The organism is Pseudomonas sp. PSKL.D1, assembly GCF_028898945.1.
GTDB lineage: Bacteria > Pseudomonadota > Gammaproteobacteria > Pseudomonadales > Pseudomonadaceae > Aquipseudomonas.
On the sequence record NZ_CP118607.1, the window covers coordinates 4,043,825 to 4,159,167 of the forward strand.

89 protein-coding genes, 11 tRNA genes and 3 pseudogenes (2 of these 103 running past the window's edge) are annotated in these 115,343 nt (G+C 62.4%); 31 read left to right on the top strand and 72 right to left on the bottom strand.

Annotation, left to right across the window (positions count from 1 at the left end; translation table 11 throughout):
* Nucleotides 1–1,327 carry the 3' portion of a D-alanyl-D-alanine carboxypeptidase/D-alanyl-D-alanine endopeptidase gene (dacB, locus tag PVV54_RS17830; protein ID WP_274906528.1) on the top strand. The gene continues 128 nt to the left of window position 1, outside the view, so only the last 1,327 of its 1,455 coding nucleotides appear in the window; its start codon lies beyond the left edge, outside the window; the stop codon is at nt 1,325–1,327.
* Nucleotides 1,328–1,488: 161 nt separating this feature from the next.
* Here dacB and PVV54_RS17835 read toward each other — a convergent pair whose 3' ends face one another.
* Nucleotides 1,489–3,882, bottom strand: coding sequence for a sensor domain-containing diguanylate cyclase (locus PVV54_RS17835; RefSeq protein WP_274906529.1), 2,394 nt, complete (start codon nt 3,880–3,882; stop codon nt 1,489–1,491).
* Nucleotides 3,883–3,975: 93 nt separating this feature from the next.
* Nucleotides 3,976–6,168, bottom strand: coding sequence for a bifunctional 23S rRNA (guanine(2069)-N(7))-methyltransferase RlmK/23S rRNA (guanine(2445)-N(2))-methyltransferase RlmL (rlmKL, locus tag PVV54_RS17840; protein WP_274906530.1), 2,193 nt, complete (start codon nt 6,166–6,168; stop codon nt 3,976–3,978).
* Between the two features lie 550 nt (nt 6,169–6,718).
* On the opposite strand from rlmKL, the gene rmf reads away from it, so the two are divergent.
* Entirely contained in the window at nt 6,719–6,934 is a 216-nt protein-coding gene (gene rmf / locus PVV54_RS17845) for a ribosome modulation factor (RefSeq protein ID WP_003248687.1), read from the top strand.
* A 97-nt stretch (nt 6,935–7,031) separates the two neighbouring features.
* Here rmf and PVV54_RS17850 read toward each other — a convergent pair whose 3' ends face one another.
* Nucleotides 7,032–8,054, bottom strand: coding sequence for a quinone-dependent dihydroorotate dehydrogenase (locus PVV54_RS17850; protein ID WP_274906531.1), 1,023 nt, complete (start codon nt 8,052–8,054; stop codon nt 7,032–7,034).
* Between the two features lie 129 nt (nt 8,055–8,183).
* Between PVV54_RS17850 and PVV54_RS17855 the strand changes: the two genes are divergently transcribed.
* The 4 genes from PVV54_RS17855 to PVV54_RS17870 all read left to right on the top strand — a co-directional run bounded on the left by PVV54_RS17855 (nt 8,184) and on the right by PVV54_RS17870 (nt 13,044).
* On the top strand, nt 8,184–9,386 hold the full coding sequence (locus tag PVV54_RS17855) for a CmpA/NrtA family ABC transporter substrate-binding protein (RefSeq protein WP_274906532.1): 1,203 nt from the start codon (nt 8,184–8,186) through the stop codon (nt 9,384–9,386).
* An 11-nt stretch (nt 9,387–9,397) separates the two neighbouring features.
* A complete protein-coding gene (locus PVV54_RS17860; protein WP_274906533.1) occupies nt 9,398–9,973 on the top strand; it encodes an ANTAR domain-containing response regulator in 576 nt (191 codons plus the stop codon).
* Between the two features lie 192 nt (nt 9,974–10,165).
* Nucleotides 10,166–11,377, top strand: a complete 1,212-nt coding sequence (locus PVV54_RS17865; RefSeq protein ID WP_274906534.1) for a nitrate/nitrite transporter — start codon at nt 10,166–10,168, stop codon at nt 11,375–11,377.
* On the top strand, nt 11,377–13,044 hold the full coding sequence (locus PVV54_RS17870; RefSeq protein ID WP_274906535.1) for a bifunctional protein-serine/threonine kinase/phosphatase: 1,668 nt from the start codon (nt 11,377–11,379) through the stop codon (nt 13,042–13,044). The genes PVV54_RS17865 and PVV54_RS17870 overlap by 1 nt, the downstream gene beginning before the upstream one ends.
* Before the next feature lie 74 nt (nt 13,045–13,118).
* On the opposite strand, the gene PVV54_RS17875 is transcribed toward PVV54_RS17870, so the two are convergent.
* The 8 genes from PVV54_RS17875 to ppsA form a co-directional block, all read right to left on the bottom strand.
* On the bottom strand, nt 13,119–14,159 hold the full coding sequence (locus PVV54_RS17875) for an OmpA family protein (RefSeq protein ID WP_274906536.1): 1,041 nt from the start codon (nt 14,157–14,159) through the stop codon (nt 13,119–13,121).
* Nucleotides 14,160–14,269: 110 nt separating this feature from the next.
* On the bottom strand, nt 14,270–14,836 hold the full coding sequence (gene sigX / locus PVV54_RS17880; RefSeq protein ID WP_003248665.1) for an RNA polymerase sigma factor SigX: 567 nt from the start codon (nt 14,834–14,836) through the stop codon (nt 14,270–14,272).
* A 113-nt stretch (nt 14,837–14,949) separates the two neighbouring features.
* Complete coding sequence (locus PVV54_RS17885; protein WP_274906537.1) at nt 14,950–15,774, bottom strand: mechanosensitive ion channel family protein; 825 nt, start codon at nt 15,772–15,774, stop codon at nt 14,950–14,952.
* A 2-nt stretch (nt 15,775–15,776) separates the two neighbouring features.
* On the bottom strand, nt 15,777–16,028 hold the full coding sequence (locus PVV54_RS17890; RefSeq protein ID WP_274906538.1) for a CrfX protein: 252 nt from the start codon (nt 16,026–16,028) through the stop codon (nt 15,777–15,779).
* 90 nt (nt 16,029–16,118) lie between these two features.
* Nucleotides 16,119–17,114, bottom strand: coding sequence for a zinc transporter ZntB (locus PVV54_RS17895; RefSeq protein ID WP_274906539.1), 996 nt, complete (start codon nt 17,112–17,114; stop codon nt 16,119–16,121).
* 27 nt (nt 17,115–17,141) lie between these two features.
* Nucleotides 17,142–17,633 carry a ribonuclease E activity regulator RraA gene (rraA, locus tag PVV54_RS17900; protein WP_274906540.1) on the bottom strand — a complete coding sequence of 164 codons (492 nt, stop codon included), beginning with the start codon at nt 17,631–17,633 and terminating at the stop codon, nt 17,142–17,144.
* A 191-nt stretch (nt 17,634–17,824) separates the two neighbouring features.
* On the bottom strand, nt 17,825–18,817 hold the full coding sequence (locus tag PVV54_RS17905; RefSeq protein ID WP_274906541.1) for an alpha/beta fold hydrolase: 993 nt from the start codon (nt 18,815–18,817) through the stop codon (nt 17,825–17,827).
* A 168-nt stretch (nt 18,818–18,985) separates the two neighbouring features.
* The gene (ppsA, locus tag PVV54_RS17910; RefSeq protein ID WP_274906542.1) at nt 18,986–21,361 is read right to left on the bottom strand and encodes a phosphoenolpyruvate synthase; all 2,376 of its coding nucleotides are present in this window, start codon (nt 21,359–21,361) and stop codon (nt 18,986–18,988) included.
* A 176-nt stretch (nt 21,362–21,537) separates the two neighbouring features.
* On the opposite strand from ppsA, the gene ppsR reads away from it, so the two are divergent.
* Nucleotides 21,538–22,356 (top strand): posphoenolpyruvate synthetase regulatory kinase/phosphorylase PpsR, encoded by an 819-nt coding sequence (ppsR, locus tag PVV54_RS17915; protein WP_274906543.1) that lies wholly within the window; start codon nt 21,538–21,540, stop codon nt 22,354–22,356.
* Nucleotides 22,357–22,591: 235 nt separating this feature from the next.
* Here ppsR and PVV54_RS17920 read toward each other — a convergent pair whose 3' ends face one another.
* Nucleotides 22,592–27,457, bottom strand: a complete 4,866-nt coding sequence (locus PVV54_RS17920; RefSeq protein ID WP_274906544.1) for an NAD-glutamate dehydrogenase — start codon at nt 27,455–27,457, stop codon at nt 22,592–22,594.
* A gap of 247 nt (nt 27,458–27,704) precedes the next feature.
* Between PVV54_RS17920 and PVV54_RS17925 the strand changes: the two genes are divergently transcribed.
* Entirely contained in the window at nt 27,705–28,058 is a 354-nt protein-coding gene (locus PVV54_RS17925) for a hypothetical protein (RefSeq protein ID WP_274906545.1), read from the top strand.
* 48 nt (nt 28,059–28,106) lie between these two features.
* On the opposite strand, the gene PVV54_RS17930 is transcribed toward PVV54_RS17925, so the two are convergent.
* The gene (locus PVV54_RS17930) at nt 28,107–29,372 is read right to left on the bottom strand and encodes a phospholipase effector Tle1 domain-containing protein (RefSeq protein WP_274906546.1); all 1,266 of its coding nucleotides are present in this window, start codon (nt 29,370–29,372) and stop codon (nt 28,107–28,109) included.
* Nucleotides 29,373–29,556: 184 nt separating this feature from the next.
* On the opposite strand from PVV54_RS17930, the gene PVV54_RS17935 reads away from it, so the two are divergent.
* Nucleotides 29,557–30,516 (top strand): AAA family ATPase, encoded by a 960-nt coding sequence (locus PVV54_RS17935; RefSeq protein WP_274906547.1) that lies wholly within the window; start codon nt 29,557–29,559, stop codon nt 30,514–30,516.
* A 12-nt stretch (nt 30,517–30,528) separates the two neighbouring features.
* Here the strand turns inward: PVV54_RS17935 and PVV54_RS17940 are convergent, their stop codons facing one another.
* On the bottom strand, nt 30,529–31,833 hold the full coding sequence (locus tag PVV54_RS17940; protein WP_274906548.1) for a T6SS phospholipase effector Tle1-like catalytic domain-containing protein: 1,305 nt from the start codon (nt 31,831–31,833) through the stop codon (nt 30,529–30,531).
* A gap of 221 nt (nt 31,834–32,054) precedes the next feature.
* Here PVV54_RS17940 and PVV54_RS17945 point away from each other — a divergent pair, with 221 nt between their 5' ends.
* Genes PVV54_RS17945 through PVV54_RS17965 form a run of 5 tightly spaced genes read left to right on the top strand, consistent with a single transcriptional unit; the run spans nt 32,055 to nt 37,902 of the window.
* Complete coding sequence (locus tag PVV54_RS17945; protein ID WP_274910457.1) at nt 32,055–33,005, top strand: DUF58 domain-containing protein; 951 nt, start codon at nt 32,055–32,057, stop codon at nt 33,003–33,005.
* Nucleotides 33,002–33,496, top strand: coding sequence for a DUF4381 domain-containing protein (locus PVV54_RS17950; RefSeq protein ID WP_274906549.1), 495 nt, complete (start codon nt 33,002–33,004; stop codon nt 33,494–33,496). Before PVV54_RS17945 ends, PVV54_RS17950 begins: the two co-directional genes overlap by 4 nt.
* On the top strand, nt 33,489–34,565 hold the full coding sequence (locus tag PVV54_RS17955; protein WP_274906550.1) for a vWA domain-containing protein: 1,077 nt from the start codon (nt 33,489–33,491) through the stop codon (nt 34,563–34,565). The genes PVV54_RS17950 and PVV54_RS17955 overlap by 8 nt, the downstream gene beginning before the upstream one ends.
* Nucleotides 34,562–36,280: a vWA domain-containing protein gene (locus PVV54_RS17960; protein ID WP_274906551.1), complete on the top strand. Its 1,719-nt coding sequence runs from the start codon at nt 34,562–34,564 to the stop codon at nt 36,278–36,280. The genes PVV54_RS17955 and PVV54_RS17960 overlap by 4 nt, the downstream gene beginning before the upstream one ends.
* Entirely contained in the window at nt 36,277–37,902 is a 1,626-nt protein-coding gene (locus PVV54_RS17965) for a BatD family protein (protein ID WP_274906552.1), read from the top strand. The genes PVV54_RS17960 and PVV54_RS17965 overlap by 4 nt, the downstream gene beginning before the upstream one ends.
* Before the next feature lie 22 nt (nt 37,903–37,924).
* Here the strand turns inward: PVV54_RS17965 and PVV54_RS17970 are convergent.
* From PVV54_RS17970 to tssI, 7 genes and pseudogenes are all read right to left on the bottom strand, one after another.
* Nucleotides 37,925–39,229 (bottom strand): annotated as a pseudogene (locus tag PVV54_RS17970) (RHS repeat-associated core domain-containing protein); the annotation flags it as partial.
* A 234-nt stretch (nt 39,230–39,463) separates the two neighbouring features.
* Nucleotides 39,464–40,018, bottom strand: a complete 555-nt coding sequence (locus PVV54_RS17975) for an imm11 family protein (protein ID WP_274906553.1) — start codon at nt 40,016–40,018, stop codon at nt 39,464–39,466.
* Nucleotides 40,011–42,279: pseudogene (locus PVV54_RS17980) on the bottom strand (RHS repeat-associated core domain-containing protein); the annotation flags it as partial. The pseudogene PVV54_RS17980 and the gene PVV54_RS17975, both read right to left, overlap by 8 nt.
* 169 nt (nt 42,280–42,448) lie before the next feature.
* Nucleotides 42,449–43,051, bottom strand: coding sequence for a suppressor of fused domain protein (locus tag PVV54_RS17985; protein ID WP_274906554.1), 603 nt, complete (start codon nt 43,049–43,051; stop codon nt 42,449–42,451).
* The gene (locus tag PVV54_RS17990; RefSeq protein WP_274906555.1) at nt 43,052–44,161 is read right to left on the bottom strand and encodes a GH-E family nuclease; all 1,110 of its coding nucleotides are present in this window, start codon (nt 44,159–44,161) and stop codon (nt 43,052–43,054) included.
* Nucleotides 44,154–44,741, bottom strand: a complete 588-nt coding sequence (locus tag PVV54_RS17995; RefSeq protein ID WP_274906556.1) for a DcrB-related protein — start codon at nt 44,739–44,741, stop codon at nt 44,154–44,156. Before PVV54_RS17995 ends, PVV54_RS17990 begins: the two co-directional genes overlap by 8 nt.
* A 21-nt stretch (nt 44,742–44,762) precedes the next feature.
* Nucleotides 44,763–46,586: pseudogene (gene tssI / locus PVV54_RS18000) on the bottom strand (type VI secretion system tip protein TssI/VgrG).
* 403 nt (nt 46,587–46,989) lie between these two features.
* Here tssI and PVV54_RS18005 point away from each other — a divergent pair.
* The 3 genes from PVV54_RS18005 to PVV54_RS18015 are packed head-to-tail and all read left to right on the top strand — an operon-like array spanning nt 46,990 to nt 52,459.
* Entirely contained in the window at nt 46,990–48,228 is a 1,239-nt protein-coding gene (locus PVV54_RS18005; protein ID WP_274906557.1) for an exonuclease SbcCD subunit D C-terminal domain-containing protein, read from the top strand.
* A complete protein-coding gene (locus tag PVV54_RS18010; protein WP_274906558.1) occupies nt 48,225–51,869 on the top strand; it encodes an AAA family ATPase in 3,645 nt (1,214 codons plus the stop codon). The genes PVV54_RS18005 and PVV54_RS18010 overlap by 4 nt, the downstream gene beginning before the upstream one ends.
* Complete coding sequence (locus PVV54_RS18015) at nt 51,866–52,459, top strand: glutathione S-transferase (RefSeq protein WP_274906559.1); 594 nt, start codon at nt 51,866–51,868, stop codon at nt 52,457–52,459. The genes PVV54_RS18010 and PVV54_RS18015 overlap by 4 nt, the downstream gene beginning before the upstream one ends.
* Nucleotides 52,460–52,540: 81 nt before the next feature.
* On the opposite strand, the gene PVV54_RS18020 is transcribed toward PVV54_RS18015, so the two are convergent.
* The 11 genes from PVV54_RS18020 to PVV54_RS18070 form a co-directional block, all read right to left on the bottom strand.
* Nucleotides 52,541–52,720, bottom strand: a complete 180-nt coding sequence (locus PVV54_RS18020) for a hypothetical protein (protein ID WP_274906560.1) — start codon at nt 52,718–52,720, stop codon at nt 52,541–52,543.
* Nucleotides 52,721–52,843: 123 nt separating this feature from the next.
* Entirely contained in the window at nt 52,844–53,974 is a 1,131-nt protein-coding gene (locus PVV54_RS18025) for a lactonase family protein (RefSeq protein WP_274910458.1), read from the bottom strand.
* The gene (locus PVV54_RS18030) at nt 53,940–54,230 is read right to left on the bottom strand and encodes a DUF5629 family protein (protein WP_274906561.1); all 291 of its coding nucleotides are present in this window, start codon (nt 54,228–54,230) and stop codon (nt 53,940–53,942) included. The genes PVV54_RS18025 and PVV54_RS18030 overlap by 35 nt, the downstream gene beginning before the upstream one ends.
* 136 nt (nt 54,231–54,366) lie before the next feature.
* Nucleotides 54,367–56,742, bottom strand: coding sequence for an efflux RND transporter permease subunit (locus PVV54_RS18035; protein ID WP_274910459.1), 2,376 nt, complete (start codon nt 56,740–56,742; stop codon nt 54,367–54,369).
* A 20-nt stretch (nt 56,743–56,762) separates the two neighbouring features.
* Nucleotides 56,763–57,797, bottom strand: a complete 1,035-nt coding sequence (locus PVV54_RS18040) for a WD40/YVTN/BNR-like repeat-containing protein (protein ID WP_274906562.1) — start codon at nt 57,795–57,797, stop codon at nt 56,763–56,765.
* 254 nt (nt 57,798–58,051) lie between these two features.
* The gene (gene pepN / locus PVV54_RS18045) at nt 58,052–60,709 is read right to left on the bottom strand and encodes an aminopeptidase N (RefSeq protein WP_274906564.1); all 2,658 of its coding nucleotides are present in this window, start codon (nt 60,707–60,709) and stop codon (nt 58,052–58,054) included.
* 12 nt (nt 60,710–60,721) lie between these two features.
* A complete protein-coding gene (locus PVV54_RS18050) occupies nt 60,722–61,552 on the bottom strand; it encodes a DUF2797 domain-containing protein (RefSeq protein WP_274906565.1) in 831 nt (276 codons plus the stop codon).
* Nucleotides 61,549–61,809: a YeaC family protein gene (locus PVV54_RS18055; RefSeq protein ID WP_274906566.1), complete on the bottom strand. Its 261-nt coding sequence runs from the start codon at nt 61,807–61,809 to the stop codon at nt 61,549–61,551. The genes PVV54_RS18050 and PVV54_RS18055 overlap by 4 nt, the downstream gene beginning before the upstream one ends.
* 13 nt (nt 61,810–61,822) lie before the next feature.
* Entirely contained in the window at nt 61,823–62,719 is an 897-nt protein-coding gene (locus PVV54_RS18060; RefSeq protein WP_274906567.1) for a rhomboid family intramembrane serine protease, read from the bottom strand.
* Entirely contained in the window at nt 62,716–63,687 is a 972-nt protein-coding gene (locus tag PVV54_RS18065; protein ID WP_274906568.1) for a metallophosphoesterase, read from the bottom strand. Before PVV54_RS18065 ends, PVV54_RS18060 begins: the two co-directional genes overlap by 4 nt.
* Nucleotides 63,687–64,577, bottom strand: coding sequence for an NAD(+) kinase (locus tag PVV54_RS18070; RefSeq protein ID WP_274906569.1), 891 nt, complete (start codon nt 64,575–64,577; stop codon nt 63,687–63,689). Before PVV54_RS18070 ends, PVV54_RS18065 begins: the two co-directional genes overlap by 1 nt.
* On the opposite strand from PVV54_RS18070, the gene PVV54_RS18075 reads away from it, so the two are divergent.
* Together PVV54_RS18075 and PVV54_RS18080 are read left to right on the top strand one after the other, a co-directional pair.
* The gene (locus PVV54_RS18075; RefSeq protein ID WP_274906570.1) at nt 64,576–65,595 is read left to right on the top strand and encodes a DUF1853 family protein; all 1,020 of its coding nucleotides are present in this window, start codon (nt 64,576–64,578) and stop codon (nt 65,593–65,595) included. The genes PVV54_RS18070 and PVV54_RS18075 overlap by 2 nt on opposite strands.
* 69 nt (nt 65,596–65,664) lie before the next feature.
* Nucleotides 65,665–66,210 (top strand): cytochrome b, encoded by a 546-nt coding sequence (locus PVV54_RS18080; protein ID WP_274906571.1) that lies wholly within the window; start codon nt 65,665–65,667, stop codon nt 66,208–66,210.
* On the opposite strand, the gene PVV54_RS18085 is transcribed toward PVV54_RS18080, so the two are convergent.
* Together PVV54_RS18085 and PVV54_RS18090 are read right to left on the bottom strand one after the other, a co-directional pair.
* Nucleotides 66,201–67,091: a 1-aminocyclopropane-1-carboxylate deaminase/D-cysteine desulfhydrase gene (locus PVV54_RS18085; RefSeq protein WP_274906572.1), complete on the bottom strand. Its 891-nt coding sequence runs from the start codon at nt 67,089–67,091 to the stop codon at nt 66,201–66,203. The genes PVV54_RS18080 and PVV54_RS18085 overlap by 10 nt on opposite strands.
* A 107-nt stretch (nt 67,092–67,198) precedes the next feature.
* A complete protein-coding gene (locus PVV54_RS18090; RefSeq protein WP_274906573.1) occupies nt 67,199–69,235 on the bottom strand; it encodes an NADPH-dependent 2,4-dienoyl-CoA reductase in 2,037 nt (678 codons plus the stop codon).
* A gap of 185 nt (nt 69,236–69,420) precedes the next feature.
* Here PVV54_RS18090 and PVV54_RS18095 point away from each other — a divergent pair, with 185 nt between their 5' ends.
* From PVV54_RS18095 to PVV54_RS18110, 4 genes are all read left to right on the top strand, one after another.
* Entirely contained in the window at nt 69,421–70,539 is a 1,119-nt protein-coding gene (locus PVV54_RS18095) for a nitrilase-related carbon-nitrogen hydrolase (protein ID WP_274906574.1), read from the top strand.
* Between the two features lie 4 nt (nt 70,540–70,543).
* Entirely contained in the window at nt 70,544–71,584 is a 1,041-nt protein-coding gene (locus tag PVV54_RS18100; RefSeq protein WP_274906575.1) for an AraC family transcriptional regulator, read from the top strand.
* 478 nt (nt 71,585–72,062) lie between these two features.
* On the top strand, nt 72,063–73,412 hold the full coding sequence (locus PVV54_RS18105) for an MFS transporter (RefSeq protein WP_274906576.1): 1,350 nt from the start codon (nt 72,063–72,065) through the stop codon (nt 73,410–73,412).
* 33 nt (nt 73,413–73,445) lie between these two features.
* Nucleotides 73,446–74,606, top strand: coding sequence for an L-talarate/galactarate dehydratase (locus tag PVV54_RS18110; protein ID WP_274906577.1), 1,161 nt, complete (start codon nt 73,446–73,448; stop codon nt 74,604–74,606).
* A 22-nt stretch (nt 74,607–74,628) separates the two neighbouring features.
* On the opposite strand, the gene PVV54_RS18115 is transcribed toward PVV54_RS18110, so the two are convergent.
* Entirely contained in the window at nt 74,629–75,528 is a 900-nt protein-coding gene (locus tag PVV54_RS18115) for an alcohol dehydrogenase catalytic domain-containing protein (RefSeq protein WP_274906578.1), read from the bottom strand.
* A 74-nt stretch (nt 75,529–75,602) separates the two neighbouring features.
* Nucleotides 75,603–76,103 carry a lactoylglutathione lyase family protein gene (locus PVV54_RS18120; protein WP_274906579.1) on the bottom strand — a complete coding sequence of 167 codons (501 nt, stop codon included), beginning with the start codon at nt 76,101–76,103 and terminating at the stop codon, nt 75,603–75,605.
* 91 nt (nt 76,104–76,194) lie between these two features.
* Here PVV54_RS18120 and PVV54_RS18125 point away from each other — a divergent pair, with 91 nt between their 5' ends.
* Complete coding sequence (locus PVV54_RS18125; RefSeq protein ID WP_274910460.1) at nt 76,195–77,073, top strand: LysR family transcriptional regulator; 879 nt, start codon at nt 76,195–76,197, stop codon at nt 77,071–77,073.
* Between the two features lie 47 nt (nt 77,074–77,120).
* On the opposite strand, the gene PVV54_RS18130 is transcribed toward PVV54_RS18125, so the two are convergent.
* From PVV54_RS18130 to accD, 12 genes are all read right to left on the bottom strand, one after another.
* Nucleotides 77,121–77,945 (bottom strand): DUF2242 domain-containing protein, encoded by an 825-nt coding sequence (locus tag PVV54_RS18130; protein WP_274906580.1) that lies wholly within the window; start codon nt 77,943–77,945, stop codon nt 77,121–77,123.
* 201 nt (nt 77,946–78,146) lie between these two features.
* A tRNA-Asp gene (locus tag PVV54_RS18135) sits at nt 78,147–78,223 on the bottom strand.
* A 142-nt stretch (nt 78,224–78,365) separates the two neighbouring features.
* Nucleotides 78,366–78,442, bottom strand: a tRNA-Asp gene (locus tag PVV54_RS18140).
* A 100-nt stretch (nt 78,443–78,542) separates the two neighbouring features.
* Nucleotides 78,543–78,619: transfer RNA gene (locus tag PVV54_RS18145), tRNA-Asp, on the bottom strand.
* Nucleotides 78,620–78,700: 81 nt separating this feature from the next.
* Nucleotides 78,701–78,776 (bottom strand) — tRNA-Val (locus PVV54_RS18150).
* Between the two features lie 369 nt (nt 78,777–79,145).
* The gene (locus PVV54_RS18155) at nt 79,146–79,919 is read right to left on the bottom strand and encodes an SDR family oxidoreductase (protein ID WP_274906581.1); all 774 of its coding nucleotides are present in this window, start codon (nt 79,917–79,919) and stop codon (nt 79,146–79,148) included.
* On the bottom strand, nt 79,916–81,127 hold the full coding sequence (locus PVV54_RS18160; protein WP_274906582.1) for an O-succinylhomoserine sulfhydrylase: 1,212 nt from the start codon (nt 81,125–81,127) through the stop codon (nt 79,916–79,918). Before PVV54_RS18160 ends, PVV54_RS18155 begins: the two co-directional genes overlap by 4 nt.
* A gap of 16 nt (nt 81,128–81,143) precedes the next feature.
* A complete protein-coding gene (gene purF, locus PVV54_RS18165; protein ID WP_274906583.1) occupies nt 81,144–82,649 on the bottom strand; it encodes an amidophosphoribosyltransferase in 1,506 nt (501 codons plus the stop codon).
* A 42-nt stretch (nt 82,650–82,691) separates the two neighbouring features.
* Entirely contained in the window at nt 82,692–83,249 is a 558-nt protein-coding gene (locus PVV54_RS18170; protein ID WP_274906584.1) for a CvpA family protein, read from the bottom strand.
* A 253-nt stretch (nt 83,250–83,502) separates the two neighbouring features.
* Entirely contained in the window at nt 83,503–84,156 is a 654-nt protein-coding gene (locus PVV54_RS18175) for an SPOR domain-containing protein (protein WP_274906585.1), read from the bottom strand.
* A gap of 4 nt (nt 84,157–84,160) precedes the next feature.
* Complete coding sequence (gene folC, locus PVV54_RS18180) at nt 84,161–85,447, bottom strand: bifunctional tetrahydrofolate synthase/dihydrofolate synthase (protein WP_274906586.1); 1,287 nt, start codon at nt 85,445–85,447, stop codon at nt 84,161–84,163.
* Entirely contained in the window at nt 85,447–86,340 is an 894-nt protein-coding gene (gene accD, locus PVV54_RS18185) for an acetyl-CoA carboxylase, carboxyltransferase subunit beta (protein WP_054902374.1), read from the bottom strand. The genes folC and accD overlap by 1 nt, the downstream gene beginning before the upstream one ends.
* Here accD and PVV54_RS18190 point away from each other — a divergent pair.
* A complete protein-coding gene (locus PVV54_RS18190; RefSeq protein ID WP_274906587.1) occupies nt 86,339–86,578 on the top strand; it encodes a hypothetical protein in 240 nt (79 codons plus the stop codon). The two genes, accD and PVV54_RS18190, sit on opposite strands and share 2 nt — an antisense overlap.
* Here the strand turns inward: PVV54_RS18190 and PVV54_RS18195 are convergent.
* The 9 genes from PVV54_RS18195 to leuC all read right to left on the bottom strand — a co-directional run bounded on the left by PVV54_RS18195 (nt 86,565) and on the right by leuC (nt 97,420).
* Entirely contained in the window at nt 86,565–87,185 is a 621-nt protein-coding gene (locus tag PVV54_RS18195) for a phosphoribosylanthranilate isomerase (protein ID WP_274906588.1), read from the bottom strand. The genes PVV54_RS18190 and PVV54_RS18195 overlap by 14 nt on opposite strands.
* Nucleotides 87,186–87,245: 60 nt before the next feature.
* Nucleotides 87,246–88,097: a tRNA pseudouridine(38-40) synthase TruA gene (gene truA / locus PVV54_RS18200; RefSeq protein WP_274906589.1), complete on the bottom strand. Its 852-nt coding sequence runs from the start codon at nt 88,095–88,097 to the stop codon at nt 87,246–87,248.
* A gap of 108 nt (nt 88,098–88,205) precedes the next feature.
* Entirely contained in the window at nt 88,206–90,839 is a 2,634-nt protein-coding gene (locus tag PVV54_RS18205) for a FimV/HubP family polar landmark protein (RefSeq protein ID WP_274906590.1), read from the bottom strand.
* A gap of 71 nt (nt 90,840–90,910) precedes the next feature.
* Nucleotides 90,911–91,915, bottom strand: coding sequence for an aspartate-semialdehyde dehydrogenase (locus PVV54_RS18210; protein WP_274906591.1), 1,005 nt, complete (start codon nt 91,913–91,915; stop codon nt 90,911–90,913).
* Nucleotides 91,916–92,124: 209 nt separating this feature from the next.
* A complete protein-coding gene (gene asd / locus PVV54_RS18215) occupies nt 92,125–93,237 on the bottom strand; it encodes an aspartate-semialdehyde dehydrogenase (protein ID WP_274906592.1) in 1,113 nt (370 codons plus the stop codon).
* Nucleotides 93,238–93,300: 63 nt separating this feature from the next.
* Nucleotides 93,301–94,383, bottom strand: a complete 1,083-nt coding sequence (gene leuB, locus PVV54_RS18220) for a 3-isopropylmalate dehydrogenase (protein WP_274906593.1) — start codon at nt 94,381–94,383, stop codon at nt 93,301–93,303.
* A 54-nt stretch (nt 94,384–94,437) separates the two neighbouring features.
* Nucleotides 94,438–95,202: a class I SAM-dependent methyltransferase gene (locus PVV54_RS18225; protein WP_274906594.1), complete on the bottom strand. Its 765-nt coding sequence runs from the start codon at nt 95,200–95,202 to the stop codon at nt 94,438–94,440.
* 143 nt (nt 95,203–95,345) lie between these two features.
* The gene (gene leuD / locus PVV54_RS18230; RefSeq protein ID WP_274906595.1) at nt 95,346–95,990 is read right to left on the bottom strand and encodes a 3-isopropylmalate dehydratase small subunit; all 645 of its coding nucleotides are present in this window, start codon (nt 95,988–95,990) and stop codon (nt 95,346–95,348) included.
* Complete coding sequence (gene leuC, locus PVV54_RS18235; RefSeq protein WP_274906596.1) at nt 95,987–97,420, bottom strand: 3-isopropylmalate dehydratase large subunit; 1,434 nt, start codon at nt 97,418–97,420, stop codon at nt 95,987–95,989. Before leuC ends, leuD begins: the two co-directional genes overlap by 4 nt.
* A gap of 130 nt (nt 97,421–97,550) precedes the next feature.
* On the opposite strand from leuC, the gene PVV54_RS18240 reads away from it, so the two are divergent.
* The gene (locus PVV54_RS18240; protein ID WP_274906597.1) at nt 97,551–98,429 is read left to right on the top strand and encodes a LysR family transcriptional regulator; all 879 of its coding nucleotides are present in this window, start codon (nt 97,551–97,553) and stop codon (nt 98,427–98,429) included.
* Between the two features lie 61 nt (nt 98,430–98,490).
* On the top strand, nt 98,491–101,787 hold the full coding sequence (locus tag PVV54_RS18245) for a bifunctional diguanylate cyclase/phosphodiesterase (RefSeq protein ID WP_274906598.1): 3,297 nt from the start codon (nt 98,491–98,493) through the stop codon (nt 101,785–101,787).
* Nucleotides 101,788–101,836: 49 nt separating this feature from the next.
* Here the strand turns inward: PVV54_RS18245 and PVV54_RS18250 are convergent, their stop codons facing one another.
* From PVV54_RS18250 to gltX, 12 genes are all read right to left on the bottom strand, one after another.
* Complete coding sequence (locus PVV54_RS18250; RefSeq protein ID WP_016392971.1) at nt 101,837–102,280, bottom strand: Hsp20 family protein; 444 nt, start codon at nt 102,278–102,280, stop codon at nt 101,837–101,839.
* 210 nt (nt 102,281–102,490) lie between these two features.
* Nucleotides 102,491–103,462: a tRNA dihydrouridine synthase gene (locus PVV54_RS18255; protein ID WP_274906599.1), complete on the bottom strand. Its 972-nt coding sequence runs from the start codon at nt 103,460–103,462 to the stop codon at nt 102,491–102,493.
* Nucleotides 103,463–103,513: 51 nt separating this feature from the next.
* Nucleotides 103,514–103,948: an acyl-CoA thioesterase gene (locus tag PVV54_RS18260; protein WP_274906600.1), complete on the bottom strand. Its 435-nt coding sequence runs from the start codon at nt 103,946–103,948 to the stop codon at nt 103,514–103,516.
* Nucleotides 103,949–103,991: 43 nt separating this feature from the next.
* Nucleotides 103,992–104,825 carry an alpha/beta fold hydrolase gene (locus tag PVV54_RS18265; RefSeq protein WP_274906601.1) on the bottom strand — a complete coding sequence of 278 codons (834 nt, stop codon included), beginning with the start codon at nt 104,823–104,825 and terminating at the stop codon, nt 103,992–103,994.
* Between the two features lie 22 nt (nt 104,826–104,847).
* Nucleotides 104,848–105,387 (bottom strand): TetR/AcrR family transcriptional regulator, encoded by a 540-nt coding sequence (locus PVV54_RS18270; RefSeq protein WP_274906602.1) that lies wholly within the window; start codon nt 105,385–105,387, stop codon nt 104,848–104,850.
* A gap of 174 nt (nt 105,388–105,561) precedes the next feature.
* Nucleotides 105,562–105,637: transfer RNA gene (locus PVV54_RS18275), tRNA-Glu, on the bottom strand.
* A 42-nt stretch (nt 105,638–105,679) separates the two neighbouring features.
* Nucleotides 105,680–105,755, bottom strand: a tRNA-Ala gene (locus PVV54_RS18280).
* Between the two features lie 64 nt (nt 105,756–105,819).
* A tRNA-Glu gene (locus tag PVV54_RS18285) sits at nt 105,820–105,895 on the bottom strand.
* Nucleotides 105,896–105,938: 43 nt separating this feature from the next.
* Nucleotides 105,939–106,014 (bottom strand) — tRNA-Ala (locus PVV54_RS18290).
* A gap of 53 nt (nt 106,015–106,067) precedes the next feature.
* A tRNA-Glu gene (locus tag PVV54_RS18295) sits at nt 106,068–106,143 on the bottom strand.
* Nucleotides 106,144–106,214: 71 nt separating this feature from the next.
* Nucleotides 106,215–106,290 (bottom strand) — tRNA-Ala (locus tag PVV54_RS18300).
* Between the two features lie 278 nt (nt 106,291–106,568).
* Nucleotides 106,569–108,050, bottom strand: coding sequence for a glutamate--tRNA ligase (gltX, locus tag PVV54_RS18305; protein WP_274906603.1), 1,482 nt, complete (start codon nt 108,048–108,050; stop codon nt 106,569–106,571).
* A 143-nt stretch (nt 108,051–108,193) separates the two neighbouring features.
* Here gltX and PVV54_RS18310 point away from each other — a divergent pair, with 143 nt between their 5' ends.
* Nucleotides 108,194–109,249, top strand: a complete 1,056-nt coding sequence (locus PVV54_RS18310) for an HlyD family secretion protein (protein ID WP_274906604.1) — start codon at nt 108,194–108,196, stop codon at nt 109,247–109,249.
* Nucleotides 109,239–110,789: an MDR family MFS transporter gene (locus PVV54_RS18315; protein ID WP_274906605.1), complete on the top strand. Its 1,551-nt coding sequence runs from the start codon at nt 109,239–109,241 to the stop codon at nt 110,787–110,789. The genes PVV54_RS18310 and PVV54_RS18315 overlap by 11 nt, the downstream gene beginning before the upstream one ends.
* Nucleotides 110,790–110,896: 107 nt before the next feature.
* On the opposite strand, the gene uvrB is transcribed toward PVV54_RS18315, so the two are convergent.
* Entirely contained in the window at nt 110,897–112,912 is a 2,016-nt protein-coding gene (gene uvrB / locus PVV54_RS18320; RefSeq protein ID WP_274906606.1) for an excinuclease ABC subunit UvrB, read from the bottom strand.
* Between the two features lie 287 nt (nt 112,913–113,199).
* On the opposite strand from uvrB, the gene PVV54_RS18325 reads away from it, so the two are divergent.
* The gene (locus PVV54_RS18325; protein WP_274906607.1) at nt 113,200–114,396 is read left to right on the top strand and encodes an amino acid aminotransferase; all 1,197 of its coding nucleotides are present in this window, start codon (nt 113,200–113,202) and stop codon (nt 114,394–114,396) included.
* A 62-nt stretch (nt 114,397–114,458) separates the two neighbouring features.
* Nucleotides 114,459–114,534: transfer RNA gene (locus tag PVV54_RS18330), tRNA-Asn, on the top strand.
* A gap of 197 nt (nt 114,535–114,731) precedes the next feature.
* Here PVV54_RS18330 and PVV54_RS18335 read toward each other — a convergent pair.
* A complete protein-coding gene (locus PVV54_RS18335) occupies nt 114,732–115,295 on the bottom strand; it encodes a DUF1285 domain-containing protein (RefSeq protein ID WP_274906608.1) in 564 nt (187 codons plus the stop codon).
* A 10-nt stretch (nt 115,296–115,305) separates the two neighbouring features.
* Nucleotides 115,306–115,343: the end of a DUF4823 domain-containing protein gene (locus tag PVV54_RS18340; RefSeq protein ID WP_274906609.1), read on the bottom strand. 568 nt of this gene lie beyond the right edge of the window; 38 of the gene's 606 nt are visible here — the last part of the coding sequence; its start codon lies off the right edge, out of view — the gene reads right to left on this strand; it ends in the stop codon at nt 115,306–115,308.

Here is a 115,343-nt window from a genome sequence, read left to right on the forward strand (position 1 = left end):
GCAGGACACTGCGCTGTCGCTGGTAATGCTGCCATTGAATGGCCCTGGCACTCCTACCGTGTTCAACGCCGATGTCTCCGTTAACCCGGCCTCGACCATGAAACTGGTCACCACCTACGCAGCCCTTGAACTGCTCGGGCCAACCTTCCAGTGGAAGACTGAGTTCTATACCGATGGCACCCTGAGCAATGGCGTGCTCAACGGTAACCTGTACCTCAAGGGCGGCGGCGACCCCAAGCTGAACATGGAGAAGCTGTGGCTGCTGATGCGTGACCTGCGTGCCAATGGCGTGCGCACCATCACCGGTGACCTGGTGCTGGACCGCAGCCACTTCGTGCAGCCCAACCTGCCGCAGTTCGACGATGACGGTGGCGACGTCAACAAGCCCTTCCTGGTCAAGCCCGACTCCCTGCTGGTCAACCTCAAGGCCCTGCGATTTGTCGCCCGCAACGATGGGGGCAAGGTGACCATCGCCGTCGAGCCGCCAATTGCCAGCATCCGCATCGACAACCAGGTGAAAGCGGTGGCATCCAAGCAGTGCAGTGGTGATGTGCGCTACAACCCGGTGCCGCAGCCTGACGGCATCAGCGTGGTCGTGAGCGGCCAGTTGGGCGACGGCTGCAACTCGCAAACCTACCTGTCGCTGCTAGACCACCCGACCTACGCCGCCGGTGCCGTGCGGGCCATCTGGAACGAGCTGGGCGGCAGCATCCAGGGCCGCGACCGCATCGAAAACGTACCCAAAAGTGCACGCCTGTTGGCACGGGCCTTCTCGCCAGACCTGGTGGAAGTCATCCGCGATATCAACAAGTACAGCAACAACACGATGGCCCAGCAGCTGTTCCTGAGCCTGGGTGCGCAGTTCCGCACCGATGCCGACGGCGATGATGCCCGCGCCGCCCAGCGCGTGGTGCGCCAGTGGCTGGCCAAGAAAGGCATCACGGCACCGCACCTGGTGATGGAGAATGGTTCGGGCCTGTCCCGCGCCGAGCGGGTGAGCACCCGTGAGATGGCCGCAATGCTGCAAGCTGCCTGGAACAGCCCTTACGCTGCCGAGTACATCAGCTCGATGCCGCTGGTGGGCATGGACGGCACCATGCGCAAGCGCCTCAAGCGCACCGCCATGAGCGGTGAAGGGCACATCAAGACGGGCACCCTGAACACCGTGCGCGCCATTGCCGGCTTCAGCCGTGACAGCAACGGCAACACCTGGGCGGTGGCGGCGATCCTCAACGACCCGAAACCGTGGGGGGCCTCGCAGGTGCTGGACCAGGTGCTGCTGGACCTGTATCGCCAGCCGAAGCTGGCGGCGACTGGTTCGCCTTGAGGCGTTCGTTGCCTGTTGGATCGAGCGCCGCCCAAGCGGCGCATCGCGGCTGAAGCCGCTCCTACACGCCATGGTTGCCTGCCCTGGCGCACTCCTGTAGGAGCGAATTTATTCGCGATGCGCCGCGCGAGCGGCGCTCGATTTCACAGGCAGCGAACACCTCAAACCAGTTCACCCTCAACCCGATCCCGCCCTGCCTGTTTGGCTGCGTACACCCCGGCATCCGCGCGTAACAACAACGCATCCGCCCCCTCCCCCGCACGCCAGCCCGCCACGCCAAAGCTCGCGGTCACCTTGCCCACCCCCTCCACCGGCACACCGCGCACCCCTTGCCACAGCTCCATGGCCAAAAGCCGCGCCTGCTCTGCATTACTGCCCGGGCACAGCACCATGAACTCCTCGCCGCCCAGCCGGCAGAACACGTCGCTGCGCCGCAAGCGGTTGCCGATGCGCTGGCACAAGCTGCGCAATACATGGTCACCCACCGCATGGCCAAACTGGTCATTGATGCGTTTGAAGTGGTCGATATCGAGCATGATCACCGCCAAGTCCTGGTCATCACGCTGGGCCCGCTCGAGTTCCGCCTTGAGGCGCTCCTGGAAGTAACGGCGGTTGTGGATGCCGGTCAGGGCATCGGTCACCGACAGGGTGCGCAGGTCTTCCTCCACTCCCTTCAAGTCGGAAATATCGGTCAAATAGCCATGCCACAGCGTGCAGCCGCCCTCACCTACCTCTGGCGTCGCTTCGCCGCGGATCCATCGCAAACCTGCACTCGGCAGGCACACACGGTATTCATCACGCCAGGGTGCGAGGTGCTCGGCCGAATAGCGGATTGAGCGGCGCACACGGTCCAGATCATCGGGGTGGATACGTTCGAATACCGCCGTGGCGTCCTCGCGCAGCAGCGACAATTCCACCTCGTAAATGTCGAACAACCCTTCGCTGGCATACGGGAAACACGAACGCCCATCCACATCCAGGCGGAACTGGTAGATCCCGCCCGGCACCTCGGCACTGAGCTTTTCCAGCAAACGGTCACGCGCCGCCAGCGCTTCGTGTACCCGCCTGCGCTCGGTGACATCGATGCAGATTGCCAGGTACCCAACCCACAGGCCTTGCTCGTCGAGCACGGCAGTGACCAGCATGTTGGCCAGCAATTGGCTGCCATCTTTGCGTACCAGGGTCCATTCGCCAGGCTCGGCGCCGTTTTCCTGAATGGTGTCGGCGAACATCGCCTGGCCACCGGCAATGTGCCTGCCATAGCGCACGCTCAGGGCATGGGCGCGCTGGCTGAGTTCTTCAGGCAACACCAGGTCTTCGAGCTGCAGATGGCCGATCGCTTCATCGGCGGTGTAGCCCAACAGGCGCTCGGCGCCAGCATTGAACGTGCTGACCACGCCCTTCAGGCTGGTGGCGATGATCGCCACCTGAGTGGCTGCATCCAGCACGCTGCGCAACTGGTTGTGGGTGTCGCGCAACGACTGCTCGCTCACCTGCAGCTCCCGCGTGCGTTGCTCTACCAGCGCCAAGGCACGTTGCCGTTGGCTGAACAGGCTGTACAACAGCGCGCTGAGCAACAGGCTCAACGAGGCGCCCAACAGGCCTACGGCCATGGCCGCCGAAGAGCGGTTGGCCTGCAGGAACGCCTGGCTCGGGCGGATATCCACCTGATAATGATGGTCAGCCAGGTGCAGCAGTTGAGTGCTGAGCAAGGGCAACGGGGCCGCTCGATTCAGCGAGTCGAACAGGACTTCGGCGCCGTCACGCCCACTGGGATCGACCACGCGCACCATCAGGTTGTCGTCGGCAGCGGCCGGTAACCCTTCGGTGATCAGCTGGCGCAGGTTCAGCAGAGCCATCACGTAGCCCGCCGGGCCGTCAGCCGGGCGCGCATCGGCAAAAACAGGCGCAACCATCAACAGGCCACGGCTGAAGTCGGGTGTCACACTGATCATGTCCAGCGGCTCGGATACCGCCATGCTGCCGGGTTGTACCGCGCGTGCCAACGCCTGTTCACGGGCCGGCTGGCTGCGCAGATCCAGCCCGAAGGGCTGGCCTTGCAACTGAGTAGCCTGGGTGTAAAGCACCGGGAAGTAGTGGTCCCGAGCTGGCGCCGGGTGCCAGTTGCCCTGCCCATCCTGGTCGCGAATCGTGTACTCGCGCCCCAACCAGGCACTGGCCTGGCGCTCGAATTCCCGGCGTTGCGCCGCCTCTACCCGTGGCGCCCAGGAGTAAGCCTGGGTGCGGTGCAGCAGGGGCCGTGCATAACCGTCGAATTCACGCGGGGTGATTTCGGTGGAAAAGCTGAAGAAGCGCCGCAAGCCATCGAGGCGCTGCTCCTGGTCGTCAAAGCGCTCGGCAATCCGGCTGAAGCGCTCGCTGGCCAGCAGCTCGAAGCGCTGGCGCAACTGTTGTTTGTAAAATGCCTGGGTGGCCAACGCCAAGGCAGCCGACAGGAGCACGCCGGCGACCAACGTCACCAACGCCACCGCCCAGGCCGCCATTGCCTCGCTGCACAGGCCCAGCACCTTCGCTCGCACGCCCCACTTCGACATAGACCAATCTCATCACGTCAGCGTCCTGCGAATTTCTGGCCCTGTGCTGATTTATAGCTATTGGCCACCAGCTGTGCAATGTAGCTCGTCGAATCAGCGCAACTGAAGGCGCCAGGCGCGGTGAATGCGGTTGTTGCGGGCGAAGTCCGGGTCCAGGGTCTGGGCGCTGATTTCTTCCACCGCGTACCGCGTCGCCAGGTGCTCGTCGAGCTGGAACTTGCGGAAGTTGTTGGAGAAATACAGCACACCACCGGGCGCCAGGCGTGCCATGGCCAGGTCCAGCAATTGCACGTGGTCACGCTGCACGTCGAACACGCCCTCCATGCGCTTGGAGTTGGAGAAGGTCGGCGGGTCGATGAAGATCAGGTCGTAACTGTCACGGTTGCCTTCCAGCCAGGCCATCACGTCGCCCTGCTCCAGGCGGTTGCGCTCGGAGAACCCGTTGAGCGACAGGTTGCGCCGCGCCCAGTCAAGGTAGGTTTTCGACAGGTCGACGCTGGTGGTGCTGCGCGCGCCGCCCTTGGCCGCGTGCACGGTGGCCGTGGCGGTGTAGCAGAACAGGTTGAGGAAGCGCTTGCCCTCGGCCTCGCGCTGGATGCGCATGCGCATCGGGCGGTGGTCCAGGAACAGGCCGGTGTCGAGGTAGTCGGTGAGGTTCACCAGCAACTTCACGCCGCCTTCGGTGACCTCCTGGAAGCGACCCTCCGTGGCCTGGCGCTCATACTGGCGGGTGCCGCTCTGCCGCTCGCGGCGCTTGAGCACCACACGCTGTGGGTCGATGGCCAGTGCCCGGGGGATGGCCGCCAACGCGTCAAGCAAGCGGGCCTGGGCCTTTTCCGGGTCGATCGAGCGCGGTGGGGCATATTCCTGCACATGCACCCAATCCTGATACAGGTCGACCGCCAGGGCGTACTCCGGCATGTCGGCATCGTAAAGGCGGTAGCAACCAATCTGCTCACGGCGCGCCCACTTGCCCAGTTGCTTGAGGTTTTTCTGCAGGCGGTTGGCGAACATCTGTGCGCCTTCCGACAGCCGCGCAGGCTGCGCAGGCACGCTGGCCTGACTGCGTAGCTCGCCGTCATTGGCCTGGGCGTCACGGCGCTCACCGGTGACGAACTGGTCAGGCTGCACTTTGAACAACAGCAGCTTGCACGGCAGTGCGCCGTTCCAGAAGGCGTATTGCTTGTGGCTGCGAATGCCCATGCGCTTGCCCAGCTCGGGTGCGCCGGTGAACACCGCGGCCTCCCAACCCATGCAGGCCTGGCGCAGGCGTTCGCCAAGGTTCTGATAGAGGTAAAGCAGGCTGGCTTCGTCACCCAGGCGCTCGCCGTAAGGCGGGTTGCTGATGACAAGGCCTTTCTGGTTTTGATCCGGGCGCGGCTCGAAGCTGGCAACCTCGCCCTGGTAGATCTTCACCCAGTCACCCAACCCGGCGCGCTCGACGTTATTGCGGCCCGGCTGGATCAGCCGCGGGTCGGCTTCGTAACCACGGATCCACAGTGGTGGCTTGGCCAAACCTGCCTGGGCGCGGGCCTGGGCTTCGTCATGGACCTTGCGCCAGGTGGCCGGGACATGGCCCAGCCAGGCACTGAAGCCCCAGCGTTCGCGCTTGAGGTTGGGGGCGATGTCGGCGGCAATCATGGCTGCTTCCACCAGGAACGTACCCACACCGCACATCGGGTCGGCCAGGGCGCCGCCTTCGGCAGCAATGCGCGGCCAGCCCGAGCGAATCAGCACCGCCGCAGCGAGGTTTTCCTTCAGGGGCGCGGCGCCTTGCTGCAGGCGGTATCCGCGCTGGTGCAGGCTGTGGCCAGACAGGTCGAGGGACAAAATCGCCTCGCCACGGTCCAGGCGCAGGTGCACCCGCACATCCGGGTCAACCTTCTCCACCGACGGGCGCTGGCCTTCACGGTTGCGCAATTTGTCGACGATCGCGTCCTTGACCTTGAGGGCACCGAAATGGGTGTTGTCGATGCCCGAGCCGTGGCCGCTGAACTCCACGGCCAGCGTGCCATCGGCGGCCAGGTGGTCGGCCCAGTCGACCGCGTGCACGCCGTCGTACAGGTCGTCGGCGTTTTTCATGCCGAAGCGCTTGAGCACCAACAGCACGCGGTTGGCCAGCCTCGACCACAGGCACAGGCGGTAGGCGGTTTCCATGTCGGCGGTGCCGCGGATGGCCGATGTGTGCTCGCGCACTTCATCAAGGCCGAGGCCACGTGCCTCTTCGGCAAGCAGGCCTTCCAGGCCTTTGGGGCAAGTGAGGTAAAGTTCGAAACGGTCCGACATGAGTATTCCAGCGCCTTTGGCTATTTGATTGACGAGGCGACGCATCGCCCGCCGATGTTTGCCCGCAGGCCCTTCCAGCAAGCCTGCGAGTGACCCTGCCTTGCACGTCAAAGGTGCAACACATGGGCCGGGCCGCCTGACCGATCGCGGCAAAAACAGCTTAGATCATCAGGCAGTTCGTAAAATTCTGGCGATTCAGTGGCCAATGTGACCCTTCGTCGCATTTCAAAATAATTCTGTCATCCGCCAGCCACGCTGGCGAAATGACGTCAAACTTCAGCAAACCCCGATCATAGCGGGCCCAACCCCAAACAAGGTTGAGTCGCATTTATTTACTTATCCTCTCACCCTAGGAAAGGTTACGTGCTTATGACAAATCGATCATTCACAGCGTGACCTGCATTCGTTAGAACTGGTCTCAGGCCGCTTCGCAACGAGGCGGCACTTTCAGCCCGCCACGCCGGCAGCGGGCGCACACCGGCAGAAAGACTCTGCCCGGCCTCGGAGAGGCCGACGGGACATTACAGTCAACAAGTGAGGGCAACACCCTATGAGAAGACTTAAGCGTGATCCGTTGGAAAGAGCATATTCACGTGGCTACCAATACGGGGTCACCGGCAAATCCCGCGAACTTTGCCCCTTCAATCTTCCTTCTGTTCGCCAAGCCTGGATCAACGGCTGGCGTGAAGGTCGCGGTGATAACTGGGACGGAATGACTGGCACCGCTGGCATCCATAGACTCAACGAAAATCACGCCGTTGGCTGAACGAGGACACTGAATTCGAGTCACCATGCGCGCCCTATCCGGGCGGCGGGCTACGGCCCAGGGGCCCCTAGATGGGGCCCTTTTTTATTCCGTCAGATCAGCGAGGCATTGCCGCAATGGCATCCACTGCCTCACGAATCAGCGCCGGCCCTTTATAGATGAAGCCCGAATAGATCTGCACCAGGCTTGCACCGGCCGCAATCTTCTCGGCCGCATGGCGGCCTTCAGTAATACCGCCCGCCGCAATGATCGGCAGCTTGCCACCCAGTTCGCCGGCCAGCACCTTGACGATGTGGGTGCTCTTTTGCAGCACCGGCGCACCCGACAGGCCGCCGGCTTCACCGCCAAACGCCAGGCCTTCAACCCCTTCGCGCCCCAGGGTGGTGTTGGTGGCGATCACCGCGTCCATTCCCGACTCCACCAGCGCAGCAGCTACCAGCGCGGTTTCTGCGTCGCTCATGTCCGGCGCGATCTTGATGGCCAGCGGCACTCGCTTGCCATGCTCGGTGGCCAACTGCTCACGGCGCTCGGCCAGGGCATCGAGCAACTGCTTGAGCGAGTCGCCAAACTGCAGGCTGCGCAGGCCCGGAGTGTTGGGCGAGCTGACGTTGACGGTGATGTAGCTGGCTGCGCTGTACACCTTGTTCAGGCAGATGAGGTAGTCGTCCACCGCACGCTCGACCGGGGTATCGAAGTTCTTGCCGATGTTGATACCCAGCACGCCGTCATAACGCGAGGCCCGCACGCGCTCCAACAGGTGGTCGACACCCAGGTTGTTGAAACCCATGCGGTTGATGATTGCAGTGGCTTCGGGCAGGCGGAACAGGCGTGGCTTGGGGTTGCCCGGCTGCGGGCGCGGGGTCACCGTGCCGATCTCGACAAAGCCGAAGCCCAGCTGGGCGAAGCCGTCGATGGCCGCGCCGTTCTTGTCCAGGCCAGCGGCCAGGCCCACCGGGTTGGCGAAGTTCAAGCCCATCACGGTCACCGGCAATGCCGCCGGCTGCTTGCACAGCACGCCGTTGAGCCCGAGGCGGCCACCGGCGCCGATCAGGTCCAGGGACAGGTCGTGGGAAGTTTCCGGGGAAAGCTTGAACAGCAGCTGGCGGGCCAGGGTATACATGGGCGGGCAAGGCTCTGGGGAGAGTGAGGGGGCGATTATAGCCAGCGCGCGCCCGGCAGGACAGGGCCTTGGCACATGGGTTGCTACTTCCCTTGCACACAGCCTTATCAGTACGGGCGAGGACACCGCGTGAACACAGCACCCCTGGCCTGGGTCAACGGCAGCGATGCACCGGAAAAACCCAGCCTCGACATCGGTTTCATGGCCCTCACCGATTGCGCATCGGTGGTGGTGGCCGCCACCCAGGGTTTTGCCCAGCAACAAGGCCTGACCCTCAACCTCAAGCGTCAGGGCTCGTGGGCGGGGCTGCGCGACAAACTGGCCAGTGGCGAACTGGATGCCGCCCACTGCCTGTACGGGCTTGTGTACGCCGTTCACCTGGGCATCGGTGGCGTACCGGCCAGCGATATGGCCGTACTCATGGGCCTGAACCAGAATGCCCAGGCCATCAACCTCTCGCCTGCGCTGCAACGCAAAGGCGTGACCAGCCCTGAGGCACTGGCACGTCAGGTGCACCAGCATGGCGCACGACTGACCTTCGCCCAGACCTTCCCCACCGGCACCCACGCCATGTGGCTGTATTACTGGCTGGCCAGCCAAGGCATCCACCCGCTGCACGACGTCAACAGCGTGGTCGTGCCGCCCGCACAAATGGCCGCGCACATTCAGGCAGGACGCATCGACGGTTTCTGTGCAGGGGAGCCGTGGTGCGCCGCTGCCGTGGCCCAAGGCCAGGGCTTTACCCTGGCCACCAGCCAGTCGATCTGGCCCGACCACCCGGAAAAGGTGCTGGCCTGCGCCCGCCACTTCGCCGAGCAATACCCCAACAGCGCCCGCGCCTTGATCAAGGCGATCCTCGCTGCCAGCCGCTTCATCGAGCAAAGCCAGGAAAACCGCCGCAGCACTGCGCAATTGCTCAGCAGCAGTGCCTACCTGGACACTTCGGTGGAAAACATCGAACCACGGCTGCTTGGTGACTATCAAGACGGCCTGGGCAATCACTGGCAAGACCACCACGCCCTGCGCCTGTTCGACCAGGGCCGGGCCAACATGCCCTATCTGTCCGACGGCATGTGGTTCATGACCCAGTTCCGTCGCTGGGGCCTGCTGCGTGAAGACCCCGACTACCTTGCCGTGGCCACCCAGGTACAGCAACTGGGGCTGTACCGGCAAGCCGCGCAAGCGCTGGGCATTGCTGCCCCCGACCTGCCCATGCGCAGCAGCCTGCTGATTGACGGCACGCGCTGGGACGGCAGCGCCCCCTACGCCTATGCCCGCAGTTTCCGTTTACATGCCTTGGGTGACTCACCCGATGCCCGTGTGGGTTGCTGAGGGCCATGGCCATGCTGCGAATTCTGCTGATAGACGATACGCAAAAGAAGGTGGGGCGCCTCAAGGCCGCGCTACGGGAAGCCGGGTTTGAGGTGATCGAAGCGCCGGATTTGACCATCGACCTGCCCGCCTGCGTCGAAACGGTGCACCCGGACGTGGTGCTGATCGATACCGATTCACCCGATCGGGACGTGATGGAGCAGGTGGTGATGGTCAGCCGCGACCAGCCACGTCCGATCGTGCTGTTCACTGATGAGCACGACCCGGGCGTGATGCGCCAGGCGATCAAGGCCGGGGTCAGTGCTTATATTGTCGAGGGCATCCATGCCGCGCGGCTGCGGCCGATCCTGGATGTGGCCATGGCCCGCTTCGAGAGCGACCAGGCGCTAAAAGCCCAGCTACAGGCGCGCGACCAGCAATTGGCCGAGCGCAAGCGCATCGAGCAGGCCAAAGGCTTGTTGATGAAGATGAAGGACTGCAACGAAGAGCAGGCCTATACGCTGATGCGGCGCCAGGCCATGAGCCGCCAGCAGAAGCTGATCCAGGTGGCCGAGCAGATCATTGCCATGCACGAGATGCTTGGTTAGTTGAAAGGAATGCCCGCTCCCACACTGATCGCATTGCAAAGCTGGCCCGGCTTTTGCTGCATGAACCTCACCGGTAGCCAACGGCGGTTGCCCCAGTCAACTCCCCGACAAAGACGTCGCTCTCCCTCCCCATCAGTGGGCCGGGTAGCGGCGTCTTTTTTGTTTCCGTCGCATTACCGAGTGAGGTGTTCAATGAGTGCCAGCTTCTGGAAATCCGGGCATGTGCCCACGCTTTTTGCCGCGTTCCTGTACTTCGACCTGAGCTTCATGGTCTGGTACCTGCTGGGTCCGATGGCCGTGCAGATCGCCGCCGACCTGCAGCTAAGTACCCAGCAACGGGGCCTGATGGTGGCCACGCCTATCCTCGCCGGTGCCGTACTGCGCTTTGCCATGGGCATGCTGGTGGACCGCCTCTCGCCCAAGACTGCCGGCCTGATCGGCCAAGTGGTGGTCATCGTTGCCCTGGCCTGCGCCTGGTACCTGGGCGTGCACACCTACGAACAAGCACTGTTGCTGGGCGTGTTCCTGGGCTTTGCCGGTGCTTCGTTCGCAGTGTCGCTGCCGCTGGCGTCCCAATGGTACCCACCACAGCACCAGGGTAAAGCCATGGGTATCGCCGGTGCGGGCAACTCCGGCACCGTGTTTGCTGCCCTGCTGGCCCCGGTGCTGGCGGTGGGCTTTGGCTGGAACAACGTGTTCGGCTTCGCCCTGATCCCGCTGCTGCTGACCCTGGTCATTTTCGCCCTGCTCGCGCGCAATGCCCCTGAGCGGCCCAAACCCAAGGCCATGGCCGACTACTTCAAGGCACTGGGCGACCGCGACAGCTGGTGGTTCATGTTCTTCTACAGCGTGACCTTCGGCGGCTTCATCGGCCTGGCCAGCGCCCTGCCCGGCTACTTCAGCGACCAATACGGCCTGAGCCCGGTGACTGCCGGCTACTACACCGCCGCCTGCGTATTCGCCGGCAGCCTGATGCGCCCCCTTGGCGGGGCACTGGCCGACCGTTTCGGCGGTATTCGCACCCTGTTGGGCATGTACAGCGTGGCAGCCATCTGCATTGCCGCCGTGGGCTTCAACCTGCCCAGCGCCGCCGCTGCCCTGGCCCTGTTCGTCAGTGCCATGCTCGGCCTGGGCGCTGGCAACGGCGCAGTGTTCCAGTTGGTACCGCAACGCTTTCGTCAGGAGATTGGCGTAATGACCGGCTTGATCGGCATGGCCGGCGGCATTGGCGGTTTCCTGCTGGCGGCCGGGCTTGGCACCATCAAGCAGCACACCGGTGACTATCAGCTGGGGCTGTGGCTGTTCGCCAGCCTGGGGATCCTCGCCTGGTTCGGGCTGCATGGCGTGAAACAGCGCTGGCGCACCACCTGGGGCTCGGCGGCGGTCACCGCGGCTCGGGTCTGATGAGCCTGCAACTGAGCTTTGCCCAAGCCAGCGCCACAGGGCCACGCGCAGAAAACCAGGACGCCCTGCGCCTGGTGACCCCGGCACCAGAGCTGGCCGCCAGCAAGGGCTACCTGTTCGCCCTTGCCGATGGCGTCAGCCAGTGCGCCGACGGTGGCCTGGCGGCGCGGGCCAGCCTGCAGGCCCTGGCCATGGACTACTACGCCACGCCCGCCACCTGGGCCGTGGCCCAGGCGCTGGACCGCTTGCTGATTGCACAGAACCGCTGGTTGCGTGCCCAAGGCAACCAGCCACTGCTGACCACGCTCAGCGCCCTGATACTGCGAGGGCGCAGGTTTACCCTGGCACACGTCGGCGACTGTCGCGCCTATCGCTGGCATGACGGCCGCCTGCATTGCCTGAGCGAGGACCACGTGTGGGACCAGCCCGGGATGCACCACGTGTTGAAGCGCGCACTCGGCCTCGACCAGCACCTGCTGGTCGACTATCTGGACGGTGAACTGTACGCTGGCGAATGCTTCCTGCTGCTTAGCGACGGTGTCTGGGCCAGCCTTGGCGACCAACACATCCAGACCGTGCTACGCGAGCAGCCTGACCTGCAGTTGGCCGTCGACACGTTGGTTGCCAGCGCCCATCACAATGGCAGCCAGGACAATGCCAGCGCCTTGCTGGTAAGGGTCGATCAATTAGGCGAGACCAACCTTGGCGATACCTTGGCTCAGCTGCAGCAATGGCCTCTTCCCGGCGTGCTGCGGGACGGCCAGGCCTTTGACGGGTGGCAGGTGGAAACCTGCCTGGCCCGCAGCCGCCAGTCACTGCTGTATCGGGTGCACGATGACCAAGGTCAGCCATGGTTGTTGAAAACCTTGCCCACCGAACGCGAACAGGAGCCACTGGCGGCTCAAGGGCTGATGCTGGAAGAGTGGTTTTTGCGGCGCGTTGCGGGCCGGCATTTCCCTGAAGTGCACCCGGCCAGCCAGCGCCAGCACTTGTACTACGTGATGCGTGAGCACAAGGGGCGCACGCTGGCCAGCCAGTTTGACGACCAAGGCCCGCTAGCATTGGGCCACTGGCTGGAGGTCGCTCGTCAACTGCTGCAGGGCGTGGGCGTGCTGCACCGGCGCAACTTGCTGCATCGGGATATCAAACCTGAAAACCTGCACCTGGGAGAAGACGGTCAACTGCGCCTGCTCGATTTCGGCCTCGCCTATTGCCCGGGCCTGACTGAAGACCCGCAGCACGAAGTGCCAGGCACGCCTTCCTACATTGCGCCGGAAGCGTTCGACGGCCAGCCACCGAGCCCTCGCCAGGATCTGTATGCCGTTGGCGTGACGCTGTATTACCTGCTGACCGGGCACTACCCCTACGGCGAGGTGGAAGCCTTTCAGCGCCCTCGTTTCGGGCAACCGGTAAACGCGGCACGCTATCGCCCTGATGTGCCTGAGTGGCTACAGCACAACTTGCAGCAAGCAGTGGCGACCGACCCGACACAGCGGTTTGAAACAGCGGAACAGTGGTTGCTGTTGCTTGAGCGGGGGGACCGGCAGGAAGTCAATAACCGGCCCAGGCCGTTGCTGGAACGTGAGCCGGTGAAAGTGTGGCGCACTTTGGCATTGGGGGCATTGCTGTTGAACCTGCTGTTGCTGATCGCTCTGTTCAGAGGATGAGGCATCGTTAACGCAAATCCCAGGCAAAGAAAAACCCGGCCGAAGCCGGGTTTTTCATTGAAGCATCAGGCCAATTACTTGGACTGGGCTTCTACCTGAGCTTCAACGCGACGGTTGACAGCGCGGCCAGCGTCGGTGGCGTTGTCGGCAACCGGACGGGTTTCGCCGTAACCAACCGAGTCAACACGGCTGGATTCTACGCCGTACTGCTGGGTCAGCACTTGCTTGACAGCGTTGGCACGACGCTCGGACAGCTTCTGGTTGTAAGCGTCTGGGCCGACGGAGTCAGTGTGACCTTCAACCACGGTGGTGGTTTGTGGGTACTGCTTCATGAAGTCAGCCAGGTTCTTGATGTCGCCGTAGCTGTTTTCTTTGACGACCGACTTGTCGAAGTCGAACTTGACGTCCAGCTCAACACGAACGACTTCGGCAACAGCCGGGCAGCCATCGGCGTCAACGGTGACGTTGGCCGGGGTGTCCGGGCACTTGTCGACGTTGTCGCAAACGCCGTCGTTGTCGCTGTCGGAGCAGACTTCGGCAACTGGAGCCGGAGCCGGAGCAGGCTGCTTGCCGCCGCTGCCACCGAAGTTCAGACCCACACCAACAGTCGGGCCCCACTCGGTGTTGCCGTTGTCGATGTTGTACATGGCTTCAACGCCGGCACGGGCGAAGAACATGTCGGTGATGTACCACTTGGCGCCAGCGCCTACGTTGGCAAAGGTGGAGTGGTCACGGCCGCTACGAGTGGCCTGGCCCAGGCTCTCGTGAGCGAAACCAGCGGAAACGTACGGACGCAGAGCATCGCCAACGGTACCGAAGTGGTAGGTAGCGTCCAGCTTGGCTTTGGAACCTTTGATGTCTTTGTTGAAGACTTCGCCACGAGCGTTGTGGGTCTCGTTGTAGCCGAGGTCCAGGGAGACGTCGTCGGTCAGGAAGTAACCCAGGCGAACACCAGGGTTGGTGCCGTCGTTCTTGAAGTTACGCTCGCTGTCGTAGTACTGCTTGGTGACGTTACCTTCGATCTCGACAGCGCCTTGGCCTTGAGCCAGAACGCCGAACGAAGTAGCAGCTACGAGCGAGCCAATGGCCAAGCCCAAGGTGTTTTTCAATTTCATCCGTTAAATCCCCATCTGGTGATAGTTAAGCAGTCCCACCAACATCCGGGGGACAACTCGACGGCAAGTCTAGCAGAACTCGCCGGTTGGTTAGAGACATTTGCTGCGGACTAAGTTTCATCCAGACCTGCAAATTTCTCTCTAAGCTTGTCTAGCGCGCGCTTGTAGCGCATTTTTGTTGCACTCAAACCCATATGCATGATATCGGCGATTTCCTGAAATTCCAGTTCTGCCACAAAGCGCAGCACGAGAATCTCACGGTCAATCGGGTTTACATGCACCAGCCACTTGTCCAGCCCGCCTTTTTCTTCCGGTTTCGGAGCCTTGTCTTCAGACGCCTCTTCTACAGGGTCAAGACTCAAGGCATCCATCAGCCGGCGTTTGCGTCGCTCCTTGCGGTACTGGGTAATGCACTCGTTGTAGGTGATGCTGTAGAGCCAGGTCTTGAACTTGGATTTGCCCTCGAAATTCTTCAGACCGTACAGCACTTTCAACATCACTTCCTGACAGACATCATCCGCATCGCGGTCGTTCCCCAAGTAACGTGCACAGACGTTGAACAGGGTCCGTTGGTAGCGCCGCATGAGTTCTTCATAGGCGCGGGTAACGTGGTACAGCTCTTCATGCGAACGCGCCACCAACTCCTCGTCGGTGAGCTCGCGTGGGTCATAACGCATGGGCGGCGATTGAACTTTTATCAAAACGGATCTGGCCGACAGTCAGGTCAATGGCGCCGCTCGGCCACATGGGCCGATTTTTGCGGCGGCATACATTAACAGCTTTTGTGCGGTTAGCGGCTATTGACACGCTGCTCAAGCAACACACGGTTAGACAATGACACTAGTTCGCCATCATCGGTCAGCAATGTAGTTTTGACCGTGCCGATTTCTTCGATTTGCCCTTCAACCTCTCCAATCCGCACCTGCTGGCCGACCTGGAAAAGTTCACGAACGTAAATGCCGGCCAGAATCTGCCCGGCAATTTCGCGGCTACCCAGCCCCATGGCCAGCGCAACCGCCAGACCAACGGTAATCAATCCGATCACGATTACATGGTTCAGCAGGTCGGTTTTCACCTCGAGCTGGCTGATGGCCACCGAAATGCTGATGATGATCACCAAGCCTTGGGTAATTCGCCCAAGCCCGGCGGAGTATTCCAGGCCAATGCCTTCTGCGGCACCGCGCACCAGGCCATTGGCCACCTGCGCAAGCAGCACGCCGGCCAGCAACACCAGGGCCGCGCCGAACACCTTGGGCAGGTACAGGGCCAACATGTCCAGGGTTGCGGAAACCCGCTCAAGGCCAAGGGACTCAGCTGCCGAAACAAGGAAGATCAGCAGCACGAACCAGTAGACGATCTTGCCGATCAGTGTAGAGATCGGCACCTGGATGCCGACCCGGCCCAGCATCTTGGTCAGGCCGGTACCGGCCATCAGGCGGTCAAGGCCGAACTTGGCCAGCAGTTTGGACAGCAGCGTATCGAGTAGCTTGGCAACCACAAAACCGAGCAGCACCACCACCAGCGCGCCGAACAGGTTGGGGATGAAGTTCGCCACTTTGGTCCATAGGGCGGTCATGGCAGTGACCAGGCTCTGGGTCCAGAGATCGAGTTCCATATTCAATCGGCCTTATCAGCTTTGCTGCCGCGGGCAGCGTTACGACGTACTGGCGCAACATGCGCCGAGCCATTGTTCACGGCAATCAGCAGCGCCTGGCTCCAGCGGCCAAGCAAGCTGAACAGATCGCCCGCACCAACCTGGCGGTTGGCGGTTTTCAGCACGCGACCCAGGCAGGCAGCGTCGTCACGGTCGTTGCCGGACGGCGATGCCTTGAGCAGGTCACGCAGGGATTCTTCAAACGGATCGTGCATGGGCACCTCGCGCAGTGTCAGTCAGAGACGAGGTGGCCGGGCGATGGGTCACACATGCGTTTGGTACGAATGTTTCAAAAAATGCCATCGTTACACCCAGCGCAGCCGACGGAACAGCCACATCTGCCCCACCGCCAACCCCAGCACGACGATGCAGGCGAACAGGAAGCCATAGGGGTTTTCCGCCCCCGGAATGCCGCCCACGTTGATGCCCAACAGGCCGGTGATGAAGCTCATGGGCAAAAAGATGCAGGTGATGATGCCGAAGCGATACATGGTGCGGTTCATGCGTTCCGCGCGGCGGCGGTCTTCGCTTTCGAGCACCAGCGCCGCCCGCTCGCGCGTAAGCTCGAGTTCTTCGAGGTAGCGGATCAGGCTGTTGTTCAGCTCGTTCCAGTAGTCGGCATCGGCGTCGGCAAACCAGCTCCATTTACTGCGCGACAGCTGGGCGTAGATGTCCCGCTGCGGGGCGAGGAACCGGCGCAGCCCGGCGGCGCGACGGCGAATTTGCTGCAGGCTGCCGTGTTCGGGTGTGTACCGTTCGTCGGCTTCTACCTTCTCTTCTTCCAGATCGACCAGCTCGGACAGGTCACTGACCAGCCCCTGAACCTTTTCGGTCAGCAACTCGCCCATCAGCAGCAACAGTTCGGACGCCGACTTCGGCCCCCTGCCCTCGTCGAGTTGCTGCAGCACTTCGTCACTGGCGCGCAGTGGCCGCAAGCGCAACGAGATCACCCGCTGCGCCTCGGCGAAGATACGCACCGACACCATGTCTTCAGGTTCGGCGCCGGGGTTGAGGTTGACCCCACGCAAAAACAGCAACAGCTGCTCCGCCGCCATCGGCAATAGCCGTGGCCGGGTGTTTTCTTCCAGCAGCAGGTCGCAGGCAAACTCGCTCAGGCCGCTGTCGCGCAGCAGCCAGGTACGGGTTTGCGGGTGGCTGCGGTCCCAGTGCAGCCACAGGCTCTCCTGTGGCTGCAACTGCAGGCCATCCAGCTCGGTTCGGGCGATTGAACGCGCGCCGCCTCTGCCATCGAGCACCAGGGCATGCACCAGCCCCCACTGCGCGTTGTCTTCCTCGAACATCAAAGCTCCATCAGCGCGTGGGGCGCATCACTCCGGCATTTTCAGCGGGGTTGGGGAAACGATTACACCGTTGTTGTCGGCGTACACGTATTCGCCCGGGCGGAACGTAACACCGGCGAAGGTCACGTTGACGTTGAGGTCGCCGATGCCGCGCTTGTCGGTTTTCATCGGGTGGCTGGCCAGGGCCTGCACACCGAGGTCGGTCTGGATCAGCACATCGACGTCGCGCACGCAGCCGTAGATCACCATGCCTTCCCAGCCGTTTTTGGCGGCCTTTTCGGCGATCATGTCACCCAGCAGCGCACGGCGCAGGGAACCGCCCCCGTCGACTACCAGCACTTTGCCCTTGCCGTCGAGCTCGGCCTGTTCCTTGACCAGCGAGTTGTCCTCGAAGCACTTGATGGTGACAATCTGGCCACCAAATGAGTCGCGGCCACCGAAGTTGCTGAACATCGGCTCCAACACCTGGACCAGGTCCGGGTAGGCGTCGCACAGGTCGGGCGTTACGTAATGCTGCATGGGAAACTCCTGTCAGTCACAACGAAAGCGGTTATCTGGCAAGGCTACACCGTTGGGGCGGGTGCAGTCATCTGCGACCGGATGGTCAATCGTAATAGCCTGTGCTGGCCTCATCGCGGATAAATCCGCTCCTACACGGCCCCTGTAGGAGCGGATTTATCCGCGATGAGGCCAGCACAGGCGAACCATGATCAACTGGCCGCCACCGCCTCGCACACGACTGTTGAGGTATGCACCGGCAACAACGGATCGCGCAACCACCCTTCAACCAGCGGCCAAACCTGCACCTGGGCAGCCTTGCTCACCAGCATGTCGACATGCCCGAACGCCTCAAAGCCCTCGTCACGCCCCAGCCGCAAAAACTGCTTGCGCTCACCACCCAACTGGTCAAACAGCTTGCGGCACGCCCACACCGGGTCTTGAAAATCCCCCGCGCCAGCAACCGCCAGCACCGGCACATCCACATCGGCAAGCCCGGCCCACCAGTCGTTCTGCTTGTCGCCAAAGCGCCCGAACAGGCCGTGCCAGCGCATGCTCTCCAGCACCAGGCCAATCGGCTCGTCTTCCGGGCCGCGCTTGAGGCGCGAACCCGAGATGTGCGCAAAACGCTTGAGCAGCAAACGCGCACCCCACGTTACCGGTGGCATTTTCAATGGCCAGTAGACGCGGCTGATCTGGGTGCCGAAGAAGGCGGCACTGGCCACCTGCTCAGGCCGCAGGAACCCGCCCCCCAACGCTGCCGCCAGGGTGGTGCCGCCCAGCGAATGGCCAACCCAGTGCGGCGCCCGCCCGGCCTTTTCCTGCACGAAACCGGCAATCACCGGTAAGTCATGACAGGCGTAATCGGCCACGCGATTGTGCCGCCAGTCGCGGTTGCGCGGCGACAGCCCGTGGCCACGCATTTCCGGGATCCACACATCGAACCCCGCGCGCGCCAGATAAGCGCCCAGGCCGATACCCTTGGGCGAGTACCAGAAACGCCGGTTGGAAAAACTGCCATGCAGGAGAATGACCGGCACGCCCTGGGCGCGGCCATGGTCGGCCAGGCCCAGGCGGGTGACCGCGATTTCGACGGTAGGGTCGGGGCTGTTGCCGGCCTTGATCCGGTACACGTCTTCGCTAAGGTCGCCGCGGCGCTCGGCGCTGAGCAGGGCCACGGGGTAAAGAGTGCTGCTGCTTTGCATGGGCTCACAAATATTCTGGGGTTGTAACGTAGGAGCGGCGGTTCGACGCCCCGGCTTGCCCCGCGAATGTGTCAGATCAGGCGTAACAGGTGCCTGATTTGACGCATTCGCGGGGCAAGCCGAAACGCCGAACCGCCGCTCCTACCAAGGGTTGTAGCACTCAGCGGATCAGGCTGCGCCCTGGCCCTCGGCCAGGAAGAACCAGGTTTCCAGCACCGAGTCCGGGTTCAGCGACACGCTTTCGATGCCCTGCTCCATCAGCCACTTGGCCAGGTCCGGGTGGTCCGACGGGCCCTGGCCGCAGATGCCGATGTACTTGCCGGCCTTATTGCAGGCGGCAATGGCGTTGGCCAGCAGCTTCTTCACGGCCGGGTTACGCTCATCGAACAGGTGGGCAATGATGCCCGAGTCACGGTCCAGGCCCAGGGTCAGCTGGGTCAGGTCGTTCGAACCGATCGAGAAGCCGTCGAAGTACTCCAGGAACTCTTCAGCCAGAATTGCGTTGGACGGCAGCTCGCACATCATGATCACGCGCAGGCCGTTGTCGCCACGGGCCAGGCCGTTTTCAGCCAGCAGGTCGACGACTTGGCTGGCTTCACCCAGGGTGCGCACGAACGGCACCATGATCTCGACGTTGGTCAGGCCCATCTCGTTGCGCACACGCTTGAGCGCGCGGCATTCGAGCTCGAAGCAGTCACGGAACGACTCGCTGATGTAGCGCGAGGCACCGCGGAAGCCCAGCATCGGGTTTTCTTCTTCCGGCTCGTACAGCTTGCCGCCGATCAGGTTGGCGTACTCGTTGGACTTGAAGTCCGACAGGCGCACGATGACCTTTTTCGGGTAGAAGGCGGCGGCCAGGGTGCTGATGCCCTCGACCAGCTTCTCGACGTAGAAACCAACCGGGTCGTTGTAACCGGCGATGCGCTTGTCGACGCTTTCTTTCAGCTCCGGCGGCAGGCCGGCGTAGTTCAGCAGCGCCTTGGGGTGCACGCCGATCATGCGGTTGATGATGAACTCCAGGCGCGCCAGGCCGACACCGGCGTTGGGCAGCTGGGCAAAGTCAAAGGCGCGGTCCGGGTTACCCACGTTCATCATGATCTTGAACGGCAGCTCCGGCATGGCGTCGACCGAGTTCTGCTTGATGTCGAAGCCCAGCTCACCTTCGAAGATGAAACCGGTGTCGCCCTCAGCGCAGGAAACCGTAACGCCCTGGCCGTCCTTGAGCACCTGGGTGGCATTGCCGCAGCCGACCACGGCCGGGATGCCCAGCTCACGGGCGATGATCGCCGCGTGGCAGGTACGGCCACCGCGGTTGGTGACGATGGCGCTGGCGCGCTTCATTACCGGTTCCCAGTCCGGGTCGGTCATGTCGGAGACCAGTACGTCGCCCGGCTGCACCTTGTCCATCTCGGACACGTCGTTGATCACGCGGACCTTGCCGGCGCCGATGCGCTGGCCAATGGCGCGGCCTTCGACCAGCACGGTGCCTTTTTCCTTGAGCAGGTAGCGTTCCATGACGTTGGCGCTGGCGCGGCTCTTCACGGTTTCAGGGCGGGCCTGAACGATGTACAGCTTGCCGTCGTCGCCATCTTTGGCCCACTCGATGTCCATCGGGCGCTGGTAGTGCTGCTCGATGATCATGGCCTGTTTGGCCAGCTCGTTGACTTCTTCGTCGCTGAGGCAGAAGCGTGCACGTTCGGCGCGGTCGACTTCGACGGTCTTGACCGAACGGCCGGCCTTGGCTTCGTCGCCATAGACCATCTTGATGGCCTTGCTGCCCAGGTTGCGGCGCAGGATGGCCGGGCGGCCGGCCTGCAGGGTGTTCTTGTGGACGTAGAACTCGTCCGGGTTGACCGCGCCTTGCACCACGGTTTCACCCAGGCCGTAGGCGCCGGTGATGAACACCACGTCGCGGAAGCCCGACTCGGTGTCGAGGGTGAACATCACGCCGGCGGTACCGGTTTCGGAGCGCACCATGCGCTGCACGCCGGCCGACAGGGCAACCAGCTTGTGGTCAAAGCCCTGGTGCACGCGGTACGAAATGGCGCGGTCGTTGAACAGCGAGGCAAACACTTCCTTGGCCGCGCGGATCACGTTGTCGACGCCGCGGATGTTCAGGAAGGTCTCTTGCTGGCCGGCGAACGAGGCGTCCGGCAAGTCTTCGGCGGTGGCCGAGGAGCGTACGGCCACGGCCATGTTGTCGTTGCCGTTGGCCATGGCGGCGAAGGCGGTTCGGATTTCCGAATCCAGACGGGCCGGGAAATCGGCCTCCATCACCCATTGGCGAATTTGTGCGCCGGTCTTGGCCAGGGCGTTGACGTCGTCAACATCCAGCGCGTCGAGCGCAGCGTGAATCTTGTCGTTCAGGCCACTTTGTTCAAGAAAATCACGGTACGCCTGAGCCGTCGTGGCAAAGCCGCCCGGCACCGACACGCCGGCACCGGCGAGGTTACTGATCATCTCGCCCAGGGATGCGTTCTTGCCCCCCACATGCTCCACATCATGGACGCCGAGCTTATCGAGGGAAACTACGTACTCTACCAAGGTGATCTCTCCACTAACTGTATTGGAAAAGCTCAAGGGCGCCCGCCTGCCTTTGTGACTTGGCCGGGCGCTTGTGGCCTGTACCTGGAAAATAAGTGAGAATGCCGACAGCCGCATTCGGCAAACCGAACCTATCATATCCAGAAAACGTCATCAGCTTAAGGCCCAGATCGCAAATGAAACGAACCGCGTTCTTCATCTCCGATGGTACCGGCATCACCGCCGAAACCCTGGGCCAAAGCCTGCTTGCGCAATTCGATAGCATTCCATTCAACAAATTCACCCGCCCGTACATCGACACGCCGGACAAGGCGCGCACCATGGTGCTGCAAATCAATACCGCTGCCGAGCGTGACGGCGTGCGGCCGATCATCTTCGACACCATCGTCAACCAGGACATCCGCGAGATCCTGGCCACGTCGAACGGCTTCATGATCGACATCTTTTCCACGTTTTTATCCCCGCTCGAGCAGGAATTGACTGCCCATTCGTCGTATTCCGTGGGTAAATCGCACTCGATCGGCGGTAATTCGAACTATATGGAGCGCATCGAGGCGGTCAACTTTGCCCTCGACAACGATGACGGCGCGCGTACCCACTACTACGACAAGGCCGACCTGATCCTGGTGGGCGTGTCGCGCTGCGGCAAAACCCCGACCTGCCTGTACATGGCCATGCAGTTTGGCATTCGCGCGGCCAACTACCCGCTGACTGAAGACGACATGGAGCGCCTGCAACTGCCGACGGTGTTGAAAAAGCACCACAGCAAGCTGTTCGGCCTGACCATCGACCCGGACCGCCTCACCGCCATCCGCCACGAACGCAAGCCCAACAGCCGCTATTCGAGCTTTGCCCAGTGCGAGTTCGAGGTGCGCGAGGTGGAAAACCTGTTCCGGCGGGAGAACATTCCCAACATCAATTCCACGCATTTTTCGGTGGAAGAGATTTCGGCGAAGATTCTGGTGGAGAAAGGGGTGGAGCGGCGGTTCAAGTGAACGCCTTTCAGTGTTTGTGGCTTGGGCTATCGAGCGCCGCCCGCGCGGCGCATCGCGGATAAATCCGCTCCTACAAGGCGGGCAACCATGGCCTGACAGGTTCGGCACGTTGCAACAAATGTAGGAGCGAATTTATTCGCGATGCGCCGCGCGGGCGGCGCTCGATTGACGCACCGACACAAAAACCACGCCAAGCATCAATAAGCCCCAGCCATCACGGCCGGGGCTTTTCATTTCAGGACGGCACCACCGCCGCCTGCCCGCTCATCGCCAGGTCGACCAGCTCGCGGTTGGCCACCGCGTACATCGCATAGTCAGTCCCCGTGGCATTGCGCAGGTCATCGAGCATCGCGCGCCAGCGCTCCACCATCACACGGTGCTGCTCGGCCCACAGGGCCACGCGGGCGTCCATGTCGTCCGGTGCATCCACCATCTGCAACACGGAGATGGTAATGGCCCGCTGCTGCAGGTCGATGTCGTCGCGGAACGCCTCGCGGGCCAGGGCCTGCCAGTTGTTCTCCACCGGCAGATTGCTGATTTCCTGCAAGTACCAGGTCAGGTCCAGTGCACTGCCCACGGCAAAGAACGCCTTGGCCACCTGCGCCGGGTCGTGGCCGGTGACATCGGCAGCCTCGATGATTGGTAACAGGGTGTAGAGGTGGCTGGTACCGGCCACCATGCGCGCCAGCAGCTCCGGCACACCGGCATCGACAAAGCTCTGGTAGCGCACCATCCACCGTTCGCGAGTCGGCCCCTCCAGCAGTTCGTCGAGCTTGAGCCCCAGTTGCGCAATTTTCGGCCCGAAGTGCGCGGTATCGCGCCCGGCATCCTGCTCGTTGCGCCGGCTGCGCAAGAACCAGCGGGTGGCGCGGCGGCCCAGGCGCATCAGCTCGTCCATCAAGGTCAGCTGGATTTCCGCCGGCACCTGATAGTCCAGCGCCTCGATCTGGCGGAACCAGTGCGGCAGGTGGAAGATATCGCGCACGATCACATAGGCTCCGGCCACGTTGGCCGGGCTCATGCCGGTCGATTCCTTCAGCCGCTGCACGAAGGTGATGCCCATGTTGTTGACCAGGTCGTTGGCGATCTGGGTGCTGACGATTTCACGCTTCAGCCGGTGGCGGCGCATGGCTTCGGCGAACTTGCTGACCAGTGACGGCGGGAAGGCGGTTTCCATGTCGCGGGTCAGGTAGTCGTCGTCCGGCACCAACGACTTGAGCAGTTGCTCCTTGAGGTCGATCTTGCTGTACGAAATCAATACCGACAGCTCGGCACGGGTCAGGCCCTGGCCAGCGGCCAGGCGCTCGGCCAACTGCTCTTCGGACGGCAGAAACTCGATGGCACGGTCCAGCTTGCCGCGGCCCTCAAGGTCGGCCATCAGGCGCTTGTATTCGGCAATGCGCTCACGGGCGCGGCGTGCGGCCAGCGACAGGGCCTGGGTCTGCTTGTAGTTGTTGCCCAGCACCAGGTTGCCCACTTCATCGGTCATGCTGCCCAGCAGCTGGTTACGCTGCTTCTCGGTCATGTCGCCACCCTGCACCACTTCGTTGAGCAGGATCTTGATGTTGACCTCGTGGTCGGAGCAGTCAACGCCGCCGGCGTTGTCGATGAAGTCGGTGTTGGTGGCGCCGCCGTTGAGGCCGAACTCGACCCGGCCAAGCTGGGTCATGCCCAGGTTGCCGCCCTCGCCCACCACCTTGCAGCGCAGCTCGTTGCCATTGACCCGCAAGGCGTCGTTGGCTTTGTCGCCGACGTCTGCGTGGCTTTCACTGCTGGCCTTCACGTAGGTGCCGATGCCACCGTTCCACAGCAAGTCCACCGGGGCCTTGAGCAGGGCGTTGAGCAGCTCGGTCGGGGTCAGGCGGTCGGCTTCGATGGCGAAGCGCTCTTTCATCTGCGGGCTGATGGCGATGCTCTTGGCACTGCGCGGGAAAATGCCACCGCCTTCGGACATGATGCTGGTGTCGTAGTCGCTCCAGGCCGAACGCGGCAGGTCGAACAGGCGCTGACGCTCGGCGAAGCTGCTGGCCGGGTCCGGGTTGGGGTCGATGAAGATGTGCAGGTGGTTGAAGGCGGCCACCAGTTGCAGCTTGTCGGACATCAGCAAGCCATTGCCGAACACGTCACCGGCCATGTCGCCGACGCCGATCACGGTGATCGGGTCTTGCTGCACGTTGATGCCGCGCTCACGGAAGTGGCGCTGCACACCCACCCAGGCACCGCGTGCGGTGATGCCCATCTTCTTGTGGTCGTAACCGGCCGAGCCGCCCGAGGCGAACGCATCGCCGAGCCAGAAGCCGTAATCGATGGCAATGCCGTTGGCGATGTCCGAGAAGGTTGCGGTGCCTTTGTCGGCCGCCACCACCAGGTACGGGTCGTCGTCATCATGGCGCACCACGTTGGCTGGCGGCACCACGCCACCGTCCTTGAGGTTGTCGGTGATGTCGAGCAGGCCCGAGATGAAGATGCGGTAGCACGCCACGCCCTCGGCCGCGATTTCATCGCGGGTGCCGCCCAACGGCAAGCGCCGTGGCAGGAAGCCACCCTTGGCACCCACCGGCACGATCACCGAGTTCTTCACTTGCTGGGCTTTGACCAGGCCCAGCACTTCGGTGCGGAAGTCTTCTTCCCGGTCCGACCAGCGCAGGCCACCACGGGCAACGTTGCCAAAGCGCAGGTGCACACCCTCTACCCGTGGCGAATACACGAAAATCTCGAATTTCGGCACCGGCTTAGGCAGCTCGGGGATCAGCTTGGGGTTGAACTTGAAACTGAAATACGACTTGTTCTGGCCGTTGGCATCCGGCTGGTAGAAGTTGGTGCGCAGGGTGGCCTTGATCAGGTCCAGATAACGACGCAGGATGCGGTCTTCGTTGAGCACCTGAACATCGTCCAAAGCGCTGAGAATGGCCTGTTCCAGACGTTGCTGCTTGTCATCCAGATCGTCCTGGGTGAGTTTGCGCGCCAGGTAGAAGCGGGTTTTGAACAGCCGGGTCAGCTCGCGGGCGATGTCGGTGTGGTTGTTCAGGGTGCTGGCGATGTAACCCAGGTCAAAGCCCAGGCGGATCTGCTTGAGGTAGCGGGCATAGGCGCGCAACAGCGCCACATCACGCCACGGCAGGCCAGCGGTGAGCACCAGGCGGTTGAAGGCATCGTTTTCGGCGTCGCCCTTGACGATATGGATGAACGCATCCTGCAGCGTGTCGTTGAGCTGCTGGATGTCGAGGTCCAGGCCTTCGCTGTAGGTAAAGGCGAAGTCATGAATCCAGTATTCACGGCCACTGGCGTGACGCAGGCGGTACGGGAACTCGCCCAGCACGCGCAGGCCGAGGTTTTCAAGGATCGGCAACACATCCGACAGCGCCAGCGGGGTGTCGGCGTGGTACAGCTTGCAATGCAGCAGGCGGTCGCCCAGGCGGGTCAACGGCTGGTAGAAGCTCATTGCCAGTGGCCTGCCTTCGGACAGCCCCAGCACATGTTGCAGGTCGACCACCGCCGAATGCGCCGGGAAGCGCTCGCGGTAACCGGCCGGGAAACCTTTGGGGAAATCAGCCAGGATGTTGGTGCCCTGGGCTTCGCCGAAGTTCTCCACCACCAGCGCCGAATAGTCGTCATGCCACGAGCGGCAGGCCTGGATCACTTCGTTTTCCAGTTGCTGCGGGTCGATGTCGATGCGGTTTTTCGGGTCGACCCGCAGAATCAGCTGCACGCGGGCCAACACCGACTCGGAGAAGAACGTCCAGAATTCGCAGTCGCTGGCCTTCAGGCGCTCCATCAGCACCTGCTGGATCTTCTGCCGTACTTCGGTGGAGTAGATTTCCCGCGGCACATAGGCCAGGCAGTAGCAGAAGCGGCCGTACGGGTCTTTGCGCAGGAACACGCGGATCTTGTTGCGCTCCTGGATTTGCACAATCGCCATCACCGTGCTGAACAGCTCGTCGATCGGCGTCTGGAACAGGTCATCGCGCGGCAGCACTTCAAGCACCTGGGCCAGTTCCTTGCCCAGGTGGGCTTTCGGGTCGAAGCCCGAACGGCGCTCCACTTCGGCCACTTTCACGCGGATGTACGGGATGGCATGCACGCTTTCGCCGTACACCGACGAGGTGTACAGGCCCATGAAGCGGTGCTCCTTGACCACCTTGCCGTCGGCACCCAGCTGGCGGATCGACACGTAATCCGGGTAGGCCGGGCGGTGCACCCGGCTGGGCAGTGCAGCCTTGGCGAACGACAGCAGCAGCGGCTCGTTCAGGTAAGCCACGGCGTAATCTTCGATGCGCAGCTCTTCTGGCGTAAGGCCCACACGCAGGCGGCGCGGCAGGCCCAGGAACGAGTGTTCGTCGTACATCATCTGGCCACCGGCGGCGTCGGCCTGCACGGTGAACTCTTCATAGCCGAGGAAGGTGAAATGGTTGTCCAGCAGCCATTCGAGGAAGGCCTTCACCTCACCTTTTTCGTGCTGCACCGGGGCAAACGGGGTTTGCTCCACCAGCGCCACCACTTCACGCAGCTTGGCCTTCATCGGTTCGAAATCGGCCACTGCCACGCGCACTTCTGCCAGCACCTGCTCAAGCTCGCGGGTCAGCACATTCAGTTCGGCGGCGTTGGCGCAGCGGTCGATTTCCAGGTACATCAGCGATTCGTGGCGCACGCCCTCGCCTTGGGTGCCCTTGGGCAGCAGCTCCAGCAGCTCGCCCTTGGCACCACGACGCACGCTCAGCACGGTGGTTTGCAGGGTGTGAATGCTGTAGCCGCGGCGGTTGAGCTCGGTGCGTACCGAGTCCACCAGAAATGGCAGGTCGTGGTGCAACACCTCGACCACGGTGTGGGTCGACTGCCAGCCATTGCGTTCGTAGTCGGGGTTGTACACCCGCACTTGCGGTTGTTCGGGGTCGAAGCGCTCGATGATGCGCCAGGCAGACAGGGTGCAGCCGGCCAGGTCCGACAGCCTGCGCTGGGTGAGTTCGTCCATGGAAATAATGCCGAAGAACTGCTCGGCAAACAGCGCCACTTGTGGCAGGGACTGTTCGCTGATGTGCTGCGCCAGGGCCGCTTGCAGTTGGTGCTGGAAGTCGGCTTTGCTGGCTGCGGTGAAGAACGCCATCTGTGGTACTCCGCTTGGGCTTTGTAGTAATTGAAGCGTCGCGTGCGTCCGCCGTGTAGGAATCAACGATAGCCAACCCATGGCAAAGCGGACGTAAAGTTCAGGGCTGGCCGAAGCTTAACGACTGATCGGTCATTGCCGCTTGCAGCGCTGCGACAATTTCGGTCAAGGGGCGGTAACTTTACGTTTATGGATACGCGCAAGGCTGTCAGAATTCCCTCTCGTTTCCACAAAACCGAGCTGCCCCATGCAAATCAAGACTGCCCTGCTGTTCGCCACCCCTTGCGATGATGAGGAAGACAACATGGCGACCCTGTGCTGCCACAGCGACAAGGGGCAGATGTTTCTGCTGACCCGCTACCCGGATGAGGACACCGTCGACCTGACCCTGGACGACGAACCCTCGACGCTGGACGGGCTGAAGGTGACGTTGAGTGCCCAGCGCTTGCTGATCGAGGTGGCGGCCGGGGACAGGGATGCGCTGAAGGGCGATGAAGCGCTGGAGATCGTGCTGACGTCGGCGGGCACGGACCTGGAAGAGGTGGCGTTGACGTTGCGCAACATTCTTGAAGGTACCGGGACGTTCGTGAGCGAGCTTTGAGGGTTGCCTGTGCCGGCTCGGTAAAGGGCTGGCACAGGCAACCGCTGATCAACCGGCCGGGTTGTCATGCATCACTCTGCCCCCCTCGCCAGGCCGGTTGACATACATCACATCCAGGTCACTGCCTCCCCCTTCTTTGGCTTCACCCCAGTTCGCCGAGGTGTGGATGTACTTGGCTTTGAGCAGCAATCGCTCTTCAGGCGTCAATTGCAGTTGCCCGCAACGGCCCAAGGCAAAGTCATGCAGCTTGCTGCTGATGGCCCGCAACTCGTCGGGCAAGCGGTGCGCCTCGTCATCACCCAACGGCGCAAAGGGCACCCCACCACGCAGGGCCAGTTCGCGCATGACGCTCAAGTACACCCGTGACAGGTGGCCACTGACTTCCCGTTCCCGGTAAACCGCGGCGTACACCTCCTTTTCCTGTACATCCCGGTTGCCGCGCACACGCTCAACGGGCTTTTCCCAGGTCAGCACGCGCGCACCGTCAGCTGCTGAGTTCAGCAGGCCATTGGCAACCTGCCAGGCGTGGGTCTGTTCAACCGAGGTCGCGGCCGATACGCGGTTTGACTGGGGCTTGCACAGCATTACCCGTTCCTGCAGGGTATCCATGTACCCGCCCCCGATATCCGAGTGAGCGCCCGGCAGCACAATGTCGTTATCACTGCGCACCAACGGGAAGTTGTGGCGCACCTCATCCCCTGCCACCAATTGCACCACCTGCCGGGCAATGGGGTGGCGCACGCCGAGCTTCAACCTGCCGAAACGTGCGTCCGCAGCATCGAAGTCACCCCGCAGCGGCGCCACGATCGCAGCCACCGTGTCGAACAGGCCGATGAAATTGATCACCTTCTCGCACTGCACGCCCCTGGGCAGGCCTGCCTGGCCCTTGAGCAGTTGATTGGCCATGTGCCTGGCTGCTGCTGCACCGCGACTGAACCCGAACAGGTCGAATTCCACCCGGGTACCCGGTACCAGCGGATAGCTGGCCAACACTTCACTCACTTGTTCCAGCGCCTGCCCCACCCGCGCCGCCACACCGGTGCGCCCACGGCCCGTGGCCTGCGCGAACATTGAGTCGCGCTCGCCTTCGGTGGTACCGATGCCCTCAACATACAATTTGACGAACAAATCATTGTTTACCCTGCCCCCAGGGTACAGGCCGTGCAGCAACGCAACATTGCTGCGTGCGTTGCCATAGCTGCCGTCACCGGCCTCGCGCTGCGCGCCCGCGGCGTTGCCCTGATTGTTGCCCGTGCCGTCAAAAAACACGCCCACGTGCACGACGCCTGGCGTTACTTCATCTTGCCTGTTCATTGCCTGGCTCCTTTGAGCATTCGAAGGCAACAAGCAAGCGACAGAAGCACCGCGCAAAAAACCGGGAACCACTGCATCAAGAGCGCAGATTTCGACGCGGCAACGCGGATAGATTAAAGTATCCCACCCTGCCAGGCAGAAACCTCTCGCCCCCTGCCCGGCCCCATTCCAGGAACCGTCGCCGATGGAACACCGTGACGCGCTGATTGCGCTGCGCACCTTTCTTTCTTCCCAGATCCTGGGCCAGGAAAAGCTCGTCGAGCGGCTATTGATCGTGCTGCTGGCCGACGGCCACATGCTGGTCGAAGGCGCACCTGGCCTGGCCAAGACCAAGGCCATCAAGGAACTGGCCGAGGGCATCGAAGCACAGTTTCACCGCATCCAGTTCACCCCCGACCTGCTTCCGGCCGACATCACCGGCACCGAAATCTATCGCCCGGAAACCGGCAGTTTCGTGTTCCAGCAAGGGCCGATCTTCCATAACCTGGTGCTGGCCGACGAAATCAACCGCGCCCCGGCCAAGGTGCAATCAGCCCTGCTTGAGGCCATGGCCGAGCGCCAGGTGAGCGTGGGCCGCAGCACCTACGACCTGTCGCCGCTGTTCTTGGTCATGGCCACGCAAAACCCGATCGAGCAGGAAGGCACCTACCCGCTGCCCGAAGCCCAGCTCGACCGCTTTCTGATGCACGTAAAGATCGGTTTCCCCGATGCCGCCGTGGAGCGGCGCATCCTGGCCCAGGCACGTGGCGAAGCGTTGGGCGGTGAAGTAAAACCTGAGCGGCGCGTCAGCCAGCAAGCCATTTTCGCCGCCCGCAAGGAAATCCTCGGGCTCTACATGGCCGACGCGGTGGAGGAATACCTGGTGCAACTGGTGATGGCCACCCGCACCCCGGCCAAGTTTGATGCCGAGCTGGCCGACTGGATCGCCTACGGCGCAAGCCCCCGTGGGTCGATTGCCCTGGACCGCTGCGCGCGGGCCCATGCCTGGCTGGCCGGGCGCGACTTCGTCAGCCCTGAAGACATCCAGGCGGTGCTGTTCGACGTGCTGCGCCACCGCATCATCCTGTCGTTTGAAGCCGAGGCTGCCGGAATTGACCAGGACCGGGTGGTGCAGCGCATTCTTGATGTGGTGGCCGTTGCCTGACCACGGCAGGCGTCAGGCATTTGGCTCGACAAACCGCCCCTCCTCTGCCGGCCGATTGAGAAACACCCATTCGGTCGGCGCATTGCCCATGCCCATGAAAGGCTCCCAGTTCGCCGACGTATGGATGTACTTGCGCTGCAACAGGTCGCTCTCCTCCTTGGACAGGCCCAGTTCGCTGGTGTGGCCCAACGCATAATCCCGCATCTTGTTGCCGATCGCCCGTAGATCGGCCGGTATCTGCCACCAGGGCTGTGCTGCTGGCAGCTCACCGAGGGGAACGCCGGCGCGTATCGCCAAGGCGTGCATGACGCCCAGATAAACCCGTGCCAAATGGCCATGGACCTGCCGCTCGCGGTAGAGCGCCGCATGCACCACCTTGCCCTGGCTCAACCAACCACCCACCGACTCCCAGACCTTGACCTGTGGCGTCAACCCCGGCACATCGGTGTAACCTGCCACCAGCCTGGCAATTTCGCCGTAGGCCGTCGTCGACTTAGGGTCGGCATCGGCAGGCACATCACAGCTTTGCGATCTGGACAGCAGCACCCTCTCCTCTGACACTGGCAGATACCCACCGCCCAGATCGGCGTGTGCCCCTGGCAGGCGAATGTCATTGTCAGTCGCGACCAACGGGTAGTTGTAGCGGTATTCATGGTCGGCCACCAGCTGGACCACCTGGCGTGCCAGCCTTGGCGCCACGGCCAGGGTCAGCTCGCCATAATTGCCATTGGTTGGGATTAAATTGAGTTTCCAGGGTTCTGAGATCGCACCCACCGTATCGAACAGGCCGATAAACCGTATATCGATGCCATCTTTCCAGCCCAAAGCCGGGGCAAACGTGACAGGTTGCCGCGTCGCGGCTTTCGCCAGCAGGCTGTCAACGTGCTTGCGCAAATCATTGGCAAAATCCCGCGCCCCTGCCGCACCACGGCTGAAGCCGAACAGGTCGAACTGCAACGCCTGCAATTGCAGCTGCGGCCGGGTGGCCAGCCAGCTACTCACCTGCCCGGCCAACCTGGACGCCGCATCCTCCACCCGCGCACGCACGCCCGTCTCCCCAACACCCGTGTACCAGCCCCAATCGGAGTCGTCCTGGCCTTCGACGGTGCCAGGCCCCTCCACATACAGGGCAAGGCACGGCTCGGCAACCTCGTAAGCTTCGAACAGCAACGCAATGTTGGACACCGCGCTTGCATAGCTGCCCTTCGCCTCAGGCGAATGCGGCATCTCGCCCCTCACCGCGTTACCCCGGTTGTTGCCGGTCCCATCAAAGAACAGGCCCACCTGCAGCGTGACCGCTTGATCCTGAGTTGCCATGGTTCACCTCCGTTGAAAAAGGTGCCCAGTAAACGCAGGCATCATTCAGGAACAGCATCAGTGAAACCTGATGCCCGTTTCAGATCACGCGCAGCACCGCGTAGGACGCCAACTTCCCGGTGAGTACGCAGTTTTTTAGCGAACCCATTGGTCGCCGCCTCGCTGGATGCATTAAAGTATGAGGCCCTGCCATGCGCGCCCTTGATCCTGTCGCCAGCCCCATGCCCGCCACGCAAACCGCCGAACCCGGCATCCGTATCGGCCTCGCCGAGCTGATCGACATGCGCCACCGCGTGCGCGAGATCCAGCTGTTTTCACGGCCAGGCCAGCGCAGCCCGCTGGTGGGCCTGCACCATTCCAAACTGCGCGGCCGTGGCGTGGACTTTGACCAGGTGCGCGTGTACCAGGCCGGCGACGACGTGCGCAACATCGACTGGCGCGTTACCGCTCGCACCCAGGAGCCGCACACCAAGCTGTTTCACGAAGAGCGCGAACGGCCGATCTTCATCCTCATCGAGCAAAGCCAGCGCCTGTTCTTCGGTACGGGGCTGATGTTCAAGTCGGTGCTGGCGGCCCAGGCTGCTGCCTTGTTCGGCTGGGCCGCGCTGGGCCACAACGACCGCATCGGTGGGCTGGTGTTCGGCGACAACGAGCACCACGAAATCAAACCCCGGCGCAGCAAGCAAAGCCTGCTGCAACTGCTCAACCGGCTGGCCAAGGTCAACCAGGCCCTGCACACCGAGGCCGCCCCCCAGGCCGACAGCCTGGGCCTGGCCCTGCGCCGGGCGCGGGAAGTGCTGCGCCCGGGCAGCCTGGCGATCGTGATTTGCGACGAGCGCTCGCTCAGCCCCCAGGCCGAGCAGCACCTGGCCATGCTATCGCGCCATTGCGACCTGCTGCTGATGCCCGTATCCGACCCGCTCGACCATGCCCTGCCCGCGGCTGGTTTGCTGCGTTTTGCCCAACGCGGCGCGCAACTGGAACTCGATACCCTGGACGCCAACCTGCGCCAAGCCTACCGTCATCAGGCAGAAGCGCGCATTGAGCGCTGGGAAGTGATGGCGCAAAAGCTGCGGGTGGTGCTGATGCCTCTGAGCACCCAGAGCGAGATGATCGAGCAACTGCGCGAATACCTGAGCGGGGAGCGCGCCATGAAGAGCAGCGCCCCATGAACCCGCTGGACCAGTTGCAACCCTTGATAACCCCCACCGCCATCGGCGTGTGGCCGCCTGCACCAGGCTGGTGGCTGCTGATTGCCCTACTGCCACTGCTTGCTTGGGGCCTGTGGCGGCTGCGCCGCTGGCGGCCCGGCAAACGCCCGGTGGTGCGCGCCGAGCAGCCACTCGAACCGGTGCGCATAGAGGCCCTGGCCGAACTCGCCCGCCTGCCCCGCCCCTACGACGGCGCGCCGGCCGGTGAATGGCTGCAACACATCAACGCCCTGCTCAAGCGCCTGTGCCGCAGCCATTACCCCGGTGCCAACAGCCACACCCTCAACGGCCGTCAATGGCTGGCATTTCTCGACAACCGCTGCCCGGCCGCAGGCCTTACCCGCTGGATGGTGCTGGTCGAAGGTGCCTACAAGCCCGAGTGCAAACTCGACGACAAAGCCATCGTCGGGCTGAGCCAGGCGGTCGAAACCTGGATTCGCAAGCATGTTTGAGCTGGCCTGGCCGTGGATTTTCCTGCTACTGCCGCTGCCGTGGCTGGCACGCCTGCTGCTGCCCGCCGCCGACAGCGGTGAACCGGTGCTCAAGGTCGGCTTCCTGGACGAACTGGAAAGCCTGGCCGGGCGCCGCGCGCGCCTGAACCTGCCTACCTGGCGCCAACAAGCACCATACGTGGTGATCTGGCTGTTGTTGCTGTTTGCCGCCGCCCGCCCGCAGTGGCTGGGCGACCCGGTGCCGGTGGCCGCCAGCGGCCGCGACCTGCTGGTGGCAGTGGATGTGTCGGGCTCGATGGATTACCCCGACATGCGCTGGAAGGATGAAGACGTCAGCCGCCTGGACCTGGTCAAGGCGCTGCTGGGCGACTTCCTGCAGGACCGCGAAGGTGACCGCGTCGGTTTGATCCTGTTCGGCAGCCAGGCCTACCTGCAAGCGCCGCTCACTTTCGACCGGCGCACCGTGCGCACCTTCCTCGACGAAGCGCAAATCGGCATTGCCGGCAAGAACACCGCCATCGGTGACGCCATTGGCCTTGCCGTCAAGCGCCTGCGCGAGCGGCCGGCGCAAAGCCGGGTGCTGGTACTGATCACCGACGGCGCCAACAACGGCGGGCAGATACACCCGCAGACCGCCGCCCGCCTGGCTGCCCAGGAAGATGTGCGCATCTATACCATCGGCATCGGCGCCAACCCCGAAGACAGCGGCACACCGGGCCTGCTTGGCCTCAACCCGAGCCTTGACCTGGACGAAGCCTCGCTCAAGGAAATCGCCGACATCACCCACGGCGCCTACTTCCGTGCCCACGACGGCGCTGAGCTGAGCGCAATCGGTGACACGTTGGACCAACTGGAACCGGTGGCCCAGCAACCCACCCAGGCACGCACTGCCCAGGCCTTGTATGCCTGGCCATTGGCGCTGGCCCTGTTGCTGAGCGTGCTATTGGTGGTTGCCGCGCAATGGCCGGACAACCTGCTGCACCGCGTGCTGCGCAAGCCGCGCTTCCTGCAGCCGCACCCGGAATGGCGCGAGCGCCTCAAACGCCTGCGCCTGAGGAGGCGGCGATGATAGACCTGTGGCCACAATGGTTGCGCCCGCTCTGGCTGCTGGTGGTGCCCGTGCTCGCCTGGCTGCTGTTCAAACTGTGGCACCGGCGCAAGCGCGCCGGGCGCTGGCAGATGATCCTGCCACCGGCCTTCCACCCGGTGCTGCTCGGTGGCGGCAGCGGCAGCAACAGCAAACTGCCCTGGGTGGCCCTGGGCCTGGCCTGGTTACTGGTAGTGCTGGCCCTGCTCGGCCCAAGCTGGCAGCGCGTGGAAGAAAGCCGCCAGCGCCCGGCCGACCCGTTGGTGATCCTGCTGGAGCTGACCCCACAAATGCTCGCCCAGGACAGCGCCCCCAACCGCCTGGAACAGGCGCGGCGCAAGATCCTCGACCTGCTTGAACACCGCCGCGACAGCCAGACCGCGCTGATTGTCTACGCAGGCTCCGCACACACTCTGGTGCCGCTGTCCGATGACCTGGGCACCACGCGCAACCTGCTCGAATCGGTCGACCCGTCGATCATGCCGCAACCTGGCCAACGTGCCGACCTGGCCGTGCAGAAGGGCCTGGCCCTGCTGGCCCAAAGCGGCCTCGGCCAAGGGCGCCTGCTGCTGATCGGCTCGGCGCTGACCCCGCCCGAGCGCCAAGGCATCACCCAGGCCCTTGGCCGTCAAGGCCCGAGCCTGCTGATGCTGGGCGTGGGCACGCGCGAAGGCGCGCCGGTGCGCCAGGCCAATGGCGAATTCCTTAAGGATGATCAGGGCGGCATCCTCGTGCCCCGGCTGGACAGCGCCAGCCTCAAGGCCTTTATCAGCGGTACCGGCGGGCGCTACCGCCACGCCCGTATCGACGACCTCGACCTGCGTGGCCTGGGGCTGTTCGACAACCCCCGCAACCTGCGCACCGATGGCCAGAGCGTGCAGCTGGACAGCTGGCAAGACCAGGGCTACTGGCTGCTGATCCCGCTGTTGCTGCTGGCCGCCTGTGCCGGCCGCCGGGGCTGGCTGTTCTGCCTGCCCCTGCTGCTGGCCCTGCCGCAACCCAGCCAGGCCTTCGAGTTCAATGACCTGTGGCTGCGCCCCGACCAACAAGGCCAACGCCTGCTCCAGGAAAATCGCCCCGCCGAAGCCGCCCGCCACTTCGAAGACCCGCAGTGGCGCGGCATGGCCTTGTATCAGGCCGGCGACTACGCAGGCGCTGCCGAAGCCTTTGCCCAAGGCAGCAGCGCCGCCGCCCACTACAATCGAGGCAACGCCCTGGCCCGCAGCGGCGAGCTGGAAGCGGCCCTGGATGCCTACGAACAGGCACTGGAGCGCAAACCCGACCTGAAAGTGGCGCTGGACAACCAGGCTCTGGTTCAGCAACTGTTGCAGCAGCGCCAGGCCAAGGCTGAGGAACAACCGGCCAACAGCGATGCCCAAGGCACGCCCGGCAGTGAAACAGAAGGCAACAGCAGCTCGGCCAGCAGCCCCAGCCAGGGTTCGCCCGGCAATGAAGACCCCGCCAACGCCGAAAAGTCCGGTGAAGGCAGCAACAACAGCCAGGCAGCCCCGGGCAACCAGGGTGGCGACGATGACAGCATCACCCAGCCGCCCCAGCGCCCGGTGTCGACCAGCCTCGACGCCGAACAGCGCCAGGCCCTGGAACAATGGCTGCGAGAGATCCCCGACAACCCGGCGGAACTTTTGCGGCGCAAATTCTGGTATGAACAGCAATTGCATCAGGAAAACTCACGATGAGTCGCTTCGGCGTCTTACTGCTTGGCCTGTTGTGGGCCGTGCTGGCCCAGGCCCAACCGATGCTGCAAGCCAGCGTCGACCGCACACGCCTTGAGGCCGGCGAAACCCTTGAGCTGACGCTCGAAAGCCAGGACGTGACCCAGTTCGGCAAGCCCGACCTGCGCGCCCTGGACGAAGACTTCGAAGTGCGCGGCACGCGCCAGCTCAACAGCCTGCACACGCTGGACGGCGAAACGCGTGCCAGCACCCGCTGGATCATCACCCTGCTGCCCCGGCGCAGCGGCAGCCTGCGCATTCCCGAGCTGCAGTTGGGCCAGTCGCGCAGCCAGGCCATCGACCTGCAAGTGCTGCAGGCCGACGCCAGCCGCCCCGACAGCGCCGCGCAAGTGTTCGTCGAAGCCACTCTGGACAGCAACGAGGTGTATGTACAGGCCCAGGCCGTGCTGACCCTGCGCATCTACCATTCGGTGTCGCTGTATGACGACAGCAGCCTGAGCCCACTGCTAGTGGAGAACGCCAAGGTCGAACCACTGGGTGAGTCGCGCACCTACGAAAAGGACATCAACGGGGTGCGCCACGGTGTGATCGAAACGCGCTACGCGATCTTCCCGCAACAAAGTGGCAACCTCGAAATCGCCCCGCTCACTTTCACCGCCACCGCAGCCGACAACGGCCAGCAACCTGCCGGTACCGCCCGGGTGGGCCGCCAGGTGCAGGTCAGTTCGCTGCCGCTGCGCTTGACCGTACGCCCGATCCCTGCTGCCTGGCCGGCCAGCGCGCCATGGTTGCCGGCGCGCAGCCTGAGCCTGGAAGAACACTGGAACCCCGACCCGGGTAGCCAGCAGCCACAAATCGGCGACTCCCTGACCCGCAGCATTACCTTGCGCGCCGAAGGGCTGTCCAGCACCCAGTTGCCGCAACTGCCGGCAACCGAAATCGTCGGCCTGCGCCGTTACCCCGACCAGCCCCTGCTGCGTAACGAAATCAGCGAACGCGGCATGACCGCCAACCGTGAAGAACGCGAGGCACTGGTCCCCACCCACAGCGGCGAACTGGCCTTGCCGGCACTGGAAATCACCTGGTGGAACACCCGCGAGGACCACCTTGAGCACTCGAGCCTGCCGGCACGCACGCTGAGCGTGGAGGACAACCCGGCCCTGAGCGCCGACACCCCGGTCACTGACAGCAGTCCAAGCAACCACGCGCTTTGGCCTTGGCAGCTCGCTACCCTGTTCTTTGCCCTGACCACCGTGCTGGGCTTTGCCCTGTGGTGGCGCGCCCGCTCGCAACCGGCCGTGCTGCGCGCCGCGCAGAACGGCCCAAGCCCGCGCACCCTGCTGGACGACCTCAAGCGCGCCTGCCAGGCCAACGACCCTCAAGCCACCCGCCAGGCGCTGGACGCCTGGGCGCGGCAGCAGCCGGAGACGCTCGCGGAAATGGCCGCCCGCTTCGTGCCGTTGTCGGATGCGCTGGATGGGTTGAACGGGGCGCTGTACAGCGAGACCGGGCAGTATTGGTACGGAGATGACCTGTGGCGTGCGATCGGGAGCATTCCGCCAGCTGAGCAGGTGTTGTTGCCGACAGGTGAAGGTGGGAGTTTGCCGCCGCTTTATCCGAAGTGAGGAGTGGGGCCAGGGTTTGTATTACCCAGCCCAAGGGATCGACTTCATGGATGGGGTTGGCAACATATAAATAAATGTTTACCCCGCCTGTCAAGCCTATAGGATCTTGCGAGATAAACCGACTCATCTCACCATCATGGTAACGGAACGTGTTGTAATGCAGCCCCGTTTCAGCATCGTGGTATTGCCCCTGAAAGCGCAGGTTCTGCTCCACCTCATGGACAGGCAGACTCTCTATCGCCCCCCACGACCGATACTTCGCCTGCCAGACGATCTTGCCGTCACTGTCCGTCAACTCCAGCGACGTACCAATCTGGTCAGTATGGAAGTAGTAGATTTTCTGCTCGTCGCCTTCGGCTTGATCCACCCGCGCCAGCGGCGCATAACTGCCCGGTTCATACAGATACAAGATGCTCTGCCCGGGCGTTTCTTCCCTTAGCATCCGCAGCCCCTGCCACAGGAAGTGCTTCTGCTCCGGTTGGCCTTCGCCCTGGCCCCGGCGTTCTACCTCTTTCGCTACTCGACGGCCCAGGCTGTCATAACGGTATACCCCGCTACTTTCCCACCGCCCTTCCACATACCTGTCCGAACGAATCAGCCGGTTTTCGCAGTCGTACTCCAGCTTTGTGAAGCTGCCGCGCCCGTCCCCTTTCTCGATCAGGTTGCCCCAGGGGTCGTAGCGGTACTTTTGGTTGCGTAGCTCGCTGAGGCGGTTGTCCTTGACCTTGGCCAGTGGCCGCGCATTGAAGTCCAGGCGGTTGGCGGCGGGGTCGTAGCAGAATTCTTCGCTGTCCAGCAGCGAGCCGGTGTCTTTGCTGTGCAGGCGGCCGTTGGCCTGGTAGGTGTAACGGGTTTCGCCGCGTAGCTTGTCGAGCGTTCGGGCCAGTTCCCCGGCGGCGTCGTAGTGGTAACGGCGGTGGATCGGGTTGTAGGCATGTTCCACGTAGAGCGACGGGTGGATGCCGGGGTTCTGGATTTGCGAGAGTTTTTCGGCCGGCAGGGTTGTGGCGTACTGCCAGGCCTTGCGGCCCATGGCGTCGTAACCGAAGCAGCTGGTGAGCTTGCCCTGAGTGCGGTAGACCTCGCGGTGCAGGTCGTCGCGCTCGAAGTCGCTGATCACCTGGCCGTCGAGGTTCAGCTGGTGCAGGTGGCCGCTACCGTAGTACAGGTGGTTGAGCGCGCGGCCGTCCGGCAGGGTTAGCGTGGTGAGGTTGCCCAGGCGGTCATAAGCGTACTTGAGTGTGCCATGTGGAGAGATTTCCTCAGTCAACCTACCGACCACATCGTACACGTACGCCAGCTTCTCCCGGGTAACATCGCGTTGTCGAAGATTTCCAGGAGTTAATGGACCAGATCAATTACAAGCACAACACAACCACCCCACTTACTTGCAAGACCAATACAAGAAAATTCTAAACATAAAAACAGCAAATTATCGATATGAAACCCACCTTAAAAGACCCAAAACGACCAATAAAATCATGCATCTCACCAGCTACAATACTCACATCCAACAGCGCACCACCAACAATACCCAGCAAACAACCAAGCCCAGATGAATTCACCTCACAAACTGAACACCTCGAACATTATTTTTTTCGAAAACAGACTTTACGCGTAAAGATACAACAACTGTAGCAAGCTCTTCTTGCGCCCTCACCACATCACACGGGAGCTCGAAACTATCATCCAAAACAATTTTACTATACCATTGCGGACCGTCAGGCATGGAGCTAATTAAAGGCTCAGATACAGATTTAATTAAATCAAATACTGGTGATCTCTCAACAACATTGAACACCTTATATCCCTCATGCACAACGCCATTCACCATCAACTCTGCATCAACAAACTGTACACCTGAAAGCTCTTCCTCAAGCATCATCTTATGAAGACGCGGCGAAATCAGATTGGGACCATCACTAAACAGGAAATCGTACCTTAAAAACCTAACTTCACTAATACTTCCCGAGCACTCAAACCGGGCTTTGATATCACCATCAACTGCCACACCCTCTTTAAAAACCCCAGAATCTTCACCCGTCAAAATATGAGTCTTAAGCCAATAGGCTTCAGGGTAGTCATGCGAAATAGACAACATGAATTTATCAGCCACAGGTTGCTCCCCTTATTGAGTTTTTATTCAATATTGTTTTGCCCGAGCGAAGACCTTTTCTTTCGTCCACCATAACCCCATGAATGGCTTTCTGATAGTCACTTTTTGCCCAACCACTTCTCTTACCATACTCATGAATAATATCTAATTTCTTTTCGACTGCCGCAGTATATTGCGCGTGCGACCCGCGATGCACTGCCCGCACCGGATGATTTTCCCAATGTTTCGGCAGGTAAATAATATTTGACAGCTTGTGTATATTCACCTCACCTGCTTTCATCGTAGCATGCTTTGCTAATTGCTGCGGAATGATGTGATGTTTCTGAAACCCATCAATACTCTCCATCGTGTTATAAGTAACCCATCCGAGAGGATCCAGCCAGCTTACTGGGTTTACACTATACTGATAGAGGTTTTCCCCTCCTAGCAGCCCTATTGGGTCAGGAGTGATATAACGTCCAAGCTGAGGGTCATAATATCGAAACGTGTTGTAGTGCAACCCCGTTTCAGCATCGTGGTATTGCCCCTGAAAGCGCAGGTTCTGCTCCACCTCCTCGACGACCAACTGCTCCAACTGCCCCCACGACCGATACTTCGCCTGCCAGACAATCACCCCTTCGCTGTCCGTCAACTCCAGCGGCGTACCAATCTGGTCAGTATGGAAGTAGTAGATTTTCTGCTCGTCGCCTTCGGCTTGATCCACCCGCGCCAGCGGCGCATAACTGCCCGGCTCATACAGGTACAGGATGCTCTGCCCAGGCGTCTCTTCCCGTAGCATCCGCAACCCTTGCCACAGGAAGTGCTTCTGCTCCGGCTGGCCTTCGCTCTGGCCTCTGCGTTCTACCTCTTTCGCCACCCGACGGCCGAGGCTGTCATAGCGGTATACCCCGCTACTTTCCCACCGCCCTTCCACATACCTGTCCGAACGAGTCAGCCGGTTTTCGCAGTCGTACTCCAGCTTTGTGAAGCTGCCGCGCCCGTCCCCTTTCTCGATCAGGTTGCCCCAGGGGTCGTAGCGGTACTGCTGATTGCGCAGTTCCCGAAGGCGGTTGTCCTTGACCTTGGCCAGTGGCCGCGCATCGAAGTCCAGCCGGTTGGCGGCGGGGTCGTAGCGGAACTCTTCGCTGTCCAGCAGCGAGCCGGTGTGTTTGCTGTGCAGGCGGCCGTTGGCCTGGTAGGTGTAGCGGGTTTCGCCGCGTAGCTTGTCCAGCGTGCGGGCCAGTTCGCCGGCGGCGTCGTACTGGTAGCGGCGGTGGATCGGGTTGTAGGCATGTTCCACGTAGAGCGACGGGTGGATGCCGGGGTTCTGGATTTGCGAGAGCTTTTCGGCCGGCAGGGTCGTGGCGTATTGCCAGGCCTTGCGGCCCATGGCGTCGTAGCCGAAGCAGCTGGTGAGCTTGCCCTGGGTGCGGTAGACCTCGCGGTGCAGGTCGTCGCGCTCGAAGTCGCTGATCACCTGGCCGTCGAGGTTCAGCTGGTGCAGGTGGCCGCTGCCGTAGTACAGGTGGTTGAGCGCGCGGCCGTCCGGCAGGGTCAGGGTGGTGAGGTTGCCCAGGCGGTCGTAGGCGTATTTGAGTGTGCCGTTGGGGGCAATTTCCTCGGTCAGGCGACCCATGATGTCGTAGGCATATTCCAGCTTCTCCCGGGTCACGCCACGTTTCCGCGCTGTGTTGGTCGGTTCGCGCTGGATGCTCAGCAGACGGTCGGCCGGGTCGTACTCGAAGTCCAGCCGGGCATCGTCAGTGACCTTGGCCAGCAACCGGCCAATGGCATCGCGTTCGAACAGGGTGCTGCGCTCGGGCCGCTCACCCTGGTCGCCACAGCCGACCTCATCCAGCCGGGTCAACTGCCCGGCCACGTCGTAGCTGAAACGGCGGGTCAGGTTGTCCACGCGGATTTCTTCCGTCAGCCGGTCCGAGGCGTCGTAGGCAAAGCGGTAAGTGGCGTGGTTTTCGTTGACCAGCGCGGTCAGGCGCTGCGCGTGATCGTATTCGTAACGCACCCACTCGCCATTGGCATCCTGGCGGCTGCCCGGCAGGCCGCGGGAGGTGCGTTGCAGGCGGGTGGTCTGGCCTTTGCCGTCGGTGTGGGTCAGCACCTGGCCGAGCGCGTTGTAGGTGAAGGCTTCCGCCGTACCGTCGGGGTGGTCGATGCGCAGCACTTCGCCGTCGGGTTTGCGCTGCAGGGTGGTGGTGCGGTTGAGCGCGTCGGTAAACGGCAGCCATATGCTGGCGGTCGTCATAACGGTACTGGGTGCTTTCCAAGGTCGGCCTGCCTAGGCGATCGTATGTGTAGGCCGGTGTTTCTTCTTTACTACCCAGCAGTAAATCGCAAATACATGTCAGACAATTGTACATTATTTAAAAATAGAGCCATCCGAGGCAAAAACCTGGACAAACGCAACTAGCGTGAAGCCATAAAAAACAAAATCTAAGAAAAGCTCGATAGATCCACAGGAAGACGATTTCGATCAAGAGTATTTATCTCCTGGTCAGAAAGCAGGTCATCAAACGCGTCGCCACCAAATTTTTCGATGAACACGCGCTCTTCCTCATGAATAGCGATACATTGCAGCCAGTTTACCTTTAGCGAAGCGAATTTGAGCTCCGGAAAGCATGCACCATTCCACATGAAGGGAATCGTCAAGTAGATATGAGGCATTTTAGGATTCTTTAAATACTCATTAAAAACACCAACAATTACATCCCCAGGCATCACGTATCGCTGACGTTTTTTAATATCAAATGCAACTGAAGCAACTGCATTCTCCCAAAATAACTCCTCACTCAACGCACCAGCACAGAGTTCTACCCGCGTGGCAAACTCTTCACCTTCATCAGTAAACAATGGAGTCTCTGATAAACCGATTGTACCAATAGACTTCACACCAAGATGCAAAGTGTCGACTGTGGTCAGCAGATCCACAGAGATACTTTTAGAACTATCATAATAGGCTTGAATTTTGAGATCCCCGCCGAAAACTGAAAGGGAATGCTTAGCTACTGCTTTGCAGTGCGCGCTCGGAATGGTCATTTAAGGCCCCAAATACAGATCGGATTTCAGCTCTCCCCTATGACTTCTATTTGAAGATGGGAGCTCAGGCCTATAATGACCGACCTGATTAAATTCGTCAAGAAACTCTTTCCTGTTTAATCCCCTTGCTTCAGCACTTCTAACATGCTTCCAGTGTTCGTATCCCGGCTTATGCCCCATGTCCCAAGGTTTGCTATTATTCATAATGGTTTTGGTCAAAGGATCACGAACAAGTCCCTCAGGACTTTTAGCATTTTCCCAAACCTTTTCACGGACTCCTTTACGGAATGTCCCTCTGCGATACTTAAAACCAGACCATGCCGATGGATTATCTGAGGCAACTTTAGGCCTGACACCGACGCCGCCCAAATTCGACCCAAACCCTCTACTTGTAAATACATTATTTCGCTCAAATCCAATCACTTTTCTGCCGGCAACGCTGCCCCCCAATAGACCGCCAGCAAGTGTAAATATTTTTTGCCCATCCGACTCTTCGCCGAATATCTCCCCCCCCGCCCAGTTGCCGACTGTACCTCCAAGGTAAGCACCAACGAGACCTACCGCAACAACAACTGGCCCAGCGAGAGCTATGGCACAACCAATGCCTACTACAAAAATCGTGTTTTCTAACCACTCATCTACTTCAGGGTCTATAGGGTCGGTAGTCGCTGTCCCTCCGCCTATAAATACATTCGCAGAACCTGAAGAAATTTTTCCGTCACACGTTGTGCAATCGCCTACTCGAGCCGCTGGCATTCCATTGATGAAGACCGAGTTGCTTCCCTGAGCAATATTTTTGGGGCTGCCAGAGTGTTTATCACACCCCACAGTGTCGAGATGAGCCCTGGCTGCAGGCAAATTGTTTATATAGACATTACTTGAACCAGAAAAAATCTTACCTGCTTCCGATGTAAAGAAATCAAGTCCTCCAATGACCTGGCCTATACCTGCGCCAAGTGCGGCACCAGCTCCCACGAATGCAACAGCTGCCAGCCCCCCAGTGCCAACAATCAAAGCAGCGCCAATCGCGCCTATGGCCAACCCCGCCAGCAATCCTGTCATCGCAGAGGTATGCTCGATTGAGTCACCTACACGAGCAGCTTCACTCATTGATGGTCACCGAGGCACTGTCATCATCAACATGTTTCAATTCAACACTCTGAACCATAGTTTCAAACAGCTGCCTCTCCTCAGTAGACATCCCCTTCACATCATTACTTGTAGCTGTGATTTGCAGCAGTAGACGCTTCCCGAACTCATCTCCACCCAAAAAAACAAATTGAATCTGATGTACAGGACTACCTTTCTGTCGCCACCTATATTCCAAGCGCCTTGACGCCACACCGGCAACTTCCAAGTGGATCGGATACTCAACCCACTGTAAATGCGGTAGCGACTTATTAATATCATTAACTAAGCAATGCGCATGTTCCTCAAGTTCGGAATTAGCTTCAACCCTAGATCTACCTACAACTACGGAAAATGGACTAGCCCCACCATCAGCCAATGAAAGCACATGAAACGTTTTGTCCTTTAGTCGCTCCGGCCGCACAAAGCTAACTTCATTTGTACAAAATCGCCTCTTTGAAAAACGCTCAGAATTTTTAGCTTCATTTTCCTGCCGCTCTCGCTCGACACGCTCTTCGCGTTCCCGTCGTTCAGAAAGTCGATCATAGATATTACCGCGCATTAGACATATCCTTATCGCCGATCAAGACTTGTTCAAATTAATTATTTCGCTGCCTACAACTTCTACCTTGACACCTGATAATGTAATCGTTCCGTTTGAGTCCATTTTTAGCCTACTACTCCCTACTTCCAACACTATGGATGTTGCGGACTTAACTTCCAATTCACCGCGATCCACAGTCACGTAATAAGACCCTTATTCCACCGCAATGCTAGTATCTAGCTTGATAGTCTCTGAGTGAGCTCCCTCGACTGTGATAGTTCTATTGCCGCCCACCTTAAAGCTTGCATCCACTTCAACTTCAATATCCAGGTTACGCTCGGCGTGCATAATTATCTGTTCATCGCCGGCCTTGTCTTCAAAACGGAAGAAGTTCGCATTTGAACCTTTACCTTTGGTGGAGCGCGTGAGGAACCCACTTTGGGTCTTGTTCGCCGGCAGCGCCCACGGCGGTGTATTGCTGCTGTTGTAGACGCTGCCGGTGATCAGTGGCCGGTCGGGGTTGCCATCCAGGAACAGCACCACCACCTCATCGCCCACCCGTGGCAACTGGATGCTGCCAAAACCCCCACTGGCGCCGGCCTGCGCCACCCGTACCCAGCACGAACTGGCGGCGTTGAAATCGCCCAAACGGTCCCAGTGGAACTGCACCTTCACCCGACCCAATTCGTCGGTGAAGATTTCTTCGCCCGGGGGGCCAACGACGATGGCGGTCTGCGGGCCGTGCAGCGTCGGCCGGGGCGTGGCTGCCTGCGGGCGAAACGGGATTTTCGTGCGTATGCAGCTGAAGGTGTTGAAGTAGCTGGCTTGCTGGCCGCTGAGGTAGTTGTTGTGGCCTTCGCACTGCACGCGCAGCAGCAGGAAGGCGCGGTCCGTGTGGTGAGCCGGGTGCTGCAGCAACTCGAAACTGTAACCGGGGCGCATGGCGCGGCAGTTGCTGGCGCCTTCGAACACCTTGGCCTGCACTTCCAGTGCTTCGAGGCGCTGGCGCAGCAGGGCTTCGCCGTCGTTGTAGCTGCCATGGGTGTACTGGCCAGGGTCGTAGACTTCCAGGCGCTGCACATCGCCTTGCTCGTTCACGCTGCGCATCGTCACCGGCAGCCGGTTGCCGGGCTGGCGGTAATCGAAGGTTTGCGCGGCCAGGCTGCCGGATTGAACCTGGCGATTGCCGCTCCAGCGGGTGATGGCGTCGGCCGTTTCAGTCACCGCATTGCTGTGAAAGCGTACTTGGGGTTGCTCGGGGATTTCGCCGAGCTGGCGGGAGTCGTCAGCAATGACCAGGGTGTGGCCTTCGGCATCGTGTTCGAAGTAGTAGAACATCCCCGCCTGCTCCAGCAGGCGGTGCACGAAACTGAAATCACTCTCGCGGTATTGCGTGAGGTACGTGTGGCGGGTGTGTTCGCGGCCCAGGTTGAAGCGGTGGCGGGCGTAGTGCGGGTACAGGCTGAAGATTTCCCGCAGCACTTCTTCCACGGTGCAACCCTGGAATATGCGTGTATCAACACGGTGCTTGAGCAGCGCTAGCCATGGGCTCAAGGTGGCCCCGTAGCGGTCCACGGCGCCATCGCTGCCCAGGCTGGCAAAACGGGTGAGATGGCCATTGATGAAGCGCGGTGCAGCGTTGGCCAGTTCGATCTCGATGCAGACTTGCTGGCCGATCATCGATTTGAGCGGCATCTGTGCGTGGCTGCTGATCAGTAGCAGGTCGTACTCAAAGGCCTGTGACAGGGCTTCGACGCCTGTGAAGCTGTCCAGCAGCAGGCTCGCCCCGGTGTCGGCAGGGTGGTGAAACTTGAACGGCCGACGGTGCTGGGGCGTCAGCTGTGCGACCAGGTCCATGATCATTACGCACTCCTTGGCACGTTCGTACTCGAAGGAGGCGGAGGTTAGTTAAAGAGAAATTGACTGGCAATAAACACTTTTCTCAGGCTAATCACTACGAAAAGACATTTCCTACAGAGTAATTCACTGCATCTTACACAGTCAGACGGATACGACTCTGGACACAAAATGAAGCATCTGGAAGCAACACCTCAACGGCGGTGGTTTCAGCCAGGCAGTTAAATGCCGAGCACTACACAGGGTTCGCACTCCTATTCCATTGTTAGTCGGCCTCACCGAATCAATGAGTTACAAAAAGCCGCCATACCTGCATCACCAACCACGCTTGGGTTACCATACTGCCCCTCCGCGAAGCCCTCTCACGCCAAGCCCCGGGCTTGCCTGACTCGACACCAACAGGTCATCCATGCGTCTGTTTCATACCTCTGACTGGCACCTGGGCCAAAGCCTGCACGGCCAGGAACGCGACTTCGAACACGCTTGCTTCCTCGACTGGCTGCTGGGCCAGCTGCGCCTGCGCCAGCCGGACGCGCTGCTGATCGCCGGCGACATCTTCGACACGGTCAACCCGCCGGTCAAAGCCCAGGAACGGCTCTACGACTTCATCGTCCAGGCCCACGAGCAGCAGCCAAAGCTGGACATCGTGATGATCGCCGGCAACCACGATTCCGGCTCGCGCATCGAGCTGCCCGCCGCGTTGATGCGCCGCCTGCGCACCCATGCGCTGGGCCGGGTGCACTGGCTGGACGAGGGCCAACTGGACGCCGAACGCCTGTTGATCCCGCTGACCAATGGCCGCGGCAAGGTCGCCGCCTGGTGCCTGGCCCTGCCCTTCCTGCGCCCGGCCGAAGTCACCGGCCCGCAACTGGGCGACGACTACCTGCAGGGCATCACCCAGGTGCACCAGCAACTGATCGCCGCCGCGCAAAAGAAGCGCAAGAAAGACCAGGCACTGATCGCCATCAGCCACGCGCACATGGCCGGCGGCGCGGTGTCGGAAGATTCCGAGCGCAGCCTGATCATCGGCAACGCCGAGGCCTTGCCGGCGCGGTTGTTCGACAAGGCCATCAGCTACGTTGCCCTGGGCCACCTGCACAAGCCGCAGAAGGTCAACCGCGAAGCCCGCATCCGCTACAGCGGCTCGCCGATTCCGTTGTCGTTCGCCGAAATCAATTACCCGCATCAGGTGCTGGAAGTAGAGCTCGATGGCACCGAGCTGGTCAGCGTCGAGCCCCGCCCGGTGCCGCGTGCCGTGGCCTTGCAGCGCATTGGCCCGGCGCCCTTGGGCGAACTGCTGGAGCAACTGGCCGAGCTGCCGGTGATCGACCTGCTTGAAGACCCCAACCGGCAACCCTGGCTGGAAGTGCGGGTGCGCCTGGACGAGCCACAACCCGACCTGCGCCAGCAGATCGAAACCGCCCTGCAGGGCAAGGCCGTGCGGTTGATCCGCATCAGCGCCGAATACGCCGGGGCCAGCCGCGAGGACGACGACGAACAGGCCTTCATGGAGCTGGCGCAGATGACCCCGCAAGACTTGTTCAGCCGCGCCTGGGAACAGGCCTACGGCAACCCCGCGGACGATCAGGCACTGGCCGACTTTGCCCTGCTGCTGCAGGACGTTCAGCAGGAAGAGGAACAGCCATGAAAATTCTTGCCATCCGCCTGAAGAACCTGGCATCCCTGGCCGGGCCGGTGGACATCGACTTCACCGCCGAACCACTGGCCAGCGCGGGCCTGTTCGCCATCACCGGGCCGACCGGCGCCGGTAAAAGCACCCTGCTCGACGCCCTGTGCCTGGCCCTGTTCGGCACCGTGCCGCGGTTGAACGACATTGGCCGCGAAGCCAAGGTGCCGGACGCCGACGGCGAAATCCCCACCTACGATCCGCGCAACCTGCTGCGCCGGGGCACCGGGAGCGGGTTTGCCGAGGTCGATTTCGTCGGCATCGATGGCCGCCGCTACCGGGCACGCTGGGAAGCCAACCGTGCCCGCGACAAGGCCAACGGCAAACTGCAGCACAGCCGCCAGAGCTTCTACGACCTGGACAGCGAACAAGTGCTGGCCAGCGGCAAGAACGAGTACAAACAACTGATCGAAAGCCGGCTTGGCCTTAACTTCGAGCAGTTCACTCGGGCGGTGATGCTGGCCCAGAGCGAGTTCGGCGCCTTCCTCAAGGCGGACGATAAAGAACGCAGCGAGCTGCTGGAAAAGCTCACCAACACCGCCATCTACACGCGCTTGGGCCAACGCGCGTTCAGCAAGGCACGCGAAACCGGCGAAGCGCACACCGCCCTCAAGGAGCGCGCCAGCCACCTGCTGCCCATGCCTGCCGAGGCGCGTACCGAACTGGATCAGCGCCTGGAGCAGGCGCTGCAGCAGTTCAAGGCCGACCAGGCCGGCGAGCGTCAACTGGAACAGCAACGCAACTGGCTGAACGAGCAAGGCCAGTTGCAGGCCCAACAGGCCGAAGCCGGCAAGGCGCTGGCGACGGCCGAAGAAAGCTGGCAGCTACTCGCCGAGCAGCGCCTCGACCTGCAGCGCCTGGAGCGCCTGGCCCCGCAGCGCCACCAGTTCCATCGCCAACAGATGCTCAACGCGCAACTGGCGCCTCTGGCCGCGAGCATCGCTGAGCAGCAACGCCAGCAAGCCGACCTGCAAACCCGAACCGACGACGCACAAAAGGCACTTGAAGCCGCACGGCAAGCATTGGCCAACAGCCAGACGCAACACAGCGAAAACGCCCCCCGCGTGCGCCGGGCCTTTGCCAGCCAAGGCGACCTGGCCCGCCTGGATGACGAGCTGACGGCGCAACGCACCGCCAGCCAACAGGCCGAGCAGCAAGCCGCCGATGGCCAGCAGCAGCTGCAACAGCTCGAAGACAACCAGCAACGCACGCTGCAGCAATTGCAACAGATCGACACGTCGCTCGAAAGCAGCCAGCACCTGGCCAGCCTGGCCAACGCCTGGCAGGCCTACCTGCCGCAACTCAAGCAAGTGATGCTGATTGGCGGGCGCCTGGCCAAAGGCCGTGAAGAGCTGCCCGGCCTGCAAGCCCAGGCCAGCCAGGCCAATGCCCAATTGCAGGCCCAACGCGACAGCTTCGAGTTGCTGTTCCGCGAAGCCAAGGCCGAACCTCAGGCACTGGCCGAGCAAATCGACCTGCTCGGCGGCATGCTGCAGGACAACCGCAAGCAGCAGCGCGCCGTCGAAGAGCTGGCCCGCCTGCATGGGCGTGAACAGGAGCTTTGCCAGCAGCTTGAGAGCCTGCGTGCACGCCAGCAACAGGCCATGCAGCAACGCCAACAGCTGATCACCGAAGGCACGGCGGCCAAGGCACAACTGGAAACCGCCGAACAGGCACTGGCCCTGACCCGCCAGCTGCTGGAGCGCCAGCGCCTGGCACGCAATACCAGCGTCGAAGAACTGCGCGGCCAGCTGCGCGACGGCGAACCCTGCCCGGTATGTGGCAGTGCCGAGCACCCCTTCCATCAGCCCGAAGCCCTGTTACAGAGCCTTGGCCGCCACGATCAGGCCGAAGAACAGGCCGCACAAACCCAGGTCGATGCACTCAACAACACGCTGGTGGAACTGCGCACCCAACTGGGCGTGATCAACGCTCAGCTCAAGGACTATCAGCAGCAACAGTCACAACTCGGCGAGCAGTTGCAGCCCTTGCAGGCGCAAGTTCAGGCCCACAGCCTGTGGCCAGCGCTGGCACCTCAGGACGACAAAGCACGCAGTTCCTGGCTCGACAGCCAGCTGCGCCGCCTGAGCGACGAGATTAACCAGGACGAGCAACGCCAAAGCGCCCTGTTGGCCCTGCAGAAAGACGCCGCCCGCCTGACTCAGCAATTGCAGGCGGCGCAAGAGGCTCAGCAGCAGGCCCAACGCCAGCTGGACCACCAACACCAAGCGCTGGCCAGCGATGAACAACAGCTGCGCCAAGGCCTCGACGACCTTGCCACGGTGTTGCCAGCCGACGTGCTCAAAGCCCTGAACGACGACCCGGCCAACGCCTTCCTCGCCCTCGACCAGCAAATAGCCCTGCGCCTGCAGCAGCTGGAGCAACGCAAGGACGAGCAGCAGGAGCAGCAGGCCCGGCAGGTGCAGTTGGAGAGGTTGCGCGACCAGCAACAGGCACGCGTACAAGGCCTGGAGCAATTGCAGCAAAAGCTCGTCGTGCTGGACGAACAACGCCAGCACGCGCAGGTGCAACTCAGCGAGCTGCTGGGCGAGCAGCCAAGCGCCGAAGCCTGGCAACAACACATGGACACCGCACTTGAGCAGGCCCGTGCGCTCGACGCCGACACCACTCAGCGTTTGCAAGACATGCGTACCCAGGGTGTGCAGCTGGCCAGCGAGCTCAAGGCCAATACCCAGCAACACCAGGCCCTTGACGCCGAGTGCCAGCAACTGCAGGGCGAAATCGCCCAATGGCGTGCCGCCCACCCGGAGCTGGACGATGCCGGGCTGGACCGCCTGCTGGCAATCGACGACGCGCAGCTCAATGCCCTACGCCAGCGCTTGCAAGCGGCGGAAAAGGCCATCGAACAAGGCAAGGTATTGCTGCAGGAGCGTGAGCAGCGCGTGCAGCATCACGCGGCGCAAATGACGGTGGACACCACACTCGAGGCCTTGGAACAGGCCTTGGCCGATTTGCGCGAACGCTTGGCCAGCCATGAACAGCAGTGTGCCGAACTGCGCGCCCAGCAGGCCGACGACCAGCGCCGCCAACAGGCGCACCAGGCATTGGCCGGCGAAATCGAGCAGGCCTACCAGCAATGGCAGCGCTGGGCACGCCTGAATGCGCTGATCGGTTCGGCCTCCGGCGACGTGTTCCGCAAGATTGCCCAAGGCTACAACCTCGACCTGCTGCTGCACCACGCCAACACCCAATTACGCCAGCTGGCCCGCCGCTACCGCCTCAAGCGCGGCGGCAGCGCCCTTGGCCTGCTGGTGCTGGACACCGAAATGGGCGACGAGCTGCGTTCGGTGCACTCGCTGTCGGGTGGGGAAACGTTCCTGGTGTCGCTGGCACTGGCTCTGGGCCTGGCGTCAATGGCGTCCAGCACCCTGCGTATCGAGTCGCTGTTCATCGACGAAGGCTTTGGCAGCCTCGACCCCGAGTCGCTGCAACTGGCCATGGATGCCCTTGACGGCCTGCAGGCGCAGGGGCGCAAAGTGGCAGTCATTTCCCACGTGCAGGAGATGCACGAGCGCATTCCGGTGCAGATCCAGGTACGTCGCCAGGGCAACGGGCTGAGCGACGTGGAGGTGAGCGGGTGATCCTCTACTCGTTTCGCCGCTGCCCGTGGGCCATGCGTGCGCGCTTGGCCCTGCGCTATGCCGGGTGCCCGGTGGAAATCCGTGAAGTGGCGATGAAGAACAAGCCGGCCGAGCTGCTGGCCTTGTCGCCCAAAGGCACAGTGCCTGTGCTGGACACGGGCGACGGCGTGCTGGAAGAGAGCCTGGACATCATGCGCTGGGCACTGGGGCAGCACGACCCGCAGGACTGGCGCCTGCTGGCTGACCCTGCTGCGGCGCAACAGGCCGAAGCACTGATTGCCCGCAACGACAGCCAGTTCAAGGCCCAGGTAAACCTGTACAAATACGCCGAGCGTTACCCCGAGCATTCACGCGAGCACTACCGCCAACAGGCGGAGCCTTGGCTGGCGGAGCTTGAGCAGTTGCTGGAGGGCCGGCCTTACCTGCTGGCCGAGCATCCCAGCCTTGCCGATGCCGCCTTGCTGCCCCTGATGCGCCAGTTTGCCGGGGTCGAACCGCAGTGGTTCGCCGAGGCGGCTTATCCGCGTGTGCGGAGCTGGCTGGAGGGGTGGCTGGTGTCGGACATCTTCAAGGCTGTCATGGCAAAGTGAATTTGCGCGGTTTCCCTTGTGGGAGCGGCCTTGCCGGTCCGGCGTCCCGGCAAGGCCGCTCCCACAAGGGACGCATCTGGCTCAATGGATATGCTTGCCGCTCAATGCCGCATGGAAATTCGCGCTTTGGCGCAGGTACTGCTCGGTGTAGCTGTGGGTGGCCGATGCCTTGCGGCTGCTGTCGGCATGGGCGTGGGCCGGCAGCACCACGGAGGCGGAAATGGCGGATGCAGCGATGACCGGGAAAAGATTGAAGTTCATCTGGGCTGACCTCGGCTTCGGTGGTTTGTCGTTGGCCCGTGTGGGCCTTGGAGCAAACTTACGCCGCTGAGGTCAGTTGCAGAAATTCATTGCGCTGGTAGGGACTATCACCGCTATCGATAGTCACTCGATGAACTTGAGGTCCGAAGGCGCATCCTGGGGTAGCGTCTGCACGGTTTCGCCCAGCTTGCCGCTGCGCGGATCGCGGCGCATGACCACGATCTGGTTGCTCTTCTGGTTAGCCACCAGCAGGAAGTTGTCGGTCGGGTCCAGGGCAAACTCACGGGGGTGGTCGCCTTCTACCGACCGACGCTGCACGAATGCCAGCTGGCCGTCTTGCTCACCCACGCTGAACACCACGATTTCGTTGGCCGTGCCACGGTTGCTGACGTACAGGAAACGCCCGTCGCCCGACAGGTGCAGCCCACCCGCCGCCCGGGCGGCAGCGTCCTTCTGTTCGGTCAGCGGCAGGCGCTGGCGCTCGACCAGTGCCGCCTCCTGCACATCGAACATCACCACCTCGGCGCTCATCTCCAGCGTCAGGTAGGCATGCTGCCCCTTGGCATCAAACAGCAAATGCCGCGGGCCACTGCCTGGCGGCAGGGTAACCGATGCCGGGATGGCCGGGGTCAACGGCTTGTCGGCACTGGCGCCGTCGTAGCGGTAGATGAACACCTTGTCGGCGCCCAGGTCGCAGGCATACACGTGCTGGCCATCCGGCGACAGCACCAGTGAATGTACATGGGCACCGGCCTGGCGCTCGGGGTTAACGCCACTGGCTTTGTGACGCGCCTGCTGCACCACATCCTTGAGCTTGCCGTCCTTGGCCACCGGGATCACCACCAGGCTGCCGCCGGGGTCAGGGGCAACGGCATAGTTGGCCACGAACAAAAAGCGCTGGTCGCGACTGAGGCTGGCATGGGTCGGCTCGTCGCCGCGCGTGGCCACCTGGTTGAGCGGTTTGATTTCGCCCTTGCTGCTCAGGCTGAAACTGCTGGCATGGCCCTGAGGGGTTTCGTTGACCACGAACAACTGGCGTTGATCGGCCGACAGCACCAGCCAGGACGGGCTGACGCTCTTGACCACCTGTTTGGGGCTGGGGTCGATGCGGCCGCTATCGCTGTCGAACGCGTAGCGGTAAATGCCTTGGCTGGCACCGTCGGTGTAGCTACCCACCAGCAACGTGGCGGCGTGGGCATTGATAGTCAGGGTCATCAGGCTAGCGGTCAGCAGGCTCGTCCAGGTCCGGTTCATCATCGTCTTCATCCGGGGCGCGAAAGGCACTCATACAGACTAGACGATGCTCGCCCTGGGCATCGCTGAGTTGCCAGTCTTCGCCCACGGCGGTGGCGGCGGCGATCTGCTCGGGGGTGAACGTCCAGCGGCGCAGTTGGCGGCCGTCCATGCATTCGATGGTCAGGCCGGTGTCATCAAGGGTGAAGTCGAAGGCGTGCAGGCCGTCGATCAGCAGCATGTCGCAGGATGCGAGGGCGGTGGCTAGGGGGGACATGAGGATACCAGTGGGGAATGTGGCGGCAGTATAAACGTTGGGGCTGCGTTGCAGCCCATCGCGAATAAATTCGCTCCTACTCCAAACCTGTAGGAGCGAATTTATTCGCGATGGGCCGCAAAGCGGCCCCAACATTTCAATGGGCGAAGATCGACCCGCCCTGCTTGCCCGCCATTTTCTCCGGCTTGATCAGGAACCGCGCCAACGCCGGCAGCAGCCACAGCGCACCAAACATGTTCCACAGCAACATGAAGGTCAGCATCAGCCCCATGTCGGCCTGGAACTTGATCGCCGAGAAGATCCAGGTGCACACGCCGATCGCCAGGCACAGCCCGGTGAACAGCACTGCCTTACCTGTCGAGCGCAGGGTTTCGTAATAGGCTTCCTGCAACGGCAGGCCCGCACGCAGGAAGCTTTCCAGGCGGCTGTAGATGTAGATGCCGTAGTCCACGCCAATGCCCACGCCCAGCGCCACCACCGGCAAGGTCGCCACCTTCACGCCAATGCCCATGAAGGCCATCAAGGCGTTGCCCAGCACCGAGGTAAGGACCAGCGGCAGCACGATGCACAGGGTGGCGGCAAACGAGCGGAAGGTGATCATGCACATCACTGCCACGCAGATGTACACCAGGATCAGGATGGTCAGCTCGGCCGACTTGATCACCTCGTTGGTGGCCGCTTCGATGCCGGCATTACCGGCAGCCAGCAGGAACTGCAGGCCCTCCTTGTTGTGGCTGTCTGCGAAGGCCTTGGCGGCGGTGGTGACGCGCTCCAGGGTTTCGGCCTTGTGGTCGTTTAGGAACACCAGTACCGGCGCCAGCGAACAATCAGCGTTGTACAGGCCGTCAGCGCGGGCGATGGAGTTGTTGAGGATGTCCGGGTTGCGCGACAGGGTTTCCCATTTCAGGCTGCCCTCGTTCATGCCCTTGATCACTTGTTTGGACACGGTCACCAGGGAGATCGCCGACTGCACGCCGGGGGTGTTCTCCATGGTCCACATCAATTCGTCGATCGGCGCCATGGTGGAGTGGATCGAGCAGCTTTCGGACGGTGTCTTCACCATGATCACCAGCACGTCCGAGCTGGTGGAATAGTTACTGATGATGAAGTTGTTGTCCTGGTTGTAGCGCGAATCCGGGCGCAGTTCCGGCGCACCCTGGTCGAGGTCGCCGATCTTCAGGTTCTGGCTATACCACAGGCCGCCAGCGAACATCAGCAGTGCCAGGCCAATGGACACCGGCGCCACCTTGGCGCTGGCGAAGTTCGACAGCAGGCGCCAGAACGGGTGTTCGCAAGTGGCGTCCTTCTTGCTGCGCTCAATGGCCTTCTTGCTGATGCCGACATAGGAAATGGCAACCGGCAGCAGGATCAGGTTGGTGAACACGATCACCGCCACGCCAATGGACGCGCCGATGGCCAGTTCGCGGATTACGCCAATATCGATGATCAGCAAGGTGATGAAGCCCACCGCGTCAGCCAGAATGGCGATCATCCCCGGCAGGAACAGCTGGCGGAAGGTACGCCGGGCGGCGGTCAGGGCGTTGTCGGCATCACTGGACTGCAAGGCGATGCCGTTGATCTTCTGCACCCCGTGGGAAATACCGATGGCGAAGATCAGGAACGGCACCAGCATCGAATACGGGTCCAAGCCAAAGCCCACGGCATGCATCAGGCCGAGTTGCCAGACCACCGCCACCAGCGTGGTGATGAGCACGGCGATGGTGCTGCGCAGGCACCAGGTGAACCAGTACAGCAGGACCCAGGTGATGACCAGCGCCACGCCAAAGAACATGGCCACCATCACCAGGCCGTCGATCAGGTCGCCGACCTTTTTGGCGAAGCCGACGATGTGAATTTTCACATTCGGGTTCTGGGCCTGGAACTTGTCGCGGATTTTTTCTTCCAGTTGGTGGGAGAACTGCTGGTAGTCGAGCTTGACCAGCTTGCCCGGGTCTTGCGGGTCGGGGAAGCTTTCCAGCAAGGGTATATCGACGATGCTGGACTTGAAGTTGTTGCCCACCAACCGCCCCACCTGGCCAGACTTGAGCACGTTGTCGCGCAACGTGTCGAGGCTGTCTTGCGAGCCGTTGTAGGTGTTGGGGATCACCTCGCCACCGGAAAAGCCCTCTTCGGTGACCTCGCTCCAGCGCACGCTTGGGCTCCACAGCGACTTGAGCGCCGCACGGTCGACACCGGGGATGTAGAACACTTCGTCATGGATCTGGCGCAGCGTCTCCATGTAGTCCTTGTCGAAGATGTCGCCGTTGACCGCTTCCACCGAAATGCGCACGGTGTTGCCAAGGTTGGCCAGGTCATTGCGGTGCTCCATCATCTGTTCGATGAAGGGATGCTCCAGCGGGATCATCTTCTCGAAGCTGGTGGAGGGGCGAATCTGCGTGGCCTGCCAGAACAGGAAAATGCTCACCAGCACGCACAGGGCGATGACCACGGGGCGGTTGTTGAAGATCAGGCGTTCCAGCAGCGTGGCCTTGTCCTGATGGTGCGGGTGCATGGTAATGCTCTCCCTGCTGGTCATGGACGCACCTCCCCGGCAACCTGGTCGGCACCTTCGGCGTTGGCCAGGTGCACACCGCCCTGCCCTACCAGCAGCAGGCCGCCATTGGCCAGGCCACTGACGCCGGCCAGGGCAATGCGGTCGGCGCGGTTGTAGACGCTGAAGGTCTGGCCGTCATCCTGGCTGCGCAGCACACTGCCGCCGTTGCCGACCAGCACCAGGCTGCCGTCATCCAGAAGCGTAGCGCTTGCCAGGCCGAATTCGAGGTCGCCGCGTGCGGCCTTGAGTTCGATCGGCTGCCAGTTGTCGCCAAAATCGGTGGAACGGAACAGGTTGCCGCGCAGGCCGTAGGCCAGCAGCGTGTGGGGCTGGGCGGTGCCGATCACGCCGAACAGCGAGCCCTCGTAGGGGCTTTCGACCTTGTTCCAGCGGGTGCCGTTGTCGCCCGAGCGGAACATGTTGCCCTGCTCGCCAACGATGAACAGCCCGGCATCCTTGACCACGGCGATGCCGTTCAGGTGCAATTGGTCGGGGTTGTCCAGGCGTTCGGCTACGTCCTGCCAGTGCTGGCCGCCGTCGGTGGTTTCGAGCAGTGCCCCGTAGGCGCCGACGGCAAAGCCGTGCTGGGCGTCGAGGAAGGCAATGTCGAGCAATGGCGCTTCACGGGAAAGGTCTTCGAACTGCTTGATCCAGGTGGCACCGCCGTCGGTGCTGGCGAGGATCTGCGCATCGTGGCCAACGGCCCAGCCGCGCTTGTCGTCGAGGAAGAACACGGCGGTGAGCAACTGCCGGGTGGGCACTCGGGCCTGGGTCCAGGTGATGCCCTGGTCGTCGGAGAACAGAATATGGCCGCGATCACCCACCACCACCAGGCGCTTGCCGGCGTGGGTGGCGTCGATCAAAAGGCTCTGGGAGGCCTTGGCCGATTCGGTGGAATACTCGTCGGCAGCGGCTGCTTGCGCGCTGTCGGCCCACATGCCGAGTGCCAACACGGCAACCGCTGCCAACGGCCAGGCGAAACGCCTGGGTTGCGTTATTACCCGCTCCTTCATGACCATCCCCTGTTGTGTTTTTCTTGGTGGGTCTGTGTTGTGAAACGCCTGAGGTAGAGGCTTGGGGGGATCGTATCGGGGAAGGTTGCGGGATTACAACGCGTGGGACGTTATGTTTTGTTAACCGCCTGAAAAGCAGGGGCCGCTTTGCGGCCCATCGCGGATGAATCCGCTCCTACAGGGGGACGGTGTAGGAGCGGATTTACCGAGACGTCGGACCGCCGCGATGGGCTGCAAAGCAGCCCCAACGGCCCTCAAGCCAGACTTTTGCTCACCACTTCATACACATCACTGGACAACGCCCCGGACGCCAGAATCCGCTCCAGCTCACCTTTCATCAGCGCCTGACGCTTGTCATCATACTTGCGCCAGCGGGTCAGCGGCGCCAGTTGCCGCGATGCGATCTGCGGGTTCAGGGCATTCAGCTCGATCACCAGGTCCGCCAGGAATCGATACCCGGAGCCATCCGCTGCATGGAAGTTGACCAGGTTCTGCCCGGCGAACGCCCCAACCAACGCACGCACCTTGTTCGGGTTCTTCAGGGTGAAGGCCGGGTGCTGCATCAGCGCCTTGACCCGCGCCAGCCCGCCCGGCAGTGCGCTGGCGGCCTGCACGCTGAACCATTGGTCCATGACCAGCGGGTTGTCCTTGAAGTGCTCTGCAAAGGTTGCCAGCGCCTTGGCGCGCTCTGCCTCGAACGGCGAGTTGACCAGCACCGCCAGGGCCGTCAGGCGTTCGGTCATGTTATCGCACTGGTCGAACTGCTCCAGCGTCGCCTCCAGCACCTGCGGCTTACCGCTGAGCATCAGGTACGACAAAGCGATGTTCTGCAGGCTGCGGCGGGCGAAGTGCTCGGCGGCGGCCACGTAAGGCGTGTTGCGCGAGGCTTCGCGGTGCGCCTGGTAACGTGCCCACAGGCCATCGAACAGCTGCGTGGCGATCTGCTGGCGGGCGAACTCGCGGGCCGCGTGAATAGCGTCCACATCCGCCACCTGGCTGATTTCGGTGAGATACGCCTCACCCGGCAGCGACAGCATTTCGGCAACCATGGCAGGGTCCAGCGCCTCATTGGCCAGCACGGTGCCCAGTGCGGTGATCAGGCGCTGGTCAAGCGCCAGGGCTTCGCCACGCTGATGCTGGCCGATCAGTTCGTGCAACACCTGCACCGACAACTGCTGGCCCGCTTCCCAACGGTTGAAGCCATCGCTGTCGTGCTGCATCAGGAACATCAACTGGTCACGGTCGTACGGGAAGCTCAGCTTCACCGGCGCGCTGAAGCCGCGCAGCAGCGACGGCAGCGGCTTGGCCGTGATGCCTGTAAAGGTAAAGGTCTGCTCGGCCTCGGTCACCGACAGCACGCGGGAGGTGCCGCCAGCGGCGGGTTCGCCGGCCAGTTGCAGCGGCAGGTCGTTGCCGTTGGCGTCCAGCAGGCCCAGCGCCACCGGGATCACGAACGGCAGCTTTTCGGCCTTGTCCGGGGTTTGCGGGCAGCTTTGGCGGAAGGTCAGGCTGTACGTCTGCGCGGCAGCATCGTAGGCCTCGCTGACTTCCAGGCGCGGCGTGCCTGCCTGGCTGTACCAGCGCTTGAACTGGGTAAGGTCAACGCCGTTGGCATCTTCCATGGCCTTGATGAAGTCGTCGGTGGTCACCGCCTGGCCATCATGGCGCTCGAAGTACAGGTCGCTGCCCTTGCGGAAGCCATCCGCGCCCAGCAGCGTGCGGACCATGCCCACCACTTCGGCACCCTTTTCGTACACGGTCAGGGTGTAAAAGTTGGAAATCTCGATGAAGCTGTCCGGGCGTACCGGGTGGGCCATGGGGCCGGCATCTTCGGCGAACTGGTGGGTACGCAGGTAAGCCACGTCCTCGATGCGCTTGACCGTGCGCGAGTTCATGTCGGCGCTGAACTCAGCATCGCGGAACACCGTGAAGCCTTCCTTGAGCGACAGCTGGAACCAGTCGCGGCAGGTGACGCGGTTGCCCGACCAGTTGTGGAAGTACTCGTGGGCGACCACGCCTTCGACACGCTGGTGGGCGGCATCGGTGGCGGTTTCGGCGCGGGCCAGCACACAGCTGGAGTTGAAGATGTTCAGGCCCTTGTTTTCCATGGCGCCCATGTTGAAGTCGTTGACCGCGACGATCATGAAGATGTCCAGGTCGTACTCACGGCCGTAGACTTCCTCGTCCCAACGCATGGACTTCTTCAGGCTGACCATGGCGTGGTCGCACTTGTCGATGTTCTCGGGCTCTACGTAGATGCGCAGGGTCACATCGCGGCCCGACTGGCGCACGAAGTTGTCCTCCACACACCACAAGTCACCGGCCACCAGCGCGAACAGGTAGGCCGGCTTCATGAACGGGTCTTCCCAGGTGGCCCAGTGGCGGCCGTCTTCTGCCGGGCCGCTGCCGATCGGGTTGCCGTTGGACAGCAACACCGGGTAGCGATGCTGCTCGGCGATCACCGTGGTGGTGAAGGTGCTCATCACATCCGGGCGGTCGAGGTAGTAGGTGATCTTGCGGAAACCCTCGGCCTCGCACTGGGTACAGAACATCTTGCCCGACTTGTACAGGCCTTCGAGCGCGGTGTTGCTCTCGGGGTGGATCTTCACGCTGGTGTCGAGGGTGAAGCGCTCGGCCTTGGGCTGCACGGTCAGGCTGTCGGCTTCGAGCTGGTAGTCGCTCGCCTGCAGCTCCTGGTCGTTCAGCGAGGCGCGCAGCAGCTCCAGCTGCTGGCCATCGAGCACCAGCGGCGGCAAGCCGGCACCGCGTGCCGGGTTGCGGCGCATGACCAGTTGCGCATGGACCAGCGTGTGGTCCTCGAACAGCTCGAAGGTCAGGTGCGTCTCATCGATGAGGTACTCGGGCGCCTGGTAATCCTTCAGGTAGATCACTTGCGGTTGTTCGGTACGCATGTGCAGATCCTTTTACTGGAGCACGGCCAGTTGGTAGGCCGTGTACTTGCGAATGTTGATCACGCCGGTGTCGAAGATCAGGTACTGGCCCTTGATGCCCATCAGCGTGCCTTCCACCACCGGGTCTTTGTCCAGGTTGAAGCTGACGATTTTCTTGGGGTAGGCCTCCACCGGGTAGCGCATTTGCACGACCTCGGCGTCGGGTAAAGGCTGAATCGCCTGTAGGCCAAAGCGCGCTTGCAGCTCGCGCAGGCCATCGGCGCAGGCGTCGAAAATCTGTTCGCGGGTTGCAACCAGGTCGAGCACTTCGGCATCGCCCTTGAGCAGCGCACGCCAATTGGTGCGGTCGGGCACCTGGCTGCGCAGCAGGTCTTCGACCAGGCCCGACTGCTGGCGGGTGGCCACGCGCATGATCGGCAGCGCCTGGCTGGCGCCCTGGTCGAGCCAGCGGGTGGGCAACTGGGTGGTACGGGTAATGCCCACCTTGATGCCCGACGAGTTGGCCAGGTAAACCACATGATCGGTCATGCAGAACTGCTCACCCCACGACGGCTCACGGCAAGTGCCGGCGTCGTAGTGGCAGCGCTCCGGGGCCATGATGCACACGTCGCATTGCGCCAGCTTGGTCATGCACGGGTAGCAGTAGCCCTGGCTGAAGCTGGTTTTGGTGCGTTTGCCACAATGGCTGCAATGGATGGCGCCAAGGTATTCCAGGCGCAGGCGCTGGCCGATCAACGGGTTGACCGGCACCTGCGTGTCATCGAGGCGGAAGCTGTACTGCACCAGCGGTGCTTCCAGGCTGACCGCCATTTTGCTCAACGAGCCACGAGCGAGTTCGATCAATGTACCGAGTCCGACTTGAACAGAATGTTGGGGATCGGCGCAGACTTCGACGCACATTCCTGCGGGCCCATGTAGCCGGTGCGCTGGTCTTCGGGCAGGTTCTTGATCTCCCAGGCGATCACCGCCTGCAGGGACAGTTCCTTTTGCTCGGCGGTGAGCTTGCGCCCGTCCGACCATTTGCCGATTTCCACGGCCGTTTTCAGGCTTTCGTAGATTTCCGGGGTAATGTTTTCGATCATTTGCGCGAAAGTGGACATAGCGTCTCCTAAATCAAGCCGACAGTTTACGCCGGGCCAGCGCCCCACCCAAGAGCCCGGTGAGGCAGCCGATGAGCAGCCCGCCGACGTGGGCGGCGTTGGCGATCTGGCCGAAGCCGAGCTGGCCGACCACGCCGCTGAGGCAAATCAGCAGCCAGATGAGCATCATCACCAGCACGCCCTTGGGCAGGGTGAAATAACGGTTGGGCGCCAGCCACTGGAACAGCCACACATGGCCCAGCAGGCCGTACAGCACACCAGACAGGCCGCCGAACAGGCTCGGGCCGCTGGTCCAGTGCTGGGCGAAATTGGACACCAGGCTGAACAGCAGGGTCAGGCCCAGCAGCATCCACGGGCCCTGGCGCAGTTCGATGCGTTTGCCCAGCTCCCAGTACCAGAGGCTGTTCATGGCCAGGTGCAGCACGCCGAAGTGCAGCAGCATGGGCGACACCAGGCGCCACCACTGGCCCTCGGCCAGGCCCTGGGCCAGCGGGGTGAAGTGCAGGTATTCGCCCTGGACGCGGTAATCGAGGAAGGTGAACCAACTGATGGTGGTGAGGTTTTCGCCAAGGCCCGTGAGGCCGGCGACCACCAGGCAGAGGAACAGGGTGAAGGTGGTGACTTTGCAGGCTTTGGCCTGGTCTGTCAGGGAGGGCGGTGATGGGGCTATCGCGGCGGTCCGACGGCTCGGTGAATCCGCTCCCACAGGGGCCAGTTCCACGTCAGCGTTGCCGTCCGGGTAGCGCTGGTAGAGTTCGCGTACATCGGCGGCGAGGGTGTCGGGGGCCCACAGCACTTGTACGTCGCCCTCTTCGCTGACCCGGTGCGGCACCTGCAGGCGTTGCAGCAGGTGCACGAAGCCGCTGAGGTCGACCGCCAGCGGCAGGCGCATCACTTCAACAATGTTCATTGGTTGGCCTGCGGTCGGTCAACGTCGACCCACACGAACTTGTGCGGGTCTATGCGGGTTTCATCATCCAGCCGATAGGCCGCCAGTTTGCCGTATAGCACGGCGCTGTAGTCCAGACACGCCAGGTTGCCGCGTATCGGCAACGGGCGGCCGCTGCGCCAGTAATGGCCGACAAACAGCAACGGTTCGTCCTCACCGTAGCGCAACAACGCGTTCTTTTCGGTGTGGCTGAGCGGCGTGCGGGCCACTTCGTCGGGCAGCGCATCGGGCTGGAAGACAATGTCACCGTAGGTTTGCGGGTCTTCTTCCCAGAACTTGGTGCGGAAGAAGGCGCGGGTCAGGCCGTCGCCGCCGGTCAGGGTCAGGCCGTCAGGCAGGCGCATGTCGGTGCCGCGCAGCAGGCGGTTGCACACGGTGGCGGCAAAGCTGCCGGGCACTGCCGAAGCCTGGATGAAGTGCTCGTCGATGCGCCCGTGCGGGTACTGCTGGCGCAAGGGTTCGATCAGGCGTGGGTCCCAGCAGGCGTGCACCAGGCGGAAGCGCCCGGCATCGACGAACAGCGGCATGTCGTAAAACCACTGCAGGAAATCGTGCCAGTCGCCCGGGTGGTGGGCGAACTGGGTGAGGGTTTCGTCGATCAGCCGGGCATGGCGTGGAGTGTGCTCGCGCACAAAAGCCTTGCCGCTGCCGGGCAGTGCCGGGGTCACCCAGCCCAGGGCGTTGTACTCGTGGTTGCCCATGATGCAGAACGCCTGGCCGGCCTCGACCATGTCATGGACGATGTGCAGGGCCTCGCGGATGCGCGGGCCACGGTCAACGATGTCGCCGAGGAACAGCGCCTGGCGCCGTGGGTGGCACCACACCCCGCCGACTCGCTTGTAGCCGAGGGTGTCGAGCAGGCGTTCGAGGGTCAGTGCACAGCCGTGCACGTCGCCGATGATATCGAAACTTCGCGCCGGATCGAGCATCAGTCGTCCCTGCCTCCCAGGCGGCTGCCCCAGCCGAGCTTGGTGCGGCACACTTCGTAATAATTGTGGTCCAGCGGGTGGATCAGGCGCAGTTTCTGCGGTTTCTTGCTGACCGTGATGGTGTCGCCGGGGGCACAGGTGAAGTGGTTCTGGCCGTCGCAGGACACTTGCGGGTAGATCTGCAGGTCTTTGGACACCACGATCTTCAGCTCGCTGTTACCGTCCACCACGATCGGCCGGCCCGAGAGGGTGTGCGGGTACATCGGCACGATGACGATGGCGTCGAGCTTGGGGTGCATGATCGGGCCGCCGGCCGACAGCGCATAGGCCGTGGAGCCGGTGGGGGTGGCGACGATCAGGCCGTCGGCCTTCTGGCTGCAGACGAACTGGCCGTCGATATAGATTTCGAATTCGATCATGCGCGTGGACTTGCCGGGGTGCAGCACCACGTCGTTGAGCGCATCGCCCTGGCCGATGGCCTCGCTGTGGCGGCGCACCTCGGCCTGCAGCAGGAAGCGGTTTTCTACCAGGTAATGGCCGTCGAGCACTGCGGCGACCTTTTCTTCCAGCTCGTCCGGGCGAATATCGGTGAGAAAACCCAGGTTGCCGCGGTTGATGCCCAGCACCGGAATGTTGTGCCGGGCCAGGGCGCGGGCGGCGCCCAGCAGGCTACCGTCACCGCCCACCACGATGACCAGGTCGCACACCTCGCCCAGCAGCTTGCGGGTGGAGGTTTGCAGGCCGTGGCCGGGCAGGACTTCGGCGATGGTGTCCTCGAGGATCACGTGCAGGTGCCGCTCGAGGAGGAATTTTTTCAGTCGGCGAATGGTGTCGAGCACCTGCGAGCTGCCAAGGCGTCCGATGATACCGATATTGCGAAATTGCTCCATGGGGCTCCTGCAAGGCTCTGCGGCGGGTGACTATGCCGGGATTATGGGCGAAACCACGGGGCAGCGGCAAACCGGCTATGCTCGCAGCATGATGCCATTTGCCGAACTGCACGCCCTGCCCCGCCAGTTGCAACACCCTGCCGTGCGCGACCTGGCCTGGACGTTGCTGTCACCGCCGCTGCTGAATGCACCGCCCTGCCCCCAGCGCCACCCGCTGGCAGGCAGCGACTGGGCGCACGACCCGCAGCGCCTGCAGGACTGGTTGCTGGCGCTGGACCGCGACAGCCAGCCCCTGCGCGACTGGCTGGCAGCCCTGACCAGCCGGCGCCTGGGGCTTTACTACGAACGCTTGTGGCAGTTTGCCCTGGCCCGCGCGCCCGGAGTTGAACTGCTGGCCGCCAACCTTGCGATCCGCAACGGTGGGCATACGCTGGGTGAACTGGACGTACTGCTGCGTGACCGCGACGGTACGCATCACCTGGAACTGGCCATCAAGCTGTATCTTGGGCCGGTGGCTGGCGATGGCCGTGACCCGTTGCAATGGATCGGGCCGGGTAGCCATGACCGGCTTGGCAACAAACTGGCGCACTTGATGGGGCATCAGTTGCCGATGTCGGCTAACCCGCACAGCCGAGAGGTGCTGGAACGGCTGGAAGTGAGGCAACTGCAGGCCCATGTGTGGCTGGGTGGGTACCTTTTCTACCCGCGGCCCGGGCACACACAACCGCCCGCGGGAGCCAACCCGCAGCACCTGCGCGGGCGCTGGGTGCGGCGGCGGGACTGGGCAGGAGTTGCGGGTGAGCACTGGCAACCACTGGCCAGGCATGCCTGGCTTGCACCGGCGCGGTTTGACGCCAATGAACGCTGGCCAGTTGAGCAGTTCGAGGGCTGGTTGGCGGCGCTGGATAACGAGGCACCCGCGCAATTGCTGGTGCGCGTTGATCAGGAGGCAGACGGAAGTTGGCAGGAGCGTGAGCGGCTATTTCTGGTCGGCGATCACTGGCCCGGCACAGGCTGAAACAATCACTACAGTTATCAGCAAGCGCCAGCAAGAGCGCTTCCATCGGCCTGATGACGAGGATCCAACATGGTTTCGTCCACCCCCGCGACCCACTACGCGCGCCTGTCCATCGCCCTGCACTGGCTGATGCTGGTGCTATTGGCCGCCGTGTACGCCTGCATCGAGCTGCGCGGCCTGTTCCCCAAGGACAGTGCCGAGCGCAACCTGATGAAAGACCTGCACTTCATGCTCGGCCTGAGCGTGTTCGTGCTGGTGTGGCTGCGCCTGGCCGTGCGCCTGAGCCACCCCACCCCGCCGATCGTGCCCAAGCCACCCGCCTGGCAGATTGGCCTTGCGCACCTGATGCATGCGCTTTTGTACCTGATGATGATTGGCCTGCCGCTGGCCGGCTGGCTGATCCTCAGCGCCGCCGACAAACCGGTGCCGTTCTACGGGCTTGAACTGCCGCACCTGATCGGCGCGGACCCGGACCAGGCCAAGTTCATCAAAGGCTGGCACGAACGGGTGGGCAGCTGGGGCTACTGGCTGATCGGCCTGCACGCCGTGGCCGGGCTGTTCCACCACTTTGTGCAGCGCGACAACACCTTGCTGCGCATGCTGCCCTACAAGTAGCCGCGCCGGCCCTGCAGGCCACCGGTGTGCACGAAGACCAGGCGAGTGCCGGGTACGAACAGCCCGGCTTGAACCTGATCGCGCAGGGCCATCAGTGCTTTACCGGTGTAAAGGGCTTCAAGTGGCACACCGGTTTGCTGCTCGGTGGTGTCGATGAAAGCCAGCAGTTCATCGTCGAGCTTGGCAAAGCCGCCGCGGCAGGCGTCATGCAGCTGGTAACCGTGGGCGCCGGCCAGCTCGGCGACCGCCTGCGGTACACCGTGGTCCATTGGCACCGCCAGCGCTCCGTGGACGGCACGCCTGCCCGCTTCGGCCAGCACCAGCCCTGCCAGGGTCGTCCCGGTACCGGCCGCCAGCCACCACGCGTCAAAATCGGGCCAGCCCAAGGTAGGCAGTTGCGCTTGGGCCTGCTCGACGATCAAGGCGCAACCCTTCGCGCCCGCCAGCCCGCCGCCGCCCTCGGGGATGCAGTGCCAGCCGGGGTAACGTGCCTGCCATGGCGCCCAGAATCCAGGCTCATGGCGGCTGCGGTAAGCGCCGTAGCCCAGCCAGTGAAGCTCCATGCCCAGTGCTTGCAGATCACGTACGGTGGGCGTGTCCTGAGGGTGGCCACGCAAAAGGCCGGCGGTTCGGAAGCCGAAGCGCTTGCCGGCAGCGGCCAGGGCGTGGAGGTGGTTGGAATGGTTGCCACCCAGGCTGATCAGGCCCAGGGCACCTGCGGCGTGGGCCTGATCGAGGTGATGGCGGAGTTTGAACCATTTGTTGCCGCTGATCAGCGGGTCGATCAGGTCCAGGCGCAGGATGGCTGCCTCGATACCTGCGGTGTGCAGCCAAGGCAGCGTCAGCGGTTGAAGCGGGGCTTTCGAGAGGCAATTAGGCATGGCGGCAGTCTACCGCTACATGTGCGGCACGCGCAGCCCCCTGTAGGAGCGGCTTTAGCCGCGAACACCGGCAAAGCCGGTGCCATCCATCACGAAGCCTCGCAATCTTACAACTCCGCCGCCAACCGCGACCCTTGGTTGATCGCCCGCTTGGCATCCAGCTCCGCCGCCACATCCGCGCCACCAATCAGGTGAACCGACTGCCCCGCCGCCAACAGCCCTTCATGCAGTTCGCGCAGCGGGTCCTGGCCCGCGCAGATCACCACGTTGTCCACCGCCAGCACCTGCGGCTCGCCTTCACCAATGCGAATGTGCAGGCCGGCATCGTCGATGCCCAGGTACTCGACGCTGTTCAGCATCTGCACCTGCTTGTTCTTCAGCCCGGTGCGGTGGATCCAGCCGGTGGTCTTGCCCAGGCCGTCGCCCACCTTGGTTTTCTTGCGCTGCAGCAGGTACACCTGGCGTGCCGGCGCATGCGGTTCGGCTTTTACCCCCGCCACACCACCGCGTGCTTCAAGCCCGGTATCGATGCCCCACTCCTTCCAGAACGCCTCACGGTCCTGGCTGGTGGCTACACCCTTATGCACCAGATACTCGGAGACATCGAAGCCGATACCGCCCGCACCGATCACGGCCACCGCCTCGCCGACCGGCTTGCGCTCCAGCAGCACGTCGAGGTAGCTGAGCACCTTGGCGTGTTCGACCCCAGGGATTGCAGGCGTACGCGGCGCAATGCCCGTTGCCAGGATGATCTCGTCATAGCCACCGCCCACCAGCGCCGGCACATCTACTCGGGTGTTCAGGCGCAGTTCGACACCGGTGTTTTTCACTTTGTGGCGGAAGTAACGCAAGGTCTCGTAAAACTCTTCCTTGCCCGGCACCCGCTTGGCCACGTTGAACTGCCCGCCAATTTCGCTGGCGGCATCGAACAGCGTCACCTCGTGGCCGCGCTCGGCAGCCACGGTGGCGGCCGCCAGGCCAGCCGGGCCAGCGCCAACCACGGCAATGCGCTTCACCGCCCGCACGGGCAGGTAATTGAGTTCGGTTTCGTGACAGGCACGTGGGTTGACCAGGCAACTGGTCAGCTTGCCACCAAAGGTGTGGTCCAGGCACGCCTGGTTGCAGCCGATGCAGGTGTTGATTTCGTCGCTGCGCCCTTCGGCAGCCTTGTTGACGAAGTCCGGGTCGGCCAGGAACGGCCGGGCCATCGATACCATGTCGGCATCCCCCTCGGCCAGCACGGCCTCCGCCACCTCCGGCGTGTTGATGCGGTTGGTGGTGATCAGCGGAATGCTCACCGCCCCACGCAACTTGGCGGTTACCTTGCTGAACGCTGCGCGCGGTACCTTGGTGGCGATGGTCGGGATGCGTGCTTCGTGCCAGCCGATGCCGGTGTTGATCAGCGTGGCCCCAGCCTGCTCAATGGCCTTGGCCAACAGTTCGATTTCATCCCAGGTGCTGCCGCCCTCCACCAGGTCCAGCATCGACAGGCGGAAGATGATGATGAAATTCGGGCCCACCGCGTCACGTACCCGGCTGACGATTTCCACCGCCAGGCGCATGCGGTTTTCGTAGCTGCCGCCCCAGCGGTCAGTACGGTGATTGGTATGGGCCGCGAGGAACTGGTTGATGAAATAGCCTTCCGAGCCCATCACCTCGACGCCGTCGTAACCCGCGCGCTGGGCCAGCACGGCGCAATTGACGAAATCGGCGATCTGCTTCTCGATGCCAGCCTCGTCCAGCTCCTTGGGCTTGAACGGGTTGATCGGCGCTTGAATGGCACTCGGTGCGACCTGGCGCGGGCTGTAGGCATAGCGCCCGGCATGCAGGATCTGCAGGCAGATTTTGCCACCAGCGGCATGCACGGCTTCGGTGACGATGCGGTGCTTGTCTGCCTCTTCTTCGGTGCTGAGCTTGGCTGCGCCGGAGTACACTCCACCTTCATCATTCGGGGCGATGCCGCCGGTCACCATCAGGCCCACGCCCCCCCGGGCGCGCTCGGCAAAATAAGCGGCCATGCGCTCGAAGCCGCCCGGGCGCTCTTCGAGGCCGGTGTGCATGGAACCCATCAAGGTGCGGTTGCGCAGGGTAGTGAAGCCCAGGTCGAGCGGGGCCAGCAGGTGCGGATAGCGGTCGGCAGCCATGGAGCGGTTCCCTTGGTGGCGTGATCACGGAATGCGGGTGCCTCAGTGGGCCCCGTCGTTTGTCTGCTACCGACATTAAACAGCCGTTTGAACAGGCTCAATGATCGAAACTGACAAGTTATTGATCCTCCTGCACAGCACGACTACTCTAGGAGCTTTCCTTCACGACGGTACACGAAGGCTGCATGCGAAAACTCCTGGCGAGCGCGCTGGCGCTGGTAATGATCGCCGCACTCTGCGGCTACGGCTTCTGGACCCTGCAACGCCCGGAAGGCCACTACCTTTCCGACCTGCGCATCGAGCTGGCGCTGAACCATGGCGTACCTGGCGAGCGCGGCAACCTGTTGGGCGTGGAACCCCTGCTCTACCCCAGTGACTACCAAAACCTGCAACGCCTGCACCGCAAGCTGTCTGCCTACCTTACGCAAGCCCGTGACAAAGGCCTCATCGGGCCGCGCACCGTGGTGGTCATGCCGGAACACATCGGCACCTGGCTGTGGGCCCGTGGCGAGAAGAACGAGCTGTACCAGGTAACCCAAAGCCGTGAAGCCGAGCAATGGCTGGAGCTGAGCAACCCGCTGCGCTATGGCCTGGCCATGCTGGGTGCCAGCGGCGACGACCGGCGGGCCGACGCCCACCTGCGCATGAAGGCGCAGCAGATGGCCAGCGATTACCAGCAGCTGTTTGGCGGGCTGGCCAAGGAATTTGGGGTGACACTGGTGGCGGGCTCGATCGTGCTACCCGCCCCTTACGTGGAAAAAGGCATGTTGCACACGGGCCGAGGCCCCCTGTTCAACAGCAGTGTCGTGTTCGCCGCCGACGGCTCATTGCTGGGGCAGCCACAGCGCCAGCAATACCCGGACAGCGAAATGCGCCGCTACATCCATCACGGCCGCCAGCAGCCACTGCAAGTGCTGCAAACCCCGGCCGGGCGGCTGGGAGTGCTGATTGGCAGTGACAGCTGGTACCCCGAAAACCAGCGCCAGTTACAACACCAACAGGTGCAGTTGATTGCCAACCCGGTTTTCCTCAGCGGCAAGGGCAGCTGGAATGCACCTTGGCGCGGTAATCGCCATCAGGGCGCCACCGCCGCCTTGCCGCTGCAACGCGGTGAAGTCAGCGAGCAGGCTGCCTGGCAGCGCCTGACCCAAGCCGCCGATAACAGCGTGAGCAGCATGAGCGTATTCATGCGTGGGCAGTTCTGGGAACACGGCAGCGACGGCCAAGGGTTTGCCCACCAGGCAGGCGCATTGCTGGCAGGCCCGCCCAGTCAGGGTGCCCGCCTGCTCAACCTGTGGTTGTAGGCCCATGGCCCGCCCGCGTGTACGCCTGGGTGACCTGTCGGTAGGCTTCGTTCAGCCCTTGGCCGACGCTTTACACAGCCTGGGCCACGACCCTGAGCCCCTGCTACGCCGTTATGGGCTGGATGCACAGCGCCTTGCCGAAGCCGGCGCACGCTTATCGATCCCCCGCTACATGCACTTGGGCCATGCCGCCATCGAACTGTCTGGCGAAATGGGGCTTGGCCTGTACATGGGGCGCCTGAGCCGGCTTGCCCAGGCCGGGCTGGCGGGGGTAACGGCGGCCCAGGCACCCACCGTGGGTGAGGCAGCACGCACCCTGCTTCGCTTTGAGCCGTTGTATGCCGCCAACTACCGTGGCCATTCCGGTTTTTACGAAGACGCCCATGGGGCGTGGCTGCGCTTTTACTCGATCAGCCCCTACAACGGCTACAACCGCTTCGTGGTCGACTCGCTGCTGACCGGCTGGCTGGCCCAGCTGTCAGGGCTGGCAGGCGTCACCCTGCAGGCCGAACGGCTGGAAATCGAGTTTGAAGCACCTCCCTACGCTGCTGCCTATGCACCCTTGAGCGCAACGCCTGTGCAGTTTGGCGCCGCAGGAAATCAACTGCGACTGAGCCGCGCCACGCTGGGCGTGATCAACCCTCTGCACTGCCCGAGCACCTGGCAACACCTGTTGCAGCTGTGCGAAGCAGAGTTGGCCCAGCGCACGCGGGTGCGCAGCCTGGGCGAGCGCATCACCCACCTGCTCGGCCCACTGCTTAACGGTGGCCGCGAACCCGACCTTGAGGAAGTGGCGCAGCACCTGCACATGCCCACCTGGACCTTGCGCCGCAAGCTGGCCGATGAAGGCACGCGCTTTCGCGACCTGCTCAACGACACACGGCGCGACCTGGCCGAGACCTACATCCGCGACACGGAACTGGCCTTTGGCGAGATCGCCTACTTGTTGGGGTTTGCATCGGCCGAAGCCTTCCAGCGCGCATTCAAGCGCTGGACAAGCCTCACACCAGGGGAGTTTCGCCGCAGTCAGCGGCGGGTGGGTTAGAGCTCGGTGGCGTCGTCCGCCGGTTCCGGGGTATCCAGTTCATAAGCCTGGAATTCGAGCAGCTCTTCCTGATAATCATCCATTGCCCTGCGTCCTCTTGCACTCGTTATCTTCGTTGGTCATGTCTTCAACCTATGCGGGCAGGATGAAGGAATGATGACAAGCTTATGAGTGGTAAACGTAGCAGGTGCGTGGGAAGTTATCACCGCGCGTCTGTAACAGGGGATGTTTACTCAGGCGCTGCTTGGCCACCGCCCCGTTGGCCGGCAGCATTCACTCACCCTCATCGATCACAGAGCCGCTGAGTTTTTTCATCGGGCAAGCAAATGCAGTCTTGAATGATTGCGCAATCATTGTAAGATCAAACACACAGCCAACCGCTGCCTTTTGCTGATGGCTGTTTTTTTGACCTCGTTATGATTGCGCAATCATGGCAGAGGGCAAATCCAGAAACGCCATCACAACAAGGAAAACAACAGTGATTACTCCAACCACCGAGGCAGCCAGGACCAACGTCCGCTACCTGATCCTGGCGATGATCTTCATCGTCACCGTGTTCAACTACGTCGACCGCGCCACCCTGTCGATCGCCGCCCCCGCCATGCGTGCCGACCTGGGCTTTGACGCCGTGACCATGGGCATCGCGTTTTCCGCCTTCGGCTGGGCCTACACCAGCATGCAACTGCCGGGCGGTGTGATCCTCGACCGCTTCGGCTCGCGCCTGGTGCTGGGCATGAGCCTGATCATCTGGTCGACGTTCACCTTCCTGCAGGGCTTCGTCGACCTGTTCAGCTCGGCGTTCCTGGCGCTGTTCGTGCTGCGCTTCATGATGGGCGTGGCCGAGTCGCCGGCGTTCCCGGCCAATAATCGCCTGACGGTGATGTGGTTCCCGCGCCATGAGCGTGGCCTGGCCACCGCGATCTTCCAGTCTGCGCAGTACTTCGCCCTGGCCGCCTTCACCCCGCTGATGGTGCTGCTGCTCAACAGTTTTGGCTGGCAGCACGTGTTCTTCTGGACCGGCGGCGCCGGCATCCTGATCGGCCTGTTGTGGTTCAAGTTCGTGCATGAGCCGCGCCGTGACAAACGGGTCAACCAGGCCGAACTGGACTACATCGAAGCCGGCGGCGGCCTGCCCGACTTGGGCGAGATCAAGACACCGTTCAGCTGGGCGCGCCTGCGGGCCATCTCTGCCAATCGCATGATGGTGGGCATCTATCTGGGCCAGTTCTGCCTCACCTCAATCACTTGGTTCTTCCTGACCTGGTTCCCCACCTACCTGATCGAAGCCAAGGGCATGACCTTGCTCAAGGTCGGGCTGGTCGCGGCCATCCCTCCCGTGGCCGGGTGCCTGGGCGGCATGATCGGTGGCGTGTGGTCGGACTGGATGCTCAAGAAAGGCTTCAGCCTCACCGCCGCACGCAAGACCCCGATCATCTGCGGCTTGCTGCTGTCGAGCAGTATCGTGGTGGCCAACTATACCCAGTCGATCGCACTGGTGATCCTGGTGATGTCCATCGCCTTTTTCGCCAAGGGTGTCGGCAACCTCGGCTGGTGCATCGTTGGCGACGTGTCGCCCAAGCACGCCATGGGCACCAGCGGTGCGATGTTCAACTTCTGCGGCAACATCGCCAGCATCGTCACCCCGATCGCCATCGGCCTGCTGGTCAAGGGCGCGTCCTTCGATGCTGCCCTTGTCTACGTTGCCGCCATGGGCCTGCTGGGTGCGTTCGCCTACCTGATCATCGTCGGGCCACTCAAGCGCCTTGAAATCGATGACCCGCAAGCCCCCGACACCTCCCCCGCCGTGGCTTCGCACCCGGCTCGCTGACTTTTCCCACCACTCGACCCTCAGGAGAGCCCCATGCTCACACAAGAACAACAACGCCCCTGCGCCGACGGCGACCGCATCGCTCACGTCAAGGTGTCTTCGGTATTCCTGCCGCTGGCCAACCCGATCAGTGACGCCAAAGTGCTGACCGGTCGGCAAAAGCCAATGACCGAAATCGCCATTTTATTCGCCGAGATCGAAACCGAGGACGGCCACAAGGGCCTCGGCTTCAGCTACTCCAAACGTGCAGGCGGGCCGGGCCAGTTCGCCCACGCCAAAGAGATTGCACCGGCGCTGCTGGGCGAAAACCCCAGCGACATCGCCAAACTGTGGACCAAGCTGTGCTGGGCGGGTGCCTCAGTAGGCCGCAGCGGGCTGTCGACGCAGGCCATCGGCGCCTTCGACGTGGCCCTGTGGGATCTCAAGGCCAAGCGTGCCAACCTGTCCCTGGCACGCCTGCTGGGCGCACAGCGTGACTCGGTGCGGTGCTACAACACCTCTGGCGGCTTTTTGCACACGCCGCTGGATCAGTTGCTGAAGAACACCGACCTATCCCGGGAAAAAGGCATTGGCGGCATCAAACTCAAAGTTGGCCAACCGGACTGTGCGCTCGACCTGCACCGCGTCAGTACCGTGCGTGAACACCTGGGCGAAAGCTTCCCGCTGATGGTCGATGCCAACCAGCAGTGGGACCGGCCGACCGCACAGCGCATGTGCCGCCGTTTCGAAGCGTTCAACCTGGTGTGGATCGAGGAACCACTGGACTGCTATGACGCCGAGGGGCACGCGGCCCTGGCCCAGCAGTTCGACACGCCGATCGCCACTGGCGAGATGCTTACCAGCGTTGCCGAACACGCCGAGTTCATCAAGCTGCGCGGTGCCGACTACCTGATGCCGGACGCACCTCGGGTTGGCGGTATCACGCCGTACCTGAAAGTCGCGGCCATGGCCGAACAGGCCGGTGTGATGATCGCCCCGCACTTTGCCATGGAGCTGCATGTGCACTTGGCAGCCACCTACCCGACCGAGCCCTGGGTCGAGCACTTTGAATGGCTGGAACCGCTGTTCAACGAACGCCTTGAGACGCGTGACGGGCGCATGCTGGTGCCCACCCGTCCCGGTCTGGGGTTGTCGTTGAGCGAGCGCGTGCAAGGCTGGACAGCGCAAGTCGCCGAGTTCGGCAAGCGCGCTTAACGGCTGCGGGCAGGCGGCCTCTTCAAGCCGGATCAAGGCGCACAATCGCCTTGCCCGCGTACGTCCTGCCTTGCAAGCCCGCGAGGTGAAGCGCCAGGTGCTCGAAAGGCGCTTCATTGACCGCGTCTGGCACCCATTGCCCGCTACCCAGTTCAGCGAACAGCAATTCCCCGGCATGCACCAGCTCACGCCAGGTACGGTCGTCACCGAACGCATGCGCAGCCCCCAGGGCAACCTCGTGCAACGACAACGTACGCGTGAAGGGGGGCACGGGCGACGCGTTCAGGCGGTCTTGCACGCAGACAAGGTGGCCGTTCGCACGCAAACTCGGCGCGAGCCATTCGGCGTGTTGAGCATTGACTGTATCAATCACTGCGTCGAAGCATTCAGGCCCTTGCCAAGGACCCTCCAATGGGCCGTGCGACCATGCGCCAGCCCCCAGCGAGATCAGGCGATCAGTATGGCGAGGGTGGCTTAAAGCCGTGATTGCAAGGCCACGGCGTGACGCCATTTGAATCAGGTGATGCGCCACAGAGCCGCCTGCACCTGTGATCAGCAGCTGTTTGCAGCTTGCTGGCAGCTTCTCCAGCGCGAGCCACGCAGTAAGCGCCGGGCACGGCAGGCTCGCAGCAGTGGCCCAATCCACGCAAGCGGGCAAACGCAACAGCACACGAGCTTGCACCACGCAGTACTCGGCAAAACTGCCATCACGGGCCAGGCTCTGGTGATACGCAACCCGTTGGCCAACCCAGGCTGCCGGCACGCCCTCACCTACAGCAACCACCACCCCGACACCATCGACACCCGGAACATGGCCTGGCTGCCAGTTGACGAGATCACCCCCCAACACCTTCCAGTCCACGGGGTTGAGGCCGATGGCCACGTTGCGAATCAGCACGTCGCCAGCACCCGGGTCAGCCATTGGTTTTTCAACAAGCTTAAGCTCGGCGGGGTCAGCGCTGCCCTGCCAAACCCAGGCACGATAAGACGATTGCATCATGGCTGATAGGCTCCGGCCGAATAGGTCAGTTCATAGCTGTGGCTGTAGATTTCCAGGATGTTGCCGAACGGGTCTTCCATGTAAACCATGCGGTACGGTTTCTCGCCGGGGAAGTACTCACGTACCGGCATGCGTTGCTTGCCACCGGCGGCGACGATTTTGGCTGCAAGGCCTTCGACATCCGGATCCTGGACGCAAAAATGGAAGACGCCCGTTTTCCAGTATTCGAAGTTGTTCTCGGGCCGCTCGGCATTGCGGAACTGGAAGATCTCGACGCCTACCCGGTCGCCAGTGGACAGGTGGGCAATGCGAAACTCCCCCCAACCAGGGCCAAACACATCAGTGCACATCACCCCGATGGCGCTGTCGTCTTCGGTGATCGTGGTCGCCGGCATGATCAGGTACCAACCCATCACCTCGGTGTAGAACTTTACGGCACCGTCCAGATCGGTGACAGACAAACCAATGTGGGAAAAGCTGCGCGGATAAACAGGCATGTGTGAGCTCCTAACGATCAGAAGTCAACAGTAACGACGCCTGACTATAATAAGAACCACCATCCAGTTATCGAATCAATAACATTTCATGATGATAAACCCACAGTGGTTGAGGTCATTTCTCAACGTCGCCGAACTGGGTAACTTCACACGAGCAGCTGAGCGCTTGCACTTGACCCAGGCTGCCGTCAGCCAGCATGTGAAATACCTGGAAATGCAACTTGGGCCTTTGTTGATCCGGCAATCCAGGACCGTCGAGTTAACGCCAGCGGGGCTCGCGCTGGTGGATTACGGTAGAGATATGGAGCGTGCGTCCTGGGCGCTTCAGGCCCGTTTGTCTGGCGCCGATGAACAACACGGTGAAATCAGCCTGGTAACACCTGGCAGTATCGGCCTCACCGTCTACCCGCTGCTGTTGAACTACCAGCAACGGCACCCCGGCCTGACCATCCGCCATCGCTTTGCTCCTGACCACGAGGTGCTGGAGGCGATTTTAAGCAATCGGTACGACATGGGGCTGGTCACGTTCAAGCCCGAAGACCCTCGCCTGAACGCGCAACGGTTCATGGACGAGCCACTGGAATTGATACTGCCCGCAGGGGTGGAGTATGAAGGCTGGGACACGCTGATTGCACTGGGCTTCATCGACCATCCTGATGGCGTCGGGATGGCAACACGCCTTCTGAGCCGACGTTACCCGGGCCGCCCGAACATTCGCGAAGTTCCAGTGCGGGGCTTCAGCAATCAGGTGGGGTTGATTCTGGAGCCAGTCGCACGCGGCTTGGGCTTTACTGTCCTGCCGCGTTTCGCTCGAGAGGCGTTTGCCGATCAGCGCGCAATTCAGGTTATTGAATGCGGCAGCCCGGTCATCGACACACTGTGGCTTATCCACCGTGCAGAATGGCCCCTGGCCGCCCGCGCCAGGACCGCGATCGAACACATTCGGCAGCGCTTGCAAGAGGGCATGTGACACTGGGTGTAATCCGCGCGCCGATCGAGCGACACGGATGCGCCCACTCAGGGCGTTACCGATGCGGCCTCGGCCGGTTTCGCCTCTTCCTGCGTCTCGATAGGTGCAGCCTCTGCCGGAGGGGCGACCGGTTGCGAGCTCTGGCTGTCATCCACCACAGGGGCCGAAGGGGCTTCGCTGGCCGGCACAATGGCGGCTGCGGCAGGCGCGGCTGGCGCTGCAGAGTCGACAGGTGCAGCCGCCGGTACCGGGGCTGCCGATGCCTGCTCTGGCAAGCCCAGGGCTGGCGCGGGTTTTTCAGGCTTTGGCGCAGGCGCCTCAACCTTGGCCTTGCTGACCTTCTTTGGCTTGGGCAGGTAACTTTCGACCAGCGCGAAGTAACGCTCATAGAACTGAGGCGCGGTAACCGTCTCGCTGGCAACCTTGACCATGGAATCGTCGCTGGAGCCGATTGGCATCGATACCGAGCCCAGTACACCTACGCCGAGGCTGGCCGAGGTGTTGGACTTCTTCAACGCGTAACGGTCCTGCAGGGCGTTGGCGAACATGGTCGAGCGCTGCTCGTCACTGCTGTCCGGTGCGCAGGTTACGTTGAAACTGATCTGCAGGTGGTTTTCGCTGTTCTGCTGAAAGCTCTTGTTACCCGCGAGCTGGTTGGGGCCACTGCTGGTGATGATGTAGCCCTGGCTCAACAACGCGCGGCGGGCAGCCTCGCACGACCCTGCCTCGCTTACCGGGAAGCTGCGCGAGTAAGTGCCTGAGTCATCGAAGTTTTCGTGCTCGTAAACGGCAGCCTTTTTTGAAGAGCAACCGGTCACGCCCGCCAGCACCAGGGCCAGCCCGAGCGCACCGATGACGGATGATCTGGTCATTGCGAATTCCGGGTAAGTCATGAAGGTGCCTATTGTGCAACACAGCGCAGGCACACTGAAACCGTTGATCGGTGAAGAGTTGGTCAGCTTCGTGTAAAGGTGTTGCGAAGCGTGCCGTTCGCCGGCCGTAGAAACGAAAAAAGCGACCCTGAGGTCGCTTTTTTGTAGCTTCGAAGTGTTCATGGGACTTCTAGGCGAAGATGGCGCAGCGGACGGGACTCGAACCCGCGACCCCCGGCGTGACAGGCCGGTATTCTAACCGACTGAACTACCGCTGCGTATCATTCAGGCTTTCACCTGTTTGAAACCTGGGTCTACCCTTGCCGGCTTTTCAGCCTCAGGGCAGGCACAAAAAAAGCGACACGTTGATCGCTCTCTTTGTGTTTGCTTCGAAGTGTTCTAGGGACTTCGAAGCGAAGATGGCGCAGCGGACGGGACTCGAACCCGCGACCCCCGGCGTGACAGGCCGGTATTCTAACCGACTGAACTACCGCTGCGTATCGTTCAGGCTTTCACCTGATTGAAACTGGGATCAGCTTCAGGCGTATTCGCCTTTGGCTTCAGACCGGTGCCAGGCACCCATCTGTTACTTGAAAATGGCGCAGCGGACGGGACTCGAACCCGCGACCCCCGGCGTGACAGGCCGGTATTCTAACCGACTGAACTACCGCTGCGCAGTGTGGCTTATCAGGCCTTGTTCCTCTCTGGCATCGTGCTTCTTTCGAAGCGCCTTGCACCAGGAACATCTCATGAAGTGGTGGGTGATGACGGGATCGAACCGCCGACCCTCTGCTTGTAAGGCAGATGCTCTCCCGGCTGAGCTAATCACCCTCGCATGTTGCTTCGCGCTTCTGAGTATCGCTACCCAGTGTTGCGTTTGCTTCGCTGAGGCCGCGAAATTTACGCAGGTAGCGAACCTAAGTCAATAGCCCTGTTGGATTTTTTTCAAAAAAGGTGTGAATTGATGAGCTCGGCTTGAGGTTTGTGGTGGCGCGTAGATCGAGCGCCGCCCGCGCGGCGCATCGCGGATGAATCCGCTCCTACGTTTGTTGCAACGTGCCAAACCTGTTACGCCATGGCCGCTAGCCTGGCGCATGCCTGTAGGAGCGGATTTACCGAGACGTCGGACCGCCGCGATGCGCCGCGCGGGCGGCGCTCGATCTCAAACACACCACAAGGCCAACGGCGAACACTAACGACTCAGGTGTAGATCATCTTGCGGGTCATCCCGCCATCGACCACAAACTCCTGGCCGGTGACAAACGCCGCCTGGCGCGACAGCAACCAGGCCACCATCGCCGCCACATCTTCCACCGTCCCTACCCTGCCCGCCGGGTGCTGGGCATGGTCGGCTTTGGTCAACGGCTCGGCGCGGCGCTGCGACGGGTCGCGGGCGTCAATCCAGCCGGGGCTAACCGCGTTGACGCGGATTTCCGGGCCCAGGCTCATGGCCAGGGCATGGGTCAACGCCACCAGGCCACCTTTACTGGCCGCATAGGCCTCGGTGTCCGGCTCGGACTGCCGGGCGCGGGTGGACGTCAAATTGACGATGGCGCCGTTGTGCGCACGCAAGTACGGCGCACAATGCTTGGCCAACAGCATCGGGCCATTGAGGTTGACCGCCAGCACCCGGTTCCACTGCGCCAGGCTCAGGCTTTCGAGCGTCTGGTTGTGGGGGTTGGCGATGGCGGCGTTGCACACCAGCGCATCCAGGCGCCCGAACTGCCCCAATACTTCGGACACCCCGGCACTGACTTGCGCCTCGTCGGCCACATCCATGGTGATGAACCAGGCATTGTCACCCAACGCCTTGGCCACCTTGGCCCCGCGCGGGCGGTCCAGGTCGCTGAGCACCACCTGCCACCCTTCGCAGATCAGCCAGGCGGCGATGCCCAGGCCGATGCCGCGCGCGGCACCGGTTACCAAGGCTACCCGGCCGTTATGGCCCGGCCCGCCGCCCTTCCAGTCGATCACAGTGCCGCCAGCCCACGGGCGATGTCCGCCTTGATGTCAGCCAGGTCTTCCAGGCCCACGGCCACACGGATCAGGCTGTCGCGGATGCCTGCGGCCTCACGCTCCTGCGGCGACAGACGGCCGTGGGAGGTGGTGGCCGGGTGGGCGATGGTGGTTTTGCTGTCACCCAGGTTGGTGGTGATCGAGATCACACGGGTGGCATCGATGACGCGCCAGGCGCCTTCCTTGCCCCCTTTGACCTCGAAGCTGACCACCGCACCAAAGCCGCTCATCTGGCGCTTGGCCAGTTCGTGCTGCGGGTGGCTTGGCAGGCCGGCGTAATGCACCTTTTCCACGCCATCTTGCTGCTCCAGCCACTCGGCCAGCGCCTGGGCGCTTTCACAATGGGCGCGCATGCGCAGCTTGAGGGTTTCCAGGCCTTTGGTGAAGATCCAGGCGTTGAACGGGCTCAAGGTCGGGCCAGCGGTGCGCAAGAAGCCCACCACTTCCTTCATCTGCTCGCTGCGCCCGGCAACCACGCCGCCCATGCAACGGCCCTGGCCGTCAATGAACTTGGTGGCCGAGTGGAACACGATGTCGGCACCCAGCTTCAGCGGCTGCTGCAAGGCCGGGGTACTGAAGCAGTTGTCCACCACCAGCATGGCGCCACGGGCATGGGCGACTTCTGCCAGGGCAGCAATGTCGACCAGCTCGGCCAGCGGGTTGGAAGGCGACTCGACCACCAACAGCTTGGTGTTGGCCTTGATGCCCTGCTCCCAACCGCTCAGGTTGGCCAGCGGTACATAGTCCACTTCCACGCCAAAGCGCTTGAAGTACTTCTCGAACAGGCTGATGGTCGAACCGAACACGCTCTGCGAGACCAGAATGTGGTCACCGGCGCTGCACAGCGACATGACCACGGCCAGCAGTGCCGACATGCCAGTGGACGTTGCCACCGCCTGCTCGGCACCTTCCATAGCCGCCAGGCGCTCTTCGAACGCGCGCACGGTCGGGTTGGTATAGCGCGAGTAGACGTTGCCCGGCGTTTCGCCGGCAAAGCGCGCAGCGGCGTCAGCCGCCGTGCGGAACACATAGCTGGAAGTCAGGAACAGCGCTTCGCTGTGCTCCCCTTCCGCTGTACGGTTTTGACCGGCGCGCACCGCCAGGGTGTCGAAGCCGACACCCTCGAGGTCACTGTCCAGTCGCCCGGCATCCCATTGATCCGTCATGCCGTCGCTCCCTAAATCAGTTGTTGTAGAGGTCAATGATCGCGCTGACCGCCTGGTTCTTCACCTTGGCCAGGTCATTACGGGCCTGCTCGATACGGTCGAGGTAGGCCTCGTCGATGTCGCCGGTGACATACTCACCGTTGAACACCGCGCAATCGAATTGCTCGATCTTGATCTTGCCGCCACCGACCGATTCGATCAGGTCCGGCAGGTCCTGGTAGACCAGCCAGTCGGCGCCGATCAACTCGGCCACCTGTTCGGTGGTGCGGTTGTGGGCGATCAATTCGTGAGCGCTCGGCATGTCGATGCCGTAGACGTTGGGGTAGCGCACCGCGGGGGCCGCGGAGCAGAAGTAGACATTTTTGGCACCGGCTTCGCGGGCCATCTGGATGATCTGCTTGCAGGTGGTGCCGCGCACGATCGAGTCGTCCACCAGCATCACGTTCTTGCCGCGGAACTCCAGCTCGATGGCGTTGAGCTTCTGGCGTACGGACTTTTTGCGCGCCGCCTGGCCGGGCATGATGAAGGTACGGCCGATGTAGCGGTTTTTCACAAAGCCTTCGCGGAACTTCACACCCAGGTGGTTGGCCAGCTCCAGCGCGGCGGTGCGGCTGGTGTCCGGGATCGGGATGACCACGTCGATGTCGTGGTCCGGGCGTTCGCGCTGGATCTTCTCGGCCAGCTTCTCACCCATGCGCAGGCGCGCCTTGTACACCGACACGCCATCCATGATCGAGTCCGGGCGGGCCAGGTAAACGTGTTCGAAGATGCACGGCTTAAGCTGTGGGTTGGTGGCGCACTGGCGGGTATACAGCTGGCCTTCTTCGGTGATGTACACCGCTTCGCCCGGCGCCAGGTCGCGGATCAGGGTAAAGCCGAGCACGTCCAGGGCCACGCTTTCCGAGGCGATCATGTATTCCACGCCTTCGTCGGTGTGACGCTGGCCGAACACCACCGGGCGGATGCCGTTGGGGTCACGGAAGCCGACGATGCCGTAGCCGGTGATCATCGCCACCACGGCGTAACCGCCCACGCAACGGCTGTGCACGTGGGACACAGCAGCAAACACGTCATCTTCGGTCGGCTGCAGCTTGCCGCGCACGGCCAGTTCATGGGCGAACACGTTCAGCAGCACTTCCGAGTCGGAGTTGGTGTTGACGTGGCGCAGGTCGGATTCGTAAATCTCTTTGGCCAGCTGCTCGACGTTGGTCAGGTTGCCGTTGTGCGCCAGGGTGATGCCGTAAGGCGAGTTGACATAAAACGGCTGGGCCTCGGCCGAAGTCGAGCTGCCCGCGGTCGGGTAGCGCACGTGGCCGATACCCATGTGGCCAACCAGGCGCTGCATGTGGCGCTGCTGGAAGACATCACGCACCAGGCCATTATCCTTGCGCAGGAACAACCGGCCGTCGTGGCTGGTCACGATACCGGCAGCGTCCTGGCCGCGGTGCTGGAGGACCGTAAGCGCGTCATACAGCGCCTGATTGACGTTCGACTTACCGACGATACCGACGATGCCACACATGCGACGCAACCCCTACTTTGATGAAACTTGAACGAAAAGCGCTCAGTGCTTTGTTGGCCCGAGCAACTGTTCCTTGAACGGGAGATCAACCGGACTGCTGATCGCCCCACTGGACATCCACTGACCGGTGAAACCCAGAATCAGGTTTTTCGACCAGTCTGCGACCAATAGAAATTGTGGTATCAGGCGTGATTCCTGCCACCAGGTATCTTGTTGCACCGGCCCCAGGCTGAGCAGGCCGATGGCGACGACTACCAGCAAGGCCCCGCGCGCTGCGCCGAAAGCCATGCCGAGGAAACGATCGGTGCCGGACAGCCCGGTCACGCGGATCAGCTCGCCGATCAGGAAATTGACCATCGCCCCCACCAGCAAGGTGGCGACGAACAAAATGGCGCAGCCGGCGATGATGCGCATCGACGGGGTTTGAATATAGCTTTCAAGGTACACCGAGAGTGACCCGCCGAACATCCAGGCAACCGCACCGGCAATGATCCAGATGAGCAGCGACAAGGCTTCCTTGACGAAGCCGCGCTTGAGACTGATCAGTGTGGAGACGGCGATGATCGCGATGATCGCCCAATCAACCAGGGTAAATGCCACGGTGCTGCCTGCAGACCTTTGAGGCGGCGCATTTTACCAGAGCATGGGGCTTGGGGTAAGCGGAATTAGCAGTGGGCAAGCCCGCACCCACGGGGGTTTCATGGACTTTAAAGTCAGGAAAACGCGCACCAAGGCTGGCAACCATGGCCTGACAGGTTCGGCACGTTGCAACAAATGTAGGAGCGGCTTTAGCCGCGATACGCCGCGTGGGCGGCGCTCGATCTGACAGGCAACAAAAAAAGAAAGGCGAAAACTAACCGCGTTCTGGCTGGAACCGCACCACAAAACCTTTGAGGTTGTGCTTGCGGTTGATCGCATCACGCACACGCTCCGCTTCGGCGCGCTCGATCAACGGCCCCACATACACCCGATTCATGCCACCGGCCGAACGGACATAGGCGTTGTAACCCTGGCTACGCAGCGTATTTTGCAGGCTTTCGGCCCCCGCCCGATTGGACAGGCTCGCCAACTGGATCGACCAGCTGACCGGCAAACCGTTGGTGTCGATTTTTGACGGCGCACTGGCCGTGGCCGCTGGGGCCGGGCGAGATTCGACCTTGGGGGCAGGCGTCGGCACCGGCGTCTGCGCTTTTGGCTGAGGCTGCGCCTGGGTTTGCGGCGACGGCGTGATCGGCTGGCTTGGGGTTGCCACCGGGGCTGTGGACTCATTGACCACCACCGGCGGTTGCTCGGGCTCTTCGGGCAGCGGCTGCGGCTCGGGCACGGCCACTGGCTCCACCTTCACCTCAGGCAACGTCGGCATGGCCGGGGCCTGCGGGGCCTCAACCTGTACCTGGCGCATTTCGTCTTCACGGGTGAACAGCATCGGCAGGAAAATCACCGCCAATGCCACCAACACCAATGCGCCCACCATGCGCTGTTTCATTCCTTTGTCCAGCACTGCCATCTAGTCACCCCTCCAGGGCCTGCCGCTCCAGCCACGCCAAGGCTTCGGCAACACAGAAAAACGAACCGAACAGCAGAATCTGGTCATCCACCGTCGCCTGCGCGCATTGCCCTTCGAGGGCGGCGTCGACACTGGGGTAAGACTTCACCGCGGCACCAAGGTTCGTCAAGGCACCCGCCAGCTCTGCCGCCGGGCGGCTACGTGGCGATTGCAACGGTGTGACCGCCCAGTCGTCCACCAAGCCTTGCAACGGCGCGATGACACCTCCGAGATCCTTGTCAGCCAGCAACCCGAACACTGCCAGGCGGCGGCCCTTGAGCGAACGGTTGGACAAGCGGCGGGCCAGGTACTGCGCCGCATGGGGGTTGTGCCCCACATCCAGCAGCAGCTCCACCCGCTTGCCTTGCCAGTTGACCACGCGACGGTCCAGACGCCCGGTAATGCGGGTGTCGAGCAACGCCTGGCGTATGCACCCTGCGTCCCATGGCATGCCCATCAACAGATAAGCCTGCAGGGCCAGGGTGGCATTTTCCATTGGCAGGTCCAGCAACGGCAGGTCGCGCAACGCAACCTGACTGCCATCTGCCTGCGTACCGCGCCAGTGCCACACGCCCTCGCCAACGGCCAGGTCAAAGTCACGACCGCGCAGGGACAGCGGGGCCGACAGCTCGGCCGCCTTGTCCAGCAAGGGTTGCGGCGGGTCCAGATCGCCACACAGCGCCGGCTTGCCGGCACGGAAGATACCGGCCTTTTCGAAGGCCACTTTCTCGCGGGTATCCCCCAGGTAATCGACATGGTCGACGCCGATGCTGGTGACCAGCGCCAGGTCGGCATCCACCACGTTCACAGTATCCAGGCGGCCACCCAGGCCCACTTCCAGCACCACGGCATCCAGCGCCGACTGATGGAACAGCCAGAACGCCGCCAGCGTGCCCATTTCGAAGTAGGTCAGGGAAACGTCGCCCCGCGCCGCCTCAACGGCGGCAAAGGCCTGACACAGGCGCTCATCGCTGGCTTCCTGGCCGTCGATCAGCACCCGCTCGTTGTAACGCAGCAGGTGGGGCGAGCTATACACCCCCACCTTCAGCCCCTGGGCGCGGAGCATCGACGCCACGAACGCACAGGTCGAGCCTTTGCCGTTGGTGCCAGTTACCGTGACGATGCGCGGCGCCAGCTTGCCCAGCGCCAGCCGGGCGAGCACCGTCTGCGAACGCTCCAGCCCCATGTCGATGGCGACGGGGTGCAACTGCTCGAGGTAGGCGAGCCACTCGCCCAGGCTGCGCTCCGTCATCACGCGACCGCAGCCGCCTCGCGCGCCTGCTCAGGGGTTTCCTGGCCGGTCATTTGCGCCAACAGGCGCGCCAGGCGTGGGCGCAGTTCGCCACGGGAGATGATCAGGTCGATGGCGCCATGCTCCAGCAGGAACTCGCTGCGCTGGAAGCCTTCCGGCAGTTTCTCGCGTACGGTCTGCTCGATCACGCGCGGGCCGGCGAAGCCGATCAGTGCCTTCGGTTCGCCAACAATGACGTCACCCAGCATGGCCAGGCTGGCGGATACACCACCGTAAACCGGGTCGGTCAGCACCGAAATGAACGGAATGCCTTCTTCGCGCAGGCGCGCCAGCACCGCAGAGGTCTTGGCCATCTGCATCAGCGAGATCAGTGCTTCCTGCATGCGCGCGCCACCGGAGGCCGAGAAGCAGACCATCGGGCAGCGGTTTTCCAGGGCGTAGTTGGCGGCACGCACGAAGCGCTCACCGACGATGGCACCCATGGAACCACCCATGAAGGAGAACTCGAAGGCGCTGACCACGATCGGCATGCCCATCAGGGTGCCGCTCATGGAGATCAGGGCGTCTTTTTCGCCGGTCTGCTTCTGCGCACCGGCCAGGCGGTCCTTGTACTTCTTGCCGTCACGGAACTTCAGGCGGTCGACCGGTTCCAGGTCGGCGCCCAGTTCGGCACGGCCTTGCGCATCGAGGAAGATGTCGATGCGTGCACGCGCGCCGATGCGCATGTGGTGGTTGCATTTGGGGCAGACATCCAGGGTCTTCTCCAGCTCCGGACGATACAGCACGGCCTCACAGGCCGGGCACTTGTGCCACAGGCCTTCCGGCACCGAGCTCTTCTTCACCTCGGAACGCATGATCGATGGGATCAGTTTGTCGACTAACCAGTTGCTCATGCTTTATTTCTCCAGTAATTGGCGGGCGGGGGCCAGTGTTGCCGGCCATGCGCTGCCCTTTGAGCTCAAAATCTTCACTAAAACCATGACGGCCCGGCCACAGGAGCTGCCTGCGTACCGCGCCGCCGTCAACGTGTTCTTTGGCCGCCAGCGTACCGACAGCCTGCCCCGCGGGGCTACGAAAGCTATGGACGATGGCGCGCAGCCAGCCGTCACATCTGGCATCAAGCCTGTTTGACCGCCTGCATGAACGCTTCGATCTTCGCTGCGTCCTTGATGCCCTTGGCCTGCTCGACACCGCCGCTGACATCCACGGCATACGGCCTTACCTGGGCAATCGCCTGCCCGACGTTGTCGGCCGACAACCCGCCAGCCAGAATGATCGGCTTGCTCAGCCGCGCCGGCACCAGCGACCAGTCGAACGCCTCGCCGGTCCCCCCCGGGACGCCAGGTACAAAGGTATCGAGCAGGATGCCACGGGCGCCCGCGTAAAACTGGCAGGCCGCCTCCAGGTCGTCACCGGGGCGCACGCGCAAGGCCTTGATCCACGGGCGGTGGTAGCCCTCGCAATCCGCTGGCGTTTCGTCGCCGTGGAACTGTAGCAAATCCAGTGGCACGGCCTCGAGGATCTCGTTCAGTTCGCAGCGCGAGGCATTGACGAACAGCCCGACCGTGGTCACGAAAGGCGGCAGCTCGGCCATGATCGCCCGCGCCTGGCGCACATCCACGGCACGCGGGCTTTTGGCATAGAAGACAAAGCCAATGGCATCGGCACCCGCCTCGGCGGCGGCCAGCGCATCCTCGATGCGGGTGATCCCGCAGATTTTGCTGCGAACATTGCTCATGGGCGGCAAACCTTGACTGCTCGATGAAAGGGCCGATGGTAGCAAAAGCGATTTGGCCCGTCAGTCGGCCAACGCCTCATAGCCGGTGAGAAAGTGTGGGCCAATGTAACGCTTGGGCAGCGCGTACTCTTCGGGGTATTCCACCTGCACCAGATACAGGCCATAAGGGTGCGCCGTCACACCGCCTTCGCTGCGGTTGCGCCCTTCCAGCACGTCACGCGCCCAAGTCGCGGGGCGCTCGCCGGCGCCGATGGTCATCAGCACCCCGGCAATGTTGCGCACCATGTGGTGCAAGAACGCCGTGGCACGCACGTCCAGCACGATCATCTGGCCGTGGCGGGTAACCCGCAGGTGGTGGATGTGCTTGATCGGCGACTTGGCCTGGCACTGGCTGGCGCGGAAGGCGCTGAAGTCATGGGTGCCCAGCAGGAACTGCGCGGCCTCGGCCATGCGTTCGACATCCAGCGGGCGGTGGTTCCAGGTGACCTCTTCAGCCAGGTGCGCGGGGCGGATCGGGTCGTTGTAGATCACATAGCGGTAGCGCCGGGCGCAGGCCTTGAAACGGGCGTGAAAGTCCGCCGGCATGGGCCGTGACCAGACCACACTGATGTCGTGTGGCAGGTTGAAGTTGGTGCCCAGGGTCCAGGCGCGCTCATCACGCACGGCGCGGGTGTCGAAGTGGACGATCTGGCCGCAGCCATGCACCCCGGCGTCGGTGCGCCCCGCGCAGATGACGCTGATCGGCTCGTTGGCCACGGTCGACAGGGCTTTTTCCAGGGCCTGCTGAACACTGGGCACGCCACTGGCCTGGCGCTGCCAGCCTCGGTAGCGCGAGCCTTTGTACTCAACGCCCAGAGCAATGCGGGTGAAGCCTTCGGCGGCGGATTCGGAGGCGGTGTCGATGATGTCCAAGAACGGGGAACCTGTGGGGTGGAACGGGATTGCGGGGGATTATAACGGGTGTGAACCGGTTACGGCCCCTTCGCGGGTAAACCCGCGAAGGGGCCGGCACAGCAAACATCAAACCAGCCGGGAGAGCATCTCTTCGGCTTCCTGACGCTGAGTGTCATCGCCATCCTTGACCACTTCATCAAGGATGTCCCGCGCGCCCTGGTGGTCGCCCATGTCGATGTAGGCACGTGCCAGGTCGAGCTTGGTGGCCACTTCGTCGCTGCCAGAGAAGAAGTCGAAGTCCAGGTCGTCCAGCGGCTCCGGCTCTGCAGCCGCATCGGCCGCCGTGAAGTGCTGCTCCAGGGAGGGCGACTCAAGGTTTTGCGACAACTTGTCCAGCTCTGCGTTGACGTCGCTCAGCTCAGACGCGAAGTTCTTGGCGGCCGGCGAGTCATCTTCCAGCGACAGCGACAGGTCGAAGTCGTCCGGCAGCTCCAGCTCGGAGATCGGGTCGAATTCCGGCATGGCGTCAAAGGCTGCCAGCTCGGCAGCCACATCCACCGGTTCTTCATCGGTTACGGCAGGCGCTTCGGGTTCGCCCACATCGAGGTCGAAATCAGCCAGATCATCGACACTTTGCGGCTCAACCTGAGCCTGCGCCAGCATCGCTTCAAACTCTGCATCCGCGTCACTTTCCAGCTCGACGGTCGAGACCGGCTCGGGCACGATTTCAGGCTCAGGCTCCATCAGCGCAGCCGCATCCAGCATCGGCGGGTCGAGCGGGTCTTCCAGCGGCAGATCATCACCCAAGCTGAGGTCGAAGGCGCTGTCGAGGTCGCTCTCTTCCGGCGACGGTGCTTCGGCAATGACTTCCGGCTCCGGTGTCGGCTCCGGTTCGGGCTGGGCTACAGGCTCTGGCTCTGGCTCGACGGCTGCCACTGGCGCTTCAGCAGGCTGATCCTGCAACAACTCCTGAACGTACTGCTCGTCCATTTCAGCCGCCAACGCGGCAGCACCCAGACCTGCTGCGGCAACGCCGAGCATGGCCGGGTAACGCTCTTTCAGGCCATTGACCTGCAGAACGTTCTCATCAGTGGTTGCCAGCTTGCGTTCCTGGTCGACAAACGCACTGTGGTCGCCCTGGCGCGCGTATACGTCCATCAGCTTCAGGCGCAGGCCATCGTGCGCCGGCTGCGCTGCAACGGCTGTTTCCAGCAGGTCGGCCGCGTGGTTCAGGCGGCCACGGGCCAGGCTTTCATCGACCTCGGCCAGGAGCGCGGCATTCGGGTCCTGCACAGGCTCCGGCGCTTCGACCGCCGGCGCGGGTTTTTCGGCTGCGACGGCCGCTGCTGCAGACGCGGCGACAACGGCCGGCGACAGGGTGACTGTCGGCGAAGACACTTCCAGCTCGTCAAAGCTGCTTGGCGGCAGGTCGAGGTCAGGGTTGCGGTCGCCCTCCTCGGACAGCGCGCGGGCCATGCGCAGGTGCTTCTCAGCCTCCTGCTGGGCCTTGCGCTTGCGGGCCAGTAGCAACAGCAACAGCAGCAGCACCAGAAAGGCAGAACCAGCGATCAGGCCCAACGCAACCGGGTTGGCGAGCAATCCGTCCACCGCGCCCGGCTTCTCGGCTGCGGCGGCCGTGCCCGGCGCGGTATCGACCGCAGCAGGCGCAGGCGCCACCACCGGCTCGGCCGGGGCTGGCTGAGCACCATCGGCCGGCGGCACGGCTGCGCCGGGCGCAGGTGCGGCATCCCCCGCCGCCCCTTGGGCTTCAAGGCGTGCCAACTGGTCGTTCTTGAGCTGGATCAAGCGTTCCAGCTTGTCCATCTGGCTCTGCAGGTCACTCACCTGGCTTTTGAGCTCGGCATTGTCACGGCGGCTGGTGTCCAGGCTTTCCTGGGCCACGGCCAGCTTGTCGCTGATCGCCTTGGCATTGCCTGTACCGCCCTGCCCCGGAGTAACCAGGCGCAGGTTGTCACCCTGGGTGATGCGGTCGGGGGCGGCATCGGCGGCACCACGGCGGGTGGCATCCAACTGGCGCGCACGCGGGCCGAGGCGGCGGCCTTCTCGCCAGGCCGCATACTGCTCGGCCACTTCGCGGTTCGCCTCACCCTGGGGGATGCTCTGGATCTGTTGCTGATCGGGCAGGCGCAATACCTGGCCAACTTTCAACTGGTTGATGTTGTTGCCGATGAAAGCGTCCGGGTTCAGCGCCTGGATGGCGATCATGGTCTGCTGCACCGAACCGCCACCCTGGGTATTGCGCGCGGCAATCTGCCACAAGGTGTCGCGGCGCTTGGTGGTGTAGCTGCCGGCACTCACCGCTGGGGTAACGCCAGCCGCGCCCGGCTGTTGGCCTTGAGCCTTGGCCTGATCGAGCAACACGCTGTAGTCACGCAGCAGCCGCCCTTGGGGCCACATCACCTGCACCAGGAACTTGACCACCGTGCCGGGCAGCGGCTGGCTGGAGGTCACGCGCAGCACGCTCTTGCCGTTGGGGTTGATCACCGGGGTAAAGGTAAGGTCTTCGAGGTACGTCGGATACTCCACCCCGGCCTTGCTGAACTCTTCCGGCGGCGCCAGGCTTGGCGCCACTTCGGTGGCGGTGAGGTCGCGCACATCGAGCAATTCGATCTCGGCGTCCAGCGGCTGATTCTGCGCCGACTTCAGTGTCAGCTCACCCAGCCCCAGGGCATTCGCCATGCCAGACGACAGCGCCGACGCTGCCGCCATGGCCAAAACCAGTTTGCGAATTCGAAGCATGACCTCTTCCCTTGTATGAATCGTCCCAAATACCGCATGCGGTGTAGGACAAAAGTGCTCGCCAGTATCTTTTACGCCATGTGTTTAATCAACAATTGCGCCAATTGCACGGCGTTGAGAGCCGCGCCCTTGCGCAGGTTGTCGGTGGTCAGCCAGAGGTTTAGCTGCTGGTCTTCATCAATTCCATGACGCACACGACCAACATAGACCACGTCTTGGCCAACTGCGTCACCCACAGGGGTCGGATAATCATCACGGTCCACCAGTTCGACGCTCTCGGCCGCTTCAAGCGCATGGTTGACCGCCGCCAAATCGACCGGGCGACGGCTCTGCACGGCCACACTCAAGCTATCGCCGAAAAACACCGGCACTTGAATGCACGTCGCAGAAATCTTCAACGCTGGCAGGCCTAGCAGCGTGCGCGACTCATGCACCAGCCGCCGCTCCAGGGCACCGTGGCCTTGCTCGTCGATGGCGCCGACCTGGGGCAACAGGTTGAACGCGACCTGGCGGTCGAAGAAGCGCGGCTCCAGCGGGCGGGCGTTGAGCAGCTCGGCCGTTTGCCGGGCCAGTTCGTTGACGGCTTCACGGCCTTGGGCAGAAACGGCCAGCGAGGCCATGACTTGAATGCGCTCGATGTCCAGCAGCTCGCGCAACGGGGCCAGCGCCACGGCCAGGGCCACAGCGGCGGAGCATGGGCTGGCGATACGTGCCGGGAACTTGAGGCTGGCGAGGGTGGCAGCGTTGGCCTCCGGCACGATTGCGACGGCGTCCTCCAGCCCCCCGGACAGGTCGATCACGGTGCAACCGGCCTGCTGGGCTTTGTCGGCGAAACTGCGGCTCACGGCCGGGTTGGCGGCGAAGAAGGCCAGTTTGACCTGCGCGAAGTCGAAGCTGTCCACTTCACGCACTTTGATTTTCTTGCCGGCGAACATCACGCTGCTGCCCGCCGACTCCATGCTGGCCAGCAGGTGCAGGGTCGTGACCGGGAAGGCCAGCTCTTCGAGGATCTGCACGAGGGTTTCACCGACGCTGCCGGTGGCGCCGACGACGGCGATGTCCAGGGGGGTGGTCATGGAGGGGATCCTTGTTAGCTGTAACGGCGGGGGGCGGCACTTTACTTGGATTGTAGGCGTTTGTCTGTGCTGGCCCTATCGCGGATAAATCCGCTCCTACAGATTATGTGAATACCCTGTAGGAGCGGATTTATCCGCGATAAGGCCAGCACAGGTATAAAAAAACCCGCGCTGTCACCAGCACGGGTTTCTGGAACCACCGGAAACGATCAACGCTCCAGCAGAATCCGCAGCATGCGGCGCAGCGGCTCGGCCGCGCCCCACAGCAGCTGGTCACCCACGGTGAACGCGCCCAGGTACTGCGAACCCATGTTCAGTTTGCGCAGGCGGCCAACCGGGATGTTCAGGGTGCCGGTCACGTTGGTCGGGCTCAGCTCCTGCATGCTGATTTCGCGCTGGTTCGGCACCAGCTTAACCCATGGGTTGTGCTGGCTGATCATGCCTTCGATGTCGGCCAGCGGCACGTCCTTGTTCAGCTTGATGGTCAGCGCCTGGCTGTGGCAACGCATGGCGCCAATGCGCACGCAAATGCCGTCAACCGGGATCGGGCTCTTGAAGCGGCCGAGGATCTTGTTGGTTTCGGCCTGGGCCTTCCACTCTTCACGGCTCTGCCCGTTCGGCAGTTCCTTGTCGATCCACGGGATCAGGCTGCCGGCCAGCGGCACGCCGAAGTTTTCGGTCGGGTAGGCTTCGCTGCGCATGGCCTCGGCAACCTTGCGGTCGATGTCGAGGATGGCGCTGGCAGGGTTGGCCAGGTCATCTGCCACGGCAGCGTGGGTAGCGCCCATCTGCTTGATCAGCTCGCGCATGTTCTGCGCGCCGGCACCCGAGGCCGCCTGGTAGGTCATGGCACTCATCCACTCGACCAGGCCGGCTTCGAACAGGCCGCCCAAGCCCATCAGCATCAGGCTGACGGTGCAGTTGCCGCCGATGTAGTTCTTGGTACCGGCATCGAGCTGCTGGTCGATCACCTTGCGGTTGACCGGGTCCAGCACGATTACCGCGTCATCCTGCATGCGCAGGGACGAGGCGGCGTCGATCCAGTAACCCTGCCAGCCGGCTTCGCGCAGCTTCGGGAACACCTCGTTGGTGTAGTCGCCGCCCTGGCAGGTCAGGATCACGTCGAGGGTCTTGAGCTCTTCAATCGAATAAGCGTCCTTGAGGGGAGCAATTTCCTTGCCCACGCTCGGACCTTGGCCACCGACATTGGAGGTGGTGAAGAACACCGGTTCGATAAGGTCGAAGTCCTGCTCCTCCAGCATCCGCTGCATGAGCACGGAACCGACCATACCGCGCCAACCGATCAGACCTACACGTTTCATCGCAACTACACCTTTGCTAAAAGTGGGCCGCCACCGGGAAGTTTTGGTAGCGGGCCAGAGAGATTACAGATTCCGCAGCGCTGCGACTACTGCGTCGCCCATTTCCTGCGTGCCAACTTTGTTACAACCGGCCGACCAGATGTCGCCGGTACGCAGCCCTTGGTCCAGCACCAGGCTGACGGCCTTCTCGATGGCGTCGGCGGCAACCTGCTGGTTGAAGCTGTAACGCAGCATCATCGACACCGACAGGATGGTCGCCAGCGGGTTGGCGATGCCCTGGCCTGCGATGTCCGGAGCCGAACCGTGGCAAGGCTCGTACATGCCCTTGTTGTTGGCGTCCAGCGAGGCCGAAGGCAGCATGCCGATGGAGCCGGTGAGCATGGAAGCTTCATCCGACAGGATGTCACCGAACATGTTGTCGGTCACGACCACGTCGAACTGCTTGGGTGCGCGCACCAGCTGCATGGCGGCGTTGTCGACGTACATGTGGCTCAGTTCGACGTCCGGGTAGTCCTTGGCCACTTCTTCAACCACTTCGCGCCACAGCTGGCTGGATGCCAGTACGTTGGCCTTGTCCACCGAGCACAGTTTTTTGCCGCGCACGCGGGCCATGTCGAAGCCGACACGGGCAATGCGGCGCACTTCGCTTTCGCTGTAAGGCAGGGTGTCGTAGGCCTGGCGCTCGCCGCCTTCGAGTTCGCGCTGGCCGCGCGGGGCACCGAAGTAGATGCCGCCGGTCAGCTCGCGCACGATCAGGATATCCAGGCCCGCGACGATTTCCGGTTTCAGCGACGAAGCGTCAGCCAGTTGCGGGTAGAGGATGGCCGGGCGCAGGTTGGCGAACAGGCCCAGTTGCGAACGAATCTTCAGCAGGCCGCGCTCAGGGCGGATGTCACGCTCGATCTTGTCCCACTTCGGGCCGCCCACGGCGCCCAGCAGTACGGCGTCGGCCTGGCGGGCACGCTCGAGGGTTTCGTCAGCCAGCGGCACGCCGTGCTTGTCGATGGCGGCGCCGCCGATCACATCGTGCGCCAGGCTGAAACCGAGTTGGTACTTGTCGTTGGCCAACTCCAGCACTTTGACCGCTTCGGCCATGATTTCCGGGCCAATGCCGTCACCTGGGAGAATCAGAATCTGCTTGCTCATGCGTTCCTCTATCCATTCAAGCGGCGCGGCCAAGCGGGCCACACCGAACAATACTCAGCGCTCGGCCCACAACACCAGAACATCGGTGCTGAATGAGCCGTCGGCCTCAATCTGGTAATACTGCCGCACTTCTTCGCCCATGGCTTGCTGCAATTGGCGGATCGCCACGCGCAGCGGCTCGGGAGTGCGCATGCGCTCGACCCACGACTGCCACTCCAGGCGCAGGCGCTGACGGGTATGGCTGGTCACGTGCAGGCCGGCCTCACTGACGTGGCGCTGCCATTCGGCGACGGAATAATCACGGACGTGGCTGGTGTCGCGCAGCACTTCCGCGGTTTGCAAATAGGTGTCCAGCAGCGGGCTGCCGGGTGACATCACATCGATGAATGCCGCCACGCCGCCCGGCTTGAGCACCCGGCGCACTTCGCGCAAGGCCAGGCCCAGGTCGCTCCAGTGGTGCGCCGAATAACGGCTGAACACGAAATCGAACGACGCATCGCCGAACGGCAGGCGCTCGGCGGCGCCACATTCGGTGGTGATGTTGCCGAGCCCACGCTCGGCAGCGGCAGCGGCGACCACATCGAGCATCGATTGTGACAGGTCGTAGGCGACCACTTCGGCAACCAAGGGGGCGACGTGGAAGCTGACATGGCCGGCGCCGCAACCCAAGTCCAGCACGCGGGCGCTACCCTGCCCCGCCAGCGCAGCCTGTAGCAGGGCGAATTCGCTGCCTTGGGCGTGCACGGCGCTGCTGAGGTAGGCGCTGGCCTGTTCGCCGAACTGGCGTTGGACCACGTCGGTGTGGGGGGTGCTGGTCATGGGTATCTATCCTTGGGTGGTGTGTTGCCTTTGCCGGCCTCATCGCGGATAAATCCGCTCCTACAAGGACCGCACGTTACCTGTAGGAGCGGATTCATCCGCGATGAGGCCGGCACAGGCACTGCAAGTGCCGGCTATATCACTCAGGCATCCCGAAACAACCAGGGCTGCGCGGCTCGGTGCTTCTGCTCAAACGCCTTGATCGAATCACTGTCCTGCAAGGTCAGGCCGATATCGTCCAGGCCGTTGAGCAGGCAGTGCTTGCGGAACGCATCGATCTCGAAGTGCAGCACCTTGCCGTCCGGGCGGGTCACCGCCTGGGCCTGCAGGTCGACGGTGAGCTGGTAGCCAGGGTTGGCTTCGACTTGCTTGAACAGCTCGTCGACCTCTTCGTCGCTCAAGATGATCGGCAACAGGCCGTTCTTGAAGCTGTTGTTGAAGAAAATGTCGGCAAAGCTCGGCGCGATCACGCTGCGGAAGCCGTATTCGTCCAGCGCCCACGGGGCGTGCTCACGGCTGGAACCGCAACCGAAGTTTTCACGCGCCAGCAACACGCTGGCACCTTGATAGCGCTCGTGGTTGAGCACGAACTCCTTGTTCAGCGGGCGCTTGCTGTTGTCCTGGTAGGGCTGGCCCACGTCCAGGTAGCGCCACTCGTCGAACAGGTTAGGGCCAAAGCCGGTACGCTTGATCGATTTCAAAAACTGCTTGGGGATGATCTGGTCGGTATCGACGTTGGCACGGTCCAACGGGGCAACGAGGCCAGTGTGCTGGGTAAAGGCTTTCATGCTGCGCTCCCTTGGATCAACTCGCGGACATCGATGAAGTGGCCGGTCACCGCGGCGGCGGCGGCCATGGCCGGGCTGACCAGGTGGGTACGGCCACCGGCGCCCTGACGGCCTTCGAAGTTGCGGTTGGAGGTGGACGCGCAGTGCTCGCCGCTTTCCAGGCGGTCCGGGTTCATCGCCAGGCACATCGAGCAGCCCGGCTCACGCCATTCAAAACCGGCCTCGAGGAAGATCTTGTCCAGGCCTTCACGCTCGGCCTGAGCCTTCACCAGGCCCGAACCCGGCACGACGATGGCCTGCTTGACGGTGGCGGCAACCTTGCGGCCCTTGGCAATTTCGGCGGCAGCACGCAGGTCTTCGATGCGCGAGTTGGTGCACGAGCCGATGAACACGCGGTCCAGGAAGATATCGGTGATGGCTTGGTTGGCGCTCAAGCCCATGTACTTCAAAGCGCGCTCGATCGAGCCACGCTTTACCAGGTCGGCCTCGGCGGCCGGGTCCGGCACACGCTGGTCGACAGCCAGAACCATCTCTGGCGAAGTACCCCAGCTGACCTGCGGCTTGATATCGGCGGCGTCAAGCTCGACCACGGTGTCGAACACCGCATCATCATCGGACACCAGGTCTTTCCACGATTCGACGGCACGCTCCCACTGCTCGCCTTTTGGCGCGTACGGGCGGCCTTCTACGTAGGCAACGGTGGTGGCGTCAGTGGCCACCAGGCCCACACGGGCACCGGCCTCAATGGACATGTTGCAGATGGTCATGCGGCCTTCCATCGACAACTCACGGATGGCACTGCCCGCGAATTCCATGGCATGGCCATTGCCACCGGCGGTACCGATCTTGCCGATAACGGCGAGGACGATGTCCTTGGCGGTGACACCGGCAGGCAATTTGCCTTCCACGCGCACCAGCATGTTCTTCATCTTTTTGGCGACCAGGCACTGGGTGGCGAGCACATGCTCGACCTCGGAGGTGCCGATGCCGTGGGCCAAGGCGCCGAAAGCGCCGTGGGTGGAAGTGTGCGAGTCGCCGCAGACCACTGTCATGCCCGGCAAGGTGGCACCCTGCTCCGGGCTGATGACGTGGACGATGCCCTGGCGCACGTCGTTCATCTTGAATTCGACGATGCCGTATTCGTCACAGTTTTCATCAAGGGTTTGCACCTGAAGGCGCGACACCTGGTCGGCGATGGCCTCGATACCGCCCTTGCGCTCTGGCGTGGTCGGCACGTTGTGGTCCGGGGTAGCGATGTTGGCATCGATGCGCCACGGCTTGCGGCTGGCCAGACGCAGGCCTTCGAAGGCCTGTGGCGACGTCACTTCGTGAATGATATGCCGGTCGATGTAGATCAAGGACGAGCCGTCATCACGGCGCTTGACCTCGTGGGCTTCCCAGAGTTTGTCGTAAAGCGTTTTGCCAGCCATCAGACTGTTCCTCATCAGCGTCTTTCTATGCCAAAGACCCCTTGGCTTGTACGGACGATGCTATGGCGATAGATTGAATAACTCAAATTCATAATTTTCATGCTTTGCATAACCATCAGGAATTCGAAAGATGGACCTGGCCAACCTTAGCGCCTTCATAGCCATTGCTGAGACGGGAAGCTTTTCCGGCGCCGGTGAGCGCCTGCACCTGACCCAACCCGCCATCAGCAAACGCATTGCCGGCCTTGAGCAGCAACTGGATGTGCGCCTGTTCGACCGCCTGGGCCGCGAGGTAACGCTGACCGAGGCCGGCCGGGCATTGCTGCCCCGTGCCTATCAGATCCTCAACGTACTCGATGATACCCGACGTGCACTCACCAACTTGACCGGGGAGGTGAGCGGTCGGCTGACCCTCGCCACCAGTCACCACATCGGCTTGCACCGCCTGCCCCCGCTTTTACGGGCATTCACCCGACAATTTCCGGCGGTGGCGCTGGATATTCAGTTCATGGATTCAGAAGCGGCCTACGACGAAATTCTCCATGGCCGCGCTGAAATCGCGGTCATCACCCTGGCGCCAGAGCCCCACCACCTGGTCAAGGCCGTACCGGTATGGGACGACGCCCTGGACTTCGTGGCCGCTCCGGAGCACCCGCTGGCCAGCAACGGTGAGGTCAATTTGGCCGATGTTGCCCGCCATCCGGCAGTTTTCCCGGGCGGGAACACCTTTACCCACCACATTGTGCAACGCCTGTTCGAAAGCCAGGGGCTGACGCCGAACATCGCCATGAGCACCAACTACCTGGAAACCATCAAGATGATGGTGTCCATTGGCCTTGCCTGGAGCGTTTTGCCACGCACCATGCTGGATGAGCAAGTTGCACCCATCGCTTTACCCGGCATACAGCTGTCGCGCCAGCTAGGCTACATTTTGCACACGGAGCGAACGCTTTCGAACGCGGCCCGGGCCTTCATGGCCCTGCTCGACGGGCACGCGGGGTCCGCCTGACCGGTCGTCAGCCCGGCATTTCCACTTCAAGGACGCGTCAAACGCCAAAGGTCTGGTACCAATGCCCAAATCAGCAAACCGCTTTCCGCGCCTGCCGCGTATCCCTGCGGCTGATCCCCAGGAGTCGGAACAGGCCTGGCAGAACGCCCCGCAGCTGCTCGCCGCGCTCAACGGCGCGCGCCTGGGGGCTTGGCTATGGGACATCGAGAGTGGCCGGGTCAGCTGGTCACGCGGCACCCAGGCACTGTTCGGCTTCGACCCGCAGCGCCCCCTGCCCAATGCGGTCGATTACCTCGACTTGCTGCCCGAAGAGGACCGTGCCCGCACTCGCCAGCTGTTTCAGGCGGTGGTCAATGGCGAACCGGTGGAAAAAGCCATGCGCCATCGCATTCGCTGGCCGGACGGCACGTTGCACTGGCTGGAAATCAACGGCAGCCTGACCTACGACCTCCACGGCCGCAGGCAGATGATTGGGGTCATCCGGGAAATCACCCGCCAGCGCGAGCGCGAAACGGCGCTGATCAACTCGGAAAAGCGCTTTGCCACGCTGTTCCACCTGAGCCCGAACGCCATCCTGCTGACCCGCCGCAGTGACGGCATGATTTTCGAGGTCAACCAGCACTTCGAAGACATGTTCGGCTGGCCCGGCAGCCAGGTGATCGGCAAGACCAGCCTGGAGCTGGGGTTGTGGGTCAACCCCGAGCAGCGCCTCCAGATCATCGATGCCACCCGCGCCAATGGCGGACCATTACCGATTGAAGTGCAGTTCCGTGCCAGCACCGGCAAAATCCACGACGGCATCCTGTGCACCCAAGGCATCGAACTGGAGGGGGTAACCTTCCTGCTGAGCACGTTCGTCGACACCACCGAGCGCAAACGCGCCGAACAGGCACTCAAGGACAGCCAGGAACGCCTGGACCTGGCCCTGGACTCCGCGCAGCTAGGCACCTGGGACTGGCACATCCCCAGCGGCATGCTCTATGGCTCGGCCCGCGCCGCGCAATTGCACGGCCTGGACCCGGTGCCGTTCCATGAGTCGTTCGACGCCTTTTTCGAAGGGGTGCCGGAAGATGAGCGGGACACGATGCGCCATGCCTACCGCAGCCTGCGCGAAGGCCCGGCCGGCAATTACCAGATCACCTACCGCGTGCAGCTGGAAAACGGCGCCTCGCGCTACATCGAGAGCCGCGCACGGCTGTATCGCGACGAACACGGCAACCCGCTGCGCATGGCCGGCACCCTGCTCGACATCACCGAGCAAGTCGAGCGCGAACTGCGCCTGAGCGCTTCGGAAGAGAAGTTCGCCAGCCTGTTCCAGGTCAGCCCCGACCCGATCTGCGTCACCCACCAGGACACCGGCCAGTTCATCGAGGTGAACCCGGCTTTTACCCAGACCTTTGGCTGGGAAGCCGACCAGGTGATTGGCCGCACCGCCGAGCAAATCGGCCTGTGGGCCGAATCGATCGAGCGGGCCCGGCGCATCGAGCGGGTAATCCGCGAGCAAGCGCTGAGCAATGTCGCCGTGGTGGTCAACCACCGCGACGGCACGCCGTTGACCTGCGTGATTTCCAGCCGGTTGATCACCGTCGACAACCAGGCCTGCAGCGTCACCACCCTGCGCGACATTACCCAGCAGCAGCGGGCCGAGGCCGCACTGAAATCCAGCGAAGAAAAGTTTGCCAAGGCCTTTCACTCAAGCCCCGACGCCATCACCATCACCGAGCGCCAGAGCGGCCGGTACCTGGAAGTGAACGATGGTTTCTGCCGGCTGACCGGCTATAGCCCGGAAGAGGTGGTAGGCCAGACGGTGTACGAGATCGGCATCTGGGCCGACGACAAACAGCGCGCCGCCCTGCTCACCGAGCTGAAGGAGCGCGGCCGCGTGCACCACCGGGAAATGCTCGGGCGCAACAAGCGGGGCGACATTCTCACCGTGGAAGTGTCGGTGGAGCCGATCAGCCTCAACGAGGTCGACTGCCTGCTGCTTAACGCACGCGATGTCAGCCTGTTGAAGAACGCCCAGGCACAAATCCGCCACCTGGCCTACCACGACCCACTGACCAACCTGCCTAACCGCGCCCTGCTGATGGACCGCCTGAGCCAGCAAATCGCCTTGCTGCGCCGGCACAACCTTCGCGGCGCTTTGCTGTTCCTGGACTTGGACCACTTCAAACACATCAACGACTCCCTCGGCCACCCGGTGGGTGACACCGTGCTGAAGATCGTCACTGCCCGCCTGGAGGCCAGCGTGCGCCTGGAGGACACCGTGGCGCGCCTGGGCGGCGACGAGTTCGTGGTGCTGATCAGTGGCCTGGATGGCAGCCGCGAGTCGGTGGAGAGCAAAGTGCGAGAGCTGGCCGACACCCTGCGCGAGCTGCTGGCCGAACCGATGTCGCTGGATGGCCAGCGCCTGCAGGTAACACCGAGCATTGGCGTGGCGCTGATCCCCGACCACGGCGCCACCCCGGCCGACCTGCTCAAGCGCGCCGATATTGCCCTGTACCGGGCCAAGGATTCCGGGCGCAACACCACCCAATTGTTCCACACCACCATGCAAAAGGCCGCCAGCGAGCGCCTGCGCATGGAAAACGACCTGCGCCTGGCCTTGGCCCGCGGCGAACTGGCCCTGCACTTCCAGCCCCAGGTGGATGCCCGCGACAACCGCATTGTGGGGGCCGAAGTGCTGCTGCGCTGGCATCACCCACTGCTGGGCCAGCAACCGCCGTCGCAGTTTATTCAGGTGCTGGAAGAAAGCGGCCTGATCCTGGAAGTTGGCAGCTGGATTCTCGACGAAGCCTGCGATGCCTGTGCGCGCATGCTCGAAGACGGGCTGATTGACGCCGACGACTTCAGCCTGTGCGTGAACATCAGCCCAAGGCAATTTCGCCAGAATGATTTTGTGGAACGGGTGCTGCGCAGCCTGGACGATTACCGCTTGCCTCGGCACATGCTCAAGCTGGAGATCACCGAAGGCATCGTGATCCAGAACCTTGAAGACACCATCAGCAAGATGCGTGAACTCAAGCGCTACGGCGTGACTTTTGCAATGGACGACTTCGGCACCGGCTATTCATCACTCACCTACCTCAAGCGCCTGCCAGTGGATGCGCTGAAAATCGACCAGACCTTCGTGCGCGATGCGCCGATTGACCCTAACGACGCCGAAATCGTACGGGCCATCGTGGCCATGGCGCGCAGCCTGGACCTGGCGGTGATTGCCGAAGGGGTGGAGTTGAGTGAGCAACTGGCGTTTCTGGAGTTGCTCGGTTGCCACTTGTATCAGGGCTATCTGCACAGCCGGCCGCTGCCGTTGCCGGAGTTTCGGCAGATGCTGCTGGAGGCGCCAGCGGATTACTGACCCACGAAAAAGGGCACCCGAAGGTGCCCTTTTTGTCATCCCGCCGAACTCAGTTCAGCGCTGGCTTGTCGCCATTGATCGGGATGCGCTTGGCCTTGGCTTCTTCCGGCACGATGCGCAGCAGGTCGATGCTGAGCAGGCCGTTGGCCAGGCCCGCCGACTTGACCTCGATATGGTCAGCCAGGCGGAACGACAGTTTGAAGGCGCGCTGGGCAATGCCCTGATGCAGATAGGTCACTTCAGCGGCGCCGTTTTCGCGCTTGCCACCGATAACGGTCAGGACGCCTTTTTCGACCTGCAAATCGAGGTCCTGCTCCTGGAAACCGGCTGCGGCAACCACGATGCGGTAGTGGTCATCGCCATGTTTTTCAACGTTGTAGGGAGGGTAGCTGCTACCCGCTTCGTTGCGTGCCGCGGACTCGAACAGGTCGTTGAAACGGTCGAAGCCAACGGAATGGCGGAACAGTGGAGCGAGAGAGAAAGCGCTGGTCATGGTCATTAACTCCTGAGATTCAGCAAGTAAGTCATTGCGCGACCCGACTTCGGCATCGCGTACTCAAGAGATAGGGTCGAGGGGAACGCTTTCAAGGGGACAGTGTAAAAATTTGATGGCCCTTCGCGGCGGTCCGACGTCTCGGTGAATCCGCTCCTACAGGGGGGGCGCGGCCCTTGTAGGAGCGGATTTATCCGCGATTAAGCCGGCTCAGGCAACACAAGCTTCGAAAGCAGCAGCCTCAACCCCCAGCAACCGGCTGATCCGCGCGCAATCATCCTCACGCCGCAGCTCGGCAAACAACACCACCGCCTCCGGGTAACTGCGGGTCAGCATTGCCAGCCACTGCTTCATCCGCCCCGGCGCATAGCGCGGCGACAGTTTGGCCTGGGCCTGGCGCCAGAACTCGCGCAACAGGGGCAGCAGGTCATCCCAGCTCATCGGCTGATACTCACGCCCATCCCGTGCGGCAGCAATTTGCAGGGCCAGATCGGGTCGCGACACCAGGCCACGCCCCAGCATGATGTCCTCTGCCCCGCTAACCTCCCGGCAGCGCCGCCAGTCATCGACCGTCCAGATTTCACCATTGGCGAACACCGGCACGCGGACCACATCCTGCACCCGTGCCACCCACTCCCAGTGGGCCGGCGGCTTGTAGCCCTCGACCTTGGTGCGCGCATGCACCACCAGGTGCGCCGAACCGCCCTCGGCCAGCGCGGTGGCGCATTCCAGCGCACCGTCCGGGCTGTCGAAGCCCAGGCGCATTTTCGATGTGACCGGAATGTGCGCAGGCACCGCACGGCGCACTTCACGCACGATGGCATGCAACAGCTCAGGCTCCTTGAGCAGCACCGCCCCGCCCCGCGACTTGTTCACGGTCTTGGCCGGGCAGCCGAAGTTCAGGTCGATCACCGGCGCCCCCAGCTCGCAGGCCAGAGCGGCGTTTTCGGCCAGGCATACCGGGTCCGAGCCCAGCAACTGCACACGCATGGGCACACCGGCGGCGGTGCGAGCGCCGTGGCGCAGCTCAGGCGCGAGTTTGTCGAACGACGACGCTGGCAGCAGCCGGTCGCACACGCGGATGAACTCGGTGACGCACCAATCGATGCCGCCCACCCGGGTCAGGACGTCGCGCAGGATGTTGTCGACCAGCCCCTCCATGGGGGCCAGGGCAATTTGCATGTTGGGGTCTCGGTGCGAAAAGGCGGCAGTCTAGCAAAAAAAAGGGCCGTTTCAGGCACCGATCAGCGCCGGGCCGTAACCGTCGAGGAATTCGGCCGGCATGCGCTTGGGCTTGCCGCTGGACAGCTCGATACAGGCAAAGGTGGTTTGCGCGCGCAACAGCGTCACCCCGTCACGTGGGCGTTTGAGCTGAAAGCGCCGGGTCATGCGCAGGCGTTGGTCCCAGTCGATGATCCAGGTGGCCAACTGCAGCTCGTCATCTTCGTAGGCGGCGGCCAGGTAGTCGATTTCATGGCGCACCACCGCCATGGCGCGGTCCAGCCGGCGGTATTCGGCCAGGTCCAGCCCCAGGCGCTGGGAATGGCGCCAGGCGCAGCGTTCCAGCCAGGTGACGTAGACCGCGTTATTGGCGTGACCGAGGCCGTCGATGTCCTCGCTGCCCACACGCAAGTCGATGATGAATGGCGTTGCCAGGTCCCAGCTCATGCCCGCTCCCAATGTCAATGAACGGGCAGAGTGTAATGGAAGCTCACGCACTTTGCCGCGCGGGTGCACTGGCCCGGGCCAGCAATTCGAGCACAGCCTCGCTCAGGCGCGGGTCGGCCAGCACCCGCTGGTGGCCCCCTGCTTCCAGCAGCAACAGGCGGCTGTCAAACCAGGCTTTGTGAATCAGCTGGGCCTCGTTGGCCGCCACCAGCTCATCATCGGCAGCGTGCACCACCAGCCCCGGCAATTCCAGTTGATAGCCACTGACGTCCAGGCGTGCGATCTGCATACCGATATCCCGTTCGACCTGGCGCATGAACGCAACCCTGGCTCGAGCCGGCATACCCAGCCGCCGAGCAAAACCACGCATAACCCCCTGCAACTGCGCAGGCGCGGCGATGCTGACCGCCGCCTCGGCACGCAAGCCCATCTGCAGCGCCAGCATGACGCTGGCACCGCCCATGGAGTGGCCGATGACTGCCCGCAGCGGCGGCAACTCGGCAGCCGCCTCCAGCAACGCCCGGGCAAACAGCACCACATTGGCCTGATGCCCGGGTGAACGCCCATGGGCAGGGCCATCCAGTGAAACCACCGTGTGGCCTGCCTTTACCAGCGTTTCGATCAGCGCAGCAAACTGCGTGGGGCGCCCTTCCCACCCGTGCATCAACAGCACGGTCGGGCCCTGCCCCCAACGCAGCGCAGACAGCCCGAAGCGCAGGGTGATGCGTTCGGCACTGGCCAGCAGCGGCAGCTCCCATTGCCGCGGCGGCAGGCTGCGCGGCGTCATGAAGGCGCGGCGCATCTTGCCGGCAATGTGCTCGGGGACCAGGTGGCCCAGGGTGCCGTTAACGCCACGAATCCAGCTCAGGGTAGTCATCGCCTTGCTCCACGCTGTGAGTTCAGATAACCGCCGATTTGGCGGCACGCAAGATTCGGTCGGACAACTCCCCTGTACCCAGCGCACGCGCCAGGGCCAGGCCGCCAATCATCAAGGCCAGGTCGGCCAGTGCCTTGTCGGCATCTTCCGGGCGATCGACCATTGCCGCAGTCATCAACTCGATGTGCTCGGCCAGCACTTCGCGGAAAGCGTCTGGCAAGCGCTGCATTTCACCCAACGAGTTCGGTAACGGGCAGGCATGAATTTCGGCATCACGGTGCTTGCGCGACAGGTAAAAGGCGCTCACCAGTGCACGCCGGCCAGCGCCATCAAGGCTGGGGTCAACCCCGGCGAGCAACGCCCGGCGCTCGCCAAGCAGTTGGCGAAATGCCTCCAGCATGAGTTCGTCCTTGCTGTCGAAGTGGGCATAGAAGCCACCCACGGTCAGCCCCGCCGCCCCCATCACCTGGCTCACGCTCGGCTCTGCCGGGCCGTGCTGGATCAGTGCACTGCGGGCGGCCTCAAGAATGCGCTCACGGGTTCTGGACTTCTTGTCGTTCATGGCTCGGCTCGATCGTGAAATATGATGATCGAAATATTATTCTCATAATATTTTTCTGCAAGCTGAATTTGCTGCCGCCGGTCGGGGATGCATATTTTGGGGGGAGGTAGAAAAACAAAAGGCCCATTCAATAAGCGAATGAGCCTTTAAAGTCCCGCAAAACGCGGGTAAACGTGGCGTCCCCTAGGGGACTCGAACCCCTGTTACCGCCGTGAAAGGGCGGTGTCCTAGGCCACTAGACGAAGGGGACGTAACCTTCGCGAAGATTCACAAGCGTGAACCCTGGCAGAATTGGTGGAGCTAAGCGGGATCGAACCGCTGACCTCCTGCATGCCATGCAGGCGCTCTCCCAGCTGAGCTATAGCCCCGAAAACAAAAGACTCATTCAACATTCGAATGAGCCTCTTTAATTCCCGCAAAGCGCGGGTAAAGTGGCGTCCCCTAGGGGACTCGAACCCCTGTTACCGCCGTGAAAGGGCGGTGTCCTAGGCCACTAGACGAAGGGGACGTAACCTTCGCGAAGATTCACAAGTGTGAACCCTGGCATAAATTGGTGGAGCTAAGCGGGATCGAACCGCTGACCTCCTGCATGCCATGCAGGCGCTCTCCCAGCTGAGCTATAGCCCCGGATTTTTAGCCTCGCGGCCCAGCGACATCCTGAAACATCGCTTGTGTAAAACTGGCGTCCCCTAGGGGACTCGAACCCCTGTTACCGCCGTGAAAGGGCGGTGTCCTAGGCCACTAGACGAAGGGGACGAACCTTCTTACCTTCAAGACCCGGTTGCTGGACCCGGTCTTGCTTACCGGCAATGCCGTTAAGCGGAATTTGGTGGAGCTAAGCGGGATCGAACCGCTGACCTCCTGCATGCCATGCAGGCGCTCTCCCAGCTGAGCTATAGCCCCACAATGTCGCTTTGAACTGAATCACCGGCTGGGTGCCTGGCGCTTCGTTTCGTTCATCGCTGTGGACGGGGCGCATATTAAGATCGGATTGCAGGGCTGTCAAACTAATTTTTGAAATTAATCAAAATTTTTTTCACAGATAACAACCACTTACCGCCCTGCCCTTCCAATTTCTTGCGTAAAACCCTGTAGGAGCGGCTTCAGCCGCGAACACCGGCAAAGCCGGTGCCATTCACCGCGTGGGCGCAATCGCGGATAAATCCGCTCCTACAACAGCCTCAGGCGATGGTCGCCAGCAGCTTTTCCCACTCTTTGTTTTCTTTCTTCGACACACCACCCAGCAGGTCCAGTGCCTGACGCAGGCGGTAACGGGTCAGGTCCGGGCCAAGGATTTCCATGGCATCCAGTACCGACACCGAGCTGGCCTGGCCAGTAATGGCGGCAAACATCAGCGGCATGGCATCACGCAGCTTCAGCTCCAGCGCCTCGACCACGGCCTGAATGCAACCGGTGATGCGCTCTTTCTCCCACTGGCGCAGGCTTTCGAGCTTCCACAGGATCAACTGGATCACCTGGCGCACCTGGTCGGCCGACAGCTTCTTGCTTTCGAACAGCCTGGCATCAAGCTTCAACGCGCCTTCGAAGAAGAAACCACCCAGCGGGGCGACCTGGCTGAAGGTTTCGACACGGCCCTGCACATGCGGGGCGATCTTCATCATGTAGTCGCTGTTGAACGCCCACTTCTGCAGGCGCGCGGCGAATTCTTCCACCGGCAACTCGCGCAGCCACTGGCCGTTCAACCACGACAGCTTCTCGATGTCGAAAATCGGGCCGCCCAGCGAGATACGCGACAGGTCGAAGTGCTCGACCATTTCCGCCAGCGAGAACTTCTCGCGCTCGTCCGGCATCGACCAGCCCATACGCCCCAGATAGTTGAGCATCGCCTCGGGCATGAAGCCCATGCGCTCGTAGAAGGTCACCGAGGTCGGGTTTTTGCGCTTGGACAGCTTGGACTTGTCGGGGTTACGCAGCAGCGGCATGTAGCACAGCTTGGGCTGCTCCCAACCGAAGTACTCATACAGCTTGATCAGCTTCGGCGCCGACGGCAGCCACTCTTCACCACGCAGCACGTGGGTGATGCCCATCAGGTGGTCATCGACCACGTTGGCCAGGAAGTACGTCGGCAGGCCGTCGTTCTTCATCAGCACCTGCATGTCCATGCGGTCCCACGGGATTTCGACGTCACCACGCAGCATGTCCGGCACCACGCAAATGCCTTCGCTCGGCACTTTCATGCGGATCACGTGGGGCTCGCCGGCGTCCAGGCGGCGCTGCACTTCTTCGGCGCTCATCTTCAGGGCGCGGCCGTCGTAGCGCGGGGTTTCGCCACGGGCCATCTGCTCGGCGCGCATCTGCTCCAGCTCTTCGGCCGTGCAGAAGCAATAGAAGGCGTGGCCGGCATCAACCAGCTGCTTGGCGTACTTGGCGTAGATCTCGCCACGCTCGCTCTGGCGGTACGGGCCGTGCGGGCCGCCGACATCCGGGCCCTCGTTCCATTCGATGCCCAGCCAGCGCAGGGCGTCGAAGATCTGCTGCTCCGACTCGCGGGTCGAGCGCAGCTGGTCGGTGTCTTCGATGCGCAGGATGAACTCACCGCCGTGCTGCTTGGCAAAGCAGTAGTTGAACAGGGCGATGTAGGCGGTGCCGACATGGGGGTCGCCAGTGGGCGAAGGCGCGATACGCGTGCGAACGGTGGTCATGGAGAGTCTCGAACGAAAGATGAAACAAAGGCGGGATGTTAGCAGGGAGCAGGCACCCGGCTCCAGCAATGGCGCGAACGTCACTTGTGAAGGGGCCGTGTGTCGCTGTTAAATTTGTTTACATTTTTGGAACGATAGTCCCCATGCCAGCCCAACTCAAACGCCGTTTACTGATCTTTTTCACGCTTGTAGCGATCATCGCCCTCGCCTTTCTGGCCCATTGGTACTTCAAAGGGCGCTTCTATGAGAGCACCGACAACGCCTACGTACAGGGCGAGATCACGCGTATCTCCAGCCAGTTGGGCGCGCGCATTGACGAGGTGCGGGTAGACGACAACCAGCACGTGAACAAAGGCGACCTGCTGGTGCGCCTGGAGGTGGCCGATTTCGACCTGGCCGTGCAACGCGCCCGCGCCGCGCTGGCCTCCCGGGAAGCCGAGCGTGCCCAGGCCGAGAGCCGCCTGACCCAACAGTCCAGCCTGATAGCCGCCGGGCAGGCCCAGGTCGCCGCCAACCAAGCCACCTTCGACCGCTCGCGACTGGACCTCACCCGTGCCGAAAAACTGCGCGCACCAGGGTATGTTTCAGAAGAGCGAGTCACTACCCTGTCGGCAGAAAACCACGTGGCCGGCTCGCAAGTCGACAAGGCTCGCGCCGACCTGCAAAGCCAGCGCCAGCAAGTCAGCGCCCTGACCGCGGACCTCAAGCGCCTCGATGCGCAAATCGCCAACGCCCGAGCCGAACTGGCCCAAGCTGAACTGAACCTCACCCGCTGCGAAATTCGCGCACCGATCAGTGGCACCATCGGCCAGCGCAGCGCGCGCAACGGCCAAGTGGTTCAGGCCGGCGCCTACCTGCTGTCGATCGTGCCGGATGAAGCCATCTGGGTGCAGGCCAATTTCAAGGAAACGCAAATCGGCCACATGCAGGCGGGCCAACGCGCCGAACTGGTGTTCGACAGCTACCCGGACACGCCGATCGAAGGCCGCGTGCAAAGCCTGTTCGCCGCCTCCGGCGCGCAGTTCAGCCTGCTGCCCCCAGACAACGCCACCGGCAACTTCACCAAGGTGGTGCAACGCATCCCGGTGAAGCTGACCTTCGCCGCCGACAACCCGCTGCACGGCCGCATACGCCCGGGCATGTCGGTGACCGCTACCGTCGACCTGCGCAGCGAGGATGAGGGCCGCAATGGCCGGTGATCAGTTGCTGCGGCCGACCGCTGAGCCAACCCGACGCGACTGGATCGCGGTAATGAGCGTGATGCTCGGCGCGTTCATGGCGGTGCTGGACATCCAGATCACCAACTCCTCGCTAAAGGACATCCAGGGCGCGCTGTCGGCAACCCTGGAGGAAGGCTCGTGGATTTCCACGTCTTATCTAGTGGCCGAGATCATCATGATCCCGCTGACCGCCTGGCTGGTGCAGTTGCTGTCGGCACGCAGGCTGGCGGTGTGGGTGTCGGTGGGGTTCCTGCTGTCTTCGTTGCTGTGTTCGATGGCCTGGAACCTGGAAAGCATGATCGTATTCCGGGCGCTGCAGGGGTTTACCGGCGGCGCGCTCATACCCCTGGCATTTACCCTGACCTTGATCAAGTTGCCCGAACACCACCGTGCCAAAGGCATGGCCATGTTCGCCATGACTGCCACCTTCGCGCCCTCCATCGGGCCTACCCTGGGCGGCTGGCTGACCGAGAACTGGGGCTGGGAGTACATTTTCTACATCAACATCCCGCCCGGGCTGCTGATGATTGCTGGCCTGATGTACGGGCTGGAGAAGAAAGAAGCCCATTGGGAACTGCTGAAAAGCACCGACTATGCCGGCATTGTTACCCTGGGGCTTGGGCTGGGCTGCCTGCAGGTGTTTCTGGAAGAAGGCCATCGCAAGGACTGGCTGGAGTCCAGCCTGATTGTCGGTTTAGGCACCATCGCCCTTATCAGCCTGATTACCTTTGTGATTTTGCAGTTTTCAAAACCACACCCGCTAATCAACCTGCGCATCCTCGGCAACCGCAACTTCGGGTTGTCGAGCATCGCAAGCCTGGGCATGGGTGTGGGGTTGTACGGGTCGATTTACCTGCTGCCGCTCTACCTCGCACAGATTCAGGGCTACAACGCCCTGCAGATCGGCGAAGTGATCATGTGGATGGGGGTACCGCAGTTGTTCCTGATTCCGCTGGTGCCGCAGTTGATGAAGGTGATTTCGCCCAAAGTGCTGTGCGCGCTCGGCTTCTGCCTGTTCGGCGCAGCCAGCTTCGGTTCGGGCGTGCTCAACCCGGATTTTGCAGGGCCGCAGTTCAACCATATCCAGATAATCCGCGCGCTCGGCCAGCCGATGATCATGGTGACCATCTCGTTGATTGCCACAGCGTATATCCAGCCGCAGGATGCGGGGTCGGCGTCGAGCCTGTTCAACATTCTGCGCAACCTGGGCGGCGCCATCGGCATCGCTTTGCTGGCCACGTTGCTGGATGCTCGCACCAAGGTGTATTTCGATTACCTGCGCGAGGCAGTGGTGCCCAGCAACCCGCAGGTGGCCGAGCGGTTGGCGCAGCTGGCGGAGCGGTTGGGGAATGACAATGCGGCGCTGGGCAAGTTGAGCGAGATTACCCACCAGCAGGCGCTGATCATGGCCTACAACGATGCTTTCCATTTTGTAGGGATCGGGTTGGCGGTGAGCATGGTGGCGGTGTTGTTGACGCGCAAATTGCCCCAGGGCCTGAAAGCGGGCGAAGCCCACTGATAGCGCCGTCTGTGTGGGAGCGGCCTTGCCGGGGCGCTCCCACAGGGATCGCGCCAGCTTGTAGAAATTGAGTAAGACAGTTGCCCCCCACACCGACCGCGTTGACTTCAGCTGGCAATCAACCGTTCACGCAACTGCGCAATTTCGTCACGCAACTGCGCCGCCGCCTCAAACTCAAGATCCCGGGCAAACTGCATCATCTTCTCTTCAAGCTGCTTGATACGCTTGGTGATCTCGCCCGGCGTACGCAGTTCGGCTTCGTAACGGGCACTCTCCTCCGCCGCCTTGGCCATGCCTTTGCGCTTTTTACTGCGGGCACCGGGTACGGTGGCGCCTTCCATGATGTCGGTGATGTCCTTCACCACGCCCTTGGGCACGATGCCATTGGCCTGGTTGAAAGCAATCTGCTTCTCGCGGCGTCGCTCGGTCTCGTCGATGGCGCGCTGCATGGAACCGGTGATGTTGTCGGCGTAGAGGATGGCACGGCCGTTGAGGTTACGCGCGGCACGGCCGATGGTCTGGATGAGTGAGCGCTCGGAACGCAGGAAGCCTTCCTTGTCGGCATCGAGAATCGCCACCAGCGACACCTCGGGCATGTCCAGGCCTTCACGCAGCAGGTTGATGCCCACCAGCACATCGAAGGTGCCCAGGCGCAGGTCACGGATGATCTCCACCCGCTCCACCGTGTCGATGTCCGAGTGCAGGTAGCGTACCCGCACATCGTGGTCAGCCAGGTAATCGGTCAGGTCTTCGGCCATGCGCTTGGTGAGCGTGGTGGCCAGCACCCGCTCGCCGTCGGCAACCCGCTTGCGGATTTCAGAGAGCAGGTCGTCCACCTGGGTCAAGGCCGGGCGCACTTCCACTTGTGGGTCGACCAACCCGGTTGGGCGTACGACCTGTTCGACCACCCGGCCAGCATGCTCGGCCTCATAGGGCCCAGGCGTGGCGGAAACGAAGATGGTCTGCGGGCTGACCGCCTCCCACTCGTCGAAGCGCATCGGCCGGTTGTCCAGCGCAGACGGCATGCGGAAGCCGTATTCCACAAGTGTTTCCTTGCGCGAGCGGTCCCCTTTGTACATGGCGCCAACCTGCGGAACGCTGACGTGGGACTCGTCTATCACCAGCAACGCATCCGGCGGCAGGTAATCGTAGAGGGTGGGCGGCGGCGCCCCCGCCGGACGACCGGACAGGTAGCGCGAGTAGTTTTCGATACCGTTGCAGTAGCCCAGCTCCAGGATCATCTCCAGGTCAAAGCGGGTGCGCTGCTCCAGGCGCTGGGCCTCGACCAGCTTGTTGGCCTTTTGCAGGTACTCAAGGCGGTCCTTGAGCTCTGCCTTGATGCCCTCCACCGCTTCCAGCAACGTTTCCCGCGGGGTGACGTAGTGGCTCTTGGGGTAGAAGGTGAAGCGCGGCAGCTTGCGGAAGACCTCGCCGGTGAGCGGGTCGAACGCGGCGATGTTTTCCACTTCGTCGTCGAACAGCTCGATGCGGATGGCTTCAAGGTCGGATTCGGCCGGAAAAATGTCGATCACGTCACCGCGCACGCGGAAGGTGGCGCGGGCAAAGTCCATTTCGTTGCGGGTGTATTGCAACTCGGCCAGGCGGCGCAACAGTTCACGCTGGTCCAGTTTGTCGCCACGGTCGACGTGCAGGACCATTTTCAGGTAAGCCTCGGGGCTGCCCAGGCCGTAGATGCACGACACGGTCGTGACAATGATTGCATCACGCCGCTCCAGCAGCGCCTTGGTGGCCGACAGGCGCATCTGTTCGATGTGGTCGTTGATCGAGGCGTCCTTCTCGATGAACGTGTCCGACGACGGCACATACGCTTCAGGCTGGTAGTAGTCGTAATAGGAAACGAAATACTCGACGGCGTTGTGCGGGAAAAAGGCCTTGAACTCCCCGTACAGCTGCGCCGCCAACGTTTTGTTGGGTGCCAGCACCAGCGTCGGGCGCTGCACCTGCTGGATCACGTTGGCGATGCTGAAGGTCTTGCCCGAGCCCGTTACCCCGAGCAGGGTCTGGTGCGACAGGCCCGCCTCGATGCCTTCGACCATCAGGCGAATGGCCTCGGGCTGGTCGCCGGCCGGCTGAAAACGGGTGACGAGCTGGAACTCGGACATGTCGGACCTCGCGGTAACGCAGCAACTGTAAATTTAGCCAGTAGTCTATACCCAAATGCGCCGGTTCGGGGCTGGAATAAGGGCGCAGTTGTGAACACTCATTGCGGTGGACCTGGCAATTCGACCAATGGTCGAAAAATATTTGCGCAAATCGCCGTAAAAGCTGCGCCACACTGTCGCAGTGACCGGTCGGTATCACTATACTGACTCCCCGTTTGTGCACCGCTTCAGTGCATTCGGCTGGAGCGTGTACGCCCTATCACTCTCCATTCAGAGCCAAAGTAACAATGAGCCTGTTTTCCGCTGTCGAGCTGGCACCCCGCGACCCCATCCTGGGCCTCAACGAAGCATTCAATGCCGACCCACGTACCGACAAGGTCAACCTGGGCGTAGGCGTTTACTGCAACGAGGAAGGGCGCATTCCGCTGCTGCGCGCCGTGATCGAAGCCGAAACCCAGCGCGCTGCCCAGCATGCCTCGCGCGGCTACCTGCCGATCGACGGCATCGCCACCTACGACCAGGCCGTGCAAAAACTGATCTTCGGCGCCGAGTCGCCGCTGCTGGCCGCTGGCCGCGTGGTCACCGTACAGGCCGTTGGCGGCACTGGCGCACTGAAGATTGGTGCCGACTTCCTCAAGCGCCTGTCGCCCGACGCCGTTGTGGCCATCAGCGACCCGAGCTGGGAAAACCACCGCGCGCTGTTCGAGTCCGCCGGCTTCCCGGTGCAGAACTACCGCTACTACGATGCCCCGAGCAACGACGTCAACCGCGCGGGCATGCTCGAAGACCTGAACAACCTGCCGTCCGGCTCGGTCGTTGTGCTGCACGCTTGCTGCCACAACCCGACTGGCGTCGACCTGACCCTGGACGACTGGAAAAACGTCCTGGAAGTCGTCAAGGCCAAGGGCCACGTGCCGTTCCTCGACATGGCCTACCAGGGCTTTGGTGCCGGCATCGCCGAAGACGCCTTCGCCGTGCGCCTGTTCGCCGAGTCGGGCCTGGAGTTCTTCGTGTCCAGCTCGTTCTCCAAGTCGTTCTCGCTGTATGGCGAGCGCGTTGGCGCACTGTCGATCGTCACCGGCTCCAAGGACGAAAGCACCCGCGTGCTGTCCCAGGTCAAGCGCGTGATCCGCACCACCTACTCCAACCCGCCAACCCACGGCGCCACCATCGTGGCCACCGTGCTGAACAGCGCCGAGCTGTGCCAGATGTGGGAAACCGAACTGGCCGAAATGCGCCAGCGCATCCACGGCATGCGCCACCAGATGGTCGCACTGCTGGCCGAATACGGTGCCAAACGTGATTTCAGCTTCGTTGGCCGCCAGGCGGGCATGTTCTCCTACTCGGGGCTGACCGTTGAGCAGGTCGCCCGCCTGAAGAACGAATTCGGTATCTATGCGCTGGACACCGGCCGCATCGCGGTCGCCGCGCTGAACCAGAGCAACATCAAAGTGGTCAGCAAAGCGATCGTGGAAGTGCTGTAACTGCTTGATTTGTCAGGGGGAGGCTTGACTTCCCCCTGCTGTTGGGTAAGATACGCGCAGATTCCGCGATAGCTCAGTCGGTAGAGCAAATGACTGTTAATCATTGGGTCCCTGGTTCGAGTCCAGGTCGCGGAGCCAAATACTGAAAAACCTCCATGTGCGTGAGCACTGGAGGTTTTTTGCATTCTGGCTCTGGATTTTGGCGCATGTCTCGCGCCTTGCAGCGCTCTCAGGACCGAGCGCCGCCCGCGCGGCGCATCGCGGCTAAAGCCGCTCCTACATTTGTTGCAACGTGCCAAACCTGTCAGGCCATGGTTGCCTTCCGCGATTCACCGTCACATGTGGCTGCGCCCGATCGGGTAGAACTGGCCGCGACTCCACACGCCAAGCCACTCATCCCCATCGATCATCCGAGGCACCGCTAGCTCTACCAGTTGATAAAACACGTTACGGTGTATGAGCGCCTCCAGATTGGCGCGCATCAGCACGTAGGGTGATGGCTCCTGCGTTACCGGGTCGATCTCCACCCGCAGTGGGTTTTCCGGCCCTGCTTCCACCTCATCCTCGACATTGCTGGTAAACCGCAGCACCTGCTGTTCGCCACTGCCCTGCACATCCAGTGTCACAGCCACAAAGGGCGCATCGTCGACGCGAATGCCCACTTTCTCTACCGGTGTGATCAGGAAGTAGTCATCGCCATCACGCCGGATGATCGTGGAAAACAAACGCACCATTGGCTTGCGCCCGATCGGCGTACCCAGGTAGTACCAGGTGCCGTCACGCGCGATGCGCATGTCGATGTCGCCGCAGAAGTCCGGGTTCCACAGATGCACTGGCGGCAGGCCCTTGTGTTTGGGAATCTGCGCCAGAAGATCATTGGCTTTGCCGGAATCCGTCATTGCTTGCCCCTTACTTGCTCATGCCCAGAAGGCTACGAGCGTACTCGC

What these genes read in the sequence shown, in the direction of transcription:
- PVV54_RS17835 (WP_274906529.1), bottom strand. Translation starts at nt 3,882, where the DNA reads ATGTCGAAGTGGGGCGTGCGAGCGAAGGTGCTGGGCCTGTGCAGCGAG.
- rlmKL (WP_274906530.1), bottom strand. Translation starts at nt 6,168, where the DNA reads ATGTCGGACCGTTTCGAACTTTACCTCACTTGCCCCAAAGGCCTGGAA.
- rmf (WP_003248687.1), top strand. Translation starts at nt 6,719, where the DNA reads ATGAGAAGACTTAAGCGTGATCCGTTGGAAAGAGCATATTCACGTGGC.
- PVV54_RS17850 (WP_274906531.1), bottom strand. Translation starts at nt 8,054, where the DNA reads ATGTATACCCTGGCCCGCCAGCTGCTGTTCAAGCTTTCCCCGGAAACT.
- PVV54_RS17860 (WP_274906533.1), top strand. Translation starts at nt 9,398, where the DNA reads ATGCTGCGAATTCTGCTGATAGACGATACGCAAAAGAAGGTGGGGCGC.
- PVV54_RS17865 (WP_274906534.1), top strand. Translation starts at nt 10,166, where the DNA reads ATGAGTGCCAGCTTCTGGAAATCCGGGCATGTGCCCACGCTTTTTGCC.
- PVV54_RS17870 (WP_274906535.1), top strand. Translation starts at nt 11,377, where the DNA reads ATGAGCCTGCAACTGAGCTTTGCCCAAGCCAGCGCCACAGGGCCACGC.
- PVV54_RS17875 (WP_274906536.1), bottom strand. Translation starts at nt 14,159, where the DNA reads ATGAAATTGAAAAACACCTTGGGCTTGGCCATTGGCTCGCTCGTAGCT.
- sigX (WP_003248665.1), bottom strand. Translation starts at nt 14,836, where the DNA reads ATGCGTTATGACCCACGCGAGCTCACCGACGAGGAGTTGGTGGCGCGT.
- PVV54_RS17885 (WP_274906537.1), bottom strand. Translation starts at nt 15,774, where the DNA reads ATGGAACTCGATCTCTGGACCCAGAGCCTGGTCACTGCCATGACCGCC.
- PVV54_RS17890 (WP_274906538.1), bottom strand. Translation starts at nt 16,028, where the DNA reads ATGCACGATCCGTTTGAAGAATCCCTGCGTGACCTGCTCAAGGCATCG.
- PVV54_RS17895 (WP_274906539.1), bottom strand. Translation starts at nt 17,114, where the DNA reads ATGTTCGAGGAAGACAACGCGCAGTGGGGGCTGGTGCATGCCCTGGTG.
- rraA (WP_274906540.1), bottom strand. Translation starts at nt 17,633, where the DNA reads ATGCAGCATTACGTAACGCCCGACCTGTGCGACGCCTACCCGGACCTG.
- PVV54_RS17905 (WP_274906541.1), bottom strand. Translation starts at nt 18,817, where the DNA reads ATGCAAAGCAGCAGCACTCTTTACCCCGTGGCCCTGCTCAGCGCCGAG.
- ppsR (WP_274906543.1), top strand. Translation starts at nt 21,538, where the DNA reads ATGAAACGAACCGCGTTCTTCATCTCCGATGGTACCGGCATCACCGCC.
- PVV54_RS17920 (WP_274906544.1), bottom strand. Translation starts at nt 27,457, where the DNA reads ATGGCGTTCTTCACCGCAGCCAGCAAAGCCGACTTCCAGCACCAACTG.
- PVV54_RS17925 (WP_274906545.1), top strand. Translation starts at nt 27,705, where the DNA reads ATGCAAATCAAGACTGCCCTGCTGTTCGCCACCCCTTGCGATGATGAG.
- PVV54_RS17930 (WP_274906546.1), bottom strand. Translation starts at nt 29,372, where the DNA reads ATGAACAGGCAAGATGAAGTAACGCCAGGCGTCGTGCACGTGGGCGTG.
- PVV54_RS17935 (WP_274906547.1), top strand. Translation starts at nt 29,557, where the DNA reads ATGGAACACCGTGACGCGCTGATTGCGCTGCGCACCTTTCTTTCTTCC.
- PVV54_RS17940 (WP_274906548.1), bottom strand. Translation starts at nt 31,833, where the DNA reads ATGGCAACTCAGGATCAAGCGGTCACGCTGCAGGTGGGCCTGTTCTTT.
- PVV54_RS17945 (WP_274910457.1), top strand. Translation starts at nt 32,055, where the DNA reads ATGCCCGCCACGCAAACCGCCGAACCCGGCATCCGTATCGGCCTCGCC.
- PVV54_RS17950 (WP_274906549.1), top strand. Translation starts at nt 33,002, where the DNA reads ATGAACCCGCTGGACCAGTTGCAACCCTTGATAACCCCCACCGCCATC.
- PVV54_RS17955 (WP_274906550.1), top strand. Translation starts at nt 33,489, where the DNA reads ATGTTTGAGCTGGCCTGGCCGTGGATTTTCCTGCTACTGCCGCTGCCG.
- PVV54_RS17960 (WP_274906551.1), top strand. Translation starts at nt 34,562, where the DNA reads ATGATAGACCTGTGGCCACAATGGTTGCGCCCGCTCTGGCTGCTGGTG.
- PVV54_RS17965 (WP_274906552.1), top strand. Translation starts at nt 36,277, where the DNA reads ATGAGTCGCTTCGGCGTCTTACTGCTTGGCCTGTTGTGGGCCGTGCTG.
- PVV54_RS17985 (WP_274906554.1), bottom strand. Translation starts at nt 43,051, where the DNA reads ATGACCATTCCGAGCGCGCACTGCAAAGCAGTAGCTAAGCATTCCCTT.
- PVV54_RS17990 (WP_274906555.1), bottom strand. Translation starts at nt 44,161, where the DNA reads ATGAGTGAAGCTGCTCGTGTAGGTGACTCAATCGAGCATACCTCTGCG.
- PVV54_RS17995 (WP_274906556.1), bottom strand. Translation starts at nt 44,741, where the DNA reads ATGCGCGGTAATATCTATGATCGACTTTCTGAACGACGGGAACGCGAA.
- PVV54_RS18005 (WP_274906557.1), top strand. Translation starts at nt 46,990, where the DNA reads ATGCGTCTGTTTCATACCTCTGACTGGCACCTGGGCCAAAGCCTGCAC.
- PVV54_RS18010 (WP_274906558.1), top strand. Translation starts at nt 48,225, where the DNA reads ATGAAAATTCTTGCCATCCGCCTGAAGAACCTGGCATCCCTGGCCGGG.
- PVV54_RS18020 (WP_274906560.1), bottom strand. Translation starts at nt 52,720, where the DNA reads ATGAACTTCAATCTTTTCCCGGTCATCGCTGCATCCGCCATTTCCGCC.
- PVV54_RS18025 (WP_274910458.1), bottom strand. Translation starts at nt 53,974, where the DNA reads ATGAACCGGACCTGGACGAGCCTGCTGACCGCTAGCCTGATGACCCTG.
- PVV54_RS18030 (WP_274906561.1), bottom strand. Translation starts at nt 54,230, where the DNA reads ATGTCCCCCCTAGCCACCGCCCTCGCATCCTGCGACATGCTGCTGATC.
- PVV54_RS18035 (WP_274910459.1), bottom strand. Translation starts at nt 56,742, where the DNA reads ATGCACCCGCACCATCAGGACAAGGCCACGCTGCTGGAACGCCTGATC.
- PVV54_RS18040 (WP_274906562.1), bottom strand. Translation starts at nt 57,797, where the DNA reads ATGAAGGAGCGGGTAATAACGCAACCCAGGCGTTTCGCCTGGCCGTTG.
- pepN (WP_274906564.1), bottom strand. Translation starts at nt 60,709, where the DNA reads ATGCGTACCGAACAACCGCAAGTGATCTACCTGAAGGATTACCAGGCG.
- PVV54_RS18055 (WP_274906566.1), bottom strand. Translation starts at nt 61,809, where the DNA reads ATGTCCACTTTCGCGCAAATGATCGAAAACATTACCCCGGAAATCTAC.
- PVV54_RS18060 (WP_274906567.1), bottom strand. Translation starts at nt 62,719, where the DNA reads ATGAACATTGTTGAAGTGATGCGCCTGCCGCTGGCGGTCGACCTCAGC.
- PVV54_RS18065 (WP_274906568.1), bottom strand. Translation starts at nt 63,687, where the DNA reads ATGCTCGATCCGGCGCGAAGTTTCGATATCATCGGCGACGTGCACGGC.
- PVV54_RS18075 (WP_274906570.1), top strand. Translation starts at nt 64,576, where the DNA reads ATGGGGCTCCTGCAAGGCTCTGCGGCGGGTGACTATGCCGGGATTATG.
- PVV54_RS18070 (WP_274906569.1), bottom strand. Translation starts at nt 64,577, where the DNA reads ATGGAGCAATTTCGCAATATCGGTATCATCGGACGCCTTGGCAGCTCG.
- PVV54_RS18080 (WP_274906571.1), top strand. Translation starts at nt 65,665, where the DNA reads ATGGTTTCGTCCACCCCCGCGACCCACTACGCGCGCCTGTCCATCGCC.
- PVV54_RS18085 (WP_274906572.1), bottom strand. Translation starts at nt 67,091, where the DNA reads ATGCCTAATTGCCTCTCGAAAGCCCCGCTTCAACCGCTGACGCTGCCT.
- PVV54_RS18090 (WP_274906573.1), bottom strand. Translation starts at nt 69,235, where the DNA reads ATGGCTGCCGACCGCTATCCGCACCTGCTGGCCCCGCTCGACCTGGGC.
- PVV54_RS18095 (WP_274906574.1), top strand. Translation starts at nt 69,421, where the DNA reads ATGCGAAAACTCCTGGCGAGCGCGCTGGCGCTGGTAATGATCGCCGCA.
- PVV54_RS18100 (WP_274906575.1), top strand. Translation starts at nt 70,544, where the DNA reads ATGGCCCGCCCGCGTGTACGCCTGGGTGACCTGTCGGTAGGCTTCGTT.
- PVV54_RS18110 (WP_274906577.1), top strand. Translation starts at nt 73,446, where the DNA reads ATGCTCACACAAGAACAACAACGCCCCTGCGCCGACGGCGACCGCATC.
- PVV54_RS18115 (WP_274906578.1), bottom strand. Translation starts at nt 75,528, where the DNA reads ATGGCTGACCCGGGTGCTGGCGACGTGCTGATTCGCAACGTGGCCATC.
- PVV54_RS18120 (WP_274906579.1), bottom strand. Translation starts at nt 76,103, where the DNA reads ATGCCTGTTTATCCGCGCAGCTTTTCCCACATTGGTTTGTCTGTCACC.
- PVV54_RS18125 (WP_274910460.1), top strand. Translation starts at nt 76,195, where the DNA reads ATGATAAACCCACAGTGGTTGAGGTCATTTCTCAACGTCGCCGAACTG.
- PVV54_RS18130 (WP_274906580.1), bottom strand. Translation starts at nt 77,945, where the DNA reads ATGACCAGATCATCCGTCATCGGTGCGCTCGGGCTGGCCCTGGTGCTG.
- PVV54_RS18160 (WP_274906582.1), bottom strand. Translation starts at nt 81,127, where the DNA reads ATGACGGATCAATGGGATGCCGGGCGACTGGACAGTGACCTCGAGGGT.
- purF (WP_274906583.1), bottom strand. Translation starts at nt 82,649, where the DNA reads ATGTGTGGCATCGTCGGTATCGTCGGTAAGTCGAACGTCAATCAGGCG.
- PVV54_RS18175 (WP_274906585.1), bottom strand. Translation starts at nt 84,156, where the DNA reads ATGGCAGTGCTGGACAAAGGAATGAAACAGCGCATGGTGGGCGCATTG.
- folC (WP_274906586.1), bottom strand. Translation starts at nt 85,447, where the DNA reads ATGACGGAGCGCAGCCTGGGCGAGTGGCTCGCCTACCTCGAGCAGTTG.
- PVV54_RS18190 (WP_274906587.1), top strand. Translation starts at nt 86,339, where the DNA reads ATGCTTTATTTCTCCAGTAATTGGCGGGCGGGGGCCAGTGTTGCCGGC.
- accD (WP_054902374.1), bottom strand. Translation starts at nt 86,340, where the DNA reads ATGAGCAACTGGTTAGTCGACAAACTGATCCCATCGATCATGCGTTCC.
- PVV54_RS18195 (WP_274906588.1), bottom strand. Translation starts at nt 87,185, where the DNA reads ATGAGCAATGTTCGCAGCAAAATCTGCGGGATCACCCGCATCGAGGAT.
- PVV54_RS18205 (WP_274906590.1), bottom strand. Translation starts at nt 90,839, where the DNA reads ATGCTTCGAATTCGCAAACTGGTTTTGGCCATGGCGGCAGCGTCGGCG.
- PVV54_RS18210 (WP_274906591.1), bottom strand. Translation starts at nt 91,915, where the DNA reads ATGACCACCCCCCTGGACATCGCCGTCGTCGGCGCCACCGGCAGCGTC.
- asd (WP_274906592.1), bottom strand. Translation starts at nt 93,237, where the DNA reads ATGAAACGTGTAGGTCTGATCGGTTGGCGCGGTATGGTCGGTTCCGTG.
- leuB (WP_274906593.1), bottom strand. Translation starts at nt 94,383, where the DNA reads ATGAGCAAGCAGATTCTGATTCTCCCAGGTGACGGCATTGGCCCGGAA.
- PVV54_RS18225 (WP_274906594.1), bottom strand. Translation starts at nt 95,202, where the DNA reads ATGACCAGCACCCCCCACACCGACGTGGTCCAACGCCAGTTCGGCGAA.
- leuD (WP_274906595.1), bottom strand. Translation starts at nt 95,990, where the DNA reads ATGAAAGCCTTTACCCAGCACACTGGCCTCGTTGCCCCGTTGGACCGT.
- leuC (WP_274906596.1), bottom strand. Translation starts at nt 97,420, where the DNA reads ATGGCTGGCAAAACGCTTTACGACAAACTCTGGGAAGCCCACGAGGTC.
- PVV54_RS18240 (WP_274906597.1), top strand. Translation starts at nt 97,551, where the DNA reads ATGGACCTGGCCAACCTTAGCGCCTTCATAGCCATTGCTGAGACGGGA.
- PVV54_RS18245 (WP_274906598.1), top strand. Translation starts at nt 98,491, where the DNA reads ATGCCCAAATCAGCAAACCGCTTTCCGCGCCTGCCGCGTATCCCTGCG.
- PVV54_RS18250 (WP_016392971.1), bottom strand. Translation starts at nt 102,280, where the DNA reads ATGACCAGCGCTTTCTCTCTCGCTCCACTGTTCCGCCATTCCGTTGGC.
- PVV54_RS18255 (WP_274906599.1), bottom strand. Translation starts at nt 103,462, where the DNA reads ATGCAAATTGCCCTGGCCCCCATGGAGGGGCTGGTCGACAACATCCTG.
- PVV54_RS18260 (WP_274906600.1), bottom strand. Translation starts at nt 103,948, where the DNA reads ATGAGCTGGGACCTGGCAACGCCATTCATCATCGACTTGCGTGTGGGC.
- PVV54_RS18265 (WP_274906601.1), bottom strand. Translation starts at nt 104,825, where the DNA reads ATGACTACCCTGAGCTGGATTCGTGGCGTTAACGGCACCCTGGGCCAC.
- PVV54_RS18270 (WP_274906602.1), bottom strand. Translation starts at nt 105,387, where the DNA reads ATGAACGACAAGAAGTCCAGAACCCGTGAGCGCATTCTTGAGGCCGCC.
- gltX (WP_274906603.1), bottom strand. Translation starts at nt 108,050, where the DNA reads ATGACCACCGTTCGCACGCGTATCGCGCCTTCGCCCACTGGCGACCCC.
- PVV54_RS18310 (WP_274906604.1), top strand. Translation starts at nt 108,194, where the DNA reads ATGCCAGCCCAACTCAAACGCCGTTTACTGATCTTTTTCACGCTTGTA.
- PVV54_RS18315 (WP_274906605.1), top strand. Translation starts at nt 109,239, where the DNA reads ATGGCCGGTGATCAGTTGCTGCGGCCGACCGCTGAGCCAACCCGACGC.
- uvrB (WP_274906606.1), bottom strand. Translation starts at nt 112,912, where the DNA reads ATGTCCGAGTTCCAGCTCGTCACCCGTTTTCAGCCGGCCGGCGACCAG.
- PVV54_RS18325 (WP_274906607.1), top strand. Translation starts at nt 113,200, where the DNA reads ATGAGCCTGTTTTCCGCTGTCGAGCTGGCACCCCGCGACCCCATCCTG.
- PVV54_RS18335 (WP_274906608.1), bottom strand. Translation starts at nt 115,295, where the DNA reads ATGACGGATTCCGGCAAAGCCAATGATCTTCTGGCGCAGATTCCCAAA.